This window comes from Variovorax sp. LjRoot84, assembly GCF_964254305.1.
GTDB lineage: Bacteria > Pseudomonadota > Gammaproteobacteria > Burkholderiales > Burkholderiaceae_C > Variovorax.
Window position 1 is genome coordinate 2344588 of the sequence record NZ_CAXUTE020000001.1, and the last position, 114675, is coordinate 2459262.

General features: G+C 65.4%; 94 protein-coding genes, 2 tRNA genes and 1 pseudogene (2 of these 97 cut by a window edge). 53 read left to right on the forward strand and 44 right to left on the reverse strand.

Annotated features, from left to right (window positions below; translation table 11 throughout):
• The 4 genes from ACSQ9I_RS12050 to ACSQ9I_RS12065 form a co-directional block, all read right to left on the reverse strand.
• Positions 1-423, reverse strand: the start of a protein-coding gene (locus ACSQ9I_RS12050) for a GTPase/DUF3482 domain-containing protein (protein ID WP_436313305.1). The gene continues 1002 nt to the left of window position 1, outside the view; only the first 423 of its 1425 coding nucleotides appear in the window; it begins with the start codon at positions 421-423; its stop codon lies beyond the left edge, outside the window.
• Positions 420-1799: a DUF2868 domain-containing protein gene (locus ACSQ9I_RS12055; protein ID WP_436313306.1), complete on the reverse strand. Its 1380-nt coding sequence runs from the start codon at positions 1797-1799 to the stop codon at positions 420-422. Before ACSQ9I_RS12055 ends, ACSQ9I_RS12050 begins: the two co-directional genes overlap by 4 nt.
• Before the next feature lie 315 nt (positions 1800-2114).
• Positions 2115-3953, reverse strand: a complete 1839-nt coding sequence (locus ACSQ9I_RS12060) for an ABC transporter ATP-binding protein (RefSeq protein WP_436313307.1) — start codon at positions 3951-3953, stop codon at positions 2115-2117.
• Positions 3954-4123: 170 nt separating this feature from the next.
• Positions 4124-5011, reverse strand: coding sequence for a LysR family transcriptional regulator (locus ACSQ9I_RS12065; protein WP_436313308.1), 888 nt, complete (start codon positions 5009-5011; stop codon positions 4124-4126).
• 79 nt (positions 5012-5090) lie between these two features.
• On the opposite strand from ACSQ9I_RS12065, the gene ACSQ9I_RS12070 reads away from it, so the two are divergent.
• Positions 5091-5915, forward strand: coding sequence for a DODA-type extradiol aromatic ring-opening family dioxygenase (locus ACSQ9I_RS12070; RefSeq protein WP_436313309.1), 825 nt, complete (start codon positions 5091-5093; stop codon positions 5913-5915).
• A gap of 22 nt (positions 5916-5937) precedes the next feature.
• Positions 5938-6807, forward strand: a complete 870-nt coding sequence (locus ACSQ9I_RS12075) for an alpha/beta fold hydrolase (RefSeq protein ID WP_436313310.1) — start codon at positions 5938-5940, stop codon at positions 6805-6807.
• A 1-nt stretch (position 6808) separates the two neighbouring features.
• Here the strand turns inward: ACSQ9I_RS12075 and ACSQ9I_RS12080 are convergent, their stop codons facing one another.
• Positions 6809-7870 carry a Bug family tripartite tricarboxylate transporter substrate binding protein gene (locus ACSQ9I_RS12080; protein ID WP_436313311.1) on the reverse strand — a complete coding sequence of 354 codons (1062 nt, stop codon included), beginning with the start codon at positions 7868-7870 and terminating at the stop codon, positions 6809-6811.
• Entirely contained in the window at positions 7867-8859 is a 993-nt protein-coding gene (locus ACSQ9I_RS12085) for a Bug family tripartite tricarboxylate transporter substrate binding protein (protein ID WP_436313312.1), read from the reverse strand. The genes ACSQ9I_RS12080 and ACSQ9I_RS12085 overlap by 4 nt, the downstream gene beginning before the upstream one ends.
• A 151-nt stretch (positions 8860-9010) precedes the next feature.
• Here ACSQ9I_RS12085 and ACSQ9I_RS12090 point away from each other — a divergent pair, with 151 nt between their 5' ends.
• The 7 genes from ACSQ9I_RS12090 (at position 9011) to ACSQ9I_RS12120 (ending at position 17294) form a co-directional block, all read left to right on the forward strand.
• A complete protein-coding gene (locus ACSQ9I_RS12090) occupies positions 9011-10462 on the forward strand; it encodes an FAD-dependent oxidoreductase (protein ID WP_436313313.1) in 1452 nt (483 codons plus the stop codon).
• Between the two features lie 59 nt (positions 10463-10521).
• Complete coding sequence (locus ACSQ9I_RS12095) at positions 10522-11352, forward strand: IclR family transcriptional regulator (RefSeq protein WP_093109298.1); 831 nt, start codon at positions 10522-10524, stop codon at positions 11350-11352.
• Positions 11353-11364: 12 nt separating this feature from the next.
• Positions 11365-12660 carry an aconitase X gene (locus ACSQ9I_RS12100; protein ID WP_436313314.1) on the forward strand — a complete coding sequence of 432 codons (1296 nt, stop codon included), beginning with the start codon at positions 11365-11367 and terminating at the stop codon, positions 12658-12660.
• Positions 12657-13112: an aconitase X swivel domain-containing protein gene (locus tag ACSQ9I_RS12105; protein ID WP_436313315.1), complete on the forward strand. Its 456-nt coding sequence runs from the start codon at positions 12657-12659 to the stop codon at positions 13110-13112. The genes ACSQ9I_RS12100 and ACSQ9I_RS12105 overlap by 4 nt, the downstream gene beginning before the upstream one ends.
• A complete protein-coding gene (locus tag ACSQ9I_RS12110) occupies positions 13109-14809 on the forward strand; it encodes a dihydroxy-acid dehydratase (RefSeq protein ID WP_436313316.1) in 1701 nt (566 codons plus the stop codon). The genes ACSQ9I_RS12105 and ACSQ9I_RS12110 overlap by 4 nt, the downstream gene beginning before the upstream one ends.
• Before the next feature lie 116 nt (positions 14810-14925).
• Complete coding sequence (locus tag ACSQ9I_RS12115; protein ID WP_436313317.1) at positions 14926-16050, forward strand: porin; 1125 nt, start codon at positions 14926-14928, stop codon at positions 16048-16050.
• A gap of 284 nt (positions 16051-16334) precedes the next feature.
• Positions 16335-17294 carry a Bug family tripartite tricarboxylate transporter substrate binding protein gene (locus tag ACSQ9I_RS12120; RefSeq protein WP_093109293.1) on the forward strand — a complete coding sequence of 320 codons (960 nt, stop codon included), beginning with the start codon at positions 16335-16337 and terminating at the stop codon, positions 17292-17294.
• A gap of 4 nt (positions 17295-17298) precedes the next feature.
• Here the strand turns inward: ACSQ9I_RS12120 and ACSQ9I_RS12125 are convergent, their stop codons facing one another.
• From ACSQ9I_RS12125 to ACSQ9I_RS12135, 3 genes are read right to left on the reverse strand one after another with little or no spacing between them, the layout of a single operon-like run.
• A complete protein-coding gene (locus ACSQ9I_RS12125) occupies positions 17299-18120 on the reverse strand; it encodes an aldo/keto reductase (protein ID WP_436313318.1) in 822 nt (273 codons plus the stop codon).
• A gap of 3 nt (positions 18121-18123) precedes the next feature.
• A complete protein-coding gene (locus tag ACSQ9I_RS12130; protein ID WP_436313319.1) occupies positions 18124-18462 on the reverse strand; it encodes a helix-turn-helix domain-containing protein in 339 nt (112 codons plus the stop codon).
• Positions 18459-18797 (reverse strand): type II toxin-antitoxin system RelE/ParE family toxin, encoded by a 339-nt coding sequence (locus ACSQ9I_RS12135; protein WP_436313320.1) that lies wholly within the window; start codon positions 18795-18797, stop codon positions 18459-18461. Before ACSQ9I_RS12135 ends, ACSQ9I_RS12130 begins: the two co-directional genes overlap by 4 nt.
• Before the next feature lie 133 nt (positions 18798-18930).
• On the opposite strand from ACSQ9I_RS12135, the gene ACSQ9I_RS12140 reads away from it, so the two are divergent.
• From ACSQ9I_RS12140 to ACSQ9I_RS12160, 5 genes are all read left to right on the forward strand, one after another.
• Positions 18931-19929 carry an IS1595 family transposase gene (locus ACSQ9I_RS12140; RefSeq protein WP_436313321.1) on the forward strand — a complete coding sequence of 333 codons (999 nt, stop codon included), beginning with the start codon at positions 18931-18933 and terminating at the stop codon, positions 19927-19929.
• An 82-nt stretch (positions 19930-20011) separates the two neighbouring features.
• Entirely contained in the window at positions 20012-20812 is an 801-nt protein-coding gene (gene imuA / locus ACSQ9I_RS12145) for a translesion DNA synthesis-associated protein ImuA (protein WP_436313322.1), read from the forward strand.
• Positions 20781-22094 carry a Y-family DNA polymerase gene (locus ACSQ9I_RS12150; protein ID WP_093109289.1) on the forward strand — a complete coding sequence of 438 codons (1314 nt, stop codon included), beginning with the start codon at positions 20781-20783 and terminating at the stop codon, positions 22092-22094. Before imuA (ACSQ9I_RS12145) ends, ACSQ9I_RS12150 begins: the two co-directional genes overlap by 32 nt.
• Complete coding sequence (locus ACSQ9I_RS12155) at positions 22087-25407, forward strand: error-prone DNA polymerase (RefSeq protein ID WP_436313323.1); 3321 nt, start codon at positions 22087-22089, stop codon at positions 25405-25407. Before ACSQ9I_RS12150 ends, ACSQ9I_RS12155 begins: the two co-directional genes overlap by 8 nt.
• Before the next feature lie 53 nt (positions 25408-25460).
• Positions 25461-26036 carry an NnrU family protein gene (locus ACSQ9I_RS12160; protein WP_436313324.1) on the forward strand — a complete coding sequence of 192 codons (576 nt, stop codon included), beginning with the start codon at positions 25461-25463 and terminating at the stop codon, positions 26034-26036.
• Here the strand turns inward: ACSQ9I_RS12160 and ACSQ9I_RS12165 are convergent, their stop codons facing one another.
• The gene (locus ACSQ9I_RS12165) at positions 26037-26552 is read right to left on the reverse strand and encodes a SixA phosphatase family protein (protein WP_436313325.1); all 516 of its coding nucleotides are present in this window, start codon (positions 26550-26552) and stop codon (positions 26037-26039) included.
• A 78-nt stretch (positions 26553-26630) separates the two neighbouring features.
• Between ACSQ9I_RS12165 and ACSQ9I_RS12170 the strand changes: the two genes are divergently transcribed.
• Both ACSQ9I_RS12170 and fusA read left to right on the forward strand, forming a co-directional pair.
• Positions 26631-27464, forward strand: coding sequence for a hypothetical protein (locus ACSQ9I_RS12170; protein ID WP_436313326.1), 834 nt, complete (start codon positions 26631-26633; stop codon positions 27462-27464).
• A 108-nt stretch (positions 27465-27572) separates the two neighbouring features.
• Positions 27573-29633: an elongation factor G gene (gene fusA / locus ACSQ9I_RS12175; RefSeq protein WP_436313327.1), complete on the forward strand. Its 2061-nt coding sequence runs from the start codon at positions 27573-27575 to the stop codon at positions 29631-29633.
• 32 nt (positions 29634-29665) lie between these two features.
• Here the strand turns inward: fusA and ACSQ9I_RS12180 are convergent, their stop codons facing one another.
• From ACSQ9I_RS12180 to ACSQ9I_RS12190, 3 genes are all read right to left on the reverse strand, one after another.
• Positions 29666-31198, reverse strand: a complete 1533-nt coding sequence (locus ACSQ9I_RS12180) for an amidase (RefSeq protein WP_436313328.1) — start codon at positions 31196-31198, stop codon at positions 29666-29668.
• A 28-nt stretch (positions 31199-31226) separates the two neighbouring features.
• Positions 31227-32210: a Bug family tripartite tricarboxylate transporter substrate binding protein gene (locus tag ACSQ9I_RS12185; protein WP_436313329.1), complete on the reverse strand. Its 984-nt coding sequence runs from the start codon at positions 32208-32210 to the stop codon at positions 31227-31229.
• A gap of 112 nt (positions 32211-32322) precedes the next feature.
• The gene (locus ACSQ9I_RS12190) at positions 32323-33459 is read right to left on the reverse strand and encodes an NAD(P)/FAD-dependent oxidoreductase (protein WP_436313330.1); all 1137 of its coding nucleotides are present in this window, start codon (positions 33457-33459) and stop codon (positions 32323-32325) included.
• Between the two features lie 87 nt (positions 33460-33546).
• On the opposite strand from ACSQ9I_RS12190, the gene ACSQ9I_RS12195 reads away from it, so the two are divergent.
• Complete coding sequence (locus ACSQ9I_RS12195; protein ID WP_436313331.1) at positions 33547-34212, forward strand: helix-turn-helix domain-containing protein; 666 nt, start codon at positions 33547-33549, stop codon at positions 34210-34212.
• Between the two features lie 47 nt (positions 34213-34259).
• Entirely contained in the window at positions 34260-35183 is a 924-nt protein-coding gene (locus ACSQ9I_RS12200) for a hypothetical protein (RefSeq protein ID WP_436313332.1), read from the forward strand.
• An 18-nt stretch (positions 35184-35201) separates the two neighbouring features.
• On the opposite strand, the gene ACSQ9I_RS12205 is transcribed toward ACSQ9I_RS12200, so the two are convergent.
• Both ACSQ9I_RS12205 and ACSQ9I_RS12210 read right to left on the reverse strand, forming a co-directional pair.
• Positions 35202-35609, reverse strand: coding sequence for a GreA/GreB family elongation factor (locus ACSQ9I_RS12205; protein ID WP_093109278.1), 408 nt, complete (start codon positions 35607-35609; stop codon positions 35202-35204).
• 322 nt (positions 35610-35931) lie between these two features.
• Positions 35932-36339, reverse strand: a complete 408-nt coding sequence (locus ACSQ9I_RS12210; RefSeq protein WP_436296186.1) for an FHA domain-containing protein — start codon at positions 36337-36339, stop codon at positions 35932-35934.
• Between the two features lie 787 nt (positions 36340-37126).
• Between ACSQ9I_RS12210 and ACSQ9I_RS12215 the strand changes: the two genes are divergently transcribed.
• The 4 genes from ACSQ9I_RS12215 to ACSQ9I_RS12230 all read left to right on the forward strand — a co-directional run bounded on the left by ACSQ9I_RS12215 (position 37127) and on the right by ACSQ9I_RS12230 (position 43865).
• Positions 37127-37201 (forward strand) — tRNA-Arg (locus tag ACSQ9I_RS12215).
• Positions 37202-37822: 621 nt separating this feature from the next.
• A complete protein-coding gene (locus ACSQ9I_RS12220; RefSeq protein ID WP_436313333.1) occupies positions 37823-39013 on the forward strand; it encodes a DUF6361 family protein in 1191 nt (396 codons plus the stop codon).
• Positions 39014-39078: 65 nt separating this feature from the next.
• On the forward strand, positions 39079-40821 hold the full coding sequence (locus tag ACSQ9I_RS12225) for a phospholipase D family protein (RefSeq protein ID WP_436313334.1): 1743 nt from the start codon (positions 39079-39081) through the stop codon (positions 40819-40821).
• Positions 40818-43865, forward strand: a complete 3048-nt coding sequence (locus tag ACSQ9I_RS12230) for a helicase-related protein (protein WP_436313335.1) — start codon at positions 40818-40820, stop codon at positions 43863-43865. Before ACSQ9I_RS12225 ends, ACSQ9I_RS12230 begins: the two co-directional genes overlap by 4 nt.
• Before the next feature lie 316 nt (positions 43866-44181).
• On the opposite strand, the gene ACSQ9I_RS12235 is transcribed toward ACSQ9I_RS12230, so the two are convergent.
• The 6 genes from ACSQ9I_RS12235 to ACSQ9I_RS12260 form a co-directional block, all read right to left on the reverse strand.
• Complete coding sequence (locus tag ACSQ9I_RS12235) at positions 44182-44994, reverse strand: hypothetical protein (protein WP_436313336.1); 813 nt, start codon at positions 44992-44994, stop codon at positions 44182-44184.
• A gap of 3 nt (positions 44995-44997) precedes the next feature.
• Positions 44998-46827: an AAA family ATPase gene (locus ACSQ9I_RS12240; RefSeq protein ID WP_436313337.1), complete on the reverse strand. Its 1830-nt coding sequence runs from the start codon at positions 46825-46827 to the stop codon at positions 44998-45000.
• 2 nt (positions 46828-46829) lie between these two features.
• Positions 46830-48839, reverse strand: coding sequence for a restriction endonuclease subunit S (locus ACSQ9I_RS12245; protein ID WP_436313338.1), 2010 nt, complete (start codon positions 48837-48839; stop codon positions 46830-46832).
• A complete protein-coding gene (locus ACSQ9I_RS12250) occupies positions 48839-50605 on the reverse strand; it encodes an N-6 DNA methylase (RefSeq protein ID WP_436313339.1) in 1767 nt (588 codons plus the stop codon). The genes ACSQ9I_RS12245 and ACSQ9I_RS12250 overlap by 1 nt, the downstream gene beginning before the upstream one ends.
• A gap of 37 nt (positions 50606-50642) precedes the next feature.
• Entirely contained in the window at positions 50643-53084 is a 2442-nt protein-coding gene (gene hsdR / locus ACSQ9I_RS12255) for an EcoAI/FtnUII family type I restriction enzme subunit R (RefSeq protein WP_436313340.1), read from the reverse strand.
• A 62-nt stretch (positions 53085-53146) separates the two neighbouring features.
• Positions 53147-53479 carry an HVO_A0114 family putative DNA-binding protein gene (locus tag ACSQ9I_RS12260; RefSeq protein WP_436313341.1) on the reverse strand — a complete coding sequence of 111 codons (333 nt, stop codon included), beginning with the start codon at positions 53477-53479 and terminating at the stop codon, positions 53147-53149.
• A gap of 438 nt (positions 53480-53917) precedes the next feature.
• On the opposite strand from ACSQ9I_RS12260, the gene ACSQ9I_RS12265 reads away from it, so the two are divergent.
• Together ACSQ9I_RS12265 and ACSQ9I_RS12270 are read left to right on the forward strand one after the other, a co-directional pair.
• Positions 53918-55738 carry a DEAD/DEAH box helicase gene (locus ACSQ9I_RS12265; RefSeq protein ID WP_436315743.1) on the forward strand — a complete coding sequence of 607 codons (1821 nt, stop codon included), beginning with the start codon at positions 53918-53920 and terminating at the stop codon, positions 55736-55738.
• Positions 55735-56448, forward strand: coding sequence for a PIN domain-containing protein (locus ACSQ9I_RS12270; protein WP_436313342.1), 714 nt, complete (start codon positions 55735-55737; stop codon positions 56446-56448). The genes ACSQ9I_RS12265 and ACSQ9I_RS12270 overlap by 4 nt, the downstream gene beginning before the upstream one ends.
• A 163-nt stretch (positions 56449-56611) precedes the next feature.
• On the opposite strand, the gene ACSQ9I_RS12275 is transcribed toward ACSQ9I_RS12270, so the two are convergent.
• Positions 56612-57658: an IS630 family transposase gene (locus ACSQ9I_RS12275; protein ID WP_436313343.1), complete on the reverse strand. Its 1047-nt coding sequence runs from the start codon at positions 57656-57658 to the stop codon at positions 56612-56614.
• 284 nt (positions 57659-57942) lie between these two features.
• Between ACSQ9I_RS12275 and ACSQ9I_RS12280 the strand changes: the two genes are divergently transcribed.
• From ACSQ9I_RS12280 to ACSQ9I_RS12290, 3 genes are read left to right on the forward strand one after another with little or no spacing between them, the layout of a single operon-like run.
• A complete protein-coding gene (locus ACSQ9I_RS12280) occupies positions 57943-59034 on the forward strand; it encodes a DUF3883 domain-containing protein (RefSeq protein ID WP_436313344.1) in 1092 nt (363 codons plus the stop codon).
• A 5-nt stretch (positions 59035-59039) separates the two neighbouring features.
• Positions 59040-59432 carry an HIT family protein gene (locus ACSQ9I_RS12285; protein WP_436313345.1) on the forward strand — a complete coding sequence of 131 codons (393 nt, stop codon included), beginning with the start codon at positions 59040-59042 and terminating at the stop codon, positions 59430-59432.
• A gap of 5 nt (positions 59433-59437) precedes the next feature.
• Positions 59438-60481, forward strand: coding sequence for an HNH endonuclease (locus ACSQ9I_RS12290; RefSeq protein ID WP_436315745.1), 1044 nt, complete (start codon positions 59438-59440; stop codon positions 60479-60481).
• A gap of 42 nt (positions 60482-60523) precedes the next feature.
• Here the strand turns inward: ACSQ9I_RS12290 and ACSQ9I_RS12295 are convergent, their stop codons facing one another.
• Positions 60524-60928 (reverse strand): helix-turn-helix transcriptional regulator, encoded by a 405-nt coding sequence (locus tag ACSQ9I_RS12295; protein WP_436313346.1) that lies wholly within the window; start codon positions 60926-60928, stop codon positions 60524-60526.
• A gap of 1137 nt (positions 60929-62065) precedes the next feature.
• Here ACSQ9I_RS12295 and ACSQ9I_RS12300 point away from each other — a divergent pair.
• From ACSQ9I_RS12300 to ACSQ9I_RS12350, 11 genes are all read left to right on the forward strand, one after another.
• Positions 62066-63058 (forward strand): hypothetical protein, encoded by a 993-nt coding sequence (locus tag ACSQ9I_RS12300; RefSeq protein ID WP_436313347.1) that lies wholly within the window; start codon positions 62066-62068, stop codon positions 63056-63058.
• A 294-nt stretch (positions 63059-63352) separates the two neighbouring features.
• On the forward strand, positions 63353-63820 hold the full coding sequence (locus ACSQ9I_RS12305) for a hypothetical protein (protein WP_436313348.1): 468 nt from the start codon (positions 63353-63355) through the stop codon (positions 63818-63820).
• Between the two features lie 108 nt (positions 63821-63928).
• Complete coding sequence (locus tag ACSQ9I_RS12310; protein ID WP_436313349.1) at positions 63929-64321, forward strand: hypothetical protein; 393 nt, start codon at positions 63929-63931, stop codon at positions 64319-64321.
• 144 nt (positions 64322-64465) lie between these two features.
• Complete coding sequence (locus ACSQ9I_RS12315) at positions 64466-64873, forward strand: hypothetical protein (protein WP_436313350.1); 408 nt, start codon at positions 64466-64468, stop codon at positions 64871-64873.
• Positions 64874-65138: 265 nt separating this feature from the next.
• Positions 65139-65606 carry a hypothetical protein gene (locus ACSQ9I_RS12320; RefSeq protein WP_436313351.1) on the forward strand — a complete coding sequence of 156 codons (468 nt, stop codon included), beginning with the start codon at positions 65139-65141 and terminating at the stop codon, positions 65604-65606.
• A gap of 80 nt (positions 65607-65686) precedes the next feature.
• Entirely contained in the window at positions 65687-66094 is a 408-nt protein-coding gene (locus ACSQ9I_RS12325) for a transposase (protein ID WP_436313352.1), read from the forward strand.
• A gap of 61 nt (positions 66095-66155) precedes the next feature.
• The gene (locus ACSQ9I_RS12330; protein WP_436313353.1) at positions 66156-67136 is read left to right on the forward strand and encodes an IS5 family transposase; all 981 of its coding nucleotides are present in this window, start codon (positions 66156-66158) and stop codon (positions 67134-67136) included.
• A gap of 1279 nt (positions 67137-68415) precedes the next feature.
• Positions 68416-69117: a hypothetical protein gene (locus ACSQ9I_RS12335; protein ID WP_436313354.1), complete on the forward strand. Its 702-nt coding sequence runs from the start codon at positions 68416-68418 to the stop codon at positions 69115-69117.
• A 374-nt stretch (positions 69118-69491) separates the two neighbouring features.
• Positions 69492-71435, forward strand: a complete 1944-nt coding sequence (locus tag ACSQ9I_RS12340; RefSeq protein WP_436313355.1) for an ATP-binding protein — start codon at positions 69492-69494, stop codon at positions 71433-71435.
• On the forward strand, positions 71435-72181 hold the full coding sequence (locus ACSQ9I_RS12345) for a hypothetical protein (protein WP_436313356.1): 747 nt from the start codon (positions 71435-71437) through the stop codon (positions 72179-72181). The genes ACSQ9I_RS12340 and ACSQ9I_RS12345 overlap by 1 nt, the downstream gene beginning before the upstream one ends.
• A gap of 6 nt (positions 72182-72187) precedes the next feature.
• Positions 72188-72856 (forward strand): PIN domain-containing protein, encoded by a 669-nt coding sequence (locus ACSQ9I_RS12350; protein WP_436313357.1) that lies wholly within the window; start codon positions 72188-72190, stop codon positions 72854-72856.
• A 387-nt stretch (positions 72857-73243) separates the two neighbouring features.
• On the opposite strand, the gene ACSQ9I_RS12355 is transcribed toward ACSQ9I_RS12350, so the two are convergent.
• The 3 genes from ACSQ9I_RS12355 to imuA (ACSQ9I_RS12365) are packed head-to-tail and all read right to left on the reverse strand — an operon-like array spanning position 73244 to position 78485.
• A complete protein-coding gene (locus ACSQ9I_RS12355; protein WP_436313358.1) occupies positions 73244-76342 on the reverse strand; it encodes an error-prone DNA polymerase in 3099 nt (1032 codons plus the stop codon).
• 12 nt (positions 76343-76354) lie between these two features.
• Complete coding sequence (locus tag ACSQ9I_RS12360; RefSeq protein WP_436313359.1) at positions 76355-77710, reverse strand: Y-family DNA polymerase; 1356 nt, start codon at positions 77708-77710, stop codon at positions 76355-76357.
• Positions 77655-78485: a translesion DNA synthesis-associated protein ImuA gene (imuA, locus tag ACSQ9I_RS12365; protein WP_436313360.1), complete on the reverse strand. Its 831-nt coding sequence runs from the start codon at positions 78483-78485 to the stop codon at positions 77655-77657. The genes ACSQ9I_RS12360 and imuA (ACSQ9I_RS12365) overlap by 56 nt, the downstream gene beginning before the upstream one ends.
• A 68-nt stretch (positions 78486-78553) precedes the next feature.
• On the opposite strand from imuA (ACSQ9I_RS12365), the gene ACSQ9I_RS12370 reads away from it, so the two are divergent.
• The 3 genes from ACSQ9I_RS12370 (at position 78554) to ACSQ9I_RS12380 (ending at position 81823) form a co-directional block, all read left to right on the forward strand.
• Positions 78554-79552 (forward strand): IS1595 family transposase, encoded by a 999-nt coding sequence (locus ACSQ9I_RS12370; protein ID WP_436313361.1) that lies wholly within the window; start codon positions 78554-78556, stop codon positions 79550-79552.
• A 166-nt stretch (positions 79553-79718) separates the two neighbouring features.
• Positions 79719-80642: an SOS response-associated peptidase family protein gene (locus ACSQ9I_RS12375; protein ID WP_436313362.1), complete on the forward strand. Its 924-nt coding sequence runs from the start codon at positions 79719-79721 to the stop codon at positions 80640-80642.
• 302 nt (positions 80643-80944) lie between these two features.
• On the forward strand, positions 80945-81823 hold the full coding sequence (locus ACSQ9I_RS12380) for a hypothetical protein (RefSeq protein ID WP_436313363.1): 879 nt from the start codon (positions 80945-80947) through the stop codon (positions 81821-81823).
• 7 nt (positions 81824-81830) lie between these two features.
• Here the strand turns inward: ACSQ9I_RS12380 and ACSQ9I_RS12385 are convergent, their stop codons facing one another.
• Positions 81831-82358, reverse strand: coding sequence for a hypothetical protein (locus ACSQ9I_RS12385; RefSeq protein WP_436313364.1), 528 nt, complete (start codon positions 82356-82358; stop codon positions 81831-81833).
• Complete coding sequence (locus tag ACSQ9I_RS12390; protein WP_436313365.1) at positions 82355-83164, reverse strand: TIR domain-containing protein; 810 nt, start codon at positions 83162-83164, stop codon at positions 82355-82357. Before ACSQ9I_RS12390 ends, ACSQ9I_RS12385 begins: the two co-directional genes overlap by 4 nt.
• Positions 83165-83392: 228 nt before the next feature.
• Here ACSQ9I_RS12390 and ACSQ9I_RS12395 point away from each other — a divergent pair, with 228 nt between their 5' ends.
• The 6 genes from ACSQ9I_RS12395 to ACSQ9I_RS12420 all read left to right on the forward strand — a co-directional run bounded on the left by ACSQ9I_RS12395 (position 83393) and on the right by ACSQ9I_RS12420 (position 92679).
• A complete protein-coding gene (locus ACSQ9I_RS12395; protein WP_436313366.1) occupies positions 83393-84082 on the forward strand; it encodes an ImmA/IrrE family metallo-endopeptidase in 690 nt (229 codons plus the stop codon).
• A gap of 515 nt (positions 84083-84597) precedes the next feature.
• Positions 84598-84867 carry a hypothetical protein gene (locus ACSQ9I_RS12400; RefSeq protein ID WP_436313367.1) on the forward strand — a complete coding sequence of 90 codons (270 nt, stop codon included), beginning with the start codon at positions 84598-84600 and terminating at the stop codon, positions 84865-84867.
• Between the two features lie 291 nt (positions 84868-85158).
• Positions 85159-86286, forward strand: a complete 1128-nt coding sequence (locus ACSQ9I_RS12405; protein WP_436313368.1) for a hypothetical protein — start codon at positions 85159-85161, stop codon at positions 86284-86286.
• The gene (locus ACSQ9I_RS12410; protein ID WP_436313369.1) at positions 86283-88100 is read left to right on the forward strand and encodes a hypothetical protein; all 1818 of its coding nucleotides are present in this window, start codon (positions 86283-86285) and stop codon (positions 88098-88100) included. Before ACSQ9I_RS12405 ends, ACSQ9I_RS12410 begins: the two co-directional genes overlap by 4 nt.
• An 11-nt stretch (positions 88101-88111) precedes the next feature.
• Positions 88112-89152 carry an AAA family ATPase gene (locus ACSQ9I_RS12415; protein ID WP_436313370.1) on the forward strand — a complete coding sequence of 347 codons (1041 nt, stop codon included), beginning with the start codon at positions 88112-88114 and terminating at the stop codon, positions 89150-89152.
• On the forward strand, positions 89149-92679 hold the full coding sequence (locus ACSQ9I_RS12420) for an SAV_2336 N-terminal domain-related protein (RefSeq protein WP_436313371.1): 3531 nt from the start codon (positions 89149-89151) through the stop codon (positions 92677-92679). The genes ACSQ9I_RS12415 and ACSQ9I_RS12420 overlap by 4 nt, the downstream gene beginning before the upstream one ends.
• Positions 92680-92704: 25 nt before the next feature.
• Here ACSQ9I_RS12420 and tnpB (ACSQ9I_RS12425) read toward each other — a convergent pair whose 3' ends face one another.
• From tnpB (ACSQ9I_RS12425) to ACSQ9I_RS12455, 7 genes are all read right to left on the reverse strand, one after another.
• The gene (gene tnpB, locus ACSQ9I_RS12425) at positions 92705-93217 is read right to left on the reverse strand and encodes an IS66 family insertion sequence element accessory protein TnpB (protein ID WP_436315746.1); all 513 of its coding nucleotides are present in this window, start codon (positions 93215-93217) and stop codon (positions 92705-92707) included.
• Positions 93166-93474 carry an IS66 family insertion sequence element accessory protein TnpB gene (tnpB, locus tag ACSQ9I_RS12430; RefSeq protein WP_436313372.1) on the reverse strand — a complete coding sequence of 103 codons (309 nt, stop codon included), beginning with the start codon at positions 93472-93474 and terminating at the stop codon, positions 93166-93168. The genes tnpB (ACSQ9I_RS12425) and tnpB (ACSQ9I_RS12430) overlap by 52 nt, the downstream gene beginning before the upstream one ends.
• Positions 93475-94766: 1292 nt before the next feature.
• The gene (locus ACSQ9I_RS12435) at positions 94767-96842 is read right to left on the reverse strand and encodes a DUF6538 domain-containing protein (protein WP_436313374.1); all 2076 of its coding nucleotides are present in this window, start codon (positions 96840-96842) and stop codon (positions 94767-94769) included.
• A gap of 84 nt (positions 96843-96926) precedes the next feature.
• Positions 96927-97000 (reverse strand) — tRNA-Gly (locus ACSQ9I_RS12440).
• A gap of 61 nt (positions 97001-97061) precedes the next feature.
• Positions 97062-97538: a c-type cytochrome gene (locus ACSQ9I_RS12445; protein ID WP_436313375.1), complete on the reverse strand. Its 477-nt coding sequence runs from the start codon at positions 97536-97538 to the stop codon at positions 97062-97064.
• Complete coding sequence (locus ACSQ9I_RS12450; RefSeq protein ID WP_436303746.1) at positions 97535-98218, reverse strand: TetR/AcrR family transcriptional regulator; 684 nt, start codon at positions 98216-98218, stop codon at positions 97535-97537. The genes ACSQ9I_RS12445 and ACSQ9I_RS12450 overlap by 4 nt, the downstream gene beginning before the upstream one ends.
• Positions 98219-98220: 2 nt before the next feature.
• Complete coding sequence (locus ACSQ9I_RS12455; protein ID WP_093109274.1) at positions 98221-98646, reverse strand: ester cyclase; 426 nt, start codon at positions 98644-98646, stop codon at positions 98221-98223.
• A gap of 210 nt (positions 98647-98856) precedes the next feature.
• Between ACSQ9I_RS12455 and ACSQ9I_RS12460 the strand changes: the two genes are divergently transcribed.
• Positions 98857-100281, forward strand: coding sequence for an FAD-binding oxidoreductase (locus ACSQ9I_RS12460; RefSeq protein WP_436313376.1), 1425 nt, complete (start codon positions 98857-98859; stop codon positions 100279-100281).
• Between the two features lie 16 nt (positions 100282-100297).
• On the opposite strand, the gene ACSQ9I_RS12465 is transcribed toward ACSQ9I_RS12460, so the two are convergent.
• A complete protein-coding gene (locus tag ACSQ9I_RS12465) occupies positions 100298-101254 on the reverse strand; it encodes a cupin-like domain-containing protein (protein ID WP_093109272.1) in 957 nt (318 codons plus the stop codon).
• A gap of 107 nt (positions 101255-101361) precedes the next feature.
• Positions 101362-101733, reverse strand: coding sequence for a DUF2784 domain-containing protein (locus ACSQ9I_RS12470; protein ID WP_093109434.1), 372 nt, complete (start codon positions 101731-101733; stop codon positions 101362-101364).
• 150 nt (positions 101734-101883) lie between these two features.
• Here ACSQ9I_RS12470 and alaS point away from each other — a divergent pair, with 150 nt between their 5' ends.
• Genes alaS through ACSQ9I_RS12485 form a run of 3 tightly spaced genes read left to right on the forward strand, consistent with a single transcriptional unit; the run spans position 101884 to position 106814 of the window.
• Positions 101884-104508, forward strand: a complete 2625-nt coding sequence (alaS, locus tag ACSQ9I_RS12475; RefSeq protein WP_436313377.1) for an alanine--tRNA ligase — start codon at positions 101884-101886, stop codon at positions 104506-104508.
• 5 nt (positions 104509-104513) lie between these two features.
• Entirely contained in the window at positions 104514-105545 is a 1032-nt protein-coding gene (locus ACSQ9I_RS12480; RefSeq protein WP_436313378.1) for a 2-dehydropantoate 2-reductase, read from the forward strand.
• 15 nt (positions 105546-105560) lie between these two features.
• Positions 105561-106814, forward strand: coding sequence for a D-amino acid dehydrogenase (locus tag ACSQ9I_RS12485; protein WP_093109270.1), 1254 nt, complete (start codon positions 105561-105563; stop codon positions 106812-106814).
• Here ACSQ9I_RS12485 and ACSQ9I_RS12490 read toward each other — a convergent pair.
• Genes ACSQ9I_RS12490 through ACSQ9I_RS12510 form a run of 5 tightly spaced genes read right to left on the reverse strand, consistent with a single transcriptional unit; the run spans position 106805 to position 110860 of the window.
• The gene (locus ACSQ9I_RS12490) at positions 106805-107554 is read right to left on the reverse strand and encodes a transporter substrate-binding domain-containing protein (RefSeq protein WP_436313379.1); all 750 of its coding nucleotides are present in this window, start codon (positions 107552-107554) and stop codon (positions 106805-106807) included. The two genes, ACSQ9I_RS12485 and ACSQ9I_RS12490, sit on opposite strands and share 10 nt — an antisense overlap.
• A gap of 41 nt (positions 107555-107595) precedes the next feature.
• Positions 107596-108408: a substrate-binding domain-containing protein gene (locus ACSQ9I_RS12495; RefSeq protein WP_436313380.1), complete on the reverse strand. Its 813-nt coding sequence runs from the start codon at positions 108406-108408 to the stop codon at positions 107596-107598.
• 46 nt (positions 108409-108454) lie between these two features.
• Positions 108455-108640, reverse strand: a complete 186-nt coding sequence (locus tag ACSQ9I_RS12500; protein WP_436303753.1) for a hypothetical protein — start codon at positions 108638-108640, stop codon at positions 108455-108457.
• A 4-nt stretch (positions 108641-108644) separates the two neighbouring features.
• Positions 108645-109988, reverse strand: coding sequence for a DUF5666 domain-containing protein (locus ACSQ9I_RS12505; protein WP_436313381.1), 1344 nt, complete (start codon positions 109986-109988; stop codon positions 108645-108647).
• Positions 109985-110860, reverse strand: coding sequence for a DUF6502 family protein (locus ACSQ9I_RS12510; protein ID WP_436313382.1), 876 nt, complete (start codon positions 110858-110860; stop codon positions 109985-109987). The genes ACSQ9I_RS12505 and ACSQ9I_RS12510 overlap by 4 nt, the downstream gene beginning before the upstream one ends.
• Before the next feature lie 525 nt (positions 110861-111385).
• Between ACSQ9I_RS12510 and ACSQ9I_RS12515 the strand changes: the two genes are divergently transcribed.
• Both ACSQ9I_RS12515 and ACSQ9I_RS12520 read left to right on the forward strand, forming a co-directional pair.
• A complete protein-coding gene (locus tag ACSQ9I_RS12515; RefSeq protein ID WP_436292467.1) occupies positions 111386-111721 on the forward strand; it encodes a hypothetical protein in 336 nt (111 codons plus the stop codon).
• Positions 111722-112779: 1058 nt separating this feature from the next.
• On the forward strand, positions 112780-113196 hold the full coding sequence (locus tag ACSQ9I_RS12520) for a hypothetical protein (protein WP_436313383.1): 417 nt from the start codon (positions 112780-112782) through the stop codon (positions 113194-113196).
• On the opposite strand, the pseudogene ACSQ9I_RS12525 reads toward ACSQ9I_RS12520, so the two are convergent.
• A pseudogene (locus tag ACSQ9I_RS12525) lies at positions 113193-114502 on the reverse strand (MFS transporter). The gene ACSQ9I_RS12520 and the pseudogene ACSQ9I_RS12525 overlap by 4 nt on opposite strands.
• A gap of 49 nt (positions 114503-114551) precedes the next feature.
• Positions 114552-114675, reverse strand: partial view of a CoA-binding protein gene (locus ACSQ9I_RS12530; RefSeq protein WP_436313384.1) — the final stretch only. The gene runs 2600 nt beyond the window's last position; the window shows 124 of its 2724 coding nt (coding positions 2601-2724); its start codon lies beyond the right edge, outside the window — the gene reads right to left on this strand; the stop codon is at positions 114552-114554.

The window sequence follows — 114675 nt, forward strand, 5'->3', positions numbered from 1 at the left end:
GTTGAGGAGCTCGATCTCGGCGCGGAACTTGGGCAGCACCGGCTCGCGCGCATCGATCACCAGAAAGGCGGCATCGACCTCCAGCAGTGCCCGCAGCACCTTGGCCTCCTGCTCGAAGACGCCGTGCGCCTCGGGACCGTGGAGGAAGCGGCGCACGCGCTCGGGTGGCGTGAGGTCCTTGTCGTCGAAGGCGGCCAGATGTTCGCGCAGCGCGACCGCGTCTTCCAGGCCCGGCGTGTCGAGAAAGCGCACCGCGGCGCGGCCGCTCACCTGAAGCTCGACGGCTTCGACATGGCGCGTGGTCCCGGGCTGCTGCGACACCTCGCCGAAGTTCACGCGCCGCGTCAGCGTGCGCAGCAGCGAGGTCTTGCCTGCGTTGGTATGGCCGACGACGGCGATGCGGATGGGCTCCGTCGTCGTCATGCCCATCCGCGCAACGCGGCCTCCGGTGCGTCGCTGGCGACGATGCCTTCCAGGCCGGCATCGGCCAGCCAGGCATGCCAGCGCTGACGCGTCGCTTGCGCATCGCCGCCGAGCAGCCACAGCCGGCACTCGCTGCTGAGCGAGGCCACCTCGCGCAGGAAGCGCTCGGTGCCGCGGTCCGGGCTGGAAGCCGCGTTGCAGCCGACCAGCACGCGCCGCGGCCGCAGCCGGGCCAGTGTGTCGAGCAGTTCGCGCCGAGCGCTCGCGCTGCCGTCGATGCGCAACACTTGCGCGCCCGCCGCAGCGAGCGCGGCCGGCGGCCAGGGCAGCTCGTCCGGTAGTTCGAAGCCGATGGCCATCAGCGTGTCGGCGGTCTCGCCCGCGGCCAGGCCGGTAGCAGCGCCATGCGGCAGGCGGCCAGGATCGGCATCCACGATCTGCCGCGGCGCCATCGCTTCGAAGCGCGCCAGCAGCCGGCGGTAGTAGGGCTGCGAAAGATCGGGCGCAAGCGCCTTCTTGCGCGCCTGCCAGACCAGCGCGCAGAGCAGCGCGAAGAAAAGGCGCGGTAGCAGCCCGTAGACCACGATGCAGCCGGTGAGCCACAGCGCCCAGGCGCGCTGGCCGGCCGCGGCGGCGAGCGGCGAAAGCACGGTCTGCGCGTCCGGCACCGGAAAGCCCAGCCAGGCCGGCGCCGCCCCGAGCAGCTGCACGCCGCGCACGAAGAAGGCCGGGTCGAGGATGGTCGTCTCCCAGCTCAGCGTGTAGTTGCGGAAGGCCAGCGCGAAGAGCAGGACGGCGAGCATCACCGCGAAGGAGAGCGACCAGATCGCGTGGCTCGCGAAGCCCAGCGCCCAGGGCAGGAGGCGCGCGCGCGCCAGGAGGCGCGTGGCCGCGCGCAGCAGGATCGGCGTTTGGCCGCGCTTGCCGCCCGCCACGCGGGCCGTGAGCGCCAGCCACAGCCAGCCGAAGGAGGCGTTGAAAGAGCCCAGCGGCACCAACAATCCGAAGAGCCACAGCAGCAGGGTCAAGAGGTGCAGGCCCAGCAGGCTGGCGAGTGCCACCACCACGTTGATGCTGCGCGCGCTGCCGCCGACCACGCTGCCGGCGAGCGTGAGGCCGCCCGCGACGATCAGCGCCACCAGCGCCAGCAGCACCCAGGGGGCCCAGGCGCGGGCGCGTTCCAGTTCGTTCAGCAGGCCGATGCGCTGCCCGAGGAGGCATGCGCGTTCGATGATCCGGCCACAGCCGTCGGACCGTAGCGCCATGGCCTCGCGCACTGCCTGCGCGTCGTCGAGCGGGCCCGCCTCTTCGACCAGTTGCAAGGCCTCGGCGATCGTCGCATCCTGGAAATCAAAGCGCTGCGCTGCGGGGTTCAACGGCTTCCTTCAAAGAGAGCGCGAAATTATGCCCGGCGCCCCCCGGCCGCTCGCTCATGAAAAACGGGGCCGCGATGGCCCCGGATCCGCGCCGAAAGGACGCGGAAAAAGCAACGGTGTGTTTATCTCAGCGAAGGCCGAAGAAGGAGAGCACGGCGACCACGACCACGACCAGCCCAACGATGTAGATGATGGAATTCACGGCGAGGACTCCTCTTGTTGAAGACGATTCCAGGGTGACAGGCACAGGATTTCAAGCTGTAGTCGGCTGTCTTCGCGCACTGTAGGACTCGCCGGAAAGCCTTTGGCCTTCTTTTACTCGTCGTCACCATCTCCCAGGAAGCCGCCGCTCTGATGCGCCCACAGCCGCGCATAGAGCCCGCCCCGCGCCAGCAGCGTGCGGTGGTCGCCCTGTTCGACCACGCGGCCCTCGTCGAGCACGATCAGCCGGTCCATGGCCGCGATGGTCGAGAGCCGGTGCGCGATTGCGATCACGGTCTTGCCTTCCATCAGGCGGTACAGGCTGGCCTGGATCGCGGCCTCGACCTCGGAGTCGAGCGCGCTGGTGGCTTCGTCGAGCAGCAGGATCGGCGCGTCCTTCAGCATCACGCGCGCAATCGCGACGCGCTGGCGCTGGCCGCCCGACAGCTTGACGCCGCGCTCGCCCACGTGCGCCTCGTAGCCGCGGCGGCCGTTCGGGTCGCCCAGCGTCTGGATGAAGTCGTGCGCCTCGGCGCGTTCGGCCGCCGCGCGGATCGCCTCCGCGCTCGCGTCGGGCCGGCCGTAGGCGATGTTGTCGGCCACCGAGCGGTGCATCAGCGAGGTGTCCTGCGTGACCATGCCGATGTGCGTGCGCAGCGAATCCTGCGTCACGTGCGCGATGTCCTGGCCGTCGATCAGGATGCGGCCGCTTTCGAGATCGTGGAAGCGCAGCAGCAGGTTCACCAGCGTCGACTTGCCGGCGCCCGAACGGCCGACCAGGCCGATCTTCTCGCCGGGCGCGACGGTGAGCGTGAGGTCGTCGATCACGCGGCGGCCGCCGTCGGCGTAGCGGAAGCTCGCATGATCGAAGCGCACTTCGCCACGTGGCACGGCAAGCACGGCGGCATCGGGCGCATCGAGCACGGTGCGCGGGCGCGACAGCGTCTTCATGCCGTCCTGCACCGTGCCGATGTTCTCGAACAGGCTGGTCATCTCCCACATGATCCAGTGCGACATGCCTTGCAGCCGCAGCGCCATCGCGGTCGCCGCGGCCACCGCGCCGACGCCGACCGCGCCCTGCGACCACAGCCAGAGGCCCGTGCCTGCCATGCCGGCAGTCAGGCCCATGCTGAGCGTGTGGTTGGCGATCTCGAAGGCGCTCACCAGCCGCATCTGGCCGTAGCCGGTGATCATGAATTCCTTCATCGCCGCGCGCGCGAAGCCGGCCTCGCGCTGGGTGTGCGAGAACAGCTTGACGGTGGCGATGTTGGTGTAGGCATCGGTCACGCGGCCGGTCATCATGGCGCGCGCATCGGCCTGCGCCTTGCCGATCTCGCCGAGCCGAGGCACGAAGAAGACGAGCGTGGCGATGTAGAGCAGGAGCCAGATCACGAAGGGCAGCATCAGCTGCGGGTCGAGCACGGCCGCGAGCACGATCATGGTCGCGACGTAGACGCCCATGGCCACCAGCACGTCGGCCAGCACGAACACGGTCTCGCGCACGGCCAGCGCGGTCTGCATCACCTTGGCCGTGATGCGGCCCGCGAACTCGTCCTGGTAGAAGGCCATGCTCTGGCCCAGCATCAGGCGGTGGAAGTTCCAGCGCAGCCGCATCGGCAGGTTGACCGCCAGCGTCTGGTGCTTGACCACGGTCTGCAGCGCCACCACCGCGATGCTGGCGACCAGGGCCGCGCCCAGCCACATCAGCGTGTCGCCGCGCTCTTCCCACAGCCGGGCCGGCACCTGGCCGCCGAGCCAGTCGACGATGCGCCCGAGCATCGCGAACAGCAGCGCCTCGAAGGCCGACATCGCGGCCGTGAACAGCGCCATGGCGAGGATCTTGCCGCGCAGGCCTTCGGTGCAGGCCCAGAGAAAGGCGAAGAAGCCGAGTGGCGGCAGTGCGGGTTCGGCGGGGGGATAGGGATGAAGCAGTTTTTCGAAGTAGCGGAACAAGTCGGGCTGTCTCCAGTGAGGCGCCACTGTAACGGCGGGCAGGTGCTTGTGCATGCGCAAGGCCTATGGGTGTGCCATGGGTGCGGAGGCGGGCGGTGTGCCCTGCGCCGGCCGACGTCACCGGCCCTTCGGGCTTCCCTGCGCTGCTCGCGCCAGGCCAGAGCGAACGCCTATCGCCCCGACAAGCGCTCTCCCAGAAAGTCGATGAAGCTGCGCATCTTGGGCGCCATGTACTGGCGGCTGGTGTAGACGGCGAACAGCGTCACCGCCGGCGCGGTGTAGTCGGGCACCAGGCGCACCAGCCGTCCGGCAGCCAGGTCGTCATCGATGAGCCACTCGGGCAGAAAGGACATGCCCATCCCCGCGCGCACCGCATGCAGTGTGAGCGTGGTGTCGTCGGACTTCATCACCGGTTGCAGCCTGAGCGGCACCTGCCGCCCGCCCGGCCCCTTGAGCGCGAGCCCTTCGATATTGACGTAGCTCGGCACGATGGCGCCGAGCTTCGCCAGGTCGGCCGGCACGGCAGGTACGCCGGCGCGCGCGAGGTAGTCGGCCGCGGCGACCAGGTGGAACTGCAGGCGGCACAGCGGTCGCGCGATGAGCGCCGGCGAGGGCTCCTGCGTCGCGCGCAGCGCGAGGTCGTAGCCGTCGGCCGCGAGATCGACCTTGCGGTTCTCCAGGTGCATGTCGACCAGCACTTCCGGAAAGCGCTCGCGGTAATCGGCCAGCACGCGGGCAATGCGCGGCGTGGCGCACCACACGGGCGCGCTGACCTTGAGCTGGCCGCGCGGCGCCTCGTTCTTCTGGCCGATCGCGGCCTCGGCCGCATCGAGCAGGTCGAGCGCGCGCCGGCTCTGCTCGTACCAGGCCTGGCCCGCTTCGGTCAGGCTCAGATGCCGGCTCGAGCGATGCAGCAGGCGCGCGCCGAGCGACTTCTCGAGCTGCGCCACGTGCTTGCTGGCCATCGGCGCCGAGACGCCCAGGCGCTCGGCCGCGGCGACGAAGCTGCCCAATTCGACGACGTCGCGAAACACGCGCAGGCTGGTCAGCCGGTCCATGGTTGATTTCCTGCAGAGAAACGATTCGATGAATCCTAGCCTATCGATTTCTCGAAGGGAAATCTCTAGACTGGCACTCATGACCACGCAAACCCTTCCCACCTATTTCATCTCCCACGGCGGCGGCCCCTGGCCGTGGATGAAGAAGGAAATGGGCGATGCCTATGCCCAGCTCGAAGCCGCGCTGGCCGACATGCCGCGCCAGATCGGCCGCCGGCCCGACGCCATCCTGATGATCTCGGCGCACTGGGAAGCGCCGGCGTTCACCGTGATGGGCAACCCCAAGCCGCCCATGATCTACGACTACGGCGGCTTCCCCGAGCACACCTACCACGTGCATTACGACGCGCCCGGTTCGCCCGAGCTCGCGCGGCGCGTGCAGGGGCTGATCGAGGCCGCCGGGCTGCCCGCGAGCCTGGATCCGGAACGCGGCTTCGACCACGGCATGTTCTCGCCGATGGCCGCGATCTATCCGAAGGCAGACGTGCCGGTGGTGCAGCTGTCGCTCAAGCGCGGCCTCGATCCGGCCGAGCACCTGGCGCTGGGCCGGGCGCTCGCGACGCTGCGCAACGAGAACGTGCTGATCGTCGGCAGCGGCCTGAGCTATCACAACCTGCGCAACTTCGGTCCGCAGGCGCATGAGCCGTCGAAGGCCTTCGACGACTGGCTGGCCGCGACCGTGGATGCGGCGCCGGCGCAGCGGGCCGAGCGCCTGCTCGACTGGTCGCAGGCGCCCGCGGCTCGCATTGCGCATCCGCGCGAAGAGCACCTGATCCCGCTGATGGTCGCGGTCGGCGCCGCCGAGCAGGACACCGGCAAGCGCATCTACCACGAGGACGCCTTCATGGGCGGCATCGCGGTGTCGAGCTACCGCTTCGGTGCGGCGGCCGGCGACGCGGCTTGATCGACGCCGGCACAATGTGCCGGTGCCAGATCTCCACACTTTCGACCCCGTGGCCGATGCCCAGGCGCATCGGCTGATTGCGCGCACCGACGCGCTGTCCGTTCATCACGATGCCTTGCACGACGGCCTGCGCGTGCGCTGGCGCCGCTTCGGCGACGGCCCGCCGCTGGTGCTGCTGCATGGCGGCCATGGCAGCTGGATGCACTGGCTGCGCAATATCGAGGCGCTGTCGGCCGCGCACACGCTGTGGCTGCCCGACATGCCGGGCTTCAACGACTCTGACACGCCGCCGCGGCCCGCGCCGGGCCAGGAGGCCTTGGGGCCCTCGCTCGATGCAATGGTCGCCACGCTCGACAGCCTGATCGGCGCGCAGACCGAGATCGACCTCGGTGGCTTCTCCTTCGGCGGCCTGGTGGCGGCGAAGTTCGCACTCCGGCGCGGCGGCATCCGGCGCCTGGCCCTGATGGGCAGCGGCGGGCACGGAACGATGCGTCGCATGACGGTCGACATGATCAACTGGCGCGCCGCCAAGGACCGCGAGGAAGAGCGCGCTGCGCTGTTGCACAACCTCGGCGCGCTGATGCTGCACGAGCCCTCGGCCATCGATGCGCTGGCCTTCGCCATCCATGACGTGTCCTGCCACGGCACGCGCTTTCGCAGCAAGGAAGTCTCGATGGCGGGCGGGCTGCAGGCCGCGCTCGACGCGCTCGGCGGGCCGCAATTGCTGGTCTGGGGCGAACACGACGTGACGGCCGATTCGCGGCCGCTGGTTGCGCAGCTCACGGCCGGCCATCCTCAGCGCGAGGGCGCGGTGGTCGACGGCGCGGGCCACTGGGTGCAGTACGAGCGCGCGGCCGAGGTGAATGCGCTGCTGCTGCGCTTCTTTGCCTGAGTTACTGCTTCGTCAGCCCCAGCCTGCGAATGATGTCGCCCCACTGGTCGTAAGTCGTGCGCGTGAGTTCGGCCAGCTGCTGCGGGCTCGAGGCCTCGGCTTCGTAGGCCCCCTGGCGGAAGAACTCGCGCGTGGCGGGCATGGCCAGCACCTGCGTCAATGCCGCGTTGAGGCGGGCCACGACCGGCCCGGGCATGCGCGCCGGGCCGTAGAAGCCGAGCCAGCTCGCCATGTCCAGGCCGCGCACGCCTTGTTCCGTCATGGTGGGTACGTCGGGCAGCATCGGGCTGCGGCGCGGTGCGGCCACGGCCAGCATCCGGACCTTGCCCGTTGCCGCGTTCTGGATGGCATTGGGCGCGGCGTCGAAGTAGTACTGCACGCGACCCGCCAGGAAATCCTTCGCCGCATCGGCGCCGCCCTTGTAGGGCACGTGCACCACGTCCAGTCCGGCCTGGCGCGCGAAGGCCTCGCCGTAGATGTGCGAGGAGGTGCCGGTGCCGAAGGAGGCATAGCCCAGCTTGCCGGGATTGGCCTTGATGTAGGCGACGAGTTCCTGCACGTTCTTCGCCGGCACGCTGGCATGCACGGTCAGCACCAGCGGTCCGCGCGCGCCGAGCGAGATCGGCGTCAGGTCCATGAAGGGGTCGTAGCGAACCTGCGCCAGCGTCTGCGGGTTCTGCGCCACCACGGAGGAGGGCGCGTACATCAGCGTGTAGCCGTCGGGCGCGGCGCGGATCACTTCCTCGGTGGCCAGGATGAAGCTGGCGCCGGGCCGGTTCTCCACGATCACCGGCGTCTGCAGCACCTCGGTGAGCTTGCTGGCGACGAAGCGTGCCTGTGCATCCGATGCGCCGCCCGCGGCCAGGCCGAGCACGATGCGGATGGTTCTTCCTTTTTCCGGGAACGCCGGTGTCTGGGCCAGCGCGGCGAAGGCGCCCGCGCCCGCCAGCCATGCCAGGACCCGGCGGCGCGCGATGCCGGCGCATTGGAGCCCCCTTGGCGCTGCGCGCCTTCCCGCCAAGCGGGAGCGAGCTTGCTTGGGGCGGCCCGGCGTGGCGCTCATTGCTTCGCGAGCCCCACCTGCCTGACCATGTCGCCCCAGCGCTCGTAGGTGGCGCGCGTGATGCTGGCGAACTCGGCGGGCGTGGTGGCGCCGGCCTCGTAGCCGCCGGTGCGGTAGAAGTCGCGCACCTGCGGCATGGCCAGCACCTGCGTCAGCGCCGCGTTGAGCTTGGCAACCACCGGCGCCGGCATCTGCGCCGGTCCGTAGAAGCCGAGCCAGCTCGGCAGGTCGAGCCCGGCCACGCCCTGCTCGGCCAGGGTCGGGACATCCGGCAAGGCCGCGATGCGCGCTGCCGCTGCGACGGCGAGGATCTTCACCTTGCCGGTGCCGGAAGTGATGACCGCCGACGAGGCCGAGTCGAACATGTACTGCACGCGGCCGCCGATCAGGTCCTTCGCCGCGTCCGAGCCGCCCTTGTAGGGAATGTGCACCGCGTCCAGCCCTGTCTTCTGGACGAAGGCCTCGCCATAGATGTGCGAGGAGGTGCCGGCGCCGAAGGAGGCATAGCTCACCGTGCCCGGACGCGCCTTGACGTAGGCCACCAGCTCGCGCACGTTGTTCACCGGCACGCTGCTGCTCACCGAGAGCACCAGCGGGCCGCGGCCGCCCATCGAGATCGGCGTGAAGTCCTTGAAGGGGTCGTAGGGCACCTGCGACAGCGTGTGCGGGTTCTGCGCCATGGTCGACGAGGGCGCGTAGAGCAGGGTGTGGCCGTCGGGCAGGGCGCGCGCGACTTCGCTGGCGGCCAGCATGGTGCTGGCGCCGGGCTTGTTGTCGACGATCACGCTGGTGCCCAGCAGCTCGCCGAGCTTCTGCGCCACGATGCGCGCCTGCGCATCGGTGCCGCCGCCGGCGGTGAAGCCGACCACGATGCGGATCGGCTTGCCCTTGGCCGGGAAGTCCTGCGCCATGGCCAGCGGCGCCAGGCCCAGCAGCGCGATGCCGGCCAGCACGATCCCGGCACGGCGGGCGCTGAGGAACGCGTCCATGCTTGTCTCCTTGTTCAATTAATCCGTTAAACGGACTATCGACTCATTAATAATGAATAATTGACAGGGTATACCCGTATTAACGACCTTAAATGTTTGTTAAATGATCTGTATGTCCAAAATACGACGCTCCATCCAAGCATCTGAATCCATGAAAACTGTGGTCCGCACCGACGAGCGCATCTTGAGCTCCGACATCTTCGATCGCGACAAGCGCATCCAGCGGCCCGACCACGGCATGTGGGCGGAGCCCGGCAAGAACATTCCGATCTACCACCGCTGCGGCGTGCTGGTCGTCGGCGGCGGACCTTCGGGCACGGCGGCGGCGGCCGCAGCGGCCAAACAGGGCGCCGATGTCGCGCTGCTCGAGCGCTACAACCACCTGGGCGGTCTTTCCACCGGCGGCCTCGTGATCTGGATCGACCGCATGACCGACTGGGAAGGCCAACTCGTGATCCGCGGCTTCGCGGAAGAGCTGTTTGACCGCCTGCCGGCCGACGCGGTCGCCGGCCCCTCGCGCGGCGACTGGGGCTCGCAGGACACCGCGAAGGCCGCGCACTGGTCGCAGCGCACGGCCGCCTACCACGGCGTCGTCACCTGGTCGCCGACCATCGATCCCGAGCGGCTCAAGCTCTTGTCGCAGGAGATCGTGCTGGAGCGCAAGGTCAAGCTCATCTACCACTCGTGGGCGGCGGTGCCGATCGTGCAGGACGGCGCGGTCAAGGGCGTGGTGTTCGAGAGCAAGGAAGGGCGCATGGCCATCATGGCCGACGTGGTGGTCGACGCCACCGGCGACGGCGACCTGTTCGCGCGCGCCGGCGCGGCCTACGTCAACGACATCGAGGAGGCCGATGTCCACCATTGCATGAACACCTCGTGGCTGTTCGGCGGCGTCGACATGGACCGCTGGATCGAATTCAAGGCCGGCCAGCCCGAGCAGTTCACCGCCTTCATGGCGCGCGGGCGCGAGCGGCTCGGCCTGTTCGAGCGGCCCTTCGTCTCGTGGCGCAACGACATCGCGCTCTTCATGGGGCCGCGCCAGTCGGGCTACTCGGCGCTCGACGTCGACGACCTGACGGCCGTGGAGGTGCGCTCGCACCGCGCGATGGCCGCGCACCTCGACTACTTCCGCGCCCATGCGCCGGGCTTCGAGGGTGCCTACATGATGCTGAGCGCGCCGCAGATCGGCGTGCGCCATGCGCGGCGCCTGAGCGGCGCGGGTTCGGTGCTGCGCAGCCAGTGGCCCGAGGGCCGGGCGCTGGCCGACGAGGTGGGCGTGTCGCCGGCCGTGTCGCCCAAGTTCCCCAACATCTCGATCCCCTACGGCGCCCTGGTGCCGCAACAGCTCGACGGCCTGCTCGCCTGTGGCCGCCACATCTCCTGCGACCGCAACTCGCACGGCTTCATGCGCGAGATTCCGCAGTGCTGGATCACGGGCCAGGCCGCGGGCGTGGCGGCCGCGCTCGCATCGCGGGCCGGCATCGCGCCGCGGGCCGTGCCTGTCGATGCGCTGCAAGCGGCCTTGCTGAACCAGGGCGTCTACCTGCGCGGTGCCGCGGCCGAGAGCGCAGCGGCGTCGTCGCCGCAAACGGCCGTCGCCTGAGTCCGCCGGCCATGAACCCGAGCGCATCTACATTGGAGACTCTTACCAAGGGTTCTTCCATGCCAGCAGCAGACCGCAACGACAACTCCCTCAACGCCTCCGAGCGCGCCGACCGCTCGGACACCGTCAGCGCACTGGAGCGCGGCATCTCGGTGCTGCGCTGCTTCAGCGAAGAGCGGCCGGTGCTGGGCTATGCCGAAGTCGCACGCATCACCGGCATCCCGCGGCCGACCGTCAACCGCCTGGTCGCGACGCTGCTCGCGATGGGCATGCTCAAAGCGGCGCAGCCGGCCGATCGCTTCATGCTCGGGCCGGGCGTGGTGTCGCTGGCGCGCGTGTTCCTCGGCAGTCTCGACGTTCGCGCCGCCGCGCGGCCCAGCATGCAGGCGCTGGCCGAAGAGGTGGGCGCATCGGTCTACCTGGCGGTGCGCGACGGCATGGAGATGGTGTTGATCGAGGCCTGCCGGCCCCGCTCGTCGATGCTCTCGGCCCGGCTCGACGTCGGTTCGCGCGCGCCGCTGCCCAATTCGGCGCTGGGCCGGGCCTACCTGTCGGCGCTGCCCGAGGCGCAGCGCACGCAGCTGCTGGATTCGATGCGCTTGCTGCGCGGCCCGGAGTGGGACAGCATGGCGCCCAACATGATGCGCGCGATCGACGAGGCCAAGCGGCTCGGCTACTGCCTGTCGCTCGGCGAGTTCCACCGCGAGATCAACTCGGTCTCGGTGCCTCTCATCGGGCCGGGCGACGAGATCATGGCGCTCAACGGCGGCGGCGCGGCCTTCGTCTTCAGCGAAGACCGGCTGCGCAACGAGATCGCGCCGCGCCTGCACGACATTGCGCTGTCCATCGCGCGCGACATCGGCGGCCACGTGCCGGTGCCCAAACCCTAGGAGACACAGGCCATGCACCTGAGCGATGAAGAGAAAGCCATGCGGGACGGCCGCGACGGCCCCGCCGTGCAGAAGGCGATGGACCTCTTGATGCGCTACGGCGAAGCGCTCGGCGCCGAGCGCCTGGTCGAAACGCACAACGTCTGCGCCACCATCACCTCGACCACGCCCTTCCAGCGCGACTTCGCGCTGGAGCGAGGCGGCGGCATGGACGCGGTGTTCTCCGAGTTCAGCCTCGATAGCCAGGAGGTGGTGGCGATCCCGAAGTTCAAGACCTTCACCAGCCACCTGCAGCTCGGCTTCGATCCGGGGCAGCCCGAGCGCATGGGCGTGAGCGAGGCGATCGTCGAGTTCTACGCCAAGAGCGAACGCCACGCCGCCGGCCTCGGCGCGCAGATCATGAACACCTGCACGCCCTACCAGGTCGGCAACATCCCGACGCGCGGCGAGCATTGCGCGTGGATGGAGTCGTCGGCGGTGGTGTATTGCAACTCCGTGCTGGGCGCACGCACCAACACCGAAGGCCGCGAAAGCACCGGCGCCGCGATGCTGACCGGCCGCATTCCCTACTGGGGCTACCACCTCGACGAGCACCGCCGCGCCACGCACGTGGTGGAGCTCGACATCGAGGTCGAGTCGGTCGAGGACTGGGGCCTGCTCGGCTACTACATGGGTGACCTCGTGCAGGAGCGCGTGCCGGTGGTCCACAGCCGGCGCGGCATCGGCCGGGTGCCGAACCTGCCGCGGCTCAAGCATTTCGGTGCGGCGGCCTCGTCCTCGGGCGGCGTCGAGATGTACCACATCGTCGGCATCACGCCCGAGGCGCTGACGCTGGAGCAGGCGCTCGGCGGCAAGGCGCCGGTCGAGGTGCTGCGCTACGGCGAGGCCGAGCGCCGCGCCACCTACGAGAAGATCAACGCCACCGGCCGCGATGCCGAGGTCCAGTACGTGATGCTGGGCTGCCCGCACTACACGATCGAGCAGATCTGGGAGGCCGCGCAGCTGATCGAGGGCCGCAAGGTGCACGAGAACTGCGAACTCTGGATCTTCACGCCGCGCGCCATCAAGTCGCTGGCCGACCGCAACGGCTACACCAAGATCATCGAGGACGCGGGCGGCATCCTCATGTCCGACAGCTGCTCGGCCATGAGCCGCGCCGTGCCCAAGGGCACGAAGACCGTGGCGCTCGACTCGGCCAAGCAGGCCCACTATCTGCCCGCCATCCTCGGCGTCGAGGCCTGGTTCGGCAGCACGGCGCAGTGCATCGACGCCGCCTGCACCGGGCGCTGGAACGGGAGCCACGCATGAACGCGGTCGTTGCCGAAGAGACTTTGTTGACCTTGCGTGGCCGCAAGGTTGTGGGCGGCGTCGCGGAGGGCGAGGCCCTGGTCACGCGCGAGCGCATCTCGGGCTGGGGCGGCATCGATCCGCGCACCGGCACCGTCATCGAGACGCGGCACGAACTGCGCGGCCGGTCCTTCGCCGGCAAGGTGCTGGTGTTTCCGGGCGCCAAGGGGTCCTCGGGCTGGTCGGCGATGTTCCATGTCGCGCGGCTGATGGGCATGGCGCCGGCCGCGATGCTGTTCAACGAGATGACCACCAAGATCGCGTTGGGCGCGGTGGTCACGCACGCGCCTTCACTGACCGATTTCGACCGCGACCCGCTCGACTGCATAGCGACCGGCGACTGGGTGCGCGTCGATGCCGAACGCGGCATCGTCGAAGTCACGAAGAAGAACAAGACCGGAGACCACGCATGACACGCCCCCTGCGCAGCAACTTCCCGCGCGGCTCCTACCTCTGGTCGGTGCGCAACGCGCACTGGCGCGCGCTCGGCATTCCCGAGGAAGACTGCGAGAAGCCGAAGATCGCGATCGTCAACAGCTCGTCCGAGCTCGCGGCCTGCTTCAGCCATCTCGACCAGGTGGCGGCCGAGATCAAGACCGCTATCCGCGCGGCCGGCGGCGTGCCCTTCGAGATCCGCACCGCGGCGCCGAGCGACTTCATCACCGGCGCCGGCGCGCGCGGCGCCTACATGCTGGCCGCGCGCGACCTGGTGACCAATGACATCGAAGTGGCGGTCGAGGGCGCGCAGCTCGACGGCATGGTCTGCCTCACCTCCTGCGACAAGACCGTGCCGGGCCAGCTCATGGCGGCCGCGCGGCTGAACATCCCCACGCTGCTGGTGCCCTGCGGCTACCAGCCCAGCGGCGAGTACCGCGGCCGGCACATGGACATCGAGGAAGTGTTCATCGGTGCGATGCATGCGGTCACCGGCAAGCTGCCGGTGGAAGAGCTGGTCGGCATGAGCCGCGAGGCGATCCGCGGACCCGGCGTGTGCTCGGGCCTGGGCACCGCGAACTCGATGCACATCGTCTGCGAGGCGCTTGGCATGGCCCTGCCCGGCAGCGCGCCGGTGGCGGCGCTGAGCCCGAAGATGATGGCCGACGTGCGCGCCGCGGGCACGCGCATCGTGCAGATGGTGTGGGACGACCTCAAGCCGCGCGACATCCTCGGGCCCGGCGCTTTTGCCAACGCGGTGCGCGCGGTGCTGGCCGTCGGCGGCTCGCTCAACACGGCCAAGCATCTGCAGGCGGTGGCGACCGAAGGACAGTGCGGTGTCGACGTCTACGGCCTGTTCGAGCGTCTCGGCCCGACGACGCCGGTGCTCGCCGGCGTGCGGCCGATCGGCGAGCACAGCATCGAACAGTTCGAGGCCGCGGGCGGCTGTCGCGCATTGATGAAGCAGCTCGAGCCGCTGCTCGACGCCGCTGCGTTGACGGTGACCGGCGACACGGTCGCGCACAACCTGCGGCGTGCCGAGGTGGCGGATGCGGAGGTGATCCGTCCCATCGAACGCCCGGTCGCGCCGCTTCCGGCCATCGTGCTGCTGCGTGGCAACCTGGCACCCGAATCGGGGCTCATCAAGACCGGCATCACCCCGCGCAAGGTGCGCCGCTTCACCGGCCCGGCCGTGTGCTTCTGGAGCGCGGACGCGGCCATTGCGGCGCTGAAGCAGGGCAGCATCCGCCCCGGCCAGGTGGTGGTGATGCGCGGTGCCGGCGCCTGCGGCGGGCCCGCGATGGGCGGCGGCGCCTCGCGGGTGGTGTTCGCGATCGATGGTGCCGGGCTGGGCGACGAGGTCGCGCTGCTGACCGACGGCCATCTCTCGGGCCTGGTCTGCAAGGGGCTGGTGGTGGCCGAGGTATCGCCGGAGGCAGCGCTGGGCGGTCCGCTGGGGCTGCTGCGCGACGGCGACACGATCACCATCGACCTCGACGAGCGCCGTCTCGACGTCGATCTGAGCGAAGCGCAGCTGCAGGCGCGCCGCGCCAACTGGCAGGCACCGGCGCCGATGCACGACACCGGCTGGCTGCAGCAATACCGGCGCAACGTTGGCGCACTCTCGCAAGGCGCAGTGCTGGTGCGCTGCGAACCTCTGAAGCCCACGGGCTAGACCCCGGCCCACCCCACGGTTCACAGGCCTGGCGCGGACGGACACGTCCGCACCCGGCGGCGCAGCCATGCCCGCCCTTCGAGTTTTCAACAAAGAGAAAAGCAGGAGACACAAAGATGAAGAGACTGTTGCTGTGGTCGGCCGTCGGGCTGGCCGGTACCGCGGCCCATGCGCAATCCAGTGTCACGGTGTTCGGCGTGATGGACCTCGGCGTTCAGCGCAGCGCATCGGGCGGCGTTTCGCTGACTTCGCTGTCGAACGGCGGGCTTTCCACCAGCCGGCTGGGCTTTCGCGGCCAGGAAGATCTCGGCGGCCGGCTGGCCGCGGGCTTCTGGCTCGAAGGCAGCCTCAACCCCGACACCGGAACGGGCCGCGCGAGCAACACCAACAACCAGGCCAGCGGCGCCGGGATCGCGGGCCTGCTGACCTTCGACCGCATGTCCTACGTCAGCCTCTCGTCCAGCGACTGGGGCGAAGTGCGGCTGGGCCGCGACTTCATTCCCACTCACTACAACAGCATCTACTTCGATCCCTTCAACGCCAACGGCGTGGCCCGCGCAGGCAACCTCACCTTCGCGGGAACGGGCACGGGTCCGCTGCCCACCACCATTGCCGGCAGCAACACGGTGAGCTACTGGCTGCCGAGATCGCTCGGCGGCTTCTACGGCATGGCGATGGCGGGGATGGGGGAGAACACGCAGCCGGCGCCGAACGAGCACGACGGCAACTTCGCCGGTGCGCGCATCGGCTTCGCGTCCGGGCCCTTCGACGTCGCGGCGGCGGTGACGCGCACCAGCGCGCTCACCACGGCCACCATGGGCAAGTACACGCATGCCAACGTCGGCGGATCGTGGGACCTCGGCTTCGCGAAACTCTTCGTGCTCTACAACGCCGTGACGGTGAAGCTGGCCGCCGGCGCGGTGCACAAGAACACGGCGGAGATCGGCGCCCACATCCCGGTGGGCGGCGTCGGACGCATCCGTCTGAGCTACGCCCGCCTCGACGACTGCAGCGACGACATCTTGCGCAATGCCGACCGCTCCGCGCAAAGCGGCAACGATGCACGGCAGTTCGGCCTGGGCTATGTGCACACGCTGTCCAAACGCACGGCGCTCTATGGCACCTACGCGCGCCTGACGAACAAGGGACTGGGGCGCTACGTGGTCAGCGGCGCGCCGGCCGCGCTGATTCCGGGACGCCGCTCCTCGGGGCTGGAGTTCGGCGTGCGGCATCTTTTCTGAAAACTAGAGCCTGTTAACACATGAATCACCCCCGCGTGGGGCCCCAGAGAGGGCCCAATCTAGGCGCCAAGCGGAACTGGGTTGCACACCCAGTGAGCATTGGCAACGACGAGTGGGCCCTCTCTGGGGCCCCACCCGAAGGGCCGGGGCGGCAAGGCGCGCATGGCGTCGTTGCGGTCCTTGCCCGGGGGATCACCCCGGGCAAGGACCGCGCCTAGCCCCGCACCCCTTGCCGCCCCGGCGCAGGGGTGATTCATGTGTTAACAGGCCCTAAGGAGACGGACATGCAACGCAGAACCATCGTGAAGTGGGCCGCACTGGCGCTGCCGGCGACGGCAGCCTGGGGTGCGGGCGGCTATCCGCAGAAACCGGTGCGCCTGATCGTGGGCTTCGCGCCGGGCGGCGGCGCCGACGCGCTCACGCGCATCATCGCGCAGGGCTTGTCGAAGCAGCTGGGGCAGCAGGTGATCGTCGACAACCGGCCCGGCGCCGACGGCATCCTGTCGGCGCAGGCGGTGGCGAGCGCTGCGCCCGACGGCTACACGCTGCTCATGGGCACCAACACCGCGATGGTGGCCGCGCCCACGCTGCGGCCGAACCCGCCCTACGACCCCTTCAAGGCCTTCACGCCGATCAGCTCGGCCGGCCAGTTCTCGATGTTCCTCGTGGTGCCTTCGGATTTTCCGGCGAAGAGCGTCAACGAATTGCTGGCAGCGGTCGCGGCCAGGCCCGGCGGCTACAACTCGGCCTCGAGCAACAGCGCATCCGAACTCGCCATGCTGCAGTTGCTCGGCGAGCAGCGGAAGGTGGTCAACGCGCGCTACAAGGGCGACATGCAGGCCATGACCGATCTCCTGGGCGGGCAGATCCACATGATGTTCACCACCGGCACCCTGGCACCCGGTTTCGTGAAGGAAGGGCGCATCCGCGCCCTCGTCACGCTGCAGCCGCAGCGCAGTGCCTTGCTGCCCGAGGTGCCGACGGCGAGCGAGCTGGGCCTGGGCAAGCTCACCATCACGCCGTGGGCCGGCTTCTTCGGGCCGCCGGGGCTGCCTGCAGCGATCACCGACAGGCTTTCGACCGAGCTGCAGAACACGCTGGCGCGGCCCGAAGTGCGCGAGCAGCTCGTGCAGCAGGGCTTCGAGGGCTACGGCATGAGCCCGGAGAAGTTCGCCGCTTTCTTTCGCACGCAGTACGACGCCTTCGGCGCGACGGTGAGGCAGCACAAGCTGAAGTTCGAGTAGCAGCTCAGCGGTCGATGCTGTGCACGTGGCGCTGCCAGAAGGCGGCATCGGGAAAGCCGCCCGTGCCGGCTGCCGCGTTGTCCGCCATGTGCTCGGGCCGGCTGGTGCCGGGGATGGTGCAGGTCACGGCCGGGTGGCTCAGCACGAACTTCAACAACAGCTGCGCCCAGCTCGCGCAGCCGATCTCGGCGGCCCAGCCGGGCAGGGGCTTGCCGCGCAGCCGGCGCATGAGGCTGCCGCCGCCGAAGGGCATGTTGGCGATGACCGCGACGCCGCGCTCGGCCGCGAGCGGCAGCAGGCGTTGTTCGGCCTCGCGCGCATCGAGCGAGTAGTTGATCTGCAGGAAGTCGAGCTTCTGCTCGCGCAGCACGGCCTCGACCTCGGCGTAAGCCGATGAGGTGTAGTGCGTGATGCCGAGATAGCGCACGCGGCCCTGCTCCTGCCAGCCGCGCAGCGTTTCGAGGTGGGTGCGCCAGTCGACCAGGTTATGCACCTGCATCAGGTCGATGTGTTCGGTGCGCAGGCGCTGGAAGGACTGCGCCATCTGCGCGATGCCGGCCTCGCGGCCGCTGGTCCAGACCTTGGTGGCGAGGAAGGCCTTGTCGCGCTGTTTCGCCGCGGCCAGCAGCTCGCCGGTCACGGCCTCGGCGCGGCCGTACATTGGCGAGCTGTCGATCAGCTTGCCGCCGGCGGCGAACAGCGCATCGAGCACGCCGGGCAGGCGCTGGTGCTCGGCGCTGCCGGCGGCGACATCGAAGCCCATCCAGGTGCCGCAGCCGATGACGGGGAGGGCTTCCTGGGTGGAGGGGATGGGGCGGGTGGTCATGCCTCAGGCGAGCGTCAGCTCGACGTGCACGCGGCGCCCGATGGCGGTCGCGATGTTGACCAGCGCGTCGAGCGAAAAACGGGATACGCGGCCTCGCAGCAAGTCGTTCATGCGCGGCTGCGTGATGCCGCAGTGCGTGGCGGCTTGTGTTTGAGTCCAGCCATTTGCTTGCACGATGGACGCGATTTTTTGCATCAGCTCTGCGCGCGTGCGGAGATTGGCTGCCTGCTCGGGCGTGTCGGCGATCGCATCCCAGACGCTGGCGTAAGTGGTGGTGCTCATTGGATACACCTCCGCGCTGCGCGCTGCGGTATTCGCCTTGGGAACGGCCCGGCGGTTCATGCTTGCTCCTTGATGCATTGTTGAAAGCGGCGTCGTGCGGTTTCGATGTGCTGTCGCGACGTGGCCTGTGTTTTCTTTTGGAAGGCGTGCAGAGCGATCACGGCGTCAGCCATCCGTGCGGTGTAGATGACGCGATAGGTGCCGGCGCTGTCCCAAACTCTGAGTTCTTCGACACCCTTGCCGATCGCGGGCATGGGCTTGAAGTCATCAGGCTGCGGGCCACGCTGCACCTTGTCGAGTTGATAACCGGCATCTTGTTGGGCATCCGGCGGAAATTCCTTCAAGCATTTGAGGGCGTCGCCCAGAAAGCGGATCGGCTTCGTGAGTATATTCAAATGGATATAGATCGATCAAGCGTGTCTTGAAGGCGCGCGGAGGGCAGGGGATTAAAAAATCCTGAGACGGCCCAAGAATACTGTATAAAAATACGGGGTATCCATTTAGCTCCAGTTTGACTAGCATCACTGGATGGACATCCATATATTAGTCCCCAAGGCGGGAGAAGACTACCCGGTCAACTGGAACCAGTTCCTGGACTGGTTCGCCACCGAAGAGGCCTGTCTTGGCTACCTGGAGCGGCTGCGCTGGCCGCAAGGTTTCGTGTGTCCGCGCTGCGGGGTGGCCGCTGAGCCCTATCGCTCCAGCCGCGCACGGCTGATGTGCCGAAGCTGCTCGACCCAGAGCACGGTGACCGCGGGCACCATCTTCGAGAAGACCCGCACGCCGCTGCGGGTGTGGCTGGCCGCCGCCTGGTACGTCACCAACCAGAAGCATGGCGTCAGCGCGCTCGGACTGCAGCGCGTGCTCGGCCTGGGCAGCTACCAGACGGCCTGGGCGATGCTGCACCGCCTGCGCCGGGCGATGGTGCGGCCCGAGCGCGAACGGCTCAGCGGAATCGTGGAGGTCGACGAGACGTATCTGGCCATCAGCGATCGCGAGCAGCTTGCCGCCCGCGGGCGGGGCAAGGGTCGAAAAAGCCAGACGCACCAGACACTTGTGGTGATCGCCGTGGAGCTGCACGAGCCCAAGGGCTTCAGCCGGCTGCGGCTCGAGCGCATCCAGAACGACTCGACCGAGCAGGTCATCCCCTTCGTGCTGGCCAACATCGAGCCTGGCTCACAGGTGCGCACCGACGGCTCGGCCGCCTACCGCGATCTCGCGGATCTGGGCTATTTGCACCAGCGCACTGTCCATCTGGGCTCCGACGTTCCCGCGCACGTCTCCATGGTCGGCGTTCACCGCGTGGCCGCACTGGTCAAGCGCTGGGTGCTGGGCACGCACCAGGGCGCCGTGCAGCCGGCGCACCTGGACGCCTATCTCGACGAATTCGTCTTTCGCTTCAATCGCCGGGCCTCGCGCTCGCGAGGGCTGCTGTTCTACCGGCTGCTCGAGCAGGCCGTCGTCACAGATCCGCTGACCTATCGCGGTGTCGTGGACAACATCCCCAAATCGGCGGAAGTGGCGTAGATTACTGGATGTGCATCCATATATCTCTGGGCGCTGGAGCTAAATGGATACCCCATATAAAAATACAGTTATTCAATCCATCATGGGCCTCCCTTCCTTCGACTCCTTTTCCTCTTCTGCGCGCCACAAGGTCTGGCGCGGGGACGAGCTGGGCCTGGCCGACGGGCAGGTCATCGGCACCGGCCATGCGGCGCTCGATGCGCAGCTGCCCGGCGGCGGCTGGCCGGTGGGGGCGATGACCGAGCTGCTGCAGTCCGCGCCCGAGGCGCATGCCTGGCAACTGCTGCTGCCTGCGCTGGCGCAGGCGGTGCAGGGCGGCACCGGCCCCGTGGTCTTGATCGGCGCACCGCAGGAGCCCTTTGGCCCCGCGCTGGCGGCGCGCGGCTTGCCGGTGGAGGCGCTGCTGTGGGTTCGTTGCGAGGCATCGGCGGCCAGGCTGTGGGTCTGCGAACAAGCCTTGCGCTGCGCCGACATGGCCGCCGTGCTGGCCTGGCTGCCGCAGGCGCGCGTGGGCGAGCTGCGGCGGCTGCAGCTCGCGGCGGCGCAGCACGACAGCCTGCTGTTCGTGTTCCGGCCCGAGGCGGCGGCCCATTCGACCTCGCCGGCGCGGCTGCGCCTGCGGTTGGCGAGCTGCGAGGACGACAGCGCGCAAATCGACGTCCACATCCTCAAGCGCCGCGGCCCGCCGCTGGCTTCGCCCATCCGGTTGCCGGCGCGCAGCGAACGCATGACGGCGCTGCTCGCGGCCAGCCAGCTCAGGCGCAAGTTGCGGCGGCAGCAGGAGGGCGGGTTGCAGCCGATGGCGGAGGGCGCGACCGTGGTCCGCCTCGGCCTCCACCAGGAGAAAGGCCATGCACTGGATCGCATTGCGCTGGCCGCCTGAGCTCCTCTCCGATACCGCGCTGCCGTTGCCGCCCCTCGAGGCGCTCGGCTGGTGGGCCTTGCAGTTCACGCCGCGCGTCGTCTGGGTCGACGACGAGGCGCTGCTGCTCGAAGTCTCGGCCTGCGAGCGGCTCTGGGGCGGGCGCCTGGCGCTGATGCGCGAGCTGGCGCGAACCAATCCCGCGCCGGTGCCCGTGCAGCGGGCACAGGGCGCGACCAGCCTGATCGCGCTCGCACGGCTGCGCATGTTCGCGCGCGGCGAAGAGCCGCCGGGCGACTCGTCTTCCGACCTGCCGCTCGACACGCTGAGCGCGGCGCGCGATCACCTCGACGTGCTGGCGCACCTGGGTTGCCGCACCTGGGGCGACGTGGCGGCGCTGCCGCGCGGCGGGCTCACGCGCCGCTTCGGCAAGGAACTGCGCGAAGCGCTCGATGCCGCCTGGGGCCTGCGCCCCGAAAGCCATGCCTGGCTCACGCTGCCCGACGCGTTCGAGCAGAAGCTGGAGCTGCCCGCGCTGGCCGAAAGCGCGCCCGAACTCATGTGGTCGGCCAACCGCCTGCTCAGCGCGCTGCAGATCTGGCTCGCCGCGCGCCAGCGCGGCGCGGTGGCGCTCGAACTGCAATGGACGCTCGACCTCCGGCGCTTCAACGGCGTCGACCTGCCGCCGCACCAGCAGGTCACGGTGCGCACGGCCGAGCCCACGCAGGACATGGCGCACCTGCGGCGTCTTCTGGCCGAGCGGCTCGCGCTCACGACGCTGGCCGCGCCCGCCAGCTGGCTGCGCCTGCGCTCGATCGAGACTACGCCCTGGGCCGGCGCCAGCACGAGCTTTCTGCCGGAAGACAACCGCAAGGGCGACAAGCTGCACGAGCTGGTCGAGCGGCTCAGCGCGCGGCTGGGCGCGCAGCAGGTGCTGCGCGCGGTCGCACAGGCCGATCACCGGCCGGAATGCAAGCAGGTGTGGAAGCCCGCATTGCACAAGGCGCGCGCCGATGCGTCGCCTGTCTCGCAGCCGGATGCGCTCTATCCATCGTGGCTGTTGCGCGAGCCCCTGCGGCTGGACATGGAAGGCGAGCGCCCGTGCTACCAGGGCCGCCTGCGCAAGCTGGTCGGGCCGCAGCGGGTGGAGGCCGGCTGGTGGGGCGAGGGCCAACCCGTGGTGCGCGATTACTACATCGCGGAAAGCCCGAAGGCCGGCCTGGTGTGGATCTATCGCGAGCGGCCTTCGTCCTGCTTCACTTCCGAGGCGCCGCGCTGGTACCTGCAGGGCATGTATGCCTGAACTCAGCGACAAGCAGATCCAGAAGCGCGCACGGGCCTCGGCCACGGTGCATGCGCTGCCGTGGCGGTCGCAGCCCGAGCCGCTGCAGGCGCCGAGCCTGCCTTCTTATGCCGAACTGCACTGCATCACGAACTTCAGCTTCCAGCGTGGCGCATCGCACCCCGAAGAGCTGGTGCAGCGTGCCTACGACCTCGGCTACGAGGCGCTCGCGATCACCGACGAATGCTCGGTGGCCGGCGTGGTGCGCGCGCACGAGGGGCTCAGGGAATACCTCGAAACGCTGGCCCCCACGGAACGACATCCGTTCCGGCTGCTGTTCGGCAGCGAGTTCGCGTTCGAGCGCTTCAAGCTGGTGACGATCGCGCACGACCTCGAAGGCTGGGGCAATCTCTGCGAGTTCATCACCGCGGCGCGCACCACGGCGCCCAAGGGCAGCTACCGCGTGAGCTGGGCGCAAAGCGACGTGGCCTCGCTGCGCGATTGCGAAATTCTTTTCGTGCCGCTGCGCACGCCGGGCGCCATGCCCGATGTTGCAGCGCTCTGCGCCGATGTGGCTGAGGCCGCGCGTCTTTTCGAGGGGCATCTCTGGATTGCGGTCGAGTTGCAGAACGAGCTCGACGACGACCTCTGGCTCGCCGCCTTGCAACAGGCGAGTGCGCAAACCGGCGTGCCGCTGGTGGCGGCCGGCGACGTGCACATGCACGTGCGTTCGCGCAAGCCGCTGCAGGACGTGATCACCGCCGTGCGCGAAGGCAGGCCGGTGGCGGAGTGCGGCTTTGCGCTGCAGTCCAATGCCGAGCGGCATCTGCGTTCGCGCCTGCGCCTGGCCGAGCTCTATCCGGCCGAGCTGCTCGCCAACACGCTCGAAGTCGCGCGGCGCTGCCGCTTCGATCTCGACGTGATCCGCGAGCACTACAAGTACCCGCTCGAGAGCGTAGCGAGCGGCGAGACGCCGGCCGAGACGCTGGTGCGCAAGACCTGGGAGGGCGCGCGAGTGAAATATCCCGCGGGCATTCCGCAGAAGGTGCGAGCGCAGGTCCAGCACGAGCTCGACCTGATCGTCGAACTTCACTACGAGATGTTCTTCCTCACCGTCGAAGACATCGTGCATTTCGCACGCTCCAAAGACATCCTGTGCCAGGGCCGCGGCTCATCCGCCAACTCGGCCGTCTGCTACTGCCTCGGCATCACCGCCATCGACCCCGATACCGGCCACCTGCTGTTCGAGCGCTTTTTGAGTCGCGAGCGCCGCGAGCCGCCCGACATCGACGTCGACTTCGAGCACCAGCGGCGCGAGGAGGTGATCCAGTACATCTACCAGAAATACGGCCGCGACCGCGCCGCCATCGCCGCGGTCGTGATCTGCTACCGCTCGCGCAGCGCGTTGCGCGACGTGGGCAAGGCGCTGGGCATCGATGCGCGTCTCGTCGACGAGTTCGCCAAGGACCACTACTGGTTCGACCACGTCGTGCTCGACCAGCGCCTCGAAGAAGCGATGCAGCGCGTGAACCTGCGGGAAGACATGCGGAAGCTGTACCAGTGGATCGAGCTCACGCAGCAGCTCAAGGGCTTTCCGCGCCACCTGAGCCAGCACGTGGGCGGCTTCGTGCTCACGCAGACCAAGCTCACGCGCCTGGTGCCGGTCGAGAACGCGTCGATGAAGGACCGTTCCGTCATCCAGTGGGAAAAGGACGATCTCGAGGCCATGGGCATGCTCAAGGTCGACGTGCTGGCGCTCGGCATGCTGAGCGCGATCCGGCGCGCGCTGGCCATGGTCAACGGCTGGCACAAGACGGCGCTGCAAATGCACCAGATACCGAACGACGACGAGGCCGTGTTCGACATGATCTGCGATGCCGACACCATCGGCGTGTTCCAGATCGAGAGCCGGGCGCAGATGTCGATGCTGCCGCGCCTCAAGCCGAGAACTTATGAAGACCTGGTGATCGAAGTTGCGATCGTGCGGCCGGGGCCGATTCAGGGCGGCATGGTGCACCCGTACCTGAAGAACCGCGAGAAGGTGCGCAAAGGCATTCCCATCGAATACGCGAAGGAAGCTTTGCGCCCCGCGCTCGAGCGCACGCTGGGCGTGCCGATCTTCCAGGAGCAGGTGATGCAGATCGCGATCATCGCCGCCGGCTTCACGCCCGACGAGGCCGATCGCCTGCGTCGCGCGATGGCGGCCTGGAAGCGCAAGGGCGGCATCGACAAGTTCCACGACAAGCTGGTGGAGGGCATGGTCGACAGAGAGTACGACCGCGCCTTTGCCGAAGCCATCTACCAGCAGGTGCTGGGTTTCGGCGACTACGGCTTCCCCGAAAGCCATGCCGCGAGCTTCGCGCTGCTGGTGATCGTGAGCAGCTGGCTCAAGCTGCACGAGCCCGCCTGCTTCCTGGCCGCGATGCTCGACTCGCAGCCCATGGGCTTCTATTCGCCTTCGCAACTGGTGCAGGATGCGCGGCGCCATGGCGTCGAGGTGCGGCCGGTGGATGTGACGGCGAGCGAATGGGATTGCACCCTGGAGTCGCCGGCGGAGGCGCCACCCGCTGTCAACCCGCGCTTCGCCACCCGCCTCGGCCACCCCCGCCAACCCGCCGTGCGCCTCGGCCTGCGCCGCATCGCCAGCCTCAGCGAGGCCGGCGCGAAGCGCATCCTCGAAGCCCGCGCCGAGGCCGCCTTCAGCAGCACCGAAGACCTGGCCCTGCGCGCCGAACTCGATGCCAAGGACATGGCGGCGCTCGCGGCGGCCGATGCATTGATCACGCTCTCGGGCCACCGCCGCCAGCAGGTGTGGGACGCCACCGCACAGCGCCGCGCGCCGGCGCTGCTCAAGGGCGTGCCCATCCACGAAGCGGCCCTGCAACTGCCCCTCGCGCCCGAGGGCGAGGAGATCGTGGGCGACTACGCCTCGCTGGGCTTCACGCTGCGCCGCCATCCCCTGGCGCTGCTGCGCCCGCGGCTCGCGCGCATGCGGCTATCGAGCGCCGAACAGCTGCGCGAGGTGCCGAGCGGCCAGACCGTGCGCGCCTGCGGCATCGTGATGGGACGCCAGCGCCCGCAGACCGCCAAGGACACCATCTTCGTCACGCTCGAAGACGAGACCGGCAACGTCAACGTGATCGTCTGGAGCCACGTGGTCGAGGCCTGGCGCGAGCCGCTGCTCAAGTCGCACCTGCTCGCGGTGCAGGGCACCTGGCAACGCGACGTGGACAGCGGCGGCGAGGTGCGCCACCTGGTGGCCACCGGCTTCAAGGACCTCACGCCGCTGCTCGGCCGGCTGGCCAAGAGCAACAAGAGCCGCGATTTCCACTGACAATCGTTCAACGGCCACTGCGGCCAGCAGCGCGCCGCCTGGAGGTAGTTTCCATGTCTCTTCTTGTCGTTGGCCTCATCCTGTTCCTTGGCATTCATTCTGTGTCCATCGTCGCGCCCGCCTGGCGCGATGCGCAGGTCGAACGGCGCGGCGAGCGAGTCTGGAAAGGCATGTACGCCCTGGCCTCGCTCGCCGGCCTGCTGTTGCTCATCTATGGCTATGGCCTGGCTCGCCAGACGCCGGTGGTGCTCTACACGCCGCCGCCCGCGCTGCGGCATGTCGCGCTGCTGTTGATGCTGCCGGTGTTTCCACTGCTGTTCGCGGCCTACCTGCCCGGGCGCATCCAGCGAACGGTCAAGCACCCCATGCTGCTTGCCGTGGCGCTCTGGGCAACGGCGCACCTGCTGGGCAATGGCACGCTGGCCGACGTGTTGCTGTTCGGAGCTTTCCTCGTCTGGGCAGTGGCCGACTGGATCTCCGTCCAACGCCGCGCTGTGCCACACAGCGTGCCTGGCGCTCCGCCGGGTGCTCTGAACGACATCATGGCGCTCGCGGGTGGCTTGGTGGTGTATGCCGGCTTCCTGTTTGGGGCACACCGTTGGCTGACTGGGGTGTCGCTGCTCGCTTAGCTACCTCTTCGGCGCGTCCAGCTTCGCCTTCGCCGGGCCGGCCTCCGCGACATCCGCCCATGCCTTGGCATCGAAGCGGAACTCGGCGACGGCGCAGGTGGGCATGTCGATGATCTCGCTCGACAGCCGGTGCGCGAGCTCGGTGAACTCGGGGTTGTGGCCGAAGAGCATCACGCGGTCCAGCTTGTCGTCGAGCGCGCAAATGACGGCCAGCAGGTCGTCCGGGCTGCTGGCGTAGAGCCGCTCATCGACGACGATGTTCTTGCGTGGGTAGCCGATCTCGTCGGCGATGAGTTGCGCCGTCGTCAGCGCCCGCAGCGCCGGGCTCGACACGAGCAGATCGGGTTTCACCCCGCGCTGGGTCAGGCGCTTGCCCATCCTGGGCGCATCATCGCGGCCGCGATCGTTCAATGGCCGCTCCCGATCGGGCAAGGACGGATCGTCGCGACTCGACTTGGCATGCCGCACCAGAAACAAGGTTTTCATGGTCAGCCTTTTCGCCGATGCACTCGGCATGGTGAGGAATATTGTCGGCTGTTGCCTGAGGAGGCGGAAAATTGGATTCCGCCTCTTCGAGCTACCTGGAGTTCCGCCATGGTTGTGCCGTCGCTCTCACATCGCGAACGCGGATTGCTGATCCTGTTCGCCTTGCTGTGGGTGACCGCCATCATTGGGCCCGCGCTGCCGACGCCCGAAATGGCCGCTGCGGCCTTTGCCGACAACCGTGCCTGGCACGGGCTCCCGAACGCGATGGACGTGCTGAGCAATCTGCCCTTTGCGGCGATCGGCATCTGGGGCCTGCTCCGGCTGCGCCGGCTGGACCGGGCTCACAAAGACGCTCAGGACGCCGTGCCGGGCCCGCAGCCCCCGAACCAGCTCCCCGACAACGCGCTCGATTGCGCCTGGATGTTCTTCGCGGGGCTGATCCTCACCGCCGCGGGGTCGGTTTTCTATCACCTGCAGCCCGACGGCCTGCGGCTGGCCGCAGACCGTGCCGGCATGGCGGTCGCGTTCGCCGGCATCCTGGGCCTCGCGGTCTGCGACCGGGTGAGTGCGCGCGCCGGCTGGCCGGCGGCCTGGTTCGCGCTGGCCGGAGGGCTGCTGGCAGTGGGCGTCCATCACGAAACCGGGAACGTACTGCCGTGGGCACTGGTCCAGTACGGCGGCATGGCGCTGGTCCTGACGCTGGCGCTCGCCAAGCCGGTGAGCGGCGCCATCGGGGTCAAGCTGGGCTGGGTGATCTTCTTCTACGGCCTGGCCAAGCTGTTCGAGTTGTCGGACCACGCGATCTACGAGGCGACGCAGCAGTTGATATCGGGCCACACCCTCAAGCATCTGACGGCGGCGCTCGCCGCCCTGCCCGTGCTGCACGCCCTGGGAAGGCAGACCCTGCGAAACCCTGGAGACGAAGCGATCGTCACGTCGTAGCTGCCCCGCTTGCGCCGGGCCGGTCAATCCCGTACGCTGGGTCGGCAGAGGCAACACGCGATCCCAACCAGCCGTCCGGCGCGCCTACCGGGCGGGAGGAGACCACCCATGCCAAGCCGATCGAACGGCCTCGCGGCCGAAATGGAGACGGTGCGCACACTGGCGCTCGTCGGGGCCTCGGCCTCGGGCAAGACCACCCTGGCCGAGGCCTTGCTTTACAAGGCGGGCGCCATCGGCGCGCCGGGCAGCGTCGAGCGGGGCAGCACCGTCAGCGACCACGATCCGATCGAGCGGCGCATGCAGCATTCGCTCAACGCATCGGTGATGCACCTGACGCATGCCGGCACGCGCATCCACTTCATCGACACGCCCGGCGGGCCCGACTTCCTCGGCCAGAGCCTGCCGGCGCTGGAGGCGGTTGAAACGGCCGCGGTGGTCATCAATGCCGCCACCGGCATCGAGCCGATGGCCGTGCGCATGATGGAGTACGCAGCCTCGCGCCACCTCGCCCGCATGATCATCGTCAACAAGATCGACTCGCAGGGCATCTCGCTGGCGGGCCTGCTGGCCGACATCCAGGCCACATTCGGCCGCGAATGCCTGCCGCTGAACCTGCCCGACGGGGTCGGCAAGCAGGTGGTGGACTGCTTCTTCAACCGCTTCGGGCAGTCCGACTTCGGCCCCGTCGAAGCGGCGCACCGCGCGCTGGTGGAGCAGGTGGTCGAGGTCGACGCGGCCTTCGTCGACCGCTATCTCGAAGAGGGCGACGTGGATCCGGCCGAGCTGCACGCGCCGCTCGAGCAGGCGCTGCGCGAAGGCCACCTGATCCCGGTGTGCTTCGTCTCGTCGCGCAGCGGCGCCGGCGTGGCCGAGCTGCTGGACGTGATCGTCAAGCTCCTGCCCGACCCGACCGAGGCCAACCCGCCGGACTTCATCGTCGGCGAGGGTGCCGAGGCCAAGCCCATGGAGGCCAGGCCCGACCCTTCGCTGCACGTGCTGGCGCACGTGTTCAAGGTCACGGTCGACCCCTATGTCGGCAAGATGGGCATCTTCCGCGTGCACCAGGGCACGCTCACGCGCGACAGCCAGCTCTACATCGGCGACGGGCGCAAGCCCTTCAAGGTGGGCCACCTGTTCTTGCTGCAGGGCAAGGACCATGTGGAGGTGTCGCGCGTGCTGCCGGGCGACATCGCGGCCGTGGCCAAGGTCGACGAGATCCATTTCGACGCCGTGCTGCACGACGCGGCCGAGGACGACCGGGTCCATCTCGCGCCGCTGGAATTCCCGATCCCGGTGCATGGGCTGGCGATCGAGCCCAAGCGGCATGGCGACGAGCAGCGCATGTGGGAGATCCTCGGCAAGCTGGTCGACGAGGATCCCTGCCTGCGGCTGGAGCATGTGGTGGTCACCAACGAGACCATCGTCTACGGCCTGGGCGAGCTGCACCTGCGCGTGCTGCTCGAGCGGCTGCGCGAGGTCTACCGCTTCGAGGTCAACACGCGGCCGCCGCGCATCGCGTACCGCGAGACCGTGACGGTGCCGGCCGAGGGCCACCACCGCCACAAGAAGCAGACCGGCGGCGCCGGCCAGTTCGGCGAGGTGTTCCTGCGCATCGAGCCGCTGCCGCGCGGTTCCGGCTTCGAGTTCGCCGACGAGGTGCGGGGCGGAACCATTCCGAGCCAGTTCATCCCCGCGGTCGAGAAGGGCGTGCGCGAGGTGCTCGAACGCGGCGCGATCGCCGGCTACCCGGTGGTCGACGTGCGCGTGGTGGTCTACGACGGCAAGCACCACAGCGTCGACAGCAAGGACATCGCCTTCGCCACCGCCGGCCGCAAGGCCTTCATCGCGGCCATCCAGGCGGCGCGCGCGATCGTGCTGGAGCCGGTGGTGCAGATCGACATCGCCGCGCCGGACACGGCGATCGGCGACGTCACGGGCGACCTGTCAGGGCGGCGCGGCCTGGTCACGGGCACCTCCAACGGCTCGGCGGGCACGGTGCTGATCCGGGGGCAGGTGCCGCTGTCGGAGCTGTCGGGCTACCAGTCGCGGCTCAATGCGCTGACCAGCGGGCAGGGGCGCTACACCATCGAGCTCTCGCACTACGAGGCGGTGCCGCCGGCGCTGCAGCAGACGCTGATGGGACAGCACCGGGTGCGCGACGAGGAGTGAGGCGGAATCGCCTGCGGCGGCCTGAACAGGCCCTAAACCGCCGCATGGCCCCCGGTTGCCGCGGGAGGCATGGCGGCGTCGAGGATCGGCGGGTGCGTCACGATCGATTTGAGCTCGGGCACGGGCTTCGCGAGGCGAGCGAGATCCGGCTGCGGCCGCTGCGTTTCGGGCATGCGCGCGAACGCGGCTTCCATCGCATGCGCCACCGACAGCAGTTCGGCATCGCCGCGGAAGCGGCCCACCAGTTGAAGGCCGAAGGGCATGCCGGCCGCGTCCACGCCGCAGGGCAGGGCGAGCGCCGGGTTGGTGGCCAGCGTCACGACGTAGGTCAGGCCCAGCCAGTGGTAGTAGTTGCGCAGCGGCTGGCCGTTGATCTGATCGAGGTAGGGCAGCGTCCAGGCGAAGGGCGACACCGGCGTGGTCGGCGACAGGATGAGATCGAAGTCCTCGTAGAGCGCCTGGAACGATCGGAAGATGCGCGTCTGCTCCAGGTGCGCCCAGGTGGCGTCTGCCATCGTCATGTTCGCGCCCATCTCGTAGTTGGCGCGCACGTTGGGCCCGAGCGAGTCCGGGTCGGTTTCGTAGGCCTCGCGGAATGCCGCGACGAAGCTCGCGGCACGGACCACGTCGAAACAGCGGTCGGCTTCGCCCATGTCGGGCCGCACCGCGTCGACGCTTCGGAACAGGTGGCGGATCGCTGCGATGCGCTGGCGGAACAGCGTGCGGATGCCGTCGTCCACCGGGCAGACGCCGAAGTCTTCGGTGTAGCCGACGCGCAGCGAAGCGAGGTCCGCAGGTGCGAGCTGCGTGAACGTGCGGCCGTCCACCGCATAGGTGAGCGGGTCGCAGGCATGCTGCCCGACCTGGGCGCCGAACTGCAGGCAGGTGTCGGCCACGGTACGCCCCATCGGCCCGATCACCGAGATCGGCGTCCAGCCGAGCTGCCTGCGTTCCACCGGCACCAGCCCCGGCGAGGGACGGAAGCCGACCACCCCGCACAGTGCCGCGGGAATGCGCAGCGACCCGCCGGTGTCGGAGCCGGTTGCCAGCGGCAGCATGCCTGTGGCGAGCGCAGCGGCCGAGCCGCCCGACGAACCGCCCGCATTGCGCATCGGATCGAAGGGATTGCCGGTGGCGCCCCAGACCGGATTGCGCGTGTTGGCGCCGGCGCCCATTTCCGGCACGTTGGTCTTGCCGACCACGATGGCACCCGCGGCGCGCAAGCGCGCGACGAGTGCGTGGTCGCGCGCGGGCACCTGGCCGCGGAAGCGCGGCGAGCCGTAGGTCGTCAGCAGGCCGGCGGTGTCTTCCAGGTCCTTGATGCCGATGGGCAGGCCGTGCAGGCTGCCGAGCGCCTCGCCGCGCAGCACCTGCGCCTCGGCGCGGACGGCCTCTTCGCGCGCGCGCTCGAAGCAGGTGGCGGTGAGCGCGTTGACGGCCGGGTTCAGCGCCTCGATGCGCGCGATGCTGGACTCCAGCACCTCGACGGGCGAGACCTCGCGGCTGCCGATCATGCGGCGCAGTTCGACGGCGGACTGGTCTGGAAGGGTGTTGCCGGATGACATGGATGTGCGAGGCCCAAAGGGAAAAAGGTCAGTCGGGTTTGATCTGCGATTGTTCCGCGATCTTGCGCAGCCGGGTGATGTCCTTGCCGACCATGCCGCTCCAGTCCTTGATGGGCGCATAGGCGGGCTCGAAGCCCACGCCCTTGAGCTTTTCGCGCATCTCGACGTCCTCCATGGCGGCGGCCAGGGCCTGCTCCAGCTTCTGCTTGACCTCCGGCGGCAAGCCGCGCGGCGCGACCAGCACGATCCAGGAACTCATCTGGTAGCCGGGGTAGCCGCTCTCGGCCACGGTCGGTACATCGGGCAGCAGTGCCGAGCGCGCGGCAGTGGTGACCGCCAGGGGCTTGATCTTGCCGGTCTTGATGTGCGGCACCGCGGCCACCACGCTGTCGAAGGCCAGCGGGATCTGTCCGCCGACCAGGTCGGTCATCGCCGGCGCACTGCCGCGGTAGGGCACGTGCGTGAGCTTGACGCCGGCCGCCGACTTGAACATCTCTCCGGCGAAGTGGGACACGGTGCCGTTGCCGAAGGAGCCGTACATGTACTTGTCGGGCTCGGCCTTGGCGGCTGCAACGAGCTGTTGCACGCTGCTCGCCTGCACCGTCGGATGGGCCACCAGGACCAGCGCCAGGTTGGCCACCATGCCCAGCGGCTCGAAAGCCTTGATCGGGTCGTAGGACAACTTGGGCTGGATGGCCGGATTGAGGGTGTAGGTGGAATTGGAGCTCAAGAGCAGCGTGTAGCCGTCGGGCTTGGCATTCGCCACGAACTGTGCGCCGATGGCGGTGCCCGCGCCGGGCTTGTTGTCGACGATCACCGGCTGCCCGAGCCGTGCCTCGAGTTGCCGCGACAGCAGGCGCCCCATCACGTCGCCCGCACCGCCCGGTGGGAACGGAACGATGATCTGCACCGGCTTTTCCGGATAGCCGGCGGCATGGGCGGACAGCGTGATCGCGAGGGATGCGCAGGCCCATGCTGCGGCATGAAGAAGGGCGCTGATGCGAAGTTGCATGAAAGTCCTTTCGGTGGTGGTTCGAAAATTCTCTTTAACGAGAATTCTCATATCCGAGCAAAGCCGAAAACCTGCATGAATCGTGCCAGTAGAAACCCCTGCGGCGCCGGAGTCAACGCAGTCGCCCCGGCCGGAATGCAAGGGGATCCACGCCATGGGCGAGCAGGTGCGCCGGCGGCGCCTCGTGGTGCAGCAAGGCTGCTGCAAGCTCTGACGCGCCCGCCGCCGTCTGGATGCCATAGCCGCCCTGGCCGGCAAGCCAGAAGAATCCTTCGCAGATCTCTTCCCAGCCGAGCACGAAGTCGCCGTCCGGCACGAAGGAACGCAGTCCGGCCCACGCATGGCTCGGGCGACGGATCGACAAGGTGGTGGCGCTCTCGATGTGGTGGATGCCCAGGGCCACGTCCAGTTCCTCGGGCACCACGTCGTGCGGCACGACCGGGTCGGCATTGGCCGGGGAACCCAGCAGCTGGCCGGCATCCGGCTTGAAGTAGAAGCTTTCGTCGATGCCGACGACCGCCGGCCATGCCGTGCAGTCGAGGCCCTCGGGTGCCGCGAAGGTGAAGGCGCTGCGCCGCCGCGGTTCGAGCCCGACGCGCGCGGCCTTGCACAGGTCCGCGATCTGGTCGGCCCACGCACCTGCGGCGTTGACCAGGGTACGCGCTTGCACCTGCTGGCCGTCGGCCAGGCTCAGCTGCCAGAAGCCCTCGGTACGCACCGCCGCCGCGAGCTCCGCGTTGCAGCGCAGCGTGCCGCCGCGGGCCCGCATGCCCTTGAGGTAGCCCTGATGGAGTGCATGGACGTCGATGTCCTGTGCATCCTGCTCGAAGATGGCCGCATGCACGCGATCGGCGCGCAGCACCGGCACCATGGAAACGGCCTCCTCGCCGGTGACGAGGCGGACGTTCGCAGCGTTGCGCGACAGCGCCTCGAAAGTCGCCTGCAGCTCCTGCAACTGGGCCTCGCTGGCGATGTAGAGCGCGCCGCGCGGCGTGAGCAGCGGATGCGCGGCGAAGCCTTCGGGTGGTTGCTCGTAGAACGCGCGGCTCGCGCGCGTCAGCGCCCGGATGGCCGGCGTGCCGTAGCTTTCCATGAACATCGCGGCGGAGCGGCCGGTCGAGTGATAGCCGGGCTGGGACTCGCGCTCCAGCACGATCACACTGGAGCGCCCGGCCAAATGGAATGCGAGCGATGCGCCGGCGATGCCGGCGCCGATCACTGCGAAGTCGAAGGAAGGCGGCGTGCTCATGGAATCTGAATTCTCATTTACGAGAATTATCGTTCCGGGGCACAGGTACGGTCAAGCCGCGCCCCGTGCGCCATAATGCGCCGCCCCATGGTCCGTCCCTTGCGTCCTCCGCCCACGCCACCCGCGAAGAAGTCGCGCCGCACCAGATCGGCCGCCGCGCCCGTCGAATCGATAGGACGCGATGTCATGGGCGAGCGGCTGCGTTCGATCCGCAAGGCCGCCAAGATCACGCTGAAGGAGTTGTCCGCTCGTTCGGGCGTGGCCTTGTCCACGCTGTCGAAGATGGAGCTCGGGCAGATCTCCATCAGCTACGAGAAATTCGCCGCTGTCGCGCGGGCGCTGAACGTCGATATCTCACGCCTGTTCGATCCGGCCGCGCGCCGCACGGGCAAGGCGGCGCCGACCTTCGTTCATTCGGCGCCCGACAGTTCGCCGAGCTATGCCAGCGACCAGTACGAATACCGGATGCTGTGCACCGACTATCCGGCGAAGACCATGGAGCCGATGCACGGCCGCATCCTGGCGCGCCACGAAACCGAGTTCGCCGATTTCATCCGGCATCCCGGCCACGAGTTCTGCATGGTCTTGTCCGGCGCCGTGCGCATCCGCTTCGAGACCGGCGAGTCGGTGCTGGTGCGGCGCAACGAGTCGGTCTACTTCGACAGCAGCGTGGGGCATGTCTATCTCTCGGTCGGGAAGACGCAGGCGCAGGTGGTGGTGGTCATGTCCGGGTCTGCGGGCCAGCGCCCGTAGCCGCGCCCGCACTCGCCTCGGCCGCTGCTTTTCGCTAACCTTGCGCGATGACAGCAGCACTCGCCTCGCAGGGCATCGACGTCGACGCACCCATCGGGCCGCCGCCGCCCGCGCCCGATCTGCCGATCCCGCCAACGCCCGCGCAACCGCCACCGCCGCCGCCCGAGGGCGACCCGCCGGCGGTTGATCCGCCGATGACCGAGCCGGGCGCGCCGCCGCCAGTGGCCGATCCGCCGCCCGGCGCGGCGGCGCTGGGGCGCCTGCATGCGCGCCGCCTGCGCGAGGTCTATCGCTCGGCCGGCTGGCCTTGCTGCGACGCCATCGAGGTCGACCTGCTGGCCGCCGGCCTGCTGGAACGCGTGCGCTCGGCGCCGGGCCACGAAACGCTGCGCGTCACCGATGCCGGCATCGCGCACATTGCGCGCACGCTGGTCGTCAACCGCGCGGTGCTCTCCAAGCACGAGGCGCTGGTCGAGCAGGTCGCGCGCGAGATGACGCGCGCCGGCCGCGTGGCCTGGCGGGCCTTAAGCCTGCGGGCGCGGCTGCCGGCCGCGAGCGAGGGCGACAAGCCGCGCTGGTGCATCGCGCGGCCGGACGTCTTCTCGATCCGCAACACCAGCGTCGAGGCCTATGCGCAACCGATCGTCCACGAAGTCAAGGTCAATCGCGCCGACCTGCTGGGCGACCTGCGCAAGCCTGACAAGCGCGCTGCCTACCTCGACCTCGGCGGCGAGTGCTGGTACGTGCTGGGCTGCGATGCGAAGGGCCGGCCCATCGGCGAGCCCGACGAGATTCCGGCCGAATGCGGCGTGCTGATCGCGCAAGAGGGCCGGCTGGTCGTGGCGCGCTCGGCCGTGCACCGCGCGCTGCCGCGCATGCCCTTCAGCCTCTGGATGGCGCTGGCCAAGGCGCAGCCGGTGCCGGGCTTCGACGACGAGTCGCAGGATCTGCTGGCCGGCGTCGACGACTGAGGGTGTTCGCGCGGGCTCTCAGGTCGTGTAGTCGCCGCTGGCCTCGGGCTGGAACAGGATCTCGACCACCTCGGCGCGGCCTTCCTCGCCGCTCGGCAAAGTCCAGCTCGCCACCGCGCCGAGCCGCAAGCCGATCAGGCTCATGCCGACCGGCGAGAGCACCGAGACGAGGCCGGCGCCGGGGTTGGCATCCTTGGGGTAGCAGAGGGTCAGCTTGTGGCGCCGGCCCGAGGGCACATCCGCGATGGTCACTTGCGAATACATCGTGACGACATCCGCCGGCACTTCGCGCGAGCGCAGCAGTTCGGCGGCATCGAGGAGAGCTTCGAGCCCCGGGTGGGATTTTTCGTCGAGCAGCTTGCTGAGACGAAGGTGATCGAGTTCGGTGAGCGTGCGCTCGCCGCGAAGGGTGGTCGTCGATGACATGAAGCACTCCAATCGAATGCGAGCCGCAAAGGGTCGCTGTCGCGCGGGGCTTAAGCCCGGCGATCGATGGTTGCGCTAAACGAGAAGAGGGAAGGGCGATCGCCGGGCGGGGGAAAGTGCGGCTGGCGTGCGCTCGGCGGGCCGGGTCGCCTTGCCGTCGGCTGCGTGCGTGCGCCGGCCTGCCGCGAGGGCGGCGGGGGCTGCAGCGGGGCAGTCAGTGACGAGGAGGGTGGTGGCCGGGAAGCGCATGCGACCCATTGTAGGAGGCGGTGCGAGGGCGGCTTGGCGGATGACCCTTCGAGGAGTGCCGAGATCGAGCGGGTCAGGCGGCCGCGCCGCGCAATGCGTCAGCCCATGTGGGAGAGACGCGCTGAGATGCCAGTTCGAGCGGAAGCCCCGGGATCGTCAGCAGCCGCAAGGCCTCGACGGCCGTGTAGTCCTGATTGCCGGCCAGGAAGCGCATTCTGCAGCCGCCGATGGAGATGCTGTCGCCATCGACAAGATGCTGCGTCTCCACCTTGACGTCGTTCACGTAGACGCCGTTGCTGCTGGCCAGATCCTTGATCGTCACGAATGGACCGTCGAGGACCAGCGCGGCATGGAAACGGCTGACTCTTTCATGCCTGATGACGATGTCGTTGCCCGAGGCCCGCCCGATGCTGGTTTCCGGCTTGCGCAGTTTGATCTGCCTGGTGGTGTTGGCGCTGATCAACAAGAGGAGTTTGGGCATGTCTCGCGTTCCGTTCTGTCGTTCTGTACCGGCAGATCGACGAACGCTGGAGCGCCAGGCACGCGTCTGCAGACCTCTGTCCGTCCCTTCAATGGGGGCGGATTGGAGGTCGGCAGAGGTTAGGGATGAGCGCTTCGGGAGTAAAACGCTTTGGGTGAATGGGATGCATCGATGGTGCGAATACGTCCTCGAAGCAACGCATGAAGGCCGACTCCGGGCCGTGACGATCGATACCACCAGCGCAATGAAAACGGCCCCTGCGAGAGGGGCCGTGATGCGCAATGGTCGGGTTTGGAGCGGGTGAAGGGAGTCGAACCCATAGTTTCACCACGCACGCAAGTCATTGATAAAGCTGCGATTTTATTGAAGTGGCAGGGGACACGGGAGGGAATTTTGTACTACCCCTTCGTAGCAGACGTCACGGCCTTCCGGACAACGTTGCTGCGTGGCGATCCGAATCCGTCCGACCTTTTGCAGGAGGCATCAAGCCATGCTCTGGCGAGGTGGACTTCCTCTCGTCCATAGTTGTCTGTTCAAGACCGCGTCCTGAGCAAACGGTCGAAAGGCTCTAGAGCGCCATGCGGCCCGGCCTCGATGGGGTGGCCTGCTTCGCGAACAGCTGCGTGGTTCTGCTGTCGTAGTCGGCGTGCAGGGCATCCGCAAAGCCCGCAGGACCTGGCGGCTGGTTTCGGTCTTGTTCCGGTTTTTGGCTGGCGCCCAAGCGCCCTGCAAGGCCGCGGCCTGATGAGCGATAATGGAGGGCTCCGGTCGATGGCCGGAGCCCCATCTCGCTGTATTTCAACGGATAGAATTCGGCCCTCCGAAGGCTGAGATCCAGGTTCGATTCCTGGCGGCGGGACCAATTCGAAGGCCGGAAGCTTCCACAAGCTTCCGGCCTTTTCCGTTCTCCCTCTGTGAGAGCCTAGCCGATCGTGTGAGTGCGTGCGCAGAAGTGTGCATCAATCCGGGGGCATGAGGGGGCATTTCTGGGGGCAGGTCCTCTGAAAATGGGGGCATCTTCGTTCTCTGTGTCGAAACATCCCTGGACCTAGTGCTTGTTGAAATTCTTGTCGCGGTAGTTGACGCCCTTGCACCTGCTTCCATCGACAGACAGCACGTCGTTGGCGAACAATTCGAGCCTCCTACACAGTAGAACAAACTATGCGGCAGATCGGGCGGATGGCTTTGCCGTAGTCCAGAGTAATGAAACCAGGGGCCGGTGAGCCATCAGCTCGACATTGGCCTGCGCCTCGGGCTCCAGGCGTCGGCTGGATGCTGTCCTTGTGAACGCCCAAGCCGACGAACAGGATGCTAGATTTGATCTCTATGGCCCGACCCCTCCCAAATAAACTGGAACACACCGGCAGCCCGTCTGCCAGGTACCTTGGTGTAGCTCCCCAGGCCCAGTGCTCGCAGCCCACGGCATTGCAGGGGGCGAGCCGCCCGGCGTCACGAAGCCATCTTGTCTAGCGCACCGCGCAGGATGGCGAGTTTCGGTTGGACCTACCTGTCGCGCGAAGCCTTGAGAAGGGCCCAGGCCCAGCTTGCCGGCCAGACGCAGGGGGTCCGCGACGAGATCGGGTTTCTCGAAATCCACCAGCGCTATGCCGATCGTTTCTTCCCGGGGACGTCGGTGCTGCACACGCGGTTGCGCTATGCGTTGTTCGTGCCGTGGATGTACGAGGCGCTTGCGCGGCGCCGCAATGCCGGGTCAATCGACCGACTCGTTGAACGGGAAGAGCTGCGTCTGGTGCAACGCCTGCAGGGCGCCGGTACCGGCATCATCGGCGGCGCCAAGTGGCCTGAATCCAGCCAGCAGCCGCCTTCGGTTGTTTACTGGAGTGCGCTCACTGCATGGGGTATCGTGCAGCGGCGTGGCAACGATCGACCCTGGTCGCGCCGCGAAGTGCATAGGCGGCTCAAGGCCTCGTCGCAGCGCGTGGACGACGACGGCACGCCGCTGGGCGACTTGGAGCCGCCGTTCATCGCGCTGCCGGCGCTGCGCGAGAGCTGGGATGCTGCCTCGAGCCTTGGCTTCGACCTACGTCGATCCGAAGCGAACTTCATTCGCCAGCGCTGGAATGCCACGCCTTGCAGCGCAGACCCCTCACGCGAGTCGTTGTTGGCGCGCCTGGCGGCCTCCGGCTTCGCCGCAGCGGACAACTGCTGGGACGCCGCTGTACTGGACCTTGCCGGGCCCGACCGCGAAGCGCTCGTGCACGCTGGCCGTGCGGCCGCGCTGATCGCGATCGGCCGTGGCGTGTACGCGGCCCTGGTCGAGCGGCTGTGCGCGGGGCAGGACGGGTTGTCGGCGCAGCACCAACGGCGAAACGAACTGGCGGACGCAGTGGCGAAATACGGTACTGACGCAGCGAAGTTCGACATCGCTGCCATCGAAGCGGATATCGGGCCGGTGAGCGAAACGCTGCGCACCGTTCTGGTCGAGACGCAGCGCTGGGTGCGAGAGCGTCGTTCCGATCCAGCCCCCCTGCTCGATTGCTACACCGACGCCGAGGTGCCGCGAAAGACCCGCCGCGCCCGGCTGGCCCTGACCCTGGACGGCCGCACCAAGCGCGCCGAGTGGATCGTCGATGAGCACCCTACACCCGCGCCTCTGCACTACCGCTGGGAGAACGTGCAGCGGTTGCTGCGCGACCTGGGAGCGGCGACATGAGTGGCGCTGCACCCTGGCCCGCGGTCGCGTTCTTGGACGCGCTCCGCCCTGAGAGCGGGTGGCACGTGGACCGGGCGCTGCTGGCCACGTATTCGGCCGACATCGTGTCCCTGGTCGCGGCACTGCTGGCATTGGCCGGGCGGGATGACGAGGCCGGCGACGGCAACCCGGCCGACCTGGCCGACGCGGTCGAGCAACTGAGGGGCAAGGTGCGGTTCATCGTCCAGGAGGGACGCCTGGCCGCCATGAGGAAGCTCGCCGCGATTTCGGTCATCGTGGACCAGTTCGTCGCGAGCGTGCGCAGCGACGAAGAAGTCGGTAGCTGGCACCCGAAGGTAGCCGCCGTTCGCTTCGATACGCCGCAGGGCAAGGCGTGGCGCGTGTGGCTGGGAAGCCGCAACCTCACGGTCGCGAGCAATCTGGACTTCGGGCTGACCTTGGACGGGTACGAGGGCGCAGGAAACGGCGCTCGCATCGAGGGGGTCGATCGCGTTGTCTCCGCCGTGGCCGAGAAAGCCGGGCTGTCGCGCGCGCAGGCACGCAGCCTGACCGCCGCGTGCGCCAAGGTACGTTGGAACGCCCCGAAGGGCTTGAACGTTCGCGAGATGCGGATGCTGTCGCCTGGCAAGCACGGCGCTGCGCTCCCTCGTTTCTCTGGGGCCGACGAGGTCGTCGTAGTCAGCCCGTTTCTCGACGGTACTTTCGTGGCGAGCGCCGGCGCCTGGGCCAAGCGCACGGGTACGCCATGCACCCTGTTGTCTACCCATGCCGAGTTGCACAATCTGGCACATCAGCAGGGCAAGCCGTTGCAGGCATTCGAGGACAGGCTATTGGTCTTCGAGTCGCCGGCGCGCGAAGAAACGGACCCGGAGCCCGCGCGCACCGACGCAGCCGCCGAATCTGACGCGCCGCCGCCCGACGAGGAACGGGTAGTTCGCGGACTGCACGCCAAGCTGCTGGCCGTTCGTCAAGGAGCCATGTGGCAGATGTGGGTTGGCAGCGCCAACGCCACGACGCGCGCATGGAGCACGAACCATGAATTGGTAGCACTGGTGGAGGGCACCGCGCTCATCGGCAACGGCTTGCATGAGCTGCTGGGCTCATGCCGCACCGTCACACTGGCGTCCTTGCTCGAGACGCCACCGGCCGCGGGAGACGAGGTCGAGACCGAGCTCGAACTGGCCCGCAAGCAGATCAGCGCCGCCTTCGAAGGACACCTTGCCCGTGAGGAAGACGCCTTTCGCCTAGTGTGCGAGGGACCGTTCCCGTCGCTTGCCGACCGTGTCGGCGTACAGGTCGGACTGATGACCGGGCCGTTGTTCGACTGGCCGCCCGGCGTGCAGGCCGTATCCTTGGGTCGATTCGACATCGCGCAACAGACCGGGCTGGTGCAGTGGCGATTGTTCGTCGGCGCAATCGAGTGCCGTTGGCTCCAGTGCTTGGAGGTGCGACCGGCGCTGCCACGCGAGCGTGACCATGCGGCGATCGCAGCCCGGATGACGCCGAGCCAGTTCGTGGCCTGGATTCGCTCGTTGCTCAGCGGCGAAGCCGACGGCGGCGGAGACCTGGGCTCGTGGCGTTCGACGGGCCAGTCCACTCCGTCGACGCCGCTGTCCAAGATCACGCTCGAGGAGGTGCTGGGGAGCCGCGCACGGCCCGGCAGCCGGGCGCGGGACCTGGACGCGCGTATCGATACGTACCTGAAGCACGTGATGCAGCGCTGCGCCGGCCAGCCCGAAGCGATGGCGCAATTGGAGGAGTTCTACGATTTGTGGCGCCTGGTGCGCACGGAACTGTTGCGCCCATGACGGCGAAACTGACTGCGTTCCAGAAAGCGACGGTGGACGCCGCCGTTCGCGCGCTGACCGATCCTCAAGGTGCGCGGCGATTCCTAATCGCAGACGAAACCGGCTTGGGCAAGACAGTGGTTGCGCGCGGCGTGATCGAACGGATGCGCACGCTGAAACCGCGCAGAGGGCGGCCCTTCCGCGTCTACTACGTCACCAGCGGGCAGCGGATCGCTCACCAGAACCGCTCGCGCTTGCTCGACTTTCTGCCGCAAGACGATGTTCAGCGCGCCCTCGTCAAGGCGGGCCGTCTTTGCCTGGTCCCGATGGAACAGCGCACGGCCAGCGACGTGGAACTCTTCGCGCTCACACCGTACACCTCGTTCCCGGACGAGAAGAAGCGCCAGGGCATGGGACGCAAGGATGAGCGCGCCTTCATGACCATGCTGCTGAACCAGATCGCGCCGCGGCTGTCGGCACGGCTGCCTCCTAAGTTGATGCAGGGACGAGTCAGCGATGTCGGTTGGAGCGCGCAATTGCAGCTGGGTCGCCGGAGCGCAGCCGCCACAGAAGACAAAATGAAATCTCGGCTGCACGACGCCTTGGTCCGCACCTTCGGGGCGCCGCTCGAGGAGACGTTGCCAGCGGCCGCGCGTGCGACCAAGCCGATGGCCTTTGTCTCAAGACTTCGGCGCTGTCTATCGCTGGCCGTGCTGCAGGCGTTCCCGCCGGATATCGTCGTCCTCGACGAGTTCCAGAAGTTCAGGGATTTGCTCACCGCGCACCAGCAGGACGACTTGGTGAAGTGCCTGTTCTCGGGCACGCGCGAGCATCGACCGGCGGTGCTGCTGCTATCGGCCACCCCCTATCGGACGTATGCGACGCGGTGGGAGGAGGAAGACGATGCAGCCCACGTCCAACTGTTCGAACTCGTCGAGTTTCTGGGGGGCGATCACGCCGGCAAGGACATTCGCCTCGAAGCCGAACGTCTGTTCCACGAGTTCGGCAGTTGCCTGCATCAAATCCCGCGCCTCGAACAGGACCAGGCTAGGCAGGCTGCGGAGGTCGGCCGCGCGCGACAGGTGAAGAAAGACTTGGAGGGCTTGCTGACGCGACTGATGTCCCGGACCGAACGGGCGCTCATTGCAAGGATGGAGAGCCACGACCAAGCCGCCGAGGAGTTCACTATCGAGTTGGCGGCCCAACCCACCCCCGCCGACATCGCGGCCTATCGTCACTTGGTCGATGGCTTCAATGAGGTCGATCGCCCCGACGCGGTACCCTATTGGCTGTCAGTACCGTTGGCAGCTCAGGCCTTGGGGCCGCGCTACCAGGCATGGAAGCGGGCGAAGTTCACCGCTGAACGCGGCATTGCGAAGATCACGAAGGCCTCCATTGAGCATCCGCATGCCACGGCGGATTGGTCGCATCCGAAACTGCGCGCACTGAAGCAGGTTGAGCCAACGCACAACCTCGTCACTCCTTGGGTTGGTCCTTCGCTGGCATGGTGGCCGCTGCGCGGCGCGTGGGCGGAACAGTCGGCGAGTCCGAAGCTGTTGCTCTTCGGACGCTTCCGCGCGACACCCCAAAGCGTCGCGGCGCTGACCAGCTTGGCGGCCGAAGCCCATTCCTTGGGGCGCGGCGACGACGTGGGGGCGACGCGCAAGCGCCGGAGGCTTCGGGCGCGTGGCGCGCAAATGCCGGTGTTCGCGCTGTTCCACCCATCGCCGTTCCTGACGGAGTGTGTCGATCCGTTGCTGGCTGCTGGTTCAACGTTGGAAGCGGTTCGCCGATCGGCAATCAAGCAGATTTCGGCTGCACTTAAGGGTGTGCTTCCCATTCGGGGCGACACAAAGAAGAAACGTACGCGACGGAGGCCGACGTGGATCGTCTTGGCAAACATTGAGCGCCGCCTTGGACCACCGGCTACCGTCGCCGCCGCAGCCTGGCAGTCCATCCCTGAGGTTCGGCTCATGCTGGATCAGTGGCACAAGGCTCCGGCATTGGATTGGATTAGTCCTATGGAAGTGCGCGAGCTGGCCGATCTGGCGATCTCTAGCCCCGGTGTCGTTTGCGCCCGGGCCCTGCGACGGCATCAGGTGTCCTCATTCACGCCGACGGAACTCGTCAAACTGGCCCACTTGTGTTGGAAGGGGCTGCGCACCTATCTCGACGAGCCGATCTTTTACGCAAAGGCGCCTCGAAGAGAGGCTGCCGCGGAGACGATTCGAAGACTCGTGCTCGATGGCTGCCTCGAGTCCGCGCTGGACGAGCACTTCTGGATGAAGACGCGCAGCGGTGCGCGCACGGCCACGGCTCTGATGGACGAGTTGTTCGACGCGCTGAAGCTGAACGCAGGCGCGTTCACGTTCCGGTCGCTTCAGGATCCCCGACAAGGGCTTCGGGTTCGGTGCCATGCTGCTGTCCCTTTCGGAGGAACGGACGACGAGAGCTACAAGGAACCCGCTCGCGGGGCAGAAGCCCATGGCGCTCCCGCCCGTGCCGACGAGATCAGAGAGGCGTTCAATACGCCGTTTTGGCCACACATAGTCGCGACCACGTCGGTGGGCCAAGAAGGACTCGACTTCCATACATGGTGCGATCGGGTGGCGCACTGGGATCTGTGTCCGAGCCCTGTCGAGCTGGAGCAGCGCGAGGGACGGGTCCATCGCTATGCGGGGCTGATGGTCCGTAAGAAGCTGGCACAGGTACTTGGAACAGACGCGCTGTACGGGGCGCAGCGCCTCGACTCCGCTTGGAGCCGACTGGAACAAATGGCGGAAGCCAACTTCCCAGGCGGCTCAGGCATGTCGCCGTGGTGGCAAGTGGCCGGCGCGACCATTCATCGGTATGTGTTCCGCTTACCGATGAGCCGAGATATTGAAAGGTTCAAGACACTGCGTGAGCAACGCTTGATCTACCGGCTGGCGCTGGGCCAGCCAAACTCCGAGGACTTGATCGCCTCGCTCGCGGTGGGCAGCGATGACACACGGAAACTGCTGCAGTCGTTGGTGTTGAACTTGAGCGCATATGCCAGGGGGATCGGGCTAGCGGACAAGCGGTAGGACGTTGGCAACTTGCGGGCGTGCCCGGGTTGAGTGTTGTCGACCAATCGAGCGGGGGTGATCACGGTCTTGTTAGACGGCGCCAGTGTTGGCCTCTGCGTTGTCGGCGTCCGTCCAGCGATTGCCGCCGGTCACGCCAGCTAAGACGAGATGATGTGGCGTCCTCCGGCCGGAAGCAGTTGATCGCGTAGTGGTACCAGATCCATCGCGTAACCCCAGCGCTTAGAGGCAAGGCGGTGTTGGGGCGGGGCACGTTTGAGCCTTGTTCTTGGCTATCACTTCGGGCGGTCGTTTCGGATTTCTTGCCGTCGTCGAGCTAGCCAAACACCTGTGCCTGCTGCAGGAGCGTTCCGGACTTTCGAACGCAGGCTTCAGCAACGGAAGAAAACTCGCTTTCGTAGCACACCCGCTTCTTCAGAGCCTCAATCGCCATGGCTCGCATTAGCTTCTTCAGGGCCGCTGGTGCGCCGGACGCGGAAGTGTACTTGGCCAGCTGTTCGTGGCAGTCTTTCCAGACTTCGGCGCGCTTGGCGTTCAAACGGTCCAGGCGATTGAGGCCGATGACCTCGATCGTAGCCTTCACTCGCTTGCAGTCCTCGTCGTCGGCGCCAGGCGCTGGCACGGCCCGGCAGCCGTCCTCGTCCATCTCGAAGCTAATCAGCCGGGCATCGTCGGTTGTTGGGTCGATTAGTGCGGGCGCTTCCAGCGCCAGGCTGCCCGCCATAGTGGCTGAAGCCCGGTGCCCACTCACCAGCGGGAACACGTCGCTCTTCTTGACGTTGATCAGCTGCCCACAGATGCGGTAGTTGCGCCAGTCAAAGGCCAGCCACCAGTAGCCGGGCTCGGGGTTTAGCTTTTCGACATCGCTCACCCGGCCCTTGGGGCGGTAGTGGTCCACGTGGTACGCCGACACGGACTCCTGCGCCTCCGTATACCAGCACTTATTGTTGAAGCGCTCAAGCAACCAGTTGCGCACGCGGTCGTCGCGCCACAGCTTTTCATGCTGCCCGATGACTACCTCGCGCTCCTCGTCAGTGGTGGCCGCCATCAGGGCTTGCGTCAGCGTTTGTGCTTCTGTCAGCCAATCCTGCGGCGGCGCTAGGTTCGCAGGGATCACGACCTTGCGCATGCGTCACTGCCCTCCCTGGCGTAGCAGCTTAGCCAAATCCGCAAGCTCGCCTTTTTGTTCGTTGGCCAGCAGATCTCGGACGACGGATTGGGCCAGCGCCTCCTGCTCGGCCAGCTCCTGGGGGGTCAACAGCCGGTTGATTGGTAGCGACCGAGCCTCGTACATCTTCTGCACGAAAAGCTGATACATCGGATCGCGATACTCCCGTGAGAAACCCAGCTCTTCCAAGTATTGGCGCATGCGCTGCAGTTCCTGCGCTTCGGCCTCGTTCAGGCCAGCCTTGGCCTCTTTGGCCATCAGCTCGTTGCGGCGTTGCAGGTCGTCCAGCGTCTGCGGGTCCAGGGTGGATGGCAGGCCGAACAGCTCGCTCTTGAGCAGACCCGCCACGCCCATGCCCTGAGGGTGCTCGTGGGGTATGCTGATCTGGGTCTGCTCGCCCTCGCGCCGCAGGATGTGCACTTGCTCGCGGCGCAGGCTGCCCAACATCATCGGGTCGTGAGTGGTAATCAAGATTTGTGACTCGCCCTGAGTACTGGTGTCCTGCTCGGCCTGCAGCACGTTCTCGATATCGTTGAAATAGCGCAGTTTCCAGACAGGGTTCAGGTGGGTGTCGGGCTCGTCAAGCAGGAACAGGCAATGGTCATCGCGCGTGATACGCATCAGGCCCAGCACCGTGAGCATCTGGAGCTCACCCTCGGACAGCTGGGTAAAGCTCACCGCGCCGCCATGGCCCTCACGCTTCTTCACTGTGATGCGAATTTCGTCGATCAGGTCCCCGATGTACGCCCCTTCGGCGTAGCGGAAGAAGCTGTCGGGGCTGCCAACCAGCCGCCCAAGCTCCCCAAGCTTGGTCTGACTGGGGACAAAAAGGTAGAGCTGCTTCTGCAGCTCACTGCGGCCGCGGAAGTCGATCTGCTTGCTGATCTCCTGCTCGATCGGCGCCCAGGCAACCTGCCAGAGTTTGTCGAGGAACTCGCTAACCACATTGCCGCGCGCAAACCAGAAGCGCGGGTCGCCCTCGTTCAGCTCGTTCTCGTCGAACTTGCCGCCTTGACGCTTGCTGCGCAGCCGGTGCGGTTCCTTCAGCACAAACAGGGCTGACTCCAGCGACTCGATGTGCAGGTTCTTCAACACCTTGTGGAAGACCGGGTCGTCCGACAGCAGGCAGGCCAGCAGCACCAGTTGGCTATGGCCGCCACGGCAGTAGAACAAGCGCCGCAAGCGATCGTCACCCGCCCGCTTCAGCTGCATCTCACGGCGGCGCTTGGCATCTTCCAGGGCGCGGATGTCAGCCTCGCTGGCGGTAAAGTTGTCCAGCAGCTGTTCAGGCAATACCTCGTCGGCGGTGATCTCCTGGCGCTGGTTGAAGCGGCGTTGATGCTCCTGGAACAGCGACTCGATGCGCTCGTTGCGGCCAGAGTAGTATGCAAAAACATGCGTCGGCAACAGGCGCGGGCCGCGCCTCTCATCGCGTGGGCTCTTCTCTGGTGGATCGTTCTTGTTGAGATAGTCCTGATTGACGCGATCACCGTCCACCCAAACGTATGGGCGTTTTTGCTTTGCGGTGTCGGCCTGAATGCGCACGACATGACCACGGATCTCGTACTCCAGCGTGTAGTCGAACGCAGCCTCCTGATTGAGATCCAGATCGCGAAAAATGGTGACCAACGCCTCGATCAGATTGGACTTGCCGACGCCGTTTTGCCCGATCAGCGCGTGGCTGCGGATGGCCTTGGCCGCTGCACCTGGCAACGGCGAGACCTGCATGGCGAAGTCAATCTCGACCCCGCGTAGGTTGCGAAAGCACGGAATGGCCAGGTGTTTCAGCTGCATGCTCAGGTCGCTTCTTTGACCACCATCTTGGCGACCTGAGCGCCATCCGGAAACTTCTTGGGGCCGTCCGGCGCGTTTTTGTCCAGCACGTAGCTCGGATCGTCAATCCAGCCATGCGCCACTTCGGTCTTTAGTTGAGCATAGAAGGCGTCGATCTCGCCACCGAAGCGCTGCCACAGGTCGCGGGCCGACAACTCGCCGTTGTGACGTGCCAAGAGGGTGGCCAGCGGGGCCTTGGCTTTCACATCGGGCGGTGCGCCCAAGCGCAGGGGGGCGATCAGTTCGGTTTGCGGGGCTTTCACATGGGTGTCCTCTTCTTTTTCGGGGGTGATACCGGTGAGAGCGGCGACGGCGGACATCGCGAGACGCCCACCCGCCTTTCGCGCATCACGCAGTTGCGACTCAAGTTCGTCGCAGAGGTGCAAAAGTTGCTCCACACGAACAACGATTCGCGCTTGCTCAGGCACCGGCGGAGTTGCGAGCTCAAGCTGTTTGAGCTTCGCAGCCTTAATTCCCTTTGCGGTCATCCCGGTAGAGTTTTTCTCCAGCAGAGCCTGAAAAATCGGCGACATCAGGAAGTACATTGCACAGCGCGTATTGAGATCTGCGAATGGCTGCAAATCAATAATGCGTTGTGCAAGTGCGAAGGTCGGCTCGTCTTCAATCAGAGCAACATTTCCCAAAGGTGCTTCTGTTGTGATGAGCAGATCACCAAGCTGCGGAAAGCCGCGAGTCATCCACTCCGCGTACGACGTCTCGGATATATGTTCGATCGGATCTCGCTGCAGCCGCCCGGGTCGAACGTTCTTGGCGGTAACGAGCACTACGCCACTGTCAGTCTTGGTCGGTGTCTTTCCTCGATAGTCGACGAACTGAAATAGCTCATCGAGAGAAAGTCTTGTCCAATGGTCCGGGATTTCGAGATCGAGCTGGACTACATCAGTTGCCGTCGAAGTCTTGCGTTTCATTTCACCGGATGCCAGACGCAGAGCTTTTGCTTCTCGGCTACGCAAGACGAATTGTTGAACCGGTTCGTCGTTAGGTGATTCTTCACTCAGTAAACCACTCACAGCCAGATCTAAGACTGCAGCGCGCAACGCGGCCACGTCATCCGGCTCAGTAAACAGGCGCCCGAAGTTGGCTTGCAGGCGTTTCCAGCTGATCTGCAGTTCGTGTGGGCTTTGGGCGTTGGCGAGGGCTTGCAGAGTGGACTGGCGCAGGGCATTCTGCAGCTTCCGGCGGGCTTGCTGCTGCGCCTCAAAGTGATCGCACAGCGCCATCAGCTCATCGACTTTGGCGACGATGCGGGCTTGCTCCTGCTGTGGTGGGAATGGGAACAGGGCTTCGCGCGCGGAGTCGGTTCCAAGTCGCGGCAGATTCATGCCATAGGTCGATCCGTCGGCATAGGCGACGAAGTACGGCGACTTCAGGTACCACCGCAGATAGCCGGCCTCGATGCACTCGAAGAACGAAATCGGGCTGATCTCAGTTGTACAAACCCCTGGCGATTCTGCAATCAATACCTTGTCGAGGTACGGACGCAACTTGCCATACAGCACCGCACCAGCAGGAAACTCGTTCTTGGTGCTCTTGAACTGGCGGTCGCGAGCCAAGACTTTGGACAGGAGCTTCGATGTGCCCTTCTCAATGTCTTCCAGCTCAAGAACCCAAGTGTCTACATCAACGTCCTCGAACTCAACCTTGGGAGCATCCCCGTAGTTTGTAACGTAACCGAGGCGGATCCAAGCCCAGCCGTCCGGAAGCACCCAGGGCTGATCGCCTTGCGCGACTCCCCTCGGATCAGGCTGCCGCTTGAGCTCCTTCATTGCGACCAGAGTCTTCTGGCGCTGCCTATTCAGTTCGATCAAAGCGCCGGCCGTGACGTCGCCCTGGACGCGCTCTGTTAGCCGACCAGAGATGGCCAGTTGAAGCACCCACTCTCGCAACCTTGCGACGCCCCCAGGCGCATTAGCGATATTGCCAAATTCCGCCAAGAACTGCTGCGCATCCATCAGGCGTCCTCGCCGACGAAGTGGTGCGCCAGCGCGGCGGCGAGCTCGCTCTTCAGTCGGTTCTCGGTTTCCTCAATCTGGTCGAGCAGGATCTTGAACTTGCCTAGCAGCACGTCGGGGTCATGGCTCTCTTCTTCCGGCGCGTTTGGGTTCTTCAGGTCCAAGTTGTAGATGGGCCAGTACAGCCTGTCGCCCGTTGCCTGGGCGTCGCGGGTTTGCAGGCGTAGCGCCTCGGTCTGCGTGCGCAGGGTATCGATCTCGGCTTCCACCGGCTGGCGTTGCTTGGCATCGCTCACGCCCTTAATGGAATCGCGCAGGTCGCGGATGCGGGTGTCCAGCGCGCTGGCCTCGTTGCCCAGCTGTTCAGCACGTGTCCAGTGTGGTTGCGCCTCCGCTTCGGCCCGCTCGCGCTTGGTCTTGAAGTCCACCTGCCAGGCGAACTCGTTCTCAACACGGTCGGCAAAGTCCTTGGCTTCGCTGCCCCACCAGTCCTGCTCGGGCTTGAACTCCTCGAAGCGGACGGGCTTGGTCTTGCTGTAGCTCTTGTAGCCCGCCGGATAGGGGTGCTCGTAATACCAGATGGTGTCGGTGTGGAAGTGCTCGGTGCCGTCGTCCGCCGCCGCGCCCTTGGTGAAAAACAGCAGGTTGGTCTTGATGGTGGTGTAAGGGGCGAACACACCCTTTGGCAGGCGGACGATGGTGTGCAGCTTGCACTGTTGCATTAGGCGACGCTTGATCTCCGCTTTGATGCCATCGCCGAATAGGAAGCCATCGGGCAACACGACTGCGGCACGCCCGTTTTCGTCGAGGAGTTTGACCACCAACTGCATGAACAAGTCGGCCGTCTCCTTGGTTGGGTGGTGATAGCCCGCTGCGACGCTATCGTCTTCATAGCCGCCAAACGGTGGATTGGTCACGATGCACTCGACGCGGTCGTGAGCCTTCCAGTCGTTCCACCCCGTGGCCAGCGTGTTTTTCCGCTCGACTTGCCCGTCGACCTCGACGTCGTGCAGCACCAGATTTGTGGTGCAGAGTAGATGCGGAAGCTGCTTCTTCTCGATGCCTCGAATCAACCCGTCCGTGGCGCGACGATCCTCGACCTTCGACTTGTCCGTGATCTGGTTTCGGAAGTGATCGATGGCGGCAGTCAGAAAGCCACCTGTGCCGCAAGCCGGGTCCAACACCCGCTCACGCTTGTCCAACCTGGGGTTGACCCGTTCCACCATGAACTGGGTAATAGCACGCGGGGTGTAGAACTCCCCGGCGTTGCCGGCGCCGCGCAGGTCGTTCAGCAGCTGCTCGTAGACGTCACCCAAGTTGGCGCGGGTCTTGAAGTCGTGGAAGTTGATGGCTTCTTCCAGCTTTTCGATCACGGCCAGCAGCTGGGTGCCCGACTTCATGTAGTTGTTGGCGTCTTCAAAGACGCTGCGGATCACCTTGTGCTGGGCACTGGCGTTGGCATCCAGCTCTTTGAGGGTGAGAAACAGCTCGTTGTTGACGAAGCTGATGATCTCGCTGGCGGCCTTTTGCGGGGCCTTCTTGCCATCAGGACCGGCCACATAGGCGGCCCAGTTGCGCCAACGCATGGGCTCGGGCAGTGGAGATTTGAATTTGGGGTTGTCGTCTTCCCACTCTTCTTCGCGCTGGTCGAATACCTTGAGGAAAAGCATCCAGGTGAGCTGGCCCAGACGCTGGGCGTCACCGTCGACGCCGTCGTCTTTGCGCATGATGTCCTGGATGGACTTGATAGTGCTGCTTAGGTTCATCTAGTTGTTCTCGTATCACGCGGCCTGAGGGCTTGGCTCAAGCCTGTTTCTGCTCGGTCTGATCTTGGTCGTACAGGGCTTGTTCAAGTATCTGCACGGCCTGGGTGTATTGCTCGACGCTGCCAAAGATGCCGCGCCGGATCTGGGTCCTGCTGCCGAACTGGTCGAAGGGCGGCAGTTCCAGCACCTTGGCGTCTTCGATGTCCTGCACGCCGTGGTCGGCGAACTTGTCGAGCAAGGCTTCAAGCACGGCTCGGGCTTGCTCGCCGTACCGGCCAAACACATCGCGCTTTTTGACGTTGTCAGCGCGCTCACGGCGTGTGAGCGGCCTTTGGTCGAAGGCTACGTGGGCCACCAGGTCAAACACGTCGAGGTCGGCCCCGTTGGGCACGGATTGTTGCAGGATCTCCAGTGGCACTCCGTGTTCGGCCAATTCTTCCAGCATGGCTTGCTTGCGCTCCGCGCCGTTCCAGCGGCGCAGGAACTCGGTGAGGCTGCCGAATTCGTCTTGCAGGGCCTTCTTGATGTCCTCCTTGAGGAGGACCCGGTAGTCCTCGGTGATCAGCTTGCCATCGGCGTCGAGGTATTGAGAGCGCTCGACAGCGACACGCACGTTCACGTCGTCGATCACGTACTTGACGCGGCCTTCACCGCCGCCGCCTCCGGTATTTCCACCGGAGGGCGTGTCATCGCCGCCTAGGGTGCCGGGGCCATAGGGTGGCGGCTCGGGCTCGCCGGTGCCGGGCAATTCTGGGCCTTCCGGTGGCACCACAGGGTCATCGGGTGTGGGTTCGTAGATCACCACCGGCTCGCCGTCGAAGTCTGGGTCGGCAAACAAGCGCGTGGCACCCTTGAAATCCATGATGGTGAAGTAGAGCTTCTGGTAGTCCTCGCGCAGGCGGGTGCCACGGCCAATGATCTGCTTGAACTCGGTCATCGAGTTGATGTTCTGGTCCAGCACGATGAGCTTGCAAGTCTTGGCATCCACCCCAGTGGTGAGCAGCTTGGAGGTGGTGGCAATGACCGGGTAGGGCTCGTCGTTGTCGATGAAGTACGAGAGCTGCGCCTTGCCTTCATTGTCGTCGCCGGTGATCCGCATCACATAACGGCGGTTGCTTGCGGCGGCGGGGATCAGCTTGACCAACTCTTGGCGCATGCGCTCGGCGTGATCCTGGTCATCGCAGAAAACGATGGTCTTTGCCATCGGGTCAGTGGCCTTGAGGAATTCCCACACCTTGCTGGCCACGAGCTTGGTACGCTTCTCCAGCACCAGGTTGCGGTCGAAGTCTTTGGTGTTGTACTGCCGCTGTTCGACCTCTTGGCCCAGCTTGTCGAGCTTGCCCTTTTCGGGTGTGTAGCCGACGGCATCGACATCGCTGGCGATGCGGATCACCTTGTAAGGCGCGAGGAAGCCATCCTCAATGCCCTGCTTGAGCGAGTAGGTGTAGACCGGGTCGCCGAAGTAGGTGATGTTGCTGACCTCTTTGGTCTCTTTTGGCGTGGCTGTCAGGCCCAGGTGCGTGGCAGCGCTGAAGTAGTCAAGTACATCGCGCCAAGCCGAGTCGTCCGCGGCGCTGCCGCGGTGACATTCGTCGATGACCACCAAGTCGAAGAAGTCGGCGGGGAACTGCCGGTAGATCTGCTTCCACTCCTCGCGTCCGGTCACCGCCTGGTAGAGGGCTAGGTAGATTTCGTAGTTCTTCTTGACCTCGCGGTTGGTGATCTTGTGCATCACCTCGCCGAAGGGGGCGAAATCCTGCTGCATCGTCTGGTCGATGAGAATGTTCCGGTCAGCCAGAAACAGAATGCGTTTCTTGGCTTTGGCCTTCCACAGTCGCCAGATGATTTGAAAGGCGGTGTAGGTCTTGCCGGTGCCGGTGGCCATGACCAGCAGCACGCGCTGTTGACCTTTGGCGATGGCTTCGATGGCACGGTTGATGGCCACGCGCTGGTAGTAGCGCGGTTCTTTGCCGCTACCGTCCGCGTAGAACGGCTGTTCAATTAGCTTGACCGCGACTGGCTCAGCGAGACCTTTCCACTCCTGATACAGGGGCCAGAGCTCTTCTGGCGACGGCAACGCTTCGAGCGAGAGCTCTCGTTCGATTGGTTGTGTCAAGCCAGTACGGTCATGCAGCAGAAAGCCCTCACCATTACTGCTGATGGCGAATGGAACGTCGAGCATCTCCGCGTACGCCAACGCTTGCTGCATACCGTGACCGACCGAGAAGCGCGCTTGCTTGGCTTCAACTACGGCAACGGGGACGTTGGGGCGGGCATAGAGCACGTAGTCGGCGCGCTTGGGACCGCCCTTGGCGTCCGGATTCTTGACGCGTGCAGCCAACTTGCCACGCACCATCACTCGGCCGTCGGTCAAGTTCACTTCTTCGCGGAACTGATGCTGATGCCAGCCCGCTTGCTGAAGGGCTGGAGTGATGAACTTGGTGCAGATGTCGCGTTCGCTCAGTTCGGCTTTGTTCACTGACGCTCCTCCATGAATCCGATAGCTTTGTTCGTGCCCTGTGTCCCCGCTGATGACGACCATCACTCGAGTAGAACGATGAACTCCGTCGCAATCGCTTCGGGCCGAATTGCGCGCGCACCGTCAGTGCGATGCAAGCGCACCAGTCCATGAGCCTCGAGGTTTTTTAGCGTCCTAGAGAGATTGCTTGGCGCCCGGCCAGAAAGCTTGGCGAGTTCCGCGACAGTTTGCGGCTGTGCCGAGCACATCGTTTTGAGCAACTGGCGGTTCTCATCCGACAGAACACCTACCAGCTGCCGCCATGAGTCGAACCACACCGTAGGCGTAGGTTCCCAATCCTTAGGGTGTGGGAGCTGAGACGTCCGCCCGGTGCGGATGCCAACGACAGTGCGCATGGAGTTCCAAGTTGTTTTCAGATGATCATATCAGGCGAAAATACCTTCCCAACCAATGACGTGCGTCCAACGTGCGGTCTCCAGCGCCGGGCCTCTGTTGACCTGGATCTCTTCAACCACATCGTGGACATGAAGGGAGCAGGGAGCACTATTTGCTCATTGGCGATCGCTTGCGGTCGTGCCGCGGTAGCCTGCAATCTCAGGCGACTCCAATGGTGAACATTAGTAGACTGATCCATCGTGCGGGCCTCCTTGGCCGCCACCACTTCCCGTCAAGGCCTGGAAGTAGTGCGCAAGCGCGCCGCCATCCTCAAGTCAACGCGAAAGATGGGGTTGATCGCAACAGTTGCGACTTACATCACAGTTCTGTGGACTCGGGAGCGTGTGCCAATGATTGACGACGCGAAGATCGTGATCTGCACCTTGTTGGGATCATTAATGGCCGTCCTAATGCCAGCTCTTAGTACTTGCGCCGCGCGCATGACGTCGGGTGAGCGCCGGCTGGCGGAGCGTCTTCAGCAGAAACTCGACGACGACTACCTGCTGTGGTTCGATGTGCCAATCGGCCCCAAGCAGTGTCATCCCGACTTCGTCGTCTTGCATCCGCGTCGTGGTCTGCTGATCCTGGAAACCAAGGACTGGCGCCTTGACACCATTCGCGGCGCTACTCGTGGTGACTGGCTGATCGCACCCGACGGCGTGCCAAAGAGCGTGCCCAACCCGATTGAGCAGGCCCGCCACCAGAGCCTGCAGGTGGTCGATGCCCTCAAGCGCGATGCGCAGCTGGTCCAGCACGAGGGCAAGTGGCAAGGCATGCTTACTTTTCCGTGGAGCTACGGAGTCGTCTTCACGCGCATCACGCGCAAGCAGTTCGATGCGGCGGGCCTCAGTCGCGCAATCGAACCGCACCGCGTGATCTGCTCCGACGAGATGCTGGAGGAGTGCGAGCCTGAGCCCTTCCAGATGCGCCTCTGGGAGATGTTCCCGCACCTCATGCGTGGCACGCTGTCGCTGCCCCAGATCGACCGGGTGCGGTGGAACCTGTTTCCCGAAGTGCGTGTGGCCGAACAAGGCACGCTCTTCTCTTCGTTCGACGACGCCGATGAAGCCGCGAGCATCCCTGACTTCCTGCGCGTGATGGATCTGCAGCAGGAACAGCTGGCGCGCAGCCTCGGGGACGGCCACCGTGTGATTCACGGCGTCGCCGGCTCCGGCAAGACCATGATCCTAGGCTACCGCGCGGAGTACTTGGCCAAGGCAGCGACCGACGCGGCCAAGCCGGTGCTCGTCCTTTGCTACAACGAGCCGCTGGCCGTCAAGCTGCAGGCCTTCATGCAGGCCAAGTCGCTGGCGAATCGCGTGCATGTGCGGCACTTCCACAAGTGGTGCCGCGACCAATTGGTGGCCTTCGGCCAGCCCTTGCCGCCCAGCGAGCTCCCCGTGGGAGCCAAGATGGAGCAGATGGTGCGCAACGTCATCGATGGCGTCGACCGTCGCATGATCCCTTCGGGTCAGTATCTGGCGGTGCTGGTCGACGAGGGCCACGACTTCGCACCTGAGTGGTTGAGGTTGGTCACGCAGATGGTCGATCCAACCACCAACAGTCTGCTGCTGTACGACGACGCCCAGAGCATCTACGACAAGCGGCGCGGCAAACCCTTCAGCTTCAAGAGCGTGGGCGTACAGGCGCAGGGCCGCACCACCATCCTCAAGATCAACTACCGCAATACCCGGCAGATCCTGCAGGCAGCCAGTGCGATGGCTACGGAACTGTTGCGCCCGCAGGAGAAGGACGACGACGGCATCCCGCTGCTGCAGCCCGTGAGTTGCGGCCGCGATGGCCCGGAGCCAATCGTCATCGACCTGCCAAGCTCGCGCGAGCAGGCCGAGCGCATCGCCGACCTGATGGCGAGCGCCCACAACGAAGGCCACGCCTGGGGCGATATGGCGGTGCTGTGCCGCAGTTGGGCCTTGATGGACGAGTGCGCCCGTGCGCTACAGCGGCGCCGCCTGCCGTATAAGGTGCGCAAGGGCGCCCGCGATTTCAACCCGTTGGCCGACGACATCAAGGTGATGACTCTGCATGCAAGCAAGGGGCTTGAGTTTCCAGTGGTCGCGGTGATGGGCGCTCGCCAGATCATTGCCGCCAGCGAAGCAGGCGCTGTGGATGCGGACGCACTCGAGGAGATGCGGTTGTTCTACGTTGGAGCGACGCGCGCGACCTCGAGGCTCATTGTTGCCAACGCTGTCACTCAATGAGCAAGACCTACCTGTTGATCGATCTACAGAACAGGCGACCCCCGCCGGAATACGTCGCGTCGTGGATGGGGGCGAACGGCGAGGCGTGGATTTTCTTTGGTGAGCAAGAGGTCAAAGTTCTTCCGCAGTACCTTGAACTGGGCAAGCGGGTCTCGATCGTCGACATATCCAGGCCCGGCAAGAATTCTCTCGATTTTCACCTCGTCCTATATTTGGGATACTTGGCCGGCCGGCACGAGCCAAACACACGCTTCGTGATCGTCGCGGCTGACGGAGACTATGACCCCGCGATTGCGCATGCACGATCGAAGGGGCTGAAAGTCGAGCGGTTGGAAGATCTGGTCATCCCATGTTCTATGTCTCAGGCGCGCGCCGATGATGAGCATCCATTTCGGGCACCGGTGTTGGGCGAACCGGAGTCGGTCAGATCAGCTTCCCCGAGCGCCAGAGTTGCTGCCAAGACGACGAAGCAAAAGACCGTGATCGTCGTCTATGGGGGAATCCTTGAGGACCTACGCAAGGCAGGGAGGCCGCGAAACTTGGAAGCACTAAAGAGACGCATCCAGTCGCGCATTGGACCCGAACCGGCACCTGACACGGTGGCTAACGTAATATCGCGACTCGAGACGATGGACCTAATCAACATCGTAGATGGAACGCTCAACTACGCGCAGGTGGCGCGGGAGGCACCGCCCGTGGACCCGGGGTAACTGAACTCGAATCCCTCGGATCTGCCAAGTTGAGATTCAAAGACGACCAACCGTCTGAAGCGCTCGATCGCGGCAAGTCGTGTGGCGAATCATCGCGATTCACTGGCTGAAAACTTTTAACCAATCGGTCACCCTTTCGACTGGCGCGCCCTAGTCCACTGAATCAGAAGAATTGGTGGTGTCGGCGCTGGGGATTGTCGTACTTCCACTTCAGCGGCTTCGGGGCCTTGTTGTGCTGACGGATGTAGCGCATGAGCTTCTTGTCCAGGTCCTTGAGCGAGGTGAAGATGCCGCGGCTGATGACGTCGCGCTGGATGCGCGAGAACCAGTTCTCGACCTGGTTGAGCCACGACGAGTAGGTGGGCGTGTAGTGGATCCGCACGTTCTCGTGTTCAGCCAGGAAGGCCTCGACCAGCTCGGTCTTGTGGCTGCTGACGTTGTCGCAGATGACGTGAATCTCGCGGCCCTGCGGCTGAGTGCCGACAACGTCGCCGAGGAAGCTGACGAACTGCTCGCTGGTGTGGCGCGGGGCGGTCATGCCCAGGACTTCGCCGGTGGCGGTGTTCAGGGCAGCGAACAGGCTGAGGGTGCCGTTGCGCTTGTACTCAAACCCGTGGCTCTCGGCACGGCCCGGCGCCAGCGGCAGCATGCGGTCCTTGCGATCCAGCGCCTGGATCGCCGTCTTCTCGTCCACGCAGAACACCGCGGCGTGCGCCGGCGGGTTCAGGTACAGGCCGATCACGTCCGCGGCCTTGGTCTCGAAGTCGGGGTCGTTGGAGACGAGGTGCCGTTCCAGCCGATGCGGCTGCAGTCCGTGCTTGCGCCAGACGCGCTGCACGGCAGAGAACGACACGTCGCCCAGTTCGGCCGCGAGCTTGCGGCTGCTCCAATGCGTGGAGCCATCTTTCGGCTTGTGCTTGAGCGTCTTGTTGAGCACCCGCGCTTCCAGCTTGGCCACTGGCCGTACAGGCGCGCGTCCCGGGTGCAGCGACACCAGCCCGGCCAGACCTTGAAGTTCAAACGCCTTGGTCCATCGCGTGACGAAGGCGTCGTTGCAGGCCAGCTTGGCGCGGATGTCTACCCGACGTTCACCGTCTGCCCACAGCAGCACGTAACGCGCGCGCCGCGCCAACGCCGCGCTGCCACTGCGCTTGCGAATCACCGCTTCCAGTTCGCCGCGCTCGTCGGCCGTCAACTTCATCCTGTGCATGCCTTCCAAGATGGAGCATACACAGCCGATTTCAATGATTCAGTGGACTAGTGTGCGGGAGCTAAGGTCGAGGCGAGTGCGATTCCCACGCCAGCGAGCAGAGCGCTCCGAAGTCAGGGCGGCAGAAACGCGCGTCAGTGCGAGTCATGAATACCTTGTTCGGGGTCGAGCGGTTAGAGTGCCGTCTCCGGAGGAGAGCATGTCAATGGTTGCTGTGTGCGTGGACGTCAGCGATGTCCGCTGAGTTGTCGCGTCTACAGAGTCCCGCCGCTGTCCAGGCAGCATTGGACGAGTTCGTCCGATTAGGCCGCACTCCTTTCCTGGCCCGCTACGGCTTCGGTAAATCTCGCGACTTCATGGTGCGCGATGCGAAGACCGGACAGCTGTGCGACTCCAAAGCCATCGTAGGTGCTGCTTTCGGCCATCAGTTCCCCGAGGAAGGGCCGCTCAAGGCTGCTGACTTTTTCGGCGGCGAGGCCAGCGTCGTTCCCAAGCTCCAGCGCATGGGCTTCGAGGTGGTGCGGATTGGCGAAGACTGGAGCGCGGACGAAGTGCAGGCGACCGTGGCCTCCTACTTTGAGATGCTGCGGCTCGAGGCGGCCCAGGAGCACTACATCAAGACCGAGTTCAACGCCCAACTGCGCCAGCAGCTGCGAGGACGCAGCAAGGGTTCGGTGGAGCTGAAGTTCCAGAACATCAGTGCCGTCCTGAACGGCCTGGAACTGCCCTTCATCTCCGGCTACAAGCCCCGTACCAACGCACAACTCTTGCTGCGCCAAACGGTCCAACAGTTCGTGCTGGACCATCCCGATGTCGTGGGGCAAGTGGTCGACGCCATGGAAGAGGTCAAGACTCCAGGGAAGGCTTCCTTCCATGCTTCTGTCGTCGCGCCGCCGCCGGTCGAGACGGTTCTCCAGGTAAAGGGGGACATGCCCAAGCCTCGATTGCCGCGCAAGGTGGATTGGGCGCAGCGCGATGAGGCGAACCGCAAGCTTGGCCGCGCAGGCGAGCAATGGGTGATTGGCTTCGAACAGCGGCGCCTCAGCGAAGCAGGCTATCCGGAGCTTTTTCAACAGCTTGATTGGATCTCGGAACGGCTGGGAGACGGCGCGGGCTACGACATTCTTTCGCACGAGCGACCCGGTGTGCACCGCTTCATCGAGGTCAAAACCACCAACGGCGGCCATGCCGCCTCGTTCATCATCAGCCGCAACGAACTGGAGTTCGCAGCCGAGAAGGAGGATGCCTTCCACTTGTATCGGGTCTTCCAGTTCCGGGATGAGCCCAAGCTCTACGTCCTGAAAGGCAATCTCGCCGAGCAGCTCCACCTGGAGCCGATCGACTACCGCGCCTCCTTCCGTCGCCTGATGCATTGACCCGCATGATCGCGAAGCGTTGCCCTTTCTGTACCTTGCCATTCGCTCGCGTCCTCGGGCAGAACGAACATGCGGTGTGGATTCGAGATGATTTTCCTGTCTCGCCTGGCCATAGCCTCGTGATTCCCAAGCGTCATGTGGGCTCCTACTTCGAGATCACGCCAGAGGAGCGGGCAGCGTTGCTCGAACTGCTGGATCAGGCGAAAGCTGCGGCACAAGCGGAATTTCGTCCGGATGGATTCAACATCGGGATCAACGATGGTCCGGCAGCAGGCCAGACGGTGCCGCACCTGCACGTTCACCTGATCCCGCGTTTCCAAGGTGATCAGCCGGACCCCCGCGGCGGCGTGCGCTGGGTGATCCCAGGCACGGCGGACTACTGGAGCCCACGAGATTGACGGCCGTGACGGCGGCCCCCTCGGCAGAAGTACAGCTCGCGTTTCTGAGCAAGCTGCAGCGCCTGTTCGCAGAGGGCGATTTCACGGCGACCTACAAGTTCGCGCTACTAATCGTACTGTCAGACCTGGCGGTGGAACTGGGTGCGGATGATGGAAGAGAGCTGCCGCTCTCGATCCAGCAGATCGCGGATCGCTTTGTGCAGCTGTACTGGCGCCATGCATTGCCATATGGTACGGATGCTGGTGTGCTGGTCCAGAACCTGGGCGCCCAAGCCGCGGTGCTGACGAGCATCGCGGCATTCCGAGCGAGCTCCGGTGCGACGACGTCGACGCAGGCGCGCACCGCGCCGGCCTACAAGGCGCTGGTCGCCAAGGTGGCTGGGGTGGTTTCGGCCCAGCCGTTGACCTACCTGCAGAACCTTGGCGGCATCACCGACCCGTTCCTCTACGAAAGGTCTGGGCGGGGTCTGATTCAGCTCAAACCCACGGTGGCCTACTGTCTTCGTCGCTTTCACCCCTTGGTGCAGCAACTGGCGCGCACCCACTGGGTGGTCCATATTAAAGTCAACCGCCGCAATCACGGCATCTTGGGCGATGCGTGTGACCTGGAGGATTTTCTCTTCGGCATCTCTCGGCAGTCGCTGGCCATCATCGGCACGGGGCTGCGCAAACTGGACGGGGCGCGCTGCTTCTATTGTGGGCAGGGCATGCACGACGCCGACGTCGATCACTTCATTCCGTTCGCGCTTTATCCGCGCGATCTGGCTCACAACTTTGTGTTGGCGCACCCGCAGTGCAACAGGAGTAAATCTGACTCTTTGGCGGGTAAGTGTCACCTGGAGCGTTGGTTGCAGCGTTTGAACACGCAGTCCGCGCAGCTAGTCGAGATCGGGGCGTCCGCTGGCGTGGCGGTGGACGACAGGACCGTGCATCGCGTGGCTGCATGGGGCTACGCGAATGCCCATGCACCCGGTGGGCGGGCGTGGATCGATGCCGCGTCGTACGAAGCGGTCGGCCTCGATCACTTGCAGCTTCTGGGCGCGCTGTGAGGCTCACAGTCCTCTCCCAACGGAAAACGCCAACTACCCCTTTCAGGACACGAGCGCCCGGCGTCCTGCCAGCCAGGCGTCGACATCGCTCTTGAGCCAGCCTACCGCCTGGAGCCCGAGCTTCACCGGCTTCGGGAACTCGCCATCGGCGATCATCCGGTAGATCGTGGAAGGGTGCAGCCCGGTGGCTGGCTTGAGGTCCTTGCGGCGCAAGACGTGATTGGCACTCAGCATTGACTGATTCGGGGCATCCCGAGGGGATGTCTCTGCCACGGCTAATTTCTGCGTTCGAGCCCTTTCGAGATCGCGCGTTCGGTTGATGCGCGCCAGGTGATCGCGAAGCATCTCTGAGAGCTCGTTCAGTTGCTTCAGGCGCTCTTGAGTGTGGCGGCGCAGGAGTTCGTTCCGTTCAATTGCGAGAGCAAGGTCGTTGGCTTCCCAGTCCATTGGCTTCGATTCCGAAATGTTTCGACCATCCTATTGCGTGCGCATGAACCAACAAGAGCCAGACGGAAAACCGGGTCGTCAGCAAGTGGTTATTCATGCCCCGTTGAAAATTCGCAAAACCGAAGCGATCGATGACTGTCCGTGAACGACCACTGCAGGACGGCACCCGTTGTTAATCCGAGCTACATCGACACTGCCGGAAGATTGCGGGCGACTGAGGCGTGGCGCTGATCGTGATCGAGGGCAAGCACGCATTCGCGCTGGTGACCGCAATCCTGAGCCTTGCTTCGAGCCGCGCCTACGCATCTCCGTTCAATTGATGCGGGGCGTGCAGGTGTCCAAGCCGCCATCGAAGGCGTGTAGACCTGCGCAGCTTCGCCTCTGTCGTCCGTAAGTAGCGAAGTTGGCTCGCAACAGGGAATCTCGGCCAATGACGATCAAGGGGAAGCAGATCTGCTCAGCGCCTTGGATAGTGAATTCCATTTCAATTTTGACGATAATCTAAGCCTCTAGACTAATGTTGTTTCTTTGACATGGGACGTAGACCGAAGGGCGAAGAGGCGCTGGTGAGGGCCGGTCGGGCGCTGATACGAGCCAAGACTGCGAATGAGCTGCGAACTGCACAAGCCGTTGCGCTCCCACTTCTGTTGGGTCTCACCGTGTCCCAGACGGCGAGGGCAGTCGGCAGATCCGCTGCCTGGGTCTCTCGCGGCCGACGCCGGTTCATCGACGAACTGGAGCGCCCGATCGGAAAACCGAGAGGCGGGCGGCGCAATGAGCTTGTTTCAGAGGCGGAAGAGTTCGCTCTGATTATGGAAGCGTGTGTGCGCAAGGCAGAGGCGGACGACCTGTGGCGCACAGCGTCCGGAGTTCCCATCAAGGAGGCCAGGAGAAGCGTCGCGACACGCGTCCAGGACGAACTCGAACGCCGTTTGCGCCGCCCAGTGGCGCTCTCGACTGTCTACGGTCTATTGAACCGTGCTGCAAGGCGCAACTTCTCGGACGGCTCCGTCGCCGATTGGGAGGATATCGCAATTCTATTGCGGAGATTTTGAATCGGAATTCGAGAGCCTAAACTCTCGGCTTCCACTTCTTTCGTGGCAGCAACCGCTGCGCAAAACTGCGAAAGGAGTGTCCTTGAAATCGTTCACATCAGCCCGTCTGCAACCGATAGATCTGGCGGAGCTCAACTTTGCGGCAAAGATCGACTATGTCACGTTGGCAAGACCGTCTGCTTTGCTTACCCCAGCCGACCTGAAGCGCCTGTCGCTCAATGGGCGCGTGTCCTGGGCGCGCTCTGCCAACTATAGGTTCTTCAGCATCCACGATCCGACACCCAACGACCTGTCAAAGGTTGAAGCGGCCTATGGGTCAGTGGAGGTCGTGGAACTGGAGATTGCGGTGGATCTCCGGCCTATCAGCCGAGTGCCGCAGGAAAGGGGCTATCAGATCCTGTGCGACGTCCTGATCGAGCTGTTCGCAAAGCAGCTCGATCCGCGAGGAGGGCTGGGCATGGAAGCGGCCTCGCGCGCGTTCTATCGCCAGTTGGACAGTGGCTACACCATCCTGCCCTTCAACAAGCGCCTGCCCCGTGCGACCGATCAGCAGTTGCACGGTTGGCGACACGATGGCGTGCAGGTGAAGTGCTATTTCAAGCGCCGCGATCGAGGCGCGCCCTTGGCGCCGTCGCAGTACGTGGCTCGCGTGGAAGTGCGCCTTGCCGCGTCGGGGCTCAACGCTCAAGGGATTGCAACCCTTTCCGACCTTCGGGACTTTTCCTTTCGCCGTCGTCTGATGCCCTATTTTCGGCACGTGGACGCCACCGTCAGGTTGCACAAGCGGAGTCGCAGGCGGTCCCCCTTGCGTTCGGTTCTGGCGGCCAAGCAGAGCGAGTTCGACGAAGCGCATTTCAGGAAGGTCGGGGTCGGCGCGTTCCTGCGCGGCGGGAATCGGGAGGACGCGCACGTACGGCTCGTCCGAAACGTGGCCGTCAACAACCGCATCGGCCAGGCACTCACGCGCCTTGAACAACGCTTCTGCGCAAAGAAACCGTGCAAGGCGTCACCCGGGGGATGCGAAAAAGTTGTTATTGATCAGGCACTTGCGTCGCTTCAGCACAGTCATCTATGACTTACAAATATATGGACAACCTATGAACGAAAACGAGATGAACCTGTACATCGCCCACTACATCGACCCAGCCGCAGAAGAGGGGTACCAGTTGCTCATTGACGAGCCTACTACCTTCTCTAGGTTTGCATGGCTATCGATCTCGATTGGACAAGAACACTCGAGGGTCGCGTCCGCGAGACGCTTTTCGTGCAAGCCGGGAGTTGGTGTGCTGAAGAAGATCGTTGATCTGATAAGGATTTCCGCCTTGCCAGCCATGCTCCTTATACCTAACCATTCTTGAAGGACCAACCCATGTACATCGCTCACTACAACAACCCCGTCGACGGCGGCTCCGAACTCTCTGTCTTCAACAAATACCCCAGCTCCTTGTTCCGGTGCGACTGGCTGTCTCTCATGTACACCGTCGACAGCGAAGGGCAACTGCACATCCAGGCTTCCTCTATGGGGCACAGTGTCACTGTCACGCCTGCAGAAGGCCGTACGTTCAAGGTGATCCCCAAACGCTTCGTAGATACCTGGGTAGAGCTCGTTGATAACCTTGAGGACGGGGTGCCGTCGGTCCCCATCTCGCTGACCGAGAGCTGGGCCGAATCGGCCGCTCTCTTGCACGCCAAGGACGGGTACGGAGAGTTCGTCAAAGTCACCGGGGGGACGACGTCGTTTGAGTTCCGGAAGCCATGGCTTGCCCGTTCGGAGGCTGCCAACGACTACCTAGTCGCCTTCGTGGGTCACGAGACGATCCAGCTGCAGGCCGCCTGACGCCCCTTTACGACGAAGCTCAGCAGGCAGCTTTGCCAGCAATCGGTCCGAGAAAGCGGTGAAACCATGAAGGTCTGCATTTCGCAGGTAACCACGAAAGGGATCTTCATGACCGCTTCCACCTACCCCGCCCTGGCCTCGCTGATCGAGACCCGCCAGAACCAACTGGGCATCACCGATGCTGAACTCGCTACGGCGCTCGGGTACACCGATGCCCGGGTCGTATCGATGCTCAAGGTCGAAAAGATGACGCTGCCCATCAACAAGGTGCCGACACTCGCCACAACCCTGAAGGTGGACGCCTGCATGGTCTTGCGCTTGGTGATGGAGGAGAAGTCGCCGGGGCTGCTCGAGATCATCGAGAAGGTCCTGAATCCGTTCGAGCTCAAGCCGCATGAGATCAACCTGATCGAACACTGCCGGAAGCTCGCGGGTGACCGACGTGTGGCGCCGATCGTCATCGAGGGCAAGTTCGTGATCACGCTGGTGACGACGTCCTGATCCTTGCTGAGCTGAGTCGCGTTCCGCGCTCGATCCAGTCAGGTCGACGAAGTTCTAGAAAGATTTTTCCCGCGACCCAGTTTTGGCTCCCTATAAACAAGAAGCAGCGCACTGCGCTGCATTGATCGCAAACTTAGGAGAAACATGAACGAACAGAACCACAAGGCCCCGTCCTCCTTTCTGGACCGCGTCATCGCCAGGCAGGACGAGCTCGAGATCACTGATTCCGAGATGGACAAGTTGATGGGCTACAGGCTTGGCCGCCTGTGGCGCCGCATCAAGGTGCGGCGCTTCCCGCTGTCGCTCTCGGACGTGCCCCAGCTTGCCAAGGCGCTCAACCTTGATGCCGCGAGCCTTATGCGGCATGCGATGCAGGAGATGCTCCCGGACTTCCTGGAGCTCATGGATGAGCACTTGCGGCCGTCCGAACTCAGCGAGCGTGAGGCTCGGCTGATCAAACAGTTCCGGAAGGTCACGGCCGGGAAGGGGTTGGGGCCGATCGTCTACTACGAGGTCACCACCAGCCAGACCCTCATTATCGAAGGCGTGTAGCCGGGCCAGCCTGGGGAACACCAACACTTGCCGCCGCTGGCGGAGGAGTGTTGGCTGCTTCCCCGTCCTCCCGGAACGTCTTGCTCTTTTGACAGCTTCAACAACCTTGAGTGAAAAAATGCCTTCTAGCATCAACTACGTCGTCACCAGTCGTGAGCCATCCAGTATGCAGTGCGTCGCCGAGGCTTCGAGCGCTCGCACGACGGTCATGACCGCGAGGCCCGGTGGCAAAGGGACCGGTATACCCGACCTAGACTACCTGACGATGCACGTGCTGGATGCATCGCTGTTTGAAAGCCAACGGCAGTCGCGGGAACTCGGCCCGACCATGGAGGCGGAGACGTGGCCCAAGTCGAGCTCAGTTTTCCCTCGCCGCCTGATCATCTACCGTGGCTGCGCCGAAGGCGGGGTCGGTGGCGATGCTTGGACTACCAGCAAGGAGGAAGCTTTGCGTTATTGCCTCCAGGCACCGCCGATAGAGCCTGGAGTGCAGGTGCTGGTGACTGCCGAGATCGACGTCAACGACATCCTATCGGTGTATCCGCACGGCAAGCACGCCATCAACCTGCTCGTCGGGCGTGATCCCGAAATCGTCCGCACCCAAGCGGTGGTGCTCCAGTACGACCCAAGCGGGAATCGTTGCGCCGCGATCAGCAGTGACTCAAGGCGCCGCAATGATTCGCGAGATGTGTCCGTGCCGGCGGCGACTGTCAGGAAACGGTCGCGACGCTGAGGCGGCCCTGGCAATGCTCGGGGAGGTGGTCAGGGAACTGCGTTTCAAGAGACCTTGGCCGCGCCGCCGAGCGAGAGTTGGTGGAACGCAGCCTGCAAGCCGGCGCATCCGTCGCGGCCATTGCGCAGGAGCATGGGATCAACGCCAACCTCCTGTTCAACTGGCGCCCTCTGCGTGTGCTGTGTGCTGTGTGCTGTGTGCGGAAGCCGAACAGCGAACTCGAATCAGGTCCGATCCGGCCGCCGGTGACCGTGCAGGCGGAATCGACGGTAGTTGTCTCCAAGCCGCTGCCGACGCCCCGTGCCTCGCGGGGCGTGATGGAGATCGACATCGGCGCCGAGCGTGTTCGTTCGCGCGGTGCCGTGGACGAGGCCAGCGTGCGTTGCGCGTTGCAGTTGCTGGGCGCGACACGTGATCGGACGGAAGTGCTGAATGAAATCGCGGGGGAGGGTGCGGGGATCAACCGCAAGCGCTTAAGGCAAGTCTGATCAAGTCCCCTGGCCCGTGGCTTGCTGTGTTGAAGGCATAGTCATAGCGAGAGTGCCGAACATGAAGCAGCAGACATTGGCGATGGCGGCGGACCAGGGTGCGGGATTCGAACGATTTCGTCGTCGCACCAAGCGCGAGGACTTTCTGAAGGCCATGGACGCGATCGTTCCGTGGGCCGCGTTGTGCGCAGTGATCGAGCCGCACTATCCCAAGGCTGGCAATGGGCGCCCTCCAATCGGACTGGAGCGCATGCTGCGCATCCACCTGCTGCAGCACTGGTTCAACCTGGCTGACAACGCGGTTGAGGAGGCGTTGTATGACATCGCCAGCCTGCGCAGCTTTGTGGGCATCGACCTGGGTGTCGAGCGGGTGCCTGACGAGACCACGGTGCTGAAGTTCCGCCATCTGCTGGACAAACACGACCTGGGCAAGAAGCTGTTTGACGAAGTGGGCAAGGTGCTGCAGTCCAGCGGCTTCCAGATCAAGACCGGCACCATCGTGGATGCAACACTCATTGGCGCACCGAGTTCGACCAAGAACGCAGACAAGGCGCGAGACCCCGAGATGCACCAGACGCGCAAGGGGATGCAATGGCACTTCGGCATGAAATTGCACATTGGCGTGGACAGCCAGAGCGGGCTGGTACACAGCGCCGTGGTGACGGCTGCCAACGTGCATGACAAGCATCCACTGCCCGACTTGCTGCACGGCAACGAGCGCCGCGTCTACGGCGACAGCGCCTACGCGAGCCAGAAGGACCTGATTCGGGGCAAGGCGCCGAACGCGCTGGACTTCACCAACCAGCGCACGCGCAAGGCGGGGTGCGAGGTCGACGAGGTGAAGAAGGCGAAGAACCGCAACAAGTCGAAGATTCGCTCGCGGGTCGAACATGTCTTCGCGGTGGTCAAGCGCTTGTGGGGTTTCAACAAGGTGCGATATCGAGGCCTCGCGAAGAACGCGACCCGGGCGTTCGTGGCGCTGGCGATGGCCAACATCTATCTGGCGAGGCAACCACTGTTGGCACAAATGCGTGCAAAGTGAACCAGGAGTGGGCCAATGGCCCCCAGCCAGAGTCCGAACGGGCCAATTCGCCTTTGAATGCGCCCCACAATCGATCAGACAGCAGTGAAATCGCCGGATTTCACGTCGCCCGCAAGCCATCACCACTGTTCAACGAAAACAGTGGCTTGATCAGCGTTGCCTTAAGGCGATTGGTGAAGTGACACGCAGGCCAACTCGTCGACGGCCTGAAGATCAAGAGGTCGAACGTCAAGAAGAACGCTGAGACGTGGGAGGTCGAATCGGTTCGACTGTTTCTGCGGTTTCCAGTGGCCCCGGTGCAGAAAGTGTCAGGGAAGAGGAGGAGGTCGTCGAGCGGGCGGCGATGCTGACGGAGTACGGCAAGGTTCCTTGATCCAATAGGACATGCAGCAAGCGAGCCTCATGGCAGACCTTGTACCCCCTGCAGCGTCTATAGATTAGCCCTGGCCCTTGCCGGCGTTTTTCCAGGAAGCCAGCCGAGGTCCTTATAGGTAGGCAACGATGCTGCCAGGGGGCACGGCGAGCGACGCCTGGAACGCCAGGCTACCTATAAGAAAAGCAAGGTAGTGGAGGGGTTCGTTGTGAAGAAGAAAGCGCACTTTTCCTGGACGTATAAGAGTCCACGATTCCTGGGGAAAGGCTTGCGTTTCGGCGGCAATAATCGACGTCTTCCGATGCTCCGCCTCATTGAGGAATCGCGTGCCAAATGCTTGCTATCGCAGGCGTCCTCGCAAGGCCAGGTAACTGCTCAATTTTCTCGCATCTAGAGCTGCGTGTTTTCTCAAGAACGCGTCAAGAAACGCGACAGCGTGCGCAAATGGCCGTCGGTTGCGACGACACTGCTGATCAGTGACAGCGGTGCAGCGGTTGCGGTCCGTCGACCGCGGTCACCGAATTCACGGTGTTAGCCACATCACGGACATTGAGGTGCTGGGCCGAGTGCCCTGCGGCCGACCGGTGCTGAGGGTGCTGCTGACATTCACGAGGTGATTGAACAACACCTCGTGCTGCACCTCGACCAAATGACGGCTGCTCCCGTAGGCTACTCACGCACCCGGCCCAAAGCAGTCTCTTGCCGACGGGTGCACCCAGACGCGTTCGTCAGGTACCTGCCGGATGCTTTCGCCGTGCTGGTACGCAAGAGCACCGGACAGGGAGAGGTTGTCGGGCGAAGCCCGGGGCAGACCTGAAAGACTTTTTCGAAGCGACGGGCGTGCCCCGATTGACGCCCGGCGCAAGGGCTGAACCTGACTGCAGCCGAGCCAGCTCGAACGCACTATTGCCCGTCGCGGCACACCGTATTACCCTGCATGGGGTGTACCAGTCTCATCCCAGCCTTCCACTGCATGCCCTGTTCCGCGCGAAGCCGTACCAGGGTGCGCCACCGGAGCAGGCGCACTTCGTCTTCGTGGGACTGGACGCGAACTACACGCCGGACGTAGAGCGGAGCGCCTCCTTCGCCCTCATCAAGGAGTACCACGCCGACGGCGTGAGCTTCTGGCAGCGTCACGGCGTGCATCACCCATTTCTGCATCCGGGATACGTGGGCGACCGGCGCGGAGGCGGCGTGCCCTACCACCGAAACTTCGCGAGCATCGGATTCAAGCCGCAGGATGCGCCTTGCGTTTCCTTCGTGGAGCTGCTGCACGTTCCCACCATCGGCGCGAGCGACCTGCATCCCAGCGACCTGGACGAAGGGCACCTCGATCGACTGATTGCACTCATGCGCGACGGCCAGCCGCGCAATGTCTTCCTCTGCGCGGACGCCGTGAGGCAGCTTCGCAAGCACCCGAAGTTTCGTTGGCTGCCCCGTGTGATTTCAGGCGAAGTTCTTCCGGTCCTGTGCCGCACGGGCAAGACGACCATCTACCAGAACCTGCACTTTTCTTGCCGCGAGCAGCAGCGGCGACGGGCTGAAGCCGCGGTCATCGGCGCCCTTGCTCGAGCTCAACCTTGTGTCGAGGTACGTCCGCCGGGCTGACGGGTGCCATATCCCTTCAGTGGATCCAGTGCTCCCGCATAAAGCGGACCGGCGCCATGGTTGCGTTTGGCCGCGACTGTGATTCCCTCCGTGTTCCACGAAGCTGTCCTTCTGCTCTTCTCGACAAGGAACTGGTCCCACCGCCCGTTGACTGGGGCTGGACGGTTCCGCGGACTGCAGGCGCATCCTGCGGGGCCCTCAACTCGATGGGAGACCATCATGGGTACCGCAGACAACGCCACTTCTCGCGACCCGTGGAACAAGGGCAAGGTCACTGACCGCCAGCTCGTAGCTCGGCGGTATCAACCACCTCCAAGAGAGATGAGGCAAGATTGCGGGAAAACGGACTCTCCGGTGAAACGAAAGGGCGATTTGTGCAGCAGGAAGACATTTTTTATGAGGACCGCTTTCTTGAAAGCTGGGCTGGCTCCATCATCACCAACCCCAGCACTGCAATCGTTGAGCTAGTTGCCAATTGCTGGGATGCCTATGCCACCGAAGTCAACATAAGCTGGCCCGATCCAAAGAAGAACAAGCAGTTCTCCATCTCGGACGACGGCAAAGGCATGACCAAGGCTGAGTTTGACTACATCTGGCGGGCCATGTCGTATGACCGTATTGCCAAGACTGGCAGCACGACCACACCACCACCAGGTGTAGAGGGCCTTCCCAGGTTCGTCTTCGGCAAGAACGGCAAGGGCCGCTTCGCCAGTTTCTGCCTCACCAAGAACTACCAGATCACGTCAGTCAAAGACGGTCAGAAGATCGTCTACAAGGTGAGCAGGACCGCGAACAAGCCGTTGATCACAGAACTCGTTGAGTTCGTGGAAGAGGGTGTGGAAGGTCATGGAACGACGATCACCGGGGAAGGTGAAATTCGTCAAACCAGCCTTTCCGTGGAGCAGGCACGTGAGCTTCTAGGTGGTCGGTTCCTCGCCAACCCGTCGTTCAAGGTCATCCTGAACGGAACGCCTATTTCGTTTGCGGACATCAGCAAGTCGTCGCTCGCTATCGTGGACGTTGAGGTGCCAGGCTACGGCGCGGTCAAGATTTATCACATTGACACCCGGAAGGCCGACAAGACGACCAAGCAGCATGGCATAGCTTGGTGGGTCATGAACCGTGCTGTTGGTGAATGCAAGTGGCGTGGTGCCGACGTTGAACGCATTCTTGATGGCAGGACCGAGAAGGCCAAGCGCTTCACCTTCATCGTTCAGGCCGATTTTCTGAACAAGGAGAATGCCGTTAAGGAAGACTGGTCAGGCTTCGTTGAAAAGAACCTCGCATGGGAGACGACCAGGCCAATCGTCCAGGACAAAATTCGGGAGATTATTGACAACACCAGTGCCGCAGAGCGTGAAGACAAGCGAATTGCCGTCCTTGAAAAAGTAGGGCAGTCGGTTAATTCGCTTCCGCTCATGAGCAAGGATCGTGTCACCACTTTTGTGAATGAGGTCGTAGACACATGCCCGAACTTCGGGGAGCAAGAGATAGTGCAACTGACCAGCATTTTGGCGAAGCTGGAGAAAAGCAAGTCGCAGTACAGCTTGCTGGAGATCCTGCACAACCAAGATCCGCATGACTTGGATGCTCTCCACGAGGTTCTGAGCCAATGGACCATCGGAATGGCGAAGGTCGTCTTGGACGAAATTCAGGGCCGCTTGAAGATCATCAACGAACTGCGGATCAAGATTCAGATCGCTGGTATTGATGAGGTCAAGGAGCTCCAGCCGCTCTTTGCCAAGGGCCTATGGATGTTCGGGGACAAATTTGAGTCCATCCACTTCACGTCAAACAAAGGCATGACGACCGTCATCCGGGAGCTATTTGACGGCAAGGCGGAGAAGGCGTCTCTGAACCGGCCTGACTTTGTGATCCGCGGCGACGGCAGCACCGGCTTCTACTCCTTGCCTTCGTATAACGAGGATCATCAAGAAGCTGGTGTCCAGCACCTTGTCATCGTTGACCTGAAGACCACCAAGCTCTCCCTTGGCTCGAAGGAAAAGGAACAGATTTGGAAGTATGTGAAGGAGTTGAAGAAGCGGGGCCACATCCAGCCTGACACCCGCATTGACGGCTTCGTGCTTGGCGACCAGATCGAGAGCGGTGAGGGTGGCACTCGCACTGAAGATAACGACAAAGTCAAGATACAGCCGCTGCTATACGGCACCATTTTGAACCGGGCTGAACAGCGTCTTCTGAAGCTCTACGACAAGGTCAAGGAAGCGCCATTCCTCCTTGCCCAGCAGGAAGAGTTGGCGAAGTTCATTGAGCCAATCCCTGTGCAGCAGCCTGCCTTAGTGGAGAGCGTTGCGTAATGTCCTCGGTCAACTGGATCGCCGCCTTCAACTATCTGTTCGCGGCCTTGAACAGCGAGGACAAGGCACTCTATGTGGGTGGCTCAACCTTCTGCCGCATGGTTCAGCAGGTTGATCCTGGCTCGCCCAGCTACCAGCAGTTGTTGCAGCTCCGACAAAACCAGGGCAAGTCAAGTTCTCGCAAGGACTTCTACTGGGATCTCATTCAGGCCCAGCCCGAACCCCAGCGATTTAGTCTCTATCGGGTGTTCATTGATCACGTTGAGCCACACGACAAGGCACAAGCGGACAAGATCAGGGACATAGTCTTTGGTGGTGGCCGTGCTGTGCCTACGACCGTTGTGCCCGTCGACCTGTGGAACTCGGAAAAGCTCAACAACAGCCTCAACGACATTGACCACGCCATTGATGCCCATCAGTACAACCGGGCGACGACACTGAGCTATACATGCCTTGAAGGACTCTACAAGACCTATGTGCGCAAGCATGTTCCTGAGCTTGTCGGACTGACTGACCTCATGCCGTTGTGCAAGGTGGTTAAAGACGATATCAGCCGCAAGCTCCAAGCCCAAGGGCCCTTCCCCGTGGAGATCGTCAATGCCATGCCGACGCTCACCAATGCCATTGCGAACTCAAGGAACGGCTTCAGCGAGTCGCACTTCGGGGACGAATCCCAACGTTGGCTTGCCCTGTTTGCTCGTGACCTGACCAACTCCGTGGGTCGGCTCATGCTCAACTTTATGTGAGGCGGCATGAGTAAGAAACTGCTTCTCGTTGACCTCGAGAATAAGCACAAGGTAGACCTCTCGCCCTTGGACCAGAGCTACAGGGCAATCATCTTCGTGGGGGCAAATCAGAACCCTCCCAAGGCTTCCAAGAAGCCTGCTACGGCCCATAGGTTCAGTCGAGTGGACTTCCTGAAGATTTCTGGGGCTGGCAAGAACGCCTTGGACTTCCACATAGCCTTTGAGCTTGGCCGCACCTTTGAGACTGCCCCCGACACGCAGTGCTTCGTGCTGAGCGGAGACAAGGGCTTTGATCCGCTGCTGAACCACCTCAAGAACAACGGCATGCACTGCCGCAGGATAGAGAGCATTGAAGAGCTCGTGCCTGTCGCTGTGGTGCCAGCCTTGGATTTGGTGGTCTGCCGGCACTGCAAGAGGGCCAGCACGATTGAGCACCATGGGGGCCGGTGGTGCAGCAACTGCGGCCGGTTCGCCACACCACCTGATCCCAAGCTCTTGCCCTCCAATCAGCCCGGCTTCGTTGAAGCTGAGAAGGCCTGGGAAGACGATGGCGGAATCATTGCCGAATGCGGCTGGTGCCACCAGAAGACCGACATGACGGGTGGCATCTATGACGACGGCGAATGGATGTGTGGGCACTGCATAGCCCGCTACGTGACCGCACGGCCACGGTAAGGATCAACGGGTCGACAGCGGGCAGTCGTTACTGATTTGTTGCGCTCGCTGCCGTCCGATGCCGATAGTGAATCGGGATCGGCCGGCGGTCAATGTCCGCTTTCCGACCTACCGAAAGACTGCAACAGGTCGGGATGATGAGTTCGTCGTCGGCCGGTCACTCGACTCGCGCCGCCCGCAGCGTGGCCGCGTCGCCGGGAGCCTTTGGTGATCGACTGCTTCCTGGGTGCAGCCGACGCTGGTCTCGAAGGGCAGTCAAGGTCAGGTTTCCGAGCCCACCGCCCTTCGGCGTAGAACGTGACAGGCTGCAGCCAGTCTGGGGCGGTCATGGCTGAGAGTCCAGTAGTACCGCAAGCACTGCTGCATTCTTTTGAATCGGTGTGGCCCTCATCGAAAATCCCGGCTCGCCGTCGCCAGCCGCCCCAGCAGCGGCGTCAGGTCCTCCAGCCGCTGCGCGACCAGGCTGCATACCGCGCCTTCGCGTTGCCAGGTCCCGTGCACCGCCAGCAGCCTCGCGTTGAGCAACTCGTTGCGCTGCTGCTCGCGGACGTGCCTCCACGCGATCACCTGCACGACGCCAGTCTCGTCCTCCAGCGACACGAAGATCACCCCCTTGGCCGTGTCCGGCTGCTGGCGCAGCGTCACGATGCCGCAGTAGCTGACCATGGCGCCATTGACGATGTCCTGGAGATCAGCGGCGCAGGCCAGCTGGCGCTTGGCCAGAAGAGGGCGCAGCAGTGCCAGCGGATGGCGCCGCAAGGTGAGCCCCGTGGCCGCATAGTCGAAGACGATCTCCTCGCCTTCCGGTGCAGGCGGCAGCTCCAGGAGGTCCTCTTCGACCGGCGCCTCGCGCAGGAGCACAGGCGTTGCGCGCAGGGCCGAGGCATCCCAGACCTGCTGCCGCCGATGTCCGCTCAGGCTCAGCAGCGCATCAGCGCTGGCCAGCAGGCGCATCTCGTGCTGCTCCAGGCCCGCGCGCCGGGCCAGGTCCTCGGCGCTGTCGAAGACCAAGGCCTGGCGCGCCGCGACGATGCGCTCGGCCGACGCCCAGCGCAGCCCGACGATCATGCGCAGGCCTAGCCGGACCGCCGGATGGTGCGCCAGATCCTCGAGCGTGCAGTCCAGGTCGCTGTGCATCACATCCGGCGGCCGCACTTCCACGCCGTGGCGGCGCGCATCCTGCACCAGCTGGCTCGGGCTGTAGAAGCCCAGCGGCTGCGCGTTCAGCATGGCGGCGAGGAACTCGGCCGGATGGTGGCACTTGATCCAGCAGCTCGCGTAGACCAGCAGGGCGAAGGAGGCCGCATGGCTCTCGGGAAACCCGTACTCGCTGAAGCCCTTGATCTGCTCGAAGATGGATTCCGCGAACACGCGCTCGTAACCGCGCGAGGTCATGCCCTCGACGATCTTGTCGTAGTACTTCTCCAGCCCGCCCTTGCGCCGCCAGGCGGCCATGGAGCGCCGCAGCCCGTCGGCTTCCCCGGCCGTGAAGCCGGCGGCCAGCATGGCGATCTGCATCACCTGTTCCTGGAACACCGGCACCCCCAGCGTGCGGCTGAGCGCCTCCTCCAGCGCCGCGCTGGGGTAGCTGACCGGCTCCAGCCCCTGGCGCCGCCGCAGGTACGGATGCACCATGCCGCCGACGATGGGCCCCGGACGCACGAGGGCCACCTCGATCACCAGGTCGTAGAAGCAGCGGGGTTGCAGACGCGGCAGCATGCTCATCTGCGCCCGGCTCTCGATCTGGAACACGCCCACCGTGTCGGCCTTCGAGATCATTTCGTAGGTGACGGAATCCTCCGCCGGGATGTCCTGCATGCCGAACTCGTAGCCCTTGCGCTGGCCGATGAAGGCCAGCGACTTGCGGATCGCGGTCAGCATGCCCAGGGCCAGGCAATCGACCTTCAGGAAGCCCAGCGCATCGAGGTCGTCCTTGTCCCACTCGAGCACGGTGCGCTCGGCCATGGAGGCGTTCTCGATCGGGATCATGCGCGACAGCGGCCCGCGCGTGAGCACGAAGCCGCCCGTGTGCTGGCTCAAATGCCTCGGAAAGCCCAGCAGCTGCGTCGTCAGCAAGAGCAGCTGCTTCACCTTCAGGTCGTCCAGGGACAAACCCATCTCGCCAATGCGCTCCGGCATCACCTGCACGCCGTCGAAGTAGCGGTAGTCCTTGGCGAGCGCATCCACCACCGCGAGCTCGAAGCCGAGCGCCTTGCCGACGTCGCGCAGTGCGCTCTTGGGCCGGTAGCTGATCACCACACCGGTGATCGCGGCACGGTCGCGCCCGTAGCGCTGGTAAAGGTACTGCAGGACCTCCTCGCGGCGTTCGTGCTCGAAGTCGATATCGATGTCCGGCGGCTCGTTGCGCTCCTTGGAGATGAAGCGCTCGAACAGCACGCTCATGCGGTCCGGATCGACCTCGGTGACCCCGATGCAGTAGCACACCACCGAGTTGGCGGCGCTGCCGCGCCCCTGGCAGAGGATGTGGCGCGAGCGCGCGAACTGCACGATGTCGGCCACGGTCAGGAAGTAGTGCTCGTACTTCAGCTCGCCGATCAACTCCAGTTCGTGCTCGATCTGCAGCTGGAGCTTGGCCGAAATCCCGTCCGGCCAGCGACGCCCGGCCCCCTCGTAGGTGATGCGCCGAAGATAGGAAGTCGGGGTCTCGCCCGGCGGCACCACCTCGTCCGGATACTGGTAGCGCAGTTCCTCCAGCGAGAACTGGCAGCGGGCTGCCACCTGCAGCGTCTCGGCCAGCAGGTCCGGCGGGTAGGTCTGCGCGAGCCGCAGCCGCGTGCGCAGATGCCGCTCGGCGTTGGGCTGCAGGTCCAGGCCGCATTCGGTCAGGGGCTTGCCCAGGCGCGTCGCGGTCAGCACGTCCTGCAGCGGCTTCCTGGAGCGCACGTGGAAATGAACATCGCCGCTGGCCACCAGCGGGATGGCCGTGAGCTCGCCCACGGCACGCAGGCGATAGAGCCACATCTCGTCGTCCAGCAGCCGCAGCAGCTCGACCCCGAACCAGCAGCGCCCGGCAAACTGGGTGAGCAGCCAGCGCCCCAGTGCCTCCAACTGGTCGGGCGAGGCCATGCGCTTTGGGCAGGCGATCACCACGCAGTCCTCCAGGGCCTGGCCGCTCAGTTCCGCGAAGCGCAGCGCGTAGGTGCCCTTCGCCGAGCGCTGGCGCAAGGTGGTGATGAACGCACACAGATTCCCGTACCCGTTCAGGTTGCAGGCGAGGACGACCAGGGTGAAGGGATGCGCACAGGCCACCTCGAACTGGCTGCCCACGATCAGCGGCAGTTCGTGCTCCCGGGCGACGACATGGGCGCGCACGATGCCGGCCAGGCTGCACTCGTCGGTCAGCGCCAGCGCCGTGTAGCCTAGCTGCCTGGCGCGCTCGAGCAGCTCCTCGGGCTGGCTGGCGCCCTTGAGAAAGCTGAAGTTGGAGATGCAGCGCAGCTCCACGTAGTCGGGGAGGGTGGCCATTTTGTCGGCCATTCAGGCGAAGATGCCGTGCAGGAACCAGGCGCTCTGCTCATCGGCCAGTCGTGTCTGGAAGATCCAGAGCACGCCGGCGTGCTCGCTGAGCGCCACCCAGTAGTCGCGGGCCACACGGCGATGGGTGCCGGCGCCGGGCGCCGACGGGTCGTTGCTCTCTCCCGGCCGTTCACCCACCCGGTCCCACCACCCGAACTCGATGCGGTGCGGGCCGGCCAGCAGCTGCAAGGGGCCCTGGTAGAGCGGGCGCGAATCGCGCAGCGCCAGGCGCAGGGGCTGCGGGAGGATGAAGGTCGGCTGGGGATGGTCCAGTGGCCGCGCGAGCCGGTGCGGACGCTTGTCCGGGGCGGGCTGCCAGTGGCACATCCACTCGGGCCGATGGTCCTCGGCGGTGACCGGCCGCAGCACCCTTTCCGAACCCAGGCGGGCGGCGATGCGCTCCAGCACCAGGGCAAGACTCTCGCCATCCTCGCGCGCATCGGATAGCAGCGACCGGCTCTGCTCTTGAAGCGGCTGCACCTCGTCGGCCTCCAGCTGGAGGTCGCCGACCGGCGCCTGGAGCTCCACCTGTGCAAGGTGCTCGGCCAGCAGCCGGCTCAGGTGCTCGAGGTTGCGTGTCGGCTCGGCCGTGCGAATGGTCAACCAGCCGCCATCGCCCGCAGTCTTGCTGCGCATGACGTCGTGGCACCAGCGCAGGGTGCAGGCGGTGACGCCGGAGCGGCGCGCACTGAGCCAGGCGCACAGCTGCAGCAGCAGGCGCCGAGCGCCGAAGAGCAGGGCAGGCGCCAGCTCCACGCGCGACATCAGCTCGAGACGCGCGGAGAAAGTGTCTGGCAGCTCCACCCAGGTATGGGCCTCGGCGCGCAAGCCGTAGGCCCGGTCCAGGGCGGCAAGCAGCTCCTTGTCGAAGCGCCGACTGAGGCCGCCGCGCGGCAGCGCACGTACCTGGCCGAGGTTTTGGCAACCCAGCCGCGCCAGCGTCGCCTCATGGGCCGCGACCGCGCCCAGCACCGTGAGCGGCAGCTCATCCAAGAGGGCCTGCAGGGGCTTCGCGAAGCCGTTCGAGCGGCCTGCGCGGGCCAGCGCCAAGGCCGCCAGGCTCGTCGGCGCCCAACTCAGTTGCGCGACACCCAGTTCGGTCGCCTGCGCCTTGATGCGCTCGACCAGCTGCCGCTTGCCGCCGAACAGGCGCGCGCTGGCCTCGACTTCCATGACGACGGCAGGGCAGTCCGATGCAGGTTCGGCGACGCTGACGCGGGGCGTGAACTGAAGGCACCACACGGCATGCGCCCGGACCGCATCAGTGCGCTGCGATTCGCTCAGGCCGGTTTCCGGCAGAAGGGCGGCCCACAGCATGGGTAAGTTCTTCCTGCACAACAGGGGGCTGTCGACGTGCGGCAGCAAGGAGGGCACTGGGCTTCGCCAGGCGCGGGGTCAGCAGCGGCGCAAGGCCGCGCGGCACGGAGGGCAGCCGCACCATCCCGTCGTGGGTGCTGCCTCGACGTTTGAGGATATGCACATGCAGTTCCCAATCGACGCCATAGGTCACCTGCAGCCGAAGGGGCGCCGCCGACGATTCGCGCGCGACGCTCGCAGGCCGGCATAGGAAGACCGGGCAGTCGCAGCCCAGTGCGCAGACCTGGAGCCGGCGGATCTGCTCCTGCCTCGCCTGGGGCAACCAAGCCACCACCATGCCGGCGGCGTTGGCCTTGATGAGTTGTTCGGTTGTCCAGAGCCGCTCTGCCGGCGTCGCGGCATGGATCCAGATCACATGGCGCTCGTCGATGCCTTCATCGCGCAGGCCGGGCAGGTGAGGGGATTTGGGCGGGCCGATGACGACGATCTCCTTGCCCGCGGCACTCGTGGCGCGCATCGCGGGCGCCAGCAGGCGCCATTCAGTCAGGGCGGGCTGAGGCTGCAGGAGTTCGGTGAGCGATCGGCTTGGCCATCCGCCGCCCGGGAGCAGGGCGTCGAGATCGTCGTGGCCGCTCGCGACGGTCGGCGCGGACGAGGCACCCAGGTCACTGCCGCGCCAGATCGCGGCCTCGACGCTGGAAGGCAGCTGACCGGGTGCGAGCGGCGGACGCCGGCTGGCACCGCGGGGCTCAGTAGGCTGCAAGCAGGCATTCATCGGTGGCTCCCTTTACTGTATTTATGTACGGGGTATCCATTTAGCTCCAGTTTGACTAGCATCACTGGATGGACATCCATATATTAGTCCCCAAGGCGGGAGAAGACTACCCGGTCAACTGGAACCAGTTCCTGGACTGGTTCGCCACCGAAGAGGCCTGTCTTGGCTACCTGGAGCGGCTGCGCTGGCCCCAAGGTTTCGTGTGTCCGCGCTGCGGGGTGGCCGCTGAGCCCTATCGCTCCAGCCGCGCACGGCTGATGTGCCGAAGCTGCTCGACCCAGAGCACGGTGACCGCGGGCACCATCTTCGAGAAGACCCGCACGCCGCTGCGGGTGTGGCTGGCCGCCGCCTGGTACGTCACCAACCAGAAGCATGGCGTCAGCGCGCTCGGACTGCAGCGCGTGCTCGGCCTGGGCAGCTACCAGACGGCCTGGGCGATGCTGCACCGCCTGCGCCGGGCGATGGTGCGGCCCGAGCGCGAACGGCTCAGCGGAATCGTGGAGGTCGACGAGACGTATCTGGCCATCAGCGATCGCGAGCAGCTTGCCGCCCGCGGGCGGGGCAAGGGTCGAAAAAGCCAGACGCACCAGACACTTGTGGTGATCGCCGTGGAGCTGCACGAGCCCAAGGGCTTCAGCCGGCTGCGGCTCGAGCGCATCCAGAACGACTCGACCGAGCAGGTCATCCCCTTCGTGCTGGCCAACATCGAGCCTGGCTCACAGGTGCGCACCGACGGCTCGGCCGCCTACCGCGATCTCGCGGATCTGGGCTATGTGCACCAGCGCACTGTCCATCTGGGCTCCGACGTTCCCGCGCACGTCTCCATGGTCGGCGTTCACCGCGTGGCCGCACTGGTCAAGCGCTGGGTGCTGGGCACGCACCAGGGCGCCGTGCAGCCGGCGCACCTGGACGCCTATCTCGACGAATTCGTCTTTCGCTTCAATCGCCGGGCCTCGCGCTCGCGAGGGCTGCTGTTCTACCGGCTGCTCGAGCAGGCCGTCGTCACAGATCCGCTGACCTATCGCGGTGTCGTGGACAACATCCCCAAATCGGCGGAAGTGGCGTAGATTACTGGATGGGCATCCATATATCTCTGGGCGCTGGAGCTAAATGGATACCCAATATGTATGTACAGTATCCCACCAGATTTCAAATCTCGCCAAATCTTGCGCGACGAGAGGCTCGACTGTTACACCTCGACCTCTGACGCCAAACTTCTAAACTGGTCGTCGTATGTGCTATTCCGCCCAGATCAAAGCCGAGTACAAGAAGTTCGTGCGCATGTTCGGGGCCCTCATGAGCCTCAAGGACTTCGTCAAGCTGTACGTCCAGCGAGAGCAGGACGCCAGCATCAAGATACCGAAGTCGATGGACGCGTTGTTCATGGCGCCGCAGTCCGACATCGAGGCAGAAATCAAGGCGCGCATCGAGGCGTTCAACGCGGCCCAGTCCACGAAGATCGAGCAAGAGTTGTTCAAGCAGCGCAAGCGCTTGGTCGACGGCGAGCGCGCGCTGCAGGTGAAGGTGACGAAGAAAGCCGCAGAAGACGTGCGCATCGCCACCCACAAGATTGCGGCGGCCAGGGAAAAGCTGTCCGACCTGGCGCGCTCCGAGATCCTCGACCGTGACGCGCGGATCTTCCCGGGCGTGTACGCGCCGGTCATGGTGTGGGAGGACGGACAACGCGTCATCAAGCCGATGCGCTACCAGTGCCGCCCGGCGGGCAAGCCTGCCTTCTACGACAGCAAGTTTCCGGGGACCTACAACGCGCGCCGCGACAACCTCGAAGGGTTCTGGAAGGAGTTCTTCGGTTTCTCGCATGGCCTGTTGGTGGTGAACGCGTTCTACGAGAACGTGCAGCAGGGCGGACGCAATGTCGTGCTCGAGTTCCGTCCGCAGCCCGAGCAGGACATGCTGGTCGCCTGCGTGTGGTCACGCTGGAGCGGCCCCGGCGAAGCGGACCTGCTGTCCTTCGCCGCGATCACCGACGAGCCGCCGGCGGAGATCGCCGCCGCCGGCCACGACCGCTGCATCATTCCGATCAAGCCCCAGCACATCGACGCCTGGCTGAAGCCTGATTGCAGGGACCTAGCCGCGCAGTACGCCATCCTCGACGATCGCGAACGGCCGTACTACGAGCATCGGTTGGCTGCTTGAGGCGGTTCAAAAGCAAGGCCAACGGCCGGCTGCTCATTGGAGGCGCGGTGAAGGTCTCTTTGAGACTGGATGCTGCCGTTCGTGCTGAGAGCGGTGAATTCTGCAAGTCGATGGATTGCCGACGCTCACTCGGGCGAGCGCTGCTGGACGGGATGGCGATGGAACGTTTCCCCACTGCTCGAGTCGGTCCAATGATGGAGGAAATGAGTTCTCTTTGAACATCAACCCTTACGGAGGTCCGTGAGTATGTGGTGAGTATGGGCGTATCAGGGTGGTATCGGGGCACCTCTGATAATCGAGGCATGGCCAAAGTCCCTTACTCGATCCGCACCGGGATCAATCCGCGCACCAACGGATTCGACCTCAAGACGACGAATGGTCTTTTTGTGCGCCTCTATGCGCAGCTCGATAAGGAGGGCTACACGCACGAACACTTCGGCTTCTGGTGTGTGGACATGCATGACGTGAAGGGCAAGGTGGTAGACGTAGAGTTCACCGCCCTGATGACGTTGCGGAAGCCCGACCTGTGGCCGATCGCCGACAAGGCACCTGGATATTCGGAAGACGATCTGTTCGACATGATCGAGTTCTTGTTCGACCACGTCTCCAAGCCCCTCTCCGGCAACATGCATACCTATGACCAGTGCGGCATGCACTGGGAGACGTTCGACAAGGGAGCAGGGCAGAGAGAATTCCGGAAGCGGGTCAACGACCTACTCGCGCTCTACGAACATCGGTTCGAGCTTTCTGCCGATGGCCTGATCCTCCGCCAGACGCCCAGCGGTTTTGAACAGCTGCTCGATGCCACTGTCCCGACCGACGACAAGACGATCACAGCTAGGGTCAAGGCAGCAGTGAACGAATATCGTCGCCATGGTGCGTCGCTCGATGTCCGGCGTCACGCTGTGTCTGATCTGGCGGGCGTGCTGGAAGCGCTGCGTCCCAAGATGGCTGAAGCGATCACATCCAACGATGAGAAGGATCTGTTCAACATCGCCAACAACTTCATGATTCGGCACCACAACGACAGGCAGAAGACTGCCTACGAGGCCAACCTCTGGTTGAGCTGGATGTTCTATGTCTACCTGTCCACCATCCACCTCATCCTGAGAAGGGTGGAACTGAGGAAACCGAAGCGCAACCCGGGTGACCTTGTTTTCAGGGAACGGATGGAGCGTTAAACCCGGTCTAGCGCCGCAGCTTTGCTTTCGCGAGCTTCCACAGTTTCTTGAGGTCGATGCTGAATCCCGCGAACCCTGGTTTCATTTCGATGGGGTTGCTTGACCGCTGAGCATGGGCCTCCAGGTGCTGCTCGACTTCCAGCTTGCGCCGCTTCCATTCCGACAGGACGATGGTGAAGCGGACGAATTCCTTGCCATTGGCGGTCACTTCCCGCTGCCAATCAAACCTCTCCTGCCCGCGGCGGACCTTCACGAAATCGCAGTGGAAATTTGGGTGACGAAAGAACTCTAGATCGGTCTGGGTGCAGTTGAAAACCTTCCCATCCATCGCCTCGCGCAGTGGCTGTGTCAGGGAAGCATCCCTTTGGAGGTATACGTAGAACGCGCACTCGGGGAAGTTGAACATCAGTTCAATCAGATGCCGAAGGTCCTCGTCGTCGGAGATGTCAGCGTTCTCGATGACGCGAAACTCGCTGCGCTTGACAGTGCTGAGGACACTGTCCGGCAATTGAAGGTCCTTGATGAAATCGGTCACGATGAAAGCGGTGCTATCCCCGGCTGGCTGCCGTACAACGCTTTCAGCTCTCGATCCAGGACGCCAAACGCCGCGGACACGGTTTCCTTTGGATATGGAACATAGACGATCCCAGCGAGATTCGTCGGCACGTTCACGCCTTCCTCGTGGAGAAGGATCACACAGCGTCGCCCATACCTTCCTTGGAAGTAGCCGATTTCGTGCATGACGTTTTCGCGAACTCGCAACTGGCCATCGGCATCTTCGTCATCACCGGACATGACGATGATTGCTGAATCGCACGCAGGAGCGTTTGCTTCCAGCTTCTCGATCACGGTCCTGCCCTGACTCGGCTCTTGGGCGAGCTCCATCGTTCTCAGGTCCAAATCTCGCTCGACATGGGCCTGCACCTCATACCAATCCCTCGCGCGACCATGCGAGATGAATGCTCGGCGCGGAGGCTCTTTGATGACGTGGCTGGCATGTTCAGCGTTCGCGCGAATTTCCATGATCTGGCCTATGTCTCGAGAGAGCTGCTTGAGACGGCCCGGAGAGAAAAACATGTTCGTTTTGTTGGCGCCTTCGACATCAGGTTCTACTGCAAGCGCTTGAAAATCGGAGAACCACTCCGGCAACTCTCTGCGTAACACTTCGAGGTTCTGCGCCGCCTGGGTGAAGTACATGCCGATGGCTGCGACCTCATAGGAGCGGCGGTATTGCGGGGGTTCCTTCCCAGCCCTGCTTCGATTGACGACCTCATTCACCGCAGATTCAACGGCCTTTTGAATGGCGGCCAGCTTGGCCATCGCACGTTCAACGTCGCCCATTTGTCCTCCGGTGGTTTGTGGCAAGGGATACCTACGAATGGTGGGCTTCGGTGCATTTTCGCAAACCGGCGTGCACAACCACACCTGTCAGCGTTTGCCCCCATGCGCAACAGAGTGAGCCGCGAAATTCGCGAAGGGATTATCGACGTAAAACGCTAGATGTAGTGTCAAATATCGACGCGGACGCTACATCTAGTGTTTCTGGGGATTTTGCATTACAGTGCCGAAATGACACTGGCCACGACCCGTATCGACCCCGAGCAGGCGGCTCGCAAGCTGCAACTTGAGTTGTGGGATCGGCAGTGCACGCTTTGGCCGGGGCAAAACGTCACCCCGATGGACGTTTGTGATCCTTGGGTTGCTGCACAGTACCTCGGCTTCGAGGTCCAAGAGGGGTGGTTGAGCAGCACCGGAACAAAAAAGGGATTCGAGCTGGGTGGGTTCATCAATCGCCCGGCCAGAGTGATTGCGATCTCTGATGAGCAGAAGCCGCGCACGAAGCTTTTCACGCTGGCCCATGAAGTCGGGCACTTGCTCATGCATCCGGGACTTCACCACCATCGGGAAATGCCGATGCATGGCCTGACCGAACCATATGCGCCGGCCGATCCGAAAGAGCGTCAGGCGAATCATTTCGCCGGTTGTTTCTTGGTTCCGGAGAAGCAGCTTCGCCGGGCTTTCCTGGCGTGTTTCGGCGTGGAGCGCCTGAAGCTGACGGACACTGTTGCATGGGAACTGCTCGGGCCCAGCTACGCGTCGTTGATGAACTCTCCCAACCCCTTGCCTGCCTTCGAGCGGGTGGTCGCACAGGCAAGGCGTTTCGGCGGCCGCCACTTTGATGCGCTGTACGACCTCTTCCAGGTTTCGCCCACCACCATGGCGATTCGTCTGCGCCAGACCGGCTTGGTATACCTTTAAAAAGGCGGGGCTGCGGCACTAGCTCCTCCTTTGCAGGCAGGAAGCGCCTACGTCTTGACCAGCTTGTGCTGGACAGCGTAGGACTCCACTGATGGAACAGGTGACTAGCGGGCCGGTGTACGTGCGAAGCGCATCCAGCAAAGTTAAGACGTTTATCGAGCAATGCGACGAACTCCTCCGGCGGCGACAACTGAGCAGGGCGTCGAGGATGACGGCGGAGCGGCAGATTGCGGTCGTTCGTGTCCATCGGACCGTAGACGCTGCACACCTGCCGTACGACGGTCGCATGCGAAGGGCGGGGCAGGGCACAGAGCGGGGCCGCTTGCGGCGAACTTGTCGCCGCAAAGCGGTCCTCAAAGGCTACAGCTCTGCGTCCTGCACCTGTCGGCCGAGAGCCGCCGAAAGGAACTCCCACAGATCTGCCAATAAAAGCTCCCAGGCCTCCCGCTCCATCTGAGCTTGAAGACGATCCCTCCAGGTTCGACCGACGCTGCACATAAGTTGGATTGCTCTCCATGCCGAACCAGTATGGCTGGTCTGTCGCACCTAACCAGCCGGGCATTGATGGGTCGGCGACCATGACGGCATCTCAAGCGAACGTTCAAAGTATTTCGGTGCTGCATCGTCTTCATTGTCTCTACGAAGCGGACGCCGTCGAAGGTCCGCGTCTGGCCGCTGAAAGTCTATCGGAGGAGCTGATCGAGTTCAGCGTCAGACAGGCCGCGACCAGTGGTCTGCACGCCCGAGCCTCAGACGGCTTGAACGGCAGGCAGCGTGTCACCTGAGACTAAATCCCTCGGTGCTTCGCCCGGGTGGCGTGCAGCGGCGAGCCGATCCGCGATCGCCTGTGCGTCCAGGGATCCGAGGGGATGGGTCGATCGGCCTCGCGCACGCGACCCGCGCGACCGGTTTTCCTTTATGCTTTGCGCGGAGGCAAGAAGGCGCGATTCGACGCTTGGTTAATCGCCCGGCCGCGACCGGCGGCAGGGTACCGGCCGCACGGCTAGTTCCCGCAATTCGGGGAGATGAGCATGCAAGACGGAAGCATTGTGCTAGTGCATGGCACCGGCGTGCGTATGAGCGGCTACAAGGAGTCGCTGGCGCTGGCCGAACGCACTGCGAAGCAGGCGGGGATCGCCGCGAAGTTCGCGTCCTGCGCCTGGGGCAATGCGCTGGGCATCGATTTCCAGGGACTGTCGTTGCCCCCGGACGCTAACACCGAGAAACTCGAACAGGAGCGCGAGCGCGAGGACTTCGCGCGCTGGTCCTGGTTGATCGCCGATCCGATGTGCGAGCTGGAGAAGCTAACCATCCGCGATCCCGCTGGGGCGGTGCCGACGCCTCCCCCGGGCGTCGACCCGGCGTGGCTGGTCGAATGGAACCGGATCGCGGCCTACCAGCCGTCGGAGGGGATGCTGATCCTGCTCAAACGGGCGGGTCTCGACATCGATGCATGGCGAAACGCCTGGCACGAAGTGACCGCCGCCGATTCCATCGCGCAGACCGCCTTCGAGCACTCGGCGCACGAACTGGCCGAGGCGGCGCAGGCGCTCAGCCGCGCCGTCGTGGCCCAGGTGCTGCGCGACCTCCAGGACAGTGGCGAGCCGACCCCCAGCCGCGGCCTCCGCGACCGCATGGTGACCCAGCTGAATACCGATTGGCAGGTGGTCGTGCTGGCGCCGACCGACTTCTTCGTCCGCGGACTAAAGCGCCTCGCGACCGGGCTGCTCAAACGCTACCGCGGCGGCCTCACCGAGGCGATCGTCCCGTTCATCGGCGACATCCTGCTCTATCAAGCACGGGGCGCGAAGATCCGCGAGTTCATCGCCGCCGAGGTCAGGAACGCACCCGGGCCGGTCACGGTCGTCGCCCACAGCTTGGGCGGCATCGCGTGCGTCGACCTGTTCGCGATGCTGGACGCACCGAAGATCGAGCGCCTGGTGACCTTCGGCTCGCAGTCGCCGCTGTTCCACGAGATCGGCGCCCTCGACTCGCTCGAGCCGAACGAGCCCTTGCCTGCGACGTTTCCGCGCTGGCTAAACATCTACGACCGCAACGACATGCTGAGCTACGTGGCGAGCCGGCTGTTCGAGGGCGTGGAGGAGTTCGAGTCCGAGTCGGGCAAGCTGTTCCCGGATTCCCATAGCGACTACTTCGGCAACGACACGGTCTGGGCCGAGATCAAGCGCTTCATGCAGCCGTGACAACGATTCGCGCGATGGTGGTCGGCATCGGCCGCTACGAGCAGGCCGGCTGGAACGTGGACGGGCCGCTGGCCGTGGCGTCCGATGTCGCGCGCTGGCTTCTGGGGCTGAAGGACGTCGCGTTGCAGCTCGACCTGTTCGTCGATGCGGGTGTGCCGCTGCCCGACGACCTAGTCGAGGCGGCAGACAAAAAGCGGTTGACCGTGCACCGTGAGACGTCTGCGAAAGATCTGAACCGCTTCGCGCGCGAGCAGTTGCCCGCGGTCGTACAACCTGGCTCGCAGTTGTTCTTCTTCTGGTCCGGGCACGGCATGGTCTGCGACGCGACGGGCCAGCGATTCTTCGCCTGCGGCGACTACAAGGACGGGCGACCAGACGTCTTCTTCAACATCACCAACTTCGTCAGGTTGCTTCGCACGTTGGCGTTCGGCGGGTTCGCCAACCAGATCGTGCTAGCCGACACCTGCGCCGTCTACCGCCGCCAAATGAACTGGACGATCGAGCCGCACAAGCAGGTCGATCGACCGCAGTTCGTGCGGTTCGCGTCGGAGGACGGCAGGACCGTGAAGACGGCGGCCGCCGGCGGGACCTTCGTGAAGGCGGCGCTCGAAGTGCTGCGCGCGACGCCGGGCTATCCGTTCGATCCCGCGAAGCTCGAGAAGGACTTCGATACGGCCGGCCTTCGCGCTGACGCCCAGACGTTGGCAAACGCTGTCGGCCTCGGCGTCAACGGATCGCGCGCCGCGCTATTCGAATCCACATGGAAGCTGCTGGACGGCCTGGACGTCCACGCCCTGTTCGCTCGCCACTACGAACGTACGGTGGCCGATCTCGGTCTGCCGGCGAAGGCCCACGACCTGGCGTCGGCCCTGCAGGACCTGTGCGAGATGCGCGACGACAAGGGCGCCGTGCCGCACGGCCTGATGCAGTTCATGATGCGTCTGGCCACGGTGCCCGGGTTGTCGGCGCCCATCGCGGACTGGTTGGATGCGGAGGCCAAGAGCCAGCCACGCAGTCGCCGGGAGATCAACGACAAGCTCGCGCGGGAAAGCCTGCAGCGCCTGCTGCTCGTCGAGGTGCGGCAGGAGGGCGGCGAGATCACCGGCCTGCGGCCCTATCTGTGCTGCACGGACGCCTCGTTCGACCAGGCCCACCGCTTCGACGAGCGGCCGGTGCGCGGCTGGAAGGCCTTCGAGACGACCATGCACGCGATCCTGGCCGAGGTGGCGCCGCATTACCCGCTGGACGAGATGCAGATCCAGTTCGTGATCGACCTGCCGCTGCTGGATCGTCCGTTCCATCGTCTTCCGACGCCGGACGGCGGCCTCCTGGGCCAGCAGGCCCGCGTCGTGCTGCGCGACCGGGGCCGCATCTTCTCGACCAACCCGAAAACCTTGAAGAAATGGGCCGAGTACGCGTCGGGCCTGCGCGGCCAGAAGCCGGCTGAGATGCGCTGGATCCGCATCGACGACGGGCCGAGCATCCCGCCGGGTCAGGGCCTGTGCTTCACCGGCTTCAGTCTGCCGCATCCGGTCGAGGGCTTGCCGCCGACCCGTGGCAAGGACGTGCTGCGCCGCGTCCTCAGCCTCGGCGCACCCTTCCTCTACGTGCGGCACGAGCCGCCGCCGGCGCCAGGCGAGTGGGGCGACGTCGCCCGCGCGCTGCAGACGCTGAGCGCCGGGCTCGGCAACCTCGAGGACTTCGTCGACGAGTTCCACGATGCGCGAGTGCGCGGCGTCGAGGACGCGCAGCAGGCCTCGCTCGTCTGGGACGATCCGTCCTTCAATCCCTTCACGAATGCCCACGGGCGATAGGAACGACTGTCATGCACGCACCGATCCCGTCCCAGGCCGCGCCGACCGACGGTCAGCGCGACTGGAAGATCTTCACCGGCGACGGGACGCCGCACAACGGCCTGGCCACGCTGCCGCCGCCGCCACCGTGGCGCTTCGCGCACGCGCTCGAGCCGCTGGTGCCGCCGGTCGCCGACCCGAAGGGCAGCGAGGCCGAGGGCCGCCGCGCGAGGCCCTTCATCGTCAGCGACCCGATGCGGATCGCGGTCAATGCGGCGCTGTACCTGCGCCGTCCGCTGCTGCTGACGGGACGTCCCGGCACCGGCAAGTCGACGTTGATCGCCAAGGTCGCGCACGAGCTCCGGATGGGGCCGGTGCTGCGCTGGCCCATCAACTCCCGCTCCACGGTGCGCAGCGGCGTCTACGAGTACGACGCAGTGGGCCGCCTGCAGGCCGGGCGCAAGGAGCCGCCGGTGCAGCAATACCTGAAGCTCGGCCCGCTGGGCACGTCGCTGGTCGCTAGCGATTGGCCGCGCGCCCTGCTAATCGACGAGATCGACAAGTCCGACCTGGACTTCGCCAACGATCTGCTCAATGTCATCGAGGAAGGCGAGTACGAGATTCCCGAGCTCCGGCGGTTGGGCGGCAAAGAGCCGGTGGAGGTCGACGACTTCGAGGGCCAACCAGTGAGCATCGCGGGCGGCCGTCTGGAGTGTCGGCAGTTCCCGTTCGTGATGATGACCTCCAACGCCGAGCGTGAGTTCCCGGCTCCGTTCCTGCGCCGCTGCGTGCGCCTGGAGATCGAGCCACCAAAGTCGACCGAGCTCCTGCGCATCGTCGAGTCCCATCTCAAGGAACATGCCGACGTGCTGGATCGGGCGGAGATCCAGGCCCTCGTGGATCGCTTCGACAGCGCCCAGCGCGAGAACCAGGACGTCGCGACCGACCAACTCCTGAACGCAGTCTTCCTCACCGTGGCGATGAAGAACATCCAGAAGCGCAAGTTCGACGCCCACGAGCTGAGCGCGGTGCGCGAGCAACTGATGCGGCCGCTGAGCGGGCAGGGCACGTGAGCCTGCAAGGCTTTCTCGCGCGTCTCGAGGCGACCGGCATCGAGGCTGACGTCGGCCAGCTACTTGACGCCTTTTGGCTCGCGACCCAGGGGGTGGATCTGTCGCTGCACGCTTCCGGCCCTACCCGCGCGGACGCGCGCGCGCACGAGCCCGCGGCCGCGCCGACGCGCGAGCCGCCGGCCAGGCCCAGCCGCCAGCGACGATCCGACGAGCACGAGGACAAGCTGTCGCCCGACGCCTTCGACGACTCGGCGCTACGGCCGGTCTTCCCGCGCATCATCAGCGACGAGCCCGCCGCGCTCGACCGGCCCGCGTCGCCGGTGATGCTGCCCGCGCCGCGCGCCCTGGCCAACCGGCTCGCCATGATGCGCGCGCTGAGGCCGCTGACACGTCGCTGGCCCTCTCGCCAGTACCTGGACATCGACGAGGAGGGCACGGTCGAGGCCTGCGCCCGCCTGTGGTCGCATGATCCCCGGCTCGTGATGCCGGTGTTCAGGCCGCGCCGCGAGCGCTGGTTTGACGTCGAGCTCGTGGTGGAGGATGAAGGCGCGGCGCCGGTGTGGGAGGACATGCTGCGCGAGTTTGCCGCGGTGCTGCGTGCGACGGGCGCCTTCGGCCGCGTGCGCGAATGGACCTTGCGCGTCGTGGGCGACGGGTCCGCACGCACGGCGACCCTCGAAAACCGCCACGGCGTGCGCGCACCGGTCGCGTCCCTGCAAGGAAAGGCAGCACGCCGGCTGGTGATCTTCGCCAGTAACGGCGCCTCCTGGCACTGGACGAACGGCGCCTACGCCGAGGTGCTGGTGCCCTGGCTGCGCGATAGCTGCACGCTGCTGCTGCAGCTGACGTCGCCGGACCGCTGGGCGCGCAGTAGGCTGGGCGACCCGCATGGCACGGTGTCGACGACCGCCGCGGGCGCTCTGCCGTCGGCGCTGAACATGCACCTGCACTGGTGGCGCATCGAGGATGACGACGAGGGCGAGGCTGGCACGCAGGCGGGCGACGCCATCGCCTTGCCGGTCGCCCCGCTGGGCGCCGCCGGCCTCGCGCAATGGGCCGACATGCAGATGGCGCGCGGACGACGCAATCCGGCCTACCGGCTGCGCCTGCCGAAGAAGGCGCGGACGACGCTCCAGGAGGGCGGCCGCCGCGAGCGGCGCGAGGAGCCCACGGAGGCGGCCGTCGCGCAGGCGGTGTCGCTGCTGAAGTACGAGTCGCCGAACGTCTTCCGCCTCGCCGTCTTCCTGTGTGCCAGCCCGTTCACGCTCGCGGTGGCGCGCTTGGTGCAGGCCGTCAAGTTCGAGGGCTCGACCGATCCGGGCTTGTTGGATGAACTCCTGCGCACTGGCATCGTTGTCGCCTCGCGGCCGGCCGCCGGGCTCGGCACGCGGGACGAGTCGCGCGCCGGGTGGTACGCGGTGCGGCCGCAGGCCCGCGAGCTGCTGCTGCGGTCGCTGCGCGAGCGCGACGCGCAGGAGATCGCCCGCGAGCTGCAGCGCCACGTGTCCCGGCATCTCGAGCGGCTTTCCGGTTCCGGCGTCCGCTCGCCGCAATTCATCGCCGACGAGCAGGGTCGCCATCGCCTTCCGGCCTGGGCACAGCCCTTCGCCGACGTGGCGACGTCCCTGCTCGGGCTGCCGTCCAGCTTACGCGAGGCACAGCGCCAGGTGCGCGAGTTCCTGCACCTCACCCAAGGCCGGGCGGCCCTCGCTGTCGCGGCCGTCGCCGCTGCGGGCCGCCAGCCTTCTCCCGAGGCGATGCCCGCACCGGCCTGGCAGGCGCTGCGCGCTGCGCGACTTGTCCACGAACGCGAGGATGGCAGCTGGGCCTTTGCGCCCTATGCGCGTGACCTGCTGGCCTCGCTGACGTCCCAGGTGTCCCGTGACGAGGCGGCCGACTGGCTCGAGACGGCGCTGAGCCTGCTGCAGTCCATGGCACTGGCCTTTCACGTCTCGGCTATCACCGCGGTGAACGGCGAGCGGACGACCAGCATCCGCGACATGTTCCCCGAATGGCCAAGCGAACGGCGCGCGCAGCTGGCGCACTGGATGTACGTGTCCGAGTACGTCTTTTGGGGGCCGGTGCGAGAGCTGCTCTTCACGGGCGAGGATCCGATCCATCACTTCGACGTGCGGGTGGCGCTCGACGCGTTCGCGAAGGCAATGGTGGAGGTCGAGGAGTGGATCGATGGCGATGGGGACCAGGCCTGGCGCTGGCGCAACACCGTGCGGGAGCTTTGGAACGCCGTGTGCCTCGCGCTGCATTACGATCCGCGGGCGCTTGAGGAAGCAGCTCCTCCGAGGACGCTGCGCCTGCTGCGCGCGTTCGCGGCCACGCCCGTCGACGATCTCCTCGAAGGCAGGTACGGGCGCGACGAGCGGGTCGCCATCCTCGAGGCCTTGCGTGAGCCGAAGCTCTTCGACACCCTGGTGACCTATTTCAGCCCGTTCTTCAAGCGCTTCGGCACCGACGGCCTATCCGAGCTGGCCTACAGCGCGGACTACGCGGGCTACCTCGATCGCCTGCTGTTGCTCTGGAAGGACGCGACCGTTGCCGTGTTCGAGCGCATGCCGCCGGGCTCGACCGGCGTCCTGAAGATGGAGTTCGCGGTTCCGCCGCAAGCCGTGGCGATGGTTTCCGAGCGGTTTCCCCAGCACGAGATTCACGCGGACTCGCGCAGCCTCGATTCCGATTCGGACGCCGAGCGCGAGGTCAAATGGATCATCTCGCGCGCCGGCTATCTCGCGCTCATCGACGATCTGGGCAGGATCGTCAGGACGACAGTGGCGACGCGCCTTGCGCGGCCGCCGCGGCGGCCCCGCGTGCTGTGGGTCGACGACAGCCCCGACAACAACACCAACGAACGCGAACGCATGCTGGCGCGGGGCCAGCTGGTCTACGAACTCGCGACGTCTACCGACCAGGGGCTGGTGGCCGCGCGCGGATCGCTGTTCGACGTCGTGATATCGGACATGGGGCGGCCGGGCGATCGGCGGGCTGGCTACACGCTGCTGGAGGGGCTTCGGCGCGAGGGCAACCTCGTACCTTTCGTCATCTATTCCGCGGGCCGCAAGCCGGAGCATGTCGGCCTGGCCCTTAGCCTCGGTGCGGTCGGGACCACCGACCACCAAGTGGAGCTCTCGGCGCTGGCGCTGCGCGCCATCGGACGTTCGGAGGACGTCCTCAGGCGGCCGGTCGACGAAGACCTGTTACGGCAGTACACGGAATGGAAGTTCCCGGGCCTGGGCTTCTCGGACGTGTGGAACGCCTTGGCAGCGCGCGATCTGGAGCGCAGCCGCTTCCCAACTTTGCTCGACGTGGACGCCGCCGTCGACCGCGCGTCGGAAGCGGTTGACGCCTATGCGCGTGAGCGGCCGGACATGTTCAGGACGGGCACGGACCGCGTCACGAAGTCGCTCGGATTCGTCGACGTCGAATTCCGCCGCAGCCACGACTTCGAGGACGCCACGCTGGCCGCCTTCGAGCGCCACGCGCGCCTCGTGTGGCCGGAGAGCCGGCGGGACTAGAGCCTGTTCACGCCGTAGGTCTCATCTAGCTCGCGAACACAACCGATGGGGCGGCCGCAGAAAGGCGCGCCTTCCACTTGGCCATGCCTGCGTCCGGGATGCCCATCATTTCCGTTGTCCGTAGCAGCCAACCCGAAGGCCGCCACAGGCGAACGCCCGCAACTGGCCGATCTCGGTCGTTGGTCGCATCGTGCTCCCATCGCGCACGCGAGCTAGGCGGACGAGTCCAGCCCAATGCCTTCGACCCACCCGTGCACGATTCTGGCGTACTGGCGCGTGCCGAGATGCGGTGACCAGAGGAAGGCATCGGGCAGCGAGCATCGTACGTGTGCACGGGCATGCGCCAGTCGATGCCTTCCAGCAGCATGGACAGTTGCGCGGGCGTGAGCAACACGCTGCCGGACGTCTCCTGCGGCCAGACGAAGCGGCCTTGGTCGAGCCGCTTGGCAAGCAGCATCAGTCCCTGGCCGTCGAACCACAGCACCTTCACTTCAGGATGTCGCCGCGCCTGCCGCGGAAGACGAAGACGTGAACGCAGAAGGGATTGGCCGTAAGTGCCGTCTGCACCATGGCTGCGAGGCCGCCGAAGCCCCTCCTCATGTCGGCGTGGCCGGCCACCAGCCGCCCCACAGCACTGGCAGATGCCCTTGTCCCGCTCAAGCACGCGCGTGATGATGCGCTTCCACAGCGGCGGCTCCAGGTAGGCGGAGTAGGCCCGCAGCGCAGGGTCGCTCTTGACGCGGCGACGCAGCGCAGGTCCGTTCTCGTCGAGCACGCGAAATAGGTTGTCAGCATCTTCGCGCGATAAGGGCGCTAACGCCGACGCACTGGTTCCGCAGGAGGTCGCTGATGCCGTTGCTGGTTGGCTACCGGCGCGCCAACACCGGGGCGGGGCGGTAATCTTTCGTGGGGTCGGGGTTGCCAGTGCCTTTGGCGATGCAGATCGGATATAGGGTCGAGATCGTCTGAGTGCTGGCGAGGCCCCTCACAGTCTCATACTTGGCCTTGCCACCAACACGACTCTGCATCTTTCGAAGAACACATGTTTTGAGAGCGCCCTCTAGGGCGCTTCGATTGGGGGACTCCATGACCTTTGCGGCGTCGACCCGAGACACCCGCCACACCTCAATCGCCCTTTCAAGTTCAATGCCGACTTGCCGGTCAGATTCCGCGCAGTCTGCTAGCAGCCTTTGCGCCTCCCCTGACTCGTGAAAATCACGTCGATACGTATAGGTAGCGTGCAGAACCAGGGGCTGGGAGCAAACATGTGGCTCACCCCGAACATCGGTGATCTCAACGATTTTCCGAGCAACGGTGTATCGAATGTCTGCGTTGTCTCGGTTCTCATATCCGATTGAATCATCGTCATGGCTTGCCGCCGCTGCTTTTGGCTTCTCCGGATTTGGCTTAGCTGACGGTGAAGCTTTTGGTGCGAAGGTCTTTGGCGCTTCTGCTGTCTTTGGGGCCATTGCGATCGCTGCGTCCCGAGAGGCTGAGTTCGGAGCTGATTTCGATGCGGGCAAATCTGGCTTGCGAACCGAAGCTGTCGCTGCAGGGTCGCCGCCCGCCAGTGCTGTTGCTGGCGTCGTCGCGGCTGGTGCAGGCGTAGTTGGTGCAGGCGCTGGGGCGGCAGCGGCAACCGCAGGCGATGGCGCGGGGGATGGAGGGGCTACCTGGACGGATGAAGCTGGCGGCGGTGCCTCGCCTGAGCTGCCCGCCGTCACGCTTTTGGGCTGATCGCCGTTGGGGGCCGTGGCAGTCGGCAAAGCGGGTCGATCTCGACGCGGCTCCTGATGCGTCGAGCCAGCGTCATGCTGGGAGCACCTGGAAGGCGGGGAAATCTTCAGCCCCAAGAAGTCCACAGCCCCTATTTCACACGATCGCTGAAGAAAAAGTATGGCCACGAGGTACGCTGCGATCAGCACGAGCACGAAAAGGACAAACTTCGGGCCGGCGATGTTGGCGAGTAGGTCCCATGCCGTTCTGCCAGTAACCGGCTTCTCGGCCTGTCCTTCATTTTTGATGGAGTCCGCCAAAGTTCATTCCCCGACGTCGATGCCTGCCGATGATTCACGCATTCTGCACGGTCAGGGCTCCTCTGTGTGGAGATTGCCTTTGCACAGGGCGACACCGGGACTCAACAGATCGGGTGCGCCGCACCCGAGGTGAGCGGCCTGAAACTTCCGAACTGCGCCCGTCTTTCGTGTTGCTTTTAGGATCGTCGCGTCCTTGATAGCCTCAAGGCCATCAGCGACGCTGAACTTCGCGATGCCGGGAAGCTGGTAGTCGATCTTGTCGATGTGAGTCTTCAAGGCAGCCAGCGCTGCCCCCTTGTCGTAGCGCGACTCGACCAACGGTAGCTCACGAGAATGACCCATGAGGTCAGACTTGACTGTCGTCGGAACTCCGGCTGCGCCTAGCGCGGTGGCGTAGTTGTGGCGGAGCGAATGAAACGTCTTCCTACCGTTCCTCGCGATCTTCAGGCTGTGCCCTAGGAATCGCTCGTTAAACCACTTTCCCGCTGCTTTGCCATAGCCCTTTTTCGCATCGAACTTGAGTTCAGGAAAAAGCCGCACGTGACCGGCCCTCCGCAAGGCGGCGCAGTACTCGAGAAAGCCAAGTTCAAGGAGGCTCTTGTGAATTGGTATCTGGCGCGCTGAACTGATCGTTTTCAAGGACTTGTCAGTCGCCGCGGGCTGGTCGGAATCATCAACGTTGAGCTTGTCTGCACCTTCCAGATTGAAATCGATGTACGGTGTACCTCCGTCGGGCGTTTTGATATCGGCGAGGTACAGCTGGGCAAGCTCGTTCAAGCGACCGCCCGTGAAGAGTGCGAGCAGCGGGAGCCAGTAGTAGTGAGGCCGGTAGCTGAAATAGATGCCCTGCGCGGTGCGCTCGCCGTGGCCCTTCACGTACCACGATGCGGACATGATCCTCTGGAGATCCTCGGCGGCCATTTCGTCGCGTTGTTCATGGGCCTTGATTTTCGTAGCGCCTGACGAGCGTTCTACCTCGGACCCGAGCCCCTTGGCCGGGTTTGTCGGCATGACCGTTTCTGTAACGGCCCATGAGAAGATCTCTGCGAGCCCATCGAGCAGTCGCTTCTGTGCCTGGATGGTGAGTCGAGGCAGGTTGTGTTGATCGGCCAGCTGTACCAGCTCAAGGAAATCGGCGTCCGACTTGTACTTCCGACGGACGTTGTGGCGCTCATCGGGGATACGCGCGATTCGGTCGCCGAACTGTCGCATGACTTGCCGCGTGATCTCCGACAACAATGGGTCACCCATGAGCTGCTCGAAGGCGGCGCATTGGTCTTTGCGGCGGGCTTGCTGGTCAGGCTTCCAAAGCCCCTTGTTTCGGGCCAAATACTCCTCGGCAAACTCGGAGAATCGCAAACCTGGCACGGTAGACGGCGAGGTGGATCTCGGCGCGCCAGTCCTCGATTGCTCCGCCAAAGAGGCGGTCAGCATTTCAGGCGTCACCTTGGAGGCAAGGGTGCCTCGCAAGCGTTCGACATCGGTCTTGCGCACTTCGAGTTCCCCGGCTCGAATCGGTTGACCAGGTAGATCGCAAACGAAGTACCGATCCTTCGAGGGCCACACCGCAAACTGGCAGACCCCAGCCGGTGTCGTCCCTTGGGCAATCTCCACTGCCTCGTCTGGAAATCGAAGCGTCAAGCGGCCTGTGAAGCGCACTTGCGCATCCTTCCCACCGAGGCGGCTTTCGCTGATGACGACTTCCAGCTGTCCAAGCTCATCAAACACGTGCTCGAGAGTCTCGTGGATGTTCTCGACCGGCCAGCCGAGCCAGTTTCTTGCTTCGATTGAAAAAGGCGCCTGAATCGCGGCGAGTTCGGTTGCCAGAGCTCCGGCTGATGTACCCAGCTCGCCGGCAGCTTCATCCAAAGGAATGAAACCTTCACCCAGCAACCGGAGAGAGCCGGCCTTGATCTTGCCAATGTCCATGCGTTCGAGTGCTCGAATCGCCTGATGCCACTCAGCGCCCAACTCGGCCGCAACGATCTTGGCGAGGCGGTAGTCTCGACACCCTGTGGTGCGATGGATCTCGCCCTTGCCAACCGCAGCCTTCAGGCGCGTTGGCACACAGAGGCGAACAAAATAGATGCCGCTCGCGCGGCGATAAAGGTACTGCGCACTTGCCACTTTGGTCCCCACTTTCGTAGCAGACCTGCGTGCGCGGTGGTTGCTTCATAGAAAAACCAAGCGGGACAACCACTTGGCAAACTATGGAGCGGGTGAAGGGAATCGAACCCTCGTATGAAGCTTGGGAAGCTGCCGTTCTGCCATTGAACTACACCCGCAGCAGGCGCGGATTCTACTGCGGTCGCTGCCGCCTGAACGCCCAGCGTGGCACGCGCTGCGTCACTCCGGGAACTGCACCACCGGCCCCGCAGCCTTCTTGCCGGGCGGCACATAGGCGGGTGCCGGCGAACCGCCGGGCCCTAGCGAGCGGGTGAACGCATAGATGGCCTTCAGGTCGGCATCGCTCATGGCGCGGACATTGAACCAGGGCATGGGTGGCCGCGGCCGCATATTGCGCGCATGGCGGATCCACTGCTGCTCGCTCATGCTGGCCATCAGCAGGCGCAGGTTGGTGGCATAGGTCGTGCCCCAGGGACCGGCCCAGCCCAGGGCATCGCCCGTGAGCCAGAGCTTCTCGTCGACCTGGCCGTTGCTGGGTCCGTAGTTGGGCGTGTGGCAATCGTTGCAGCCGGCGACCTGTATCAGGTAGCGGCCGCGGCGCAGTTGGTCCTTGCCGGCTTCCGCAGGCCCGGCCAAGGTGCCGGCACAGGCGAGAAGGGCGAATGCGGCGGCAACGAATTTCGGGTGCGCTGTCATGGAGAACTCCTTGGACGTGATCGGCGGGGAAGAATCGTTTCCTTCGGCTTGCGCTGAACCGGCCTGGCCGGCGCCTGACCAGGCTGCGCCGCAGCCGCGACCAGCGCCCGGATCGCCCAGCGCCTGACCTTGCGCGCCTCGGCGTCGTCGAGTCGAAGCACATCCTTGAAGACCACCATGGCCTCGGGACCGATCACCAGTGCGAGCGCGTGCTTGAGGTTCTTCAGCGCCGCCGGCTTGATGGAGCCGTTCGCCGGCGCGAGCGCGGCTTCGAGCAGCGGCGTGCGGCGGTTCTGGCGTGCCGGCAACTGCGCGTCGGTTTCGCCGCGGGCGCTTCGCTCCAGCGACTGCGCCAGCATCATTCGCAGCGGCGCCTCGTTGGCCGCGATCATCGTGTGCAGCGCGTCGTCCACGTGTTCGAGACGGGCGACCACGTCGTCCGCCGGCGCGCCGCGCAGCGCATCCTCCGCCTGCGGCGTCTCGATGTCGATCGATGCCTCCAGATGCAGCGCCTCGACGTTCGGAAAATAGCGGTAGGCGGTGGCGCGCGAAACCAGTGCCTCTTCGGCGATCTCCTCGAGCGTCGGCCGGCGTCCCTGTTTCGTCAGTTGCGATGCGGCCTGCAGCAGGGCCTTGCGGGTGCGCTGCTTCTGCTGCGGGCGGCCTTCGTTTCCCGCCATGCTCAGCCCACCTGGGGCAACTGCTGCAGGATGGCGCCCAGGTCGACCCAGACGTTCTCCCGGCGGATGTCGCCGTTGTCGGCGAACTCGATCACGTGCAGCAGGCGGAAGGCCAGCGGACGGTCGCGGCCGTCCATGCCGAAGGGGTGGCCCGGCGCCCGGCCGCTCCATAGCGAATCGTCGACCATGAAGTTGTCGCCGTAGAGGCGCCGCCTGGATTCGACCTTGCCTTCGGACAGGTCGGCGAACAGCGTCTCGTAGAACGGGCGCGCGCCTTCGCGGCTGCGGCTGGGGCCGCTGGGCCAGCCGACCACGTCGTGCTCGACGTCGGCGGTGAGCGTGGCCAGCACACCCTCCACGTTGTCCTGGGCTTCGAAATTGAAATGCTCGTCGAGCTTGCGATCCATTTCGCTGCGGGTCAGTGCCATGGTGAGTGTCCTTGCGGGTTGAAGTGCCAGCATCGTAATGAGATTTCAGTCTCATTACAAGAAATTAATCTCATTTGATCCGAGAGCGCCCCAGCCCGCCACCGTCCGGACGCACGGATAGATTTCAAGGACGCCGGGTCAGGTGCGGGAGCGGCCAGATCGCAAGAATGAGCCTCCGGCTCTTCAACGCGTTCACTCCGGGAGCACCCCATGACCTCTCTGACCTACCAGACGCTGGACAAGGACGTCCGGCAACTCCAGCAGTCCGACGTCGCCGCTTTCGCGGCGCAGATCAGCGGCGGGGTGTTCGGCGCTGCCGATGCCGCCTACGACGAAGCGCGCAAGGTCTGGAACGGCACGGTCGACCGCCGACCGGCGCTGATCGCGCGGTGCATGAAAGACAGCGATGTCCAGGCCGCCGTGCGTTTCGCCGCGGCGCACAAGATGCTGCTCAGCGTGCGCGGCGGTGGCCATCACATCGCGGGCAATGCGGTCGCGGAGGGCGGGCTGATGATCGACCTGTCGGGCATGCGCACGGTCGTGGTCGATGCCGCGAAGCGCACCGCGCGCGTCGCCGCGGGCGCGCTGCTCGGCGACTTCGATCGCGAGGCGCAGGCCCACGGCCTGGCCACGCCGCTCGGCATCAATTCCACCACCGGCGTGGCCGGGCTCACGCTCGGCGGCGGCTTCGGCTGGCTGACGCGCCGCCATGGCCTGACCATCGACAACCTGTTGCGCGCCACCGTCGTGATCGCCGACGGCACCGAGCGCGTCGCCTCGCCCACCTCGGAACCCGAGCTGTTCTGGGCCTTGCGCGGCGGCGGCGGCAACTTCGGCGTGGCGACTTCGTTCGAGTTCCAGCTGCATGAGGTCGGCCCCGAGGTGTACTCGGGCCTGGTGGTCTATCCGTTTGCGCAGGCGCAGCAGGTCCTGCGCGCGTGGCGCGACTTCACCGCCGGCGCGCCCGACGAGCTGAGCGTGTGGACGGTGATGCGCAAGGCGCCCCCGCTGCCCTTCCTTCCCGAATCGGTCCACGGCACGGAGGTGGTGATCTTGCCGCTCGTCTACAGCGGCGATGTTGAAGCCGGCGAGCGCGCCGCCGCGCCGGTGCTGCAGTTCGGCGATCCGCTCGGGACTGCGCTGGGGCCGACGCCCTATGTCGGCTTCCAGTCGGCCTTCGATCCGCTGCTCACGCCGGGCAGCCGCAACTACTGGAAGTCGAACAACTTCAGCACGCTGAGCGATGCAGCGCTCGACCTCGTGATCGATTCCGTCGGCCGGCTGCCGGGGCCGGCGTGCGAGATCTTCATCGCCCAGCTCGGCGGCGCGATGGCGCGCGTGAAACCCGATGACACGGCTTTCGTCGGCCGCGATGCGCGCTACATCATGAACGTGCATGGCCGCTGGTCCGACGCGGCCGACGACGAGCGCGTGCGCGCATGGGCGCGGCAGGTTTTCCAGGATGCCGTGCCGCACGCCACCGGCGGCGGCTACGTCAATTTCCTGACGGAGGACGAGGCCGAGCGCGTCGCGGGCAGCTACGGCGCGAACTACCCGCGCCTGCAGGCCGTGAAGCGGCAATTCGATCCGGGCAACCTGTTCCGCATGAACCTGAACATCGAGCCGGCGCCTTGAGCGCGTTGCGCCTTCGTCAGTGCGCGGCGGCCGAACGCGCGTGCCGGTGCTTGCGCAGCAACTCGAGCGGCACATCCATCGCGTGCGCCGCCGCCGCCTTGGCGCGATCGGCGTACGGATGCTCGGCCCCGACCTCCGCCGGCGACCAGCCGCAGCGGCGCAGCACGTGGTTGAAGGCATGCGCGCTGGTCCGCAGGTCGGACTTCTGCGTGCGGAAGGTGAAGGCGAGCGAGACGGACAGGTCGGGGCCGGTATGGACGCGGTGGGGCGCGATGAAGGGATGGTGCACGCCGAAGCCGGGCCGCAGTTCGTAGCGCATCGCCTTGGCTTCGAAGGAGGGCTTGTAGCTCGGGCGCTGGCTCTCGAAAGCCGCGAGCAGGCGGTCCTTCTCGGCGGCGCTCATGATCTCGTCGTCGCGCGGATTCCAGAGCATCACTTCCTTCTCGCCGCGCACCTGCAGCAGGAAGTTCATCTCGCGGTCCATGTGGTAGGGCGTGACCGCGTCGCGCGTCGAGATGAAGACGTAGGTCGAGTACCAGGTGATCACCGGATCGATGTCTTCGATGGCCGCGGCGATCTCGGCCAGCAGGTCCTCCAGCACCGGCCGGTAGCCCGCATCGCGCTCCGGGTTGTAGATGCAGATGTAGGCCTTGCGTTCTTCGAATTGCTCCAGCACGTCGTCGAAGCGCAGGCCCTCGCGGTAGCGCTCGTAGGAGGAGTCGAAATTCGCATCGCCGGGAATGGCGCCAACGCGGTACTGCACCTGCCCGCGCGGCAATCGCCGGCAGAGCGCGAACAATGCGTCCAGCGAGAAGCTGGGGTGTTCGCAGAGATGGTGATGGATCAGGAACGGCCGCAGGTTGTACGAACTGCGCACCACATCGGGCTCGAACTCGAGCAGGTGTTCCGGCTGTCGCCGCGCTCGTGCTGCAAGGGTGGCGGCCTGTTCTCTTGTGACGAATTCACCGAGCATGATGACCTCCTCAGGCCAACCGATCCTGCCGTGCGCGTGACGCGCCGGCGCCGAGCTGTTCGGCGAAAGAGTACTCCTTTTGTTTTCAATTTTCCAGCGGCTTGGCATCAGCTTCGCTTGGCGCGCCACCTGCGAAGAAGCAGCCCATACACCCCCAAATTGAGCACGGCGACGAATGTGCCCGACGCGATCTGCGCGCCGCGGGTGAGGCCTTCGGGATAGATCGCGCCGAGCAGGTAATGGTCGATGAAGCCGCCGCTGTAGCCGGCCTGGCCGGCCGCGAGCCGCAGTTCGTTCTCGAGCGGCGTCAGCGGGCAGTACCCTCCGGTCCATGCCACCCATGCGCCCCACAGCACCGCCGGCAGGTGCAGCCAGGCGAGCCGCGGCCAGCGCCACACGAGCAGGCCGCCCGCCACCACGAACAGGATGAAAAGGCCGTGCAGCACCAGCACGGCGTCGGCCAGCAGGCGGTCGTTCATGGGCCCGAGCATAGGTCTTCGCCATACCAACAGGGGCGGTCGGGGCAGGGGGCCAAACCTATAATCGAATGTTCAAGCAAATCAAGCAGTTAGGTGGGTTCGATGCAGGGGCTGCCCGCTCGGCCGCCTCTCTCAGAAGTCCAGTCCAAGATGAGCCAGCCCACCTTCAGCGTTGCGGACATCCGCAAGTCCTTCCTCGATTTCTTCGCCTCCAAGGGCCATACCGTGGTGCCGTCGAGTTCGCTGGTGCCCGGCAACGACCCGACGCTGATGTTCACCAACTCGGGCATGGTGCAGTTCAAGGACGTGTTCCTCGGCACCGACAAGCGCCCCTACGTGCGCGCGGCCTCGGTGCAGGCCTGCCTGCGCGCCGGCGGCAAGCACAACGACCTCGAGAACGTCGGCTACACCGCGCGCCACCACACCTTCTTCGAGATGCTGGGCAACTGGAGCTTCGGCGACTACTTCAAGCGCGAGTCGCTCACCTGGGCCTTCGAGCTGCTGACCCAGGTCTACAAGCTGCCGGCCGAGAAGCTCTGGGCCACCGTCTACATCGAGGACGACGAGGCCTACGACATCTGGACCAAGGAAATCGGCCTGCCCCCCGAGCGCGTGGTGCGCATCGGCGACAACAAGGGCGGTCGCTACATGTCCGACAACTTCTGGATGATGGCCGACACCGGCCCCTGCGGCCCGTGCTCGGAAATCTTCTACGACCACGGCCCCGAGATCGCCGGCGGCCCGCCCGGCTCGCCCGATGAAGACGGCGACCGCTACATCGAGATCTGGAACAACGTGTTCATGCAGTTCGACATGCAGCCCGACGGCAGCGTGAAGCCGCTGCCCGCGCCCTGCGTCGACACCGGCATGGGCCTGGAGCGCCTGGCCGCGATCCTGCAGCACGTGCACAGCAACTACGAGATCGACATCTTCGCTGCGCTGATCAAGGCTGCCTCGCGCGAAACCGGCGAGAAAGACCTCGACAACAAGAGCCTGCGCGTGATCGCCGACCACATCCGCGCCACCGCCTTCCTGGTGGCCGACGGCGTGATCCCCAGCAACGAGGGCCGCGGCTACGTGCAGCGCCGCATCGTGCGCCGCGCGATCCGCCACGGCTACAAGCTGGGCCAGAAGAAGCCCTTCTTCCACAAGCTGGTGCCCGACCTCGTGGCGCTGATGGGCGACGCCTATCCGAAGCTCGTGGCCGACGAGAAGCGCATTACCGAGACGCTGAAGGCCGAGGAAGAACGCTTCTTCGAGACGCTGGCCAACGGCATGGAAATCCTCGACGCGGCCCTGGCCGATGGCGCCAAGGTGCTGCCGGGCGAAGTGGCCTTCAAGCTGCACGACACCTACGGCTTTCCGCTCGACCTCTCGGCCGACGTGTGCCGCGAGCGCGGCGTCGAGGTCGATGCGGCCGGCTTCAACGCGGCGATGGAAAAGCAGAAGGCCGCCGGCCGCGCCGCCGGCAAGTTCAAGATGGACCGCGCCGTCGAGTACAGCGGCGGGGCCAATACCTTCACCGGCTACGAGCACCTCGAAGAAGAGGCCAAGGTCGTGGCCCTCTACTACGAAGGCGCGCCGGTGCAGGAACTGAAAGAAGGCCAGCCCGGCATCGTGGTGCTCGACACCACGCCCTTCTATGCCGAGAGCGGCGGCCAGGTCGGCGACCAGGGCGTGCTGGTGGCCGAAGGCGTGCAGTTCGGCGTCGACGACACGCAGAAGATCAAGGCCGACGTGTTCGGCCACCATGGCACGCAGACGCAGGGCACGTTGAAGGTGGGCGATGCCGTCACCGCGCGCGTCGACACGATGCTGCGCGCCGCCACCATGCGCAACCACAGCGTCACCCACCTGATGCACAAGGCGCTGCGTGAGGTGCTGGGCACGCACGTGCAGCAGAAGGGCTCGCTGGTCGATGCCGACAAGACGCGCTTCGACTTCGCGCACAACGCGCCCGTCAGCGCAGCGCAGATCCTCGAGATCGAGAAGCGCGTGAACGCCGAGATCCTGGCCAACCAGGCGACCCAGGCGCGCCTGATGGACATGGAGTCGGCCCAGCAGACCGGCGCGGTGATGCTGTTCGGCGAGAAGTACGGCGACACCGTGCGCGTGCTCGACATCGGTTCCAGCCGCGAGCTGTGCGGCGGCACGCACGTCGCGCGCACCGGCGACATCGGCCTGTTCAAGATCGTGAGCGAAGGCGGCGTGGCCGCCGGCGTGCGCCGCATCGAGGCGCTGACCGGCGCCAATGCGCTGGCCTATCTGCAGGAGCTCGAGGCGACGGTGAACAGCGTGGCGGCCACGCTGAAGACGCCGGCCTCGGAGCTGCAGCCGCGCCTCACGCAGGTGCTCGATCAGGTGCGCGCGCTGGAGCGCGAGGTCAGCGCGCTCAAGGGCAAGCTCGCTTCGTCCAAGGGCGACGAACTGCTCGCGCAGGCGGTGGATGTGGGCGGCATCAAGGTGCTTGCCGCCAAGCTCGACGGCGCCGATGCCAAGACGCTGCGCGAGACCATGGACAAGCTCAAGGACAAGCTCAAGACCGCGGCCATCGTGCTGGCGGCCGTCGACGGCGGCAAGGTGCAGATCGCCGCCGGCGTCACGGCCGACACCATGGGCAAGGTGAAAGCGGGCGAGCTGGTCAACTTCGTCGCCCAGCAGGTCGGCGGCAAGGGCGGCGGCAAGCCCGACATGGCCATGGCCGGCGGCACCGATGCGGCAGGCCTGCCGGCCGCGCTGCAGTCGGTGCAGGGCTGGGTCGCGGAACGGATCTAGCGCACATGGCCGAGCCCGAGTCCGAGCCGGTGCCCGTCGACGTGCTCGTGATGGGTGCCGGCACCATCGGCTGCTTTATCGGCGGCTGCCTGGCGGCGGAGGGCGTGCGCGTGGTCTTCGTCGGCCGCCCGCGCGTGCTTCAGACGCTCGCGCGGCGCGGGATCACGCTCAGCGATCTCGACGGCATGGAGCGCCACGTGCCGCCCGACGCGTTGCATCTCGAGGAGCGGGTGCCGCTGGGCATACGGCCCTCGCTGGTCCTCCTGACCGTGAAGAGCAGTGCGACGGCCGAGGCCGCGGCCGCGCTGGCCGAGGCGCTGCCGGCCGGCACGCCGGTGCTTTCGCTGCAGAACGGCATCTCGAATGCGGCCGTCGCATCGAAGATCGCACCCACGCTCTATGTGCTGCCCGGCATGGTGCCGTACAACGTCGCGGAGATTGAACCCGGCAGCTTCCACCGCGGCACGGTCGGCCGGCTGGCCGCCCGGCGCAGCAGGGCGCTGCGGCCCTGGCTGGCCGTGTTCGAGCGTGCCGGCGTACCGGTCGACACCTATGACGACATGCTGTCGGTCCAATGGGGCAAGCTGCTGCTCAATCTCAACAACCCGATCAATGCGCTCTCGGGCCTGCCGCTGCGTGAGCAGCTGCTGGACCGCGGCTACCGCCGCTGTCTGGCGGCCCTGATGGACGAAGCGCTGGATGCCCTGGCGTGGGCCAACATCGCGCCGGCGCAGCTCGCGGCGGTGCCGGCGCGGCGCCTGCCGTTCATGCTGCGCCTGCCGACGCCGCTGTTCCGCCTGGTCGCGGCGCGCATGCTGCGCATCGACGACAAGGCGCGCTCCAGCATGGCCGACGACCTGGCGCTGGGCCGGCGCACCGAGATCGACGCGCTGTGCGGCGAGGTGGCGCGGCTCGCCAAGTCGAACGGCGCCCGCGCGCCGATCAACGAGAAGATGGTGGCGCTGCTGGAAGCCTGGCCCGAGCGGCCAGAGCACTTGTCGGCACAACGATTGCAATCGGCGCTGGGTTTGACATAGACGGCAAGGATTCGCATGCAAGTACTGATTCTGGGCAGCGGGGTGATCGGCACCACCGTGGCCTACTACCTCGCCAAGGCCGGCCACGAGGTCACCGTGCTCGACCGCCAGCGGGCGCCGGCGCTGGAGACCAGCTATGCCAACGCCGGCGAGGTGTCGCCCGGCTACTCGGCGCCCTGGGCCGGGCCCGGCGTGCCGCTCAAGGCGATCAAGTGGCTTTTGATGCGGCACAGCCCGCTGGTCATCAGGCCGATGCTCGATCCCGCGATGTGGCGCTGGGGGATCGCGATGCTGTGCAACTGCACGCATGCGCGCTACGAACTCAACAAGGGCCGCATGGTGCGCCTGGCCGAATACAGCCGCGACTGCCTCCAGCAGCTGCGCGCCGACACCGGCATCCGCTACGACGAGCGCGCGCTAGGCACGCTTCAGCTGTTCCGCACGCAGAAGCAGCTCGACGGCACCGGCAAGGACATCGAGATCCTCAAGGCCTACGGCGTGCCCTACCAGTTGCTGGACCGCGAGGGCTGCGTGCGGCACGAGCCGGCGCTGGCCGCGGTGAGGGAGAAGTTCGTCGGCGGCCTGCGCCTGCCGGGCGATGAAACCGGCGACTGCTTCAAGTTCACGCAGGCGCTGGCGCGGCTGGCCGAAGCGGCGGGCGTGCGCTTTCGCTTCGGCGTGGGCATCACCGACATCGCGCGCGACGCCGCCGGCGTGACCGCCGTCCATACCGAGGCCGGCCCCTTTCGCGCCGACCGCTACGTGGTGGCGCTGGGCAGCTACTCGCCGAAGCTGCTGAAGCCGCTGGGCATTCGCCTGCCGGTGTATCCGGTCAAGGGCTTCTCGATCACGGTGCCGATCGCCGACGCGGCGATGGCGCCCGAGTCGACGGTGATGGACGAGACCTTCAAGGTCGCCGTGACGCGGCTGGGCGACCGCATCCGCGTCGGCGGCACGGCGCAGCTCTCGGGCTACGACCTGCGGCTGAACGACCGGCGGCGCGACACGCTGGAGCACGTGGTCACCGATCTGTTCCCGCAGGGCGGCAGCGTCGAAGGCGCGGAGTTCTGGACCGGCCTCAGGCCGATGACGCCCGACGGCACGCCCATCCTCGGCGCCACGCCTATTTCGAAGCTACTGCTGGCCACCGGCCACGGCACGCTGGGCTGGACCATGGCGGCCGGCACGGGCCGCGTGATGGCCGACCTGATCGGCGGCCGCTCGCCCGAGATCGATATGGAAGGATTGGGCCTGGCGCGCTACGCCTGAACGGCCGCAGGCGCCACGCTGGCGCCCTGGATGCGATGCCGCGCCAGCGCCTCGGCCACGAAGCCGCTGGCCTTCATCTCCTCGACGAAGGCCGCCAGCGCGGCGGCCGCTTCCGCGCCGCGCGAGGCCGGCGTGCCCATCGCCTGCTGGATCACCATGAAGCGCCCCGGCAGCAGGCGCAAGCCGGGCGTGCGTCCGGCCTCGGCCTCGAGCACCTGCCGAATGCCGGCCGCCACCTCGACCTGGCCCGCGTGCAGGCTCTCGAACACGCCCTTGGCGCCCTGCACGCGCTCGATCTGCGCCTCCTTGATCTCGCGCGTGAGGAAGAGGTCGTAGGCGCTGCCGGTGCCGACCGCGATGCGGACATCGCCCTGGTCCACCTGCTCGTTGCGCCGGATCGGCGAGGCCGCGGGCACCAGGTAGCTGCCCTCGATCAGCACATAGGGCGCGGTGAAGCGCAGGCCCTCGCTGCGCGCCGGATCGATCGCGAAGAAGCCGATATCGGCCTGCTCGTTGCGTACTGCATCGACGGACGCGGCCGCCTTCTCGAACACCACCAGCCCGATCGGAACGGACAGGCGTTCTGCAAGAGCACGCGCCAGGTCGACCGAGACGCCGGCCGGGTCGCCGCTGGCTGCATCCTCGTTCGCGAGGATCGGATTGCCGAGGTTGATGGAGGCACGCAGCGTGCCGGTGGGCGCAAGGGCCGAGACGATGGCGGGGGTGATCGGCGAGCTCATGGTCGTTGCGGGCGTCGGTGGTTGATGGGGGCCGCGCCAGTTTACGGGCCGCGTGCCGCGATCGCTTCGAGCCCGGTGCGTTCGATCACCGGCGCGGCGGCCGGCGAGTTCATGTAGCGGATCAGCTGCCGCGCCGCCTCGGGCTGCTTGGCGCCGGTCGCGATGCCGGCCGAGAACACCGTGACGCGCTGCACTTCCGCCGGCAGCGGTCCGATGTAGTCGATGCCCTTGATGGGCAGCAGCTCGCTGACCTGCTGCAGGCCCAGCGCCGCATCGCCGCGTGCGACCACGGTGCCGACGCGTTCGCTGAGGATGCGCTGGCTCTTCGGCTTCACCTGGTCCTCGATGCCCAGCTTCTTGAGCAGCTCGGTCTCGTAGTAGGTGCCGCTGGCGCTGGCCGAATAGGCGATCGACGGCGCCGCGAGCAGCGTGCGCTTGAGTGCATCGACCGTGCTGATGTCGGCTTTGGGCGTGCCGGTGCGCACCGCGAAGCCGATCGACGAGCGCACCAGATCGACCTGGCTGCCGGACACCACCTTGCCCTGCGCCACCAGCGCGTCGAGGGCAGGGCGCGCAAGGATCACGATGTCGGCCGGCTCGCCGCGCGCGAGGCGGCTCGGGATCGAGTCGCTGGCCGCGCCCATCGAGGCGCCGTAGGCGGTCTGCACCTTGCGGCCGTTGGCTTTTTCGTAGCCGGGCGTGAGCTCGTTGTAGGCGGCGGTGAAGCCGCCCGAGGTCATGACGTGGATCGGTTCGGCAGCGATGTCGGGCTTGCCGCCGAGGCTGCCGCAGCCGGCGAGGGCGAGGGCAGCGAGCAGCAATGCCGCGCGGCGCGTGAGCGTGCGAAATGTCATTGGCGTCTCCTGGGTTGTCTGCCAGCCATCGTAGGGCTGGAAGCTGTCAGGCGGTCCGCCCCGCTCCGCCACCCCACATTTCTGCGGCGACTTCGACAGGATCGCGCTGCCCGTACGAGGCGTAGATGTCCTTCGCGAACTCCGCCGATTGCTCGGGATCGGCAAGCCCTTCGGATAGGCGGCACCACTCGGCCAGGAAGGCACCGACCCATTGGCTCATGGGATCGGTCATCGAACTAGCTGTCGAAGCTCACACGGGTGGCGATCAGCACGCCATCGACGACCTGCGCGCCCTCGACGCTCACGCGCACCCCGTTGCCCAGGTTCGACGCGCTGCCGTTGACGAACACGACGCCTGGACCGCCGGCATTCACGAGTTGTCCGCGTACCCAGAAGCTCGATGCGGAGCTGAAGTTGCCGATGGCCCCGATCAGGGTGAACGACGCCGGCCCGCCGGTGCCAGGGATATGCCTGATCTTGAGCTTGGTGGCCTTGAGGATGCCGTTGGACATCGTGCCGGCAACGTCCACCTTCACGCCATTGCCGACCGAGCCGGCCGGCCCGCCGGTGATCTGCGCGGAAGAGGCGTCCACCGGCGTGCCCAGCACCCGCAGCGAACCCAGTCCCGCGTAGTCGGTGACGACGCCTGCGAGCTGGACCTGCGTGGCGTTCGCCGTCGGCACCGGGTACCACCACTGCACGAGGGTGGCAGGCAGGCGGCCCGGCAGGGCGATGTTCGCACGCACGCGCACGAGGGTGCCGTTGGCAGGCGGGCGCCCGTCGGGGCTGCCGCTCAGGGCCGCGACGCTGTAGTCGACGACGAAGCTGCCGAGCGTGAAGGTGCGTCGTGCCTGATCGAGGTTCTGGACCGTGCCGGTGAGGATCGGTGCCGAGGGGCCGTGTTGCTCCACGCGCGTCGCACGCAGTACGCCGGGTGCCGCCGGCAAGCCCCAGACCTGCAGCGTCGTGTTGGGTGCGATGGCAGCAAGCCCGGCCGCATCGGCCCAGACGGTGGCGTTGTCGGTGGTCACCGTGGTGCCCATGACGACGAAGCTGCCCTGCGCCAGATCGACCGATGAAAGCGGGCCGCGAATATCGGCCGCCGAATCGACCCGGCGGGCCGTGCCGCTCGTGAAGTCGGCGTTGACCGGTCCGCTGACCTTCACGCTCATGCCCAGCTGCAGGGATGCGGCATCCTCGAGGTTGATGACGGCGGTGTCCGTGTCGTAGCGCAGTCCGCTGACGATGATGCTGCCCGCGCCATCGACCCCGCCGATGCCGGCCGCATCGGCGGTGCTCACGCCGGTACCGCCGGAGCCCACGCCCGATCCGTCGTCGCCGCTGGAGGCCGTTGTCGAGCCGCCATCCGTGCCGGACGAGCTTCCGCCCTGGCCGTCGCTGGTGCCGCCGCCGCCGCCGAGCGACTCGGTGGTCAATCCTGCAATGCCGGCGCTGCCGAACGCTGCGCTTCCGGCTCCGCTGCTGCTGCTGCTGCTGCTGCTGCTGCCGCCACCGCCGCAAGAGAGCAGCAAGCCGGTCAACAGCGCCAGCAAGCCATTGCGCAGCGAGTTGTTCGTCATGCTTTTCTTCCCCGTAGTCGTTTCGAGGGCGTGGCGGCCGGTGCTTCAGCGCGCTCGGCTGCGCCGTCTTCATAGTAGGTGTAAATGCCGATCCTGATGCGGCCCGAAGCCGTTTTCTCGGCTTCTTCGAAGGCGCGCGTCATTTCCCGGGTCAATTCGTGATGAAGTTGGCTCCACCGCTCGCGCACGAGCTCGTGGATGCGTTCGCAGTCCTCCAGCGCAATCCCGGCTGCGAATACCGATCGTTCGAGCAAGGGCGGCTCTGCGCCGAGCGTGTTGGCCACGCTCGCGAGCAGGTGGTCGCGCGTGTTGTCGCCCAGGAAGGCGAGCATCGTCTTCAAGTCCTTCGCCGGAACGAAGGCGGTGGCGTTGAGCTCGGCGCGGCCCTCGTGCTCGATCGCCATGTTCAAACGCACCAGCTCGTCGAGGATGGCGCGGTGGTGCACGTTGCCATGGCTGGCGCGCCGGGCGACGGTTTCGAACGATGACGCCTGGGCTTCGGCCACGATGGGCAGGGATCGGTGCGCAGGGTCGTCGTCGATCATCTGCAGCCACAGGGTCAGGGTCTTGGCCGCAGCCGACATCTCGGTGTGCGGCAACGGATCTTCCGGCTCACGCACCTTCGTGGTCACGGCCTTGCGGTTCAAGCCTGTCGTCACCGACAGCTGGCTGATGTTCGGCTCGGCGCCCTTGTTCTGGAGCCACGCACGGCGCGCTTCGTCGATCAGGAGATCCCGCAGCAATTCCTCCAGATGGGGATGCTTGACACCGAAGGCCAGCGCGAGCCTGACCAACGGCCGCATGACGCGTGCGCAAGCCGCCAGGACCCAGGCAAGTTGGCCTTCTGTGATCTGTGCCTTGTCGCTGGGCAATCGGTCCTCGGACAGTGACGGGCTTAACGCCCAGTTACCAACTGGACAGCGACTTGCGTCGCTGTCTTACAAAAAGAAGCACATCACTATAAGACAAGAGAACTACAGATGTGAAGATTTCACATCCAAGGTGCTTCCTCAGGAGAGAAAAATGTCAAAGCCTGTCACACGTAGCAAGAAAAAGATCACGCCCTGGAGGAGCGGCCGCCCGGTCGTTGCGTGGCGACGCAACATGGCGGCGCCGCGAGTCTCGATCGCTCCACATGAAATGAGCGCGCACCGGGCCTTTGCTGCAGCGACGCACGTCAGGAAAGCGATACAGGACCGCATCGTTCGCGCCTTCCGGAGGCACATCGAGGGTGCGGGGCGCGGGCCCACGGACGCAGAGCTGCTGATGTTCGCAAGATGCGCGATCGCGGAGCAACGATTGGGGCGCAGCCTTGCGCAAGCCAAGGCAGACCGGTACTGCGGCGCCGGGCAAACCTTCGGTGAACCTGCATCTGTCTTTCGTCGAGGAGAGCATCCATGACTGCCGCTTCTGTTTCTTTTGCCGAGCCTCCAGTCACGTCTTCGGGCGTCGCCTTTGGAAACCTCATCGATCTGGCGAGGTTGCAATCAGGCACTGCGTCAGCGGAAATCTGCGAGGCCTGCAGCACCATCAACATGGGCTCTGCGCGGTATTGCAAATGCTGTTCGCACAAGCTGCCGGCCTTCTATGCCAGCAGAGATGCAGGCAAAAAAGTGCCGCTGCCGAAGGAGTCGCGCATCGTCCCGCGGCGGGCATGGGCCTTGGACTTTGCAGCCTTCTGGCTCGTGATCAATTCACTGGTGATCGTCACGAAGTTCATCCCCATCCCATAGCGCTGCTTGTACTGTCCGACGGATCATCGGAATGACCAAGTTCTGCGAGTCGTGCCACACGCCCAACAGAGACAGCGCAAGGTATTGCCGGGGTTGTGCGGGCAAGTTCTCGGGCATCCGCTCAGGCACGACAACGTTCGATACCACCACGTCCAGTGAACCGCTCGCGGTGCCAACGGCGCCGCGCTATTCGTTGGCGTTGAAGGCTGTTGCTCGCGAACCGCGGAGCACTGGTGCACTGAGACGCGTGGGATGGATACCCGTGCCGCCAGGTGTCGACGTGTCCATCGTCTTGTTGTTGATCGTGCTGGCGCTGCTGCATGGCGCTTTCGTCTTCTGGTACTTGAGCCGCGATGCGACGCGTATTGTCCCGCCTTCGAGCGCGGCCTCATCCCTGTTGCAGCCGGCCAGCCCGGCTGCGGAGCAAACAGCAGTTGCTTCTTCGCCGCCGCCTGCCGCGTCCGTGGACCCCGCGCCGGTGGCCTCTGTTCAACCGGCGACGGCGGCAACAGGAGGCACGCCACAGCAGCCTGATGTGCCGCAGGCTCTATCGAGCGTGGGCTCACCAGCTGAAGCCTCGGTTGATCAAGACGATCTCGTTCCCCAGCCGGCTCGAACCACGGTGGCGACTGTTCAGGTCCAGCCCAGAACGGCGCGTGTCGAAGCAACGCCGGTGCCAGCGCCGATGCCGATGCCGATGCCAAGAGCGCAGCCACCTATCCAACCCCGAACTGCCACGGCAGACGCACCCGAAGCCAAGGGCGACGCGCCTGCCGCTCCGGTCGTGGTGTTGGCGAGCCCACCTGTGGCCGATGCGCGCCCCAGCCTCAGCGAGGCGCGACCTGCGGCGCGCTCAGGCACACAGCTCCAAGCCGCCGCTCGTCCGGCAACAAGAAGCTCGACCGCCTGCGACCGATACAACTCCTTTGGAGAGGTGCCCTGCTTGAACTTCAGGCAGGCAGGTCAGGCGCCTCAGGCATCACAAGCCGGGACTGCCGGCGCAGTGATCATCTCCAAAGGTTCGGGCGGAGGTATTGGCGCCGATCCCGGCGGCAGCGGTGGCGGTAGCTCCTCGGGTGCTGGCTCCGGCGCTGGCGCTGCCGGTGCTGGGGCCGCCGGTGGTGGTGGCGCTGGCGGTGGTGGCGCTGGCGGTGGTGGCGCTGGCGGTGGTGCCGGTGCCGGTGCCGGTGGTGGCGGTGCCGGTGCCGGTGGTGGCGGTGCCGGTGGTGGTGGTGCCGGTGGTGGCGGTGCCGGTGGTGCCGGCGGCGGTAGTGCCGGTGGTGCCGGCGGCGGTAGTGCCGGTGGTGGTGGTGCCGGCGGTGGCGGTGCCGGCGGTGGCGGTGGGCCCGGCGGTGGCGGCGGACCTGGTGGCGGCGGTGGGCCTGGCGGTGGCGGCGGACCTGGTGGCGGCGGTGGGCCTGGCGGTGGCGGCGGGCCTGGCGGTGGCGGCGGACCCGGAAGATGACTTGATCTAGGCTCGGACCACCCTCCCGGCCTGGTGCCGGTACAGCGCCAGCGTCGCAAGCAGCCCGCAGACCGCCGCGAAGCTCATCCAGTAGGCCGGCGCCGCCTTGTCCGCAGTCGCCTCGATCAACCAGGTCGACACGGCCGGCGTGAAGCCGCCGAAGATCGCGGTGGCGAGGCTGTAGGCCAGCGAGAAGCCGACCACGCGCACCTGCACCGGCATCACTTCGGTGAGCGCGACCACCATCGCACCGTTGTACATGCCGAACAGGAACGAGAACCACAAGAGCACGTCGAGCATGCGGCCGAAGCTCGGCGCCGCCGCCAGCCAGGACATGGCCGGATAGGCGGTGAGGATGGCCAGCACGGTCATCGCGACGAGCAGCGGCTTGCGGCCGATGCGATCGGAGAGTGCGCCGCCCACCGGCAGCCAGATGAAGTTGGTGACGGCGACCAGCAGCGTGACGACCAGGCTGTCCTTGGCGCTCAGGTGCAGCACCGTGCGGCCGAAGGTCGGCGTGTAGACCGTGATCAAGTAGAAGGTGGCGGTGGTCATCGCCACCAGCAGCATGCCGGCGAACACGATGCGCCAGTTCTGCCGCATCGATGCGGCCACCTCCGCGTCGTCGGATGGTGTTTGCGGGCCTGGAACTCCTCGGTCTCCTGCAGCGAGCGGCGCAGCACGAAGATGCAGGGGATGATCGCGCAGCCGACGAAGAAGGGCACGCGCCAGCCCCAGCCGGCCAGCGTCTCGGGGCTCATGAGCTCGTTGAGTGCGAAACCCACCGCCGCGGCCAGCACGATCGCGACCTGCTGGCTCGCCGATTGCCAGGCGGTGTAGAAGCCCTTGTGCCCGGGCGTCGCCATCTCCGAGAGGTAGACCGAGACGCCGCCCAGCTCGGCGCCCGCCGAGAAGCCCTGCAGCAGCCGGCCCAGCAGCACCAGGGCCGGCGCGAGCAGGCCGATCGAGGCATAGCCCGGGACGAAGGCGATCAACACGGTGCCGCTGGCCATGATCGCGAGCGTGACGATCAGGCCCTTGCGGCGCCCGACCTCGTCGATGTAGGCGCCGAGGATGATGGCCCCCAGCGGCCGCATCAGGAAGCCGGCACCGAACACCGCGAAGGTCAGCATCAGCGAAGCGAAATCACTGGTGGCGGGAAAGAAGGCCTTCGCGATGTAGGTCGCATAGAAGCCGAACAGGAAGAAGTCGAACTGCTCGAGGAAATTGCCGCTCGTCACGCGGAGCACCGCGCCGAGCTTGGAGCCTTGTTGAACGGGCGCGCTCGCGCCGTCGGCCAGGATGGCTGTGGTCATGATGGATCGTGCTTGCGGCATGCTGACCAGAGCCTGAACAGGCCCTGGCTCAGGCGACGAACTTGCAGAGCGAGGCGGCCGTGCGCGTGTCCATGTTGCGTCCGCGGTTCAGGTGGTCGTCGATCTCGGCCGCGCAGCCGAGCATGCGCGGGTAGAGGAAGATGGTGAAGGCT

Coding starts and splice junctions, on each gene's coding strand:
- ACSQ9I_RS12205 (WP_093109278.1), bottom strand. CDS start 35,609: ATGTCATCGACGACCACCCTTCGCGGCGAGCGCACGCTCACCGAACTC.
- ACSQ9I_RS12320 (WP_436313351.1), top strand. CDS start 65,139: ATGCACGTGCTGGATGCATCGCTGTTTGAAAGCCAACGGCAGTCGCGG.
- ACSQ9I_RS12275 (WP_436313343.1), bottom strand. CDS start 57,658: ATGCACAGGATGAAGTTGACGGCCGACGAGCGCGGCGAACTGGAAGCG.
- ACSQ9I_RS12380 (WP_436313363.1), top strand. CDS start 80,945: ATGGCCAAAGTCCCTTACTCGATCCGCACCGGGATCAATCCGCGCACC.
- ACSQ9I_RS12400 (WP_436313367.1), top strand. CDS start 84,598: ATGCCGAACCAGTATGGCTGGTCTGTCGCACCTAACCAGCCGGGCATT.
- ACSQ9I_RS12315 (WP_436313350.1), top strand. CDS start 64,466: ATGAACGAACAGAACCACAAGGCCCCGTCCTCCTTTCTGGACCGCGTC.
- ACSQ9I_RS12445 (WP_436313375.1), bottom strand. CDS start 97,538: ATGACAGCGCACCCGAAATTCGTTGCCGCCGCATTCGCCCTTCTCGCC.
- ACSQ9I_RS12085 (WP_436313312.1), bottom strand. CDS start 8,859: ATGGACGCGTTCCTCAGCGCCCGCCGTGCCGGGATCGTGCTGGCCGGC.
- ACSQ9I_RS12235 (WP_436313336.1), bottom strand. CDS start 44,994: ATGCGCAAGGTCGTGATCCCTGCGAACCTAGCGCCGCCGCAGGATTGG.
- ACSQ9I_RS12390 (WP_436313365.1), bottom strand. CDS start 83,164: ATGGGCGACGTTGAACGTGCGATGGCCAAGCTGGCCGCCATTCAAAAG.
- ACSQ9I_RS12495 (WP_436313380.1), bottom strand. CDS start 108,408: ATGACATTTCGCACGCTCACGCGCCGCGCGGCATTGCTGCTCGCTGCC.
- ACSQ9I_RS12285 (WP_436313345.1), top strand. CDS start 59,040: ATGATCGCGAAGCGTTGCCCTTTCTGTACCTTGCCATTCGCTCGCGTC.
- ACSQ9I_RS12480 (WP_436313378.1), top strand. CDS start 104,514: ATGGCCGAGCCCGAGTCCGAGCCGGTGCCCGTCGACGTGCTCGTGATG.
- ACSQ9I_RS12110 (WP_436313316.1), top strand. CDS start 13,109: ATGACACGCCCCCTGCGCAGCAACTTCCCGCGCGGCTCCTACCTCTGG.
- ACSQ9I_RS12345 (WP_436313356.1), top strand. CDS start 71,435: ATGTCCTCGGTCAACTGGATCGCCGCCTTCAACTATCTGTTCGCGGCC.
- ACSQ9I_RS12105 (WP_436313315.1), top strand. CDS start 12,657: ATGAACGCGGTCGTTGCCGAAGAGACTTTGTTGACCTTGCGTGGCCGC.
- ACSQ9I_RS12115 (WP_436313317.1), top strand. CDS start 14,926: ATGAAGAGACTGTTGCTGTGGTCGGCCGTCGGGCTGGCCGGTACCGCG.
- ACSQ9I_RS12185 (WP_436313329.1), bottom strand. CDS start 32,210: ATGCAACTTCGCATCAGCGCCCTTCTTCATGCCGCAGCATGGGCCTGC.
- ACSQ9I_RS12455 (WP_093109274.1), bottom strand. CDS start 98,646: ATGGCACTGACCCGCAGCGAAATGGATCGCAAGCTCGACGAGCATTTC.
- ACSQ9I_RS12465 (WP_093109272.1), bottom strand. CDS start 101,254: ATGCTCGGTGAATTCGTCACAAGAGAACAGGCCGCCACCCTTGCAGCA.
- ACSQ9I_RS12165 (WP_436313325.1), bottom strand. CDS start 26,552: ATGCCGAGTGCATCGGCGAAAAGGCTGACCATGAAAACCTTGTTTCTG.
- imuA (WP_436313322.1), top strand. CDS start 20,012: ATGGGCCTCCCTTCCTTCGACTCCTTTTCCTCTTCTGCGCGCCACAAG.
- ACSQ9I_RS12190 (WP_436313330.1), bottom strand. CDS start 33,459: ATGAGCACGCCGCCTTCCTTCGACTTCGCAGTGATCGGCGCCGGCATC.
- ACSQ9I_RS12375 (WP_436313362.1), top strand. CDS start 79,719: ATGTGCTATTCCGCCCAGATCAAAGCCGAGTACAAGAAGTTCGTGCGC.
- ACSQ9I_RS12070 (WP_436313309.1), top strand. CDS start 5,091: ATGACCACGCAAACCCTTCCCACCTATTTCATCTCCCACGGCGGCGGC.
- ACSQ9I_RS12210 (WP_436296186.1), bottom strand. CDS start 36,339: ATGCCCAAACTCCTCTTGTTGATCAGCGCCAACACCACCAGGCAGATC.
- ACSQ9I_RS12080 (WP_436313311.1), bottom strand. CDS start 7,870: ATGAGCGCCACGCCGGGCCGCCCCAAGCAAGCTCGCTCCCGCTTGGCG.
- ACSQ9I_RS12450 (WP_436303746.1), bottom strand. CDS start 98,218: ATGGCGGGAAACGAAGGCCGCCCGCAGCAGAAGCAGCGCACCCGCAAG.
- ACSQ9I_RS12095 (WP_093109298.1), top strand. CDS start 10,522: ATGCCAGCAGCAGACCGCAACGACAACTCCCTCAACGCCTCCGAGCGC.
- ACSQ9I_RS12415 (WP_436313370.1), top strand. CDS start 88,112: ATGCACGCACCGATCCCGTCCCAGGCCGCGCCGACCGACGGTCAGCGC.
- ACSQ9I_RS12240 (WP_436313337.1), bottom strand. CDS start 46,827: ATGCAGCTGAAACACCTGGCCATTCCGTGCTTTCGCAACCTACGCGGG.
- ACSQ9I_RS12500 (WP_436303753.1), bottom strand. CDS start 108,640: ATGACCGATCCCATGAGCCAATGGGTCGGTGCCTTCCTGGCCGAGTGG.
- ACSQ9I_RS12195 (WP_436313331.1), top strand. CDS start 33,547: ATGGTCCGTCCCTTGCGTCCTCCGCCCACGCCACCCGCGAAGAAGTCG.
- ACSQ9I_RS12470 (WP_093109434.1), bottom strand. CDS start 101,733: ATGAACGACCGCCTGCTGGCCGACGCCGTGCTGGTGCTGCACGGCCTT.
- ACSQ9I_RS12245 (WP_436313338.1), bottom strand. CDS start 48,839: ATGGATGCGCAGCAGTTCTTGGCGGAATTTGGCAATATCGCTAATGCG.
- ACSQ9I_RS12485 (WP_093109270.1), top strand. CDS start 105,561: ATGCAAGTACTGATTCTGGGCAGCGGGGTGATCGGCACCACCGTGGCC.
- ACSQ9I_RS12065 (WP_436313308.1), bottom strand. CDS start 5,011: ATGGACCGGCTGACCAGCCTGCGCGTGTTTCGCGACGTCGTCGAATTG.
- alaS (WP_436313377.1), top strand. CDS start 101,884: ATGAGCCAGCCCACCTTCAGCGTTGCGGACATCCGCAAGTCCTTCCTC.
- ACSQ9I_RS12405 (WP_436313368.1), top strand. CDS start 85,159: ATGAGCGGCTACAAGGAGTCGCTGGCGCTGGCCGAACGCACTGCGAAG.
- ACSQ9I_RS12310 (WP_436313349.1), top strand. CDS start 63,929: ATGACCGCTTCCACCTACCCCGCCCTGGCCTCGCTGATCGAGACCCGC.
- ACSQ9I_RS12395 (WP_436313366.1), top strand. CDS start 83,393: ATGACACTGGCCACGACCCGTATCGACCCCGAGCAGGCGGCTCGCAAG.
- ACSQ9I_RS12330 (WP_436313353.1), top strand. CDS start 66,156: ATGAAGCAGCAGACATTGGCGATGGCGGCGGACCAGGGTGCGGGATTC.
- ACSQ9I_RS12270 (WP_436313342.1), top strand. CDS start 55,735: ATGAGCAAGACCTACCTGTTGATCGATCTACAGAACAGGCGACCCCCG.
- ACSQ9I_RS12150 (WP_093109289.1), top strand. CDS start 20,781: ATGCACTGGATCGCATTGCGCTGGCCGCCTGAGCTCCTCTCCGATACC.
- ACSQ9I_RS12120 (WP_093109293.1), top strand. CDS start 16,335: ATGCAACGCAGAACCATCGTGAAGTGGGCCGCACTGGCGCTGCCGGCG.
- tnpB (WP_436313372.1), bottom strand. CDS start 93,474: ATGCTGACAACCTATTTCGCGTGCTCGACGAGAACGGACCTGCGCTGC.
- ACSQ9I_RS12265 (WP_436315743.1), top strand. CDS start 53,918: ATGGCCGTCCTAATGCCAGCTCTTAGTACTTGCGCCGCGCGCATGACG.
- ACSQ9I_RS12230 (WP_436313335.1), top strand. CDS start 40,818: ATGACGGCGAAACTGACTGCGTTCCAGAAAGCGACGGTGGACGCCGCC.
- ACSQ9I_RS12180 (WP_436313328.1), bottom strand. CDS start 31,198: ATGTCATCCGGCAACACCCTTCCAGACCAGTCCGCCGTCGAACTGCGC.
- ACSQ9I_RS12350 (WP_436313357.1), top strand. CDS start 72,188: ATGAGTAAGAAACTGCTTCTCGTTGACCTCGAGAATAAGCACAAGGTA.
- ACSQ9I_RS12295 (WP_436313346.1), bottom strand. CDS start 60,928: ATGGACTGGGAAGCCAACGACCTTGCTCTCGCAATTGAACGGAACGAA.
- ACSQ9I_RS12305 (WP_436313348.1), top strand. CDS start 63,353: ATGTACATCGCTCACTACAACAACCCCGTCGACGGCGGCTCCGAACTC.
- ACSQ9I_RS12250 (WP_436313339.1), bottom strand. CDS start 50,605: ATGAACCTAAGCAGCACTATCAAGTCCATCCAGGACATCATGCGCAAA.
- ACSQ9I_RS12160 (WP_436313324.1), top strand. CDS start 25,461: ATGTCTCTTCTTGTCGTTGGCCTCATCCTGTTCCTTGGCATTCATTCT.
- ACSQ9I_RS12360 (WP_436313359.1), bottom strand. CDS start 77,710: ATGCTGTGGGCCGCCCTTCTGCCGGAAACCGGCCTGAGCGAATCGCAG.
- ACSQ9I_RS12490 (WP_436313379.1), bottom strand. CDS start 107,554: ATGAGCTCGCCGATCACCCCCGCCATCGTCTCGGCCCTTGCGCCCACC.
- ACSQ9I_RS12505 (WP_436313381.1), bottom strand. CDS start 109,988: ATGACGAACAACTCGCTGCGCAATGGCTTGCTGGCGCTGTTGACCGGC.
- ACSQ9I_RS12155 (WP_436313323.1), top strand. CDS start 22,087: ATGCCTGAACTCAGCGACAAGCAGATCCAGAAGCGCGCACGGGCCTCG.
- ACSQ9I_RS12100 (WP_436313314.1), top strand. CDS start 11,365: ATGCACCTGAGCGATGAAGAGAAAGCCATGCGGGACGGCCGCGACGGC.
- fusA (WP_436313327.1), top strand. CDS start 27,573: ATGCCAAGCCGATCGAACGGCCTCGCGGCCGAAATGGAGACGGTGCGC.
- ACSQ9I_RS12200 (WP_436313332.1), top strand. CDS start 34,260: ATGACAGCAGCACTCGCCTCGCAGGGCATCGACGTCGACGCACCCATC.
- ACSQ9I_RS12220 (WP_436313333.1), top strand. CDS start 37,823: ATGGCGAGTTTCGGTTGGACCTACCTGTCGCGCGAAGCCTTGAGAAGG.
- ACSQ9I_RS12140 (WP_436313321.1), top strand. CDS start 18,931: ATGGACATCCATATATTAGTCCCCAAGGCGGGAGAAGACTACCCGGTC.
- ACSQ9I_RS12260 (WP_436313341.1), bottom strand. CDS start 53,479: ATGCGCACTGTCGTTGGCATCCGCACCGGGCGGACGTCTCAGCTCCCA.
- ACSQ9I_RS12130 (WP_436313319.1), bottom strand. CDS start 18,462: ATGAACCGCCGGGCCGTTCCCAAGGCGAATACCGCAGCGCGCAGCGCG.
- ACSQ9I_RS12355 (WP_436313358.1), bottom strand. CDS start 76,342: ATGGCCACCCTCCCCGACTACGTGGAGCTGCGCTGCATCTCCAACTTC.
- ACSQ9I_RS12125 (WP_436313318.1), bottom strand. CDS start 18,120: ATGACCACCCGCCCCATCCCCTCCACCCAGGAAGCCCTCCCCGTCATC.
- ACSQ9I_RS12090 (WP_436313313.1), top strand. CDS start 9,011: ATGAAAACTGTGGTCCGCACCGACGAGCGCATCTTGAGCTCCGACATC.
- ACSQ9I_RS12370 (WP_436313361.1), top strand. CDS start 78,554: ATGGACATCCATATATTAGTCCCCAAGGCGGGAGAAGACTACCCGGTC.
- ACSQ9I_RS12460 (WP_436313376.1), top strand. CDS start 98,857: ATGACCTCTCTGACCTACCAGACGCTGGACAAGGACGTCCGGCAACTC.
- ACSQ9I_RS12515 (WP_436292467.1), top strand. CDS start 111,386: ATGACTGCCGCTTCTGTTTCTTTTGCCGAGCCTCCAGTCACGTCTTCG.
- ACSQ9I_RS12170 (WP_436313326.1), top strand. CDS start 26,631: ATGGTTGTGCCGTCGCTCTCACATCGCGAACGCGGATTGCTGATCCTG.
- imuA (WP_436313360.1), bottom strand. CDS start 78,485: ATGAATGCCTGCTTGCAGCCTACTGAGCCCCGCGGTGCCAGCCGGCGT.